The organism is Bradyrhizobium sp. UNPA324, assembly GCF_006658635.1.
GTDB classification, from domain to species: domain Bacteria; phylum Pseudomonadota; class Alphaproteobacteria; order Rhizobiales; family Xanthobacteraceae; genus Bradyrhizobium; species Bradyrhizobium nanningense.
In genome coordinates this window covers 5152819-5257274 of the sequence record NZ_LFJD01000004.1, presented here as the reverse complement: position 1 = coordinate 5257274, position 104456 = coordinate 5152819, and the positions used below count along the sequence as shown (strand labels likewise).

Below are 104456 nucleotides of genomic sequence, written 5' to 3'. Positions count from 1 at the left end.
CGGCGGTCCGGGCTTCTACGGCCCGCGTCCGTGGGGCTGGCGCCACCGCCACTGGCGCCGCTGGTGAACGAAGGGGCCCGGGGGCCCCTTTTCTTTTGAGGTGATGTGGTGCTGTTCCTCGACCGCAGCTCAAAGCGCCGCGAGCACCGCCTTCGTGATGTCGGCGGTGCCGTTACTGCCGCCGAACTCCATCGGCTTGATGCCGCCGGCATAGACCTGGTCCACGGCCCGCTCGATCGTCTCGCCAGCTTCCGCCGCGCTTTCGACGCCGTGCTTGTCGGCGAGCCAGTCCAGCATCATCGCCGCCGACAGGATCATGCCGGTGGGATTGGCCTTGCCCTGCCCCATGATGTCAGGCGCAGTGCCGTGACAGGGCTGGAACACGGCGTATTTGTCGCCGATGTCGGCCGACGGCGCCATGCCGAGGCCGCCGATCAGGCTCGCGGTGATGTCGGAGACGATGTCGCCGAACATGTTCTCCATCACCATCACGTCGAAATCCCAGGGGCGCTTCACCAGCATTGCCGAGCAGGCATCGACATAGAGCCGGTCGGTCTTCACGCCAGGGTGCTTCTTCTCGATCTCGTCGAAGATGCCTCGGAAGAATGCAAACGCCTTGAACACGTTCGCCTTGTCGACGCAGGTCAGCATCCCCGGCTTGCCGCGCGCCTTGCGCCGCTCGGCCAGGCGAAACGAAAACTCGAACAGACGCTCGGAGGTCCGACGCGTGATCACCATGGTCTCGCGCGCGTCCTCATGGGTGACGACGCCCTTGCCCATCGAGGCGAACAGCCCTTCCGTGGACTCGCGGATGACGACGAGATCGATGCCGCGCTGGTCGGCACCGACGATCGGGCTCGGCACGCCCGGAATGAGGCGCGCGGGCCGCACGCCGGCATAGAGATCGAAGATGAAGCGCAGCTCGATCTGCGGCGCGATCTCGGTATTGTCGGGGTAGCGCACCGACGGCAGCCCGCAGGCCCCGAGCAGGATAGCATCCGCCTCCTCGCACAGTCTGATGGTGGTGTCAGGCATCGACTTGCCGGTCGCCAGATAATTGTTGGCACCGGCGGGCGCCTCGGTGAAGCGGAAGCCCAGGCCCGACTTATCGCCGACCTTGCGCAGCACCTCGATGGCCGGCGCCATGACTTCAGGACCAATGCCGTCACCGGCGAGCACGGCAATGTGGAAGGCGTTATTTGCGGACATGGGGGTTCCTGCGCGAAGGTCAAAATGATCTCGTCATTGCGAGGAGCTCTTGCGACGAAGCAATCCAGACTGTCTCCGCGGAGGGGCTTCTGGATTGCTTCGCTGCGCTCGCAATGACGACGGAGAGAGCGTTCGTTACGGCGTCAGCACCGTGCGCCCGACCACTGCGCCCTGCTGCAATTGCACCAGCGCCTCGTTGGCCTTGGCGAGCGGGGCCGTCGTTACCGGGATCGGCGGCACCTTCTTGGTGCGAACGAGGTCAAGCAGCTCCTGCGTTTCGCGCAAGTTTCCGACATAGCTGCCCTGGATCGTGATCGCCTTGATCGGAATCAGCGGCAGCGCCCAGGTCGCGCCGCCGCCGAACAGGCCGACGATGACGAGCTTGCCGCCCTTGGTGAGGCAATCAAAACCGAGCTGCGTCGTCGCGGCGTTGCCAACGAGGTCGATCACGGCCCGGATCGGCCCGCCCGCTTTCTTGGCAAGCTGCTCCAGCGCATCCGGTGCCTTGGGGTCGACGGTGGCGAGCGCCCCAGCTTTCTCCGCCGCCTCGCGCTTCCTGGCGTCGATATCGACCATGATCGCACCCTTGCCGCCCATCGCCTTCAACAGCGACAGCGCCATCAGGCCGAGACCGCCCGCGCCGAACATCACGATCGGCGTGTCGAAATGCTGCTCGACCTTCTTGAGCGCGCTGTAGGTGGTGACGCCAGAGCAGGCATAGGGCGCGGTCGTCGCCGGATCGAGCCCTCTCAGATTGAGCAGATAACGCGGATGCGGCACCAGCATGTGATCGGAATAGCCGCCGTCGCAATAGACGCCGAGCGAGCGCGGGGTCAGGCACATGTTCTCGTCACCGCCAAGGCAGGTGGCGCACTTGCCGCAGCCGATCCAGGGATAGACAAGCCCGACGTCACCGATCTTCAGGTCGCCCTGGTCGGTGGGCTTCACGTCGGGACCGAACGCCAGAATTTCGCCAACCGTCTCGTGCCCCATGGTCAATGGCAGGCTGATGCCGCGGTCCTTCAGCGACAGCGGCTTGCGGCCGTGGCCGAGATCGTAACCGCCTTCCCAGATGTGGAGATCGCTGTGGCAGACGCCGGCCGCCTTCACCTTGATCAGCACCTGCGTGCCCGACGGTTGCGGCGTCGCCTCGTCGAACTCCTGCAGCGGCGCCTTGAAATCGGCAACCTTGAAACTCTTCATCGGCATCCTCCCGCATGCTTCTTGTCGCCGCGCCAGCATGCCATGGCCGGCAAGACGAGACAAACCGGTCTTAGTTCAGGCCAGCGGATGATGGCAAGCCGCGAACTGGCCGGGTGCGATTTCGCGCAACTCCGGTATCTCCGCGCTGCATCGCTGATCGGCCCGCAGGCAGCGGGTGCGGAAGCGGCAGCCGGACGGCGGCGCAATCGGCGATGGCGGCTCGCCGGCTGCCACACTCTCGGCGGGACGAACGTCCGGATCGGGCACCGGGATCGCCTGCAACAGCAGCGCCGTGTAGGGATGCGCGGGGTTTGCGAACAATTGCTGGGAAGGGCCGACCTCGCAAAGCCGGCCGAGATACATCACCGCGACGCGGTCGCTGACCGCTTTGACCACCGCAAGATCATGCGCGATGAACAGCAGCGTCAGGCCGAAGCGTGTCTTCATCTCCTCCAGCAGGTTGAGGATCTGCGCGCGGATGGAGACGTCGAGCGCCGAGACCGGCTCGTCGCAGACAATGAATTCGGGATTGAGCACCAGCGACCGCGCGATGCAGATGCGCTGACACTGCCCGCCGGAGAATTCATGCGGCAGGCGGCCCGCCACGAGATCAGGATCGAGCCCGACCGCGGAAAGCACCTCGTGAACCCTGCGCTTGCGCTCTACGGCATCCTTGATGCCGGCAATAATGAGCGGCTCGGCCACGATATCGCCGATCCGCCGGCGCGGGTTGAGGGAAGCGATCGGATCCTGGAAGATCAGTTGCACCCGGCGGCGCATCTTGCGCAGCGTCTCGCCCTCCATCGCGGTGAGATCCTCGCCGTCGAACAGCACGCGCCCGGATTTGGCGCGGCGCAACTGCAGCACCGCGCGCCCCAGCGTCGACTTGCCGCAGCCGGATTCGCCGACAAGCCCCAGCGTCTCGCCGCGCGCGACCTGAAGGCTGACGCCGGAGACGGCATGCACCGTCTTGTTGCCCAGGCCATATTCGACGACGAGATTGTCGACGTTCAGAAGCGGCGCTTCCGGGACTGCAAGCTGCATCATGCGCCAACTCCTTCCGCCAACTGGATGGGATGGAAGCAGGCGTAGAGGTGATCAGGCATCTCGGCGCTCGTCAGCGCGGGCTTGGCCTCATGACAGCGCCCCGTGGCATAGCGGCAGCGCGGCGCAAAGGAGCAGCCACGCAGCGGCCGGGTCGGATCGGGCGGACGGCCGGAGATGGCAGGCAGCGGCGTGTGCGGCGCGGCGTCCAGCTTCGGGATCGCCGCCAGCAGCGCCTCGGTGTAGGGCATATGCATGCGCTTGAACAAGACCGAGGTCGGTGCGCGCTCCACCACCCTGCCCGCATACATCACCGCGACCTCGTCGGCGCGGCCGGCAACGACGCCGAGATCGTGGGTGATGATGATCATCGCCATGTGACGGCGGCGCTGCTCGCGCGCGAGCAGATCGAGGATCTGCGCCTGGATGGTGACGTCGAGCGCCGTGGTCGGCTCGTCCGCGATCAAGAGCTTCGGCTCGCAGGACAGCGCGATCGCAATCGCGATGCGCTGGCGCATGCCGCCGGAACATTGATGCGGATATTGCGTGAGCCGCTGCTCCGGCGCGGGAATGCCGACGGCCGCCAGCAGCTCGATGCTGCGCTTGCGGGCCTCCGGAGCATCGAGCTCGAGATGCTCCTGGATCGTCTCCATCAACTGCGTGCCGATGGTGAGAACCGGATTGAGCGAGGTCATGGGGTCCTGGAACACGACTGCGAGGTCGCGCCCGCGCAGGCGCCGCAGGCTTTCCGGCGCGAGCCGCGCCAGGTCCTGGCCGTCGAACATCACGCGGCCGGTGAGCTTTGCCTTCTTCGGCAGCAGCTGCAGCACCGCGCGCGACAGCATGGTCTTGCCGCAGCCGGATTCGCCGACGATGCCAAGCGTGCGGCCCGCCTCCAGCGACAGGTCGACATGATCGACCGCGCGCAAATTGCCGCGCGGCGTCGGCAGCTCGACCGCGACGTCCGCGATGGTCAAGAGCGGGCTGCTCACAGCGCCCCCTGACGCGGATCGGTCAGCGCCCGCAAGGTGTCGCCGACCAGATTAAAGGCCAGCACGGTCACGAAAAGTCCGGCCGCCGGCAGGAACGCCAGCCGCGGCGCGACGTCGAGGCTGTCGCGCCCCTCCCCGATCATGCTGCCCCAGCTCGCCATCGGCGGCGGCACCCCGAGGCCGAGAAAGGACAGCGCACCCTCGACCACGATGGTGACGGCGACGCCGAGCAGGAAGAAGGCGAGCAGCGGCAGGACCACGTTGGGCAACAGCTCGCGCAAGAGGATGCGCGCATGGCTGGCGCCGAGCGCCTCGGCCGCGATGACGAATTCCCGCCGCGCCAGCGTCAGCGTCGCTGCCCGCGCCACCCGCATGAAGGCGGGAATGCCGAGCACGCCGAGGATCAGGGTGAGGTTGGGGACGGACTGGCCGAGATAAGCGGTCACGGCGAGCGCGAAGATCAGCGGCGGGAAGGCGAGCAGCACGTCCATGCTGCCCACCACCAATGTCTCGAACCGGCCGCGGAAATAGCCGGCGAGCAGGCCAAGCGCGCCGCCGAGCGTCAGACCGATCATCGGTGCGATCAGCCCGACCGTCAGCGACGTCCGCGCGCCAAAGATCAAGCGGGCCAGCTCGTCGCGGCCGAGCCCGTCGGTGCCGAGCCAGTGCTCGGAAGAGAACGCCGCGCGACGCTCCAGCATGTCCATGTCGACAGGGTTCTGCAGCGGCAGCACCGGCGCGAGGATCGCGAGCGCAAGGATGATCGCGAGCCAGCCGCTCGCGATCCAGAACAACAGGCCAAGCTTGCGCTTGCGCCTGACCGGCGTGGACGTCGCCTCGTCTCGAATCGAGAGCTCAAGCGTGGCCATGGCGGATCCTGGGGTCGAGCACGGCGTAGAGCATGTCGACGATGAAATTCACGATGACGAAACCACTGGCAACCAGCAGCACCACGCCCTGGAGAATGACGAGGTCGCGGGTGTAGATCGCCCCGACCAGCAGCCGGCCGATGCCGGGCAGCGCGAAGATCGATTCCACGATCAGCGTGCCGCCAAGCAGGCGTCCGATATTGATGCCGGTCACCGTCACCAGGGTCAGCGACGACGGCTTCAGCGCATGCACGAACAGGATACGCGCGGGCTTGAGGCCCTTTGCTTTTGCGAGCGCGATATAGTCCTCCTGCAGGGTCGCGATCATGTCGGAGCGCAGCACCCGCATGATGCCCGGCCATTCGGCGAGGGCCAGCGTCAGCGCCGGCAGCACGAAGAAGCGCAAATTGCCGAGCGGCTCCTCGGTGAAGGGCACATAGCCAGTCGCGGGCAGCCAATGCAGCTCGACCGCGAACAGGTAGATCAGGAGGATCGCCACCAGGAAGGACGGCATCGACAGCATCGCGAACGCGCTGCCGGTCATGAAGCGGTCGAAGGCGTCGCCGGCACGTGCGGCACAGGCAATCGCGACGGGAACACCGATCAGGAGGCCGATGAATTCGGCCATCAGCATCAATTGCAGCGAGACCGGAATGCGCTCGGCGACCGCCTGCAGCACCGTCTGCCCGGTGCGGTACGAGCGGCCGAGATCGCCCTGCAGGACGTGGCCGAGCCAGCTGAGATAACGCCACCACAGCGGCTGGTCGAGCCCCATGTCGCGGCGCAGCGCCGCGACATTCTCCGGTGTCGCCTGATCGCCGAGGATGACAAGAGCGAGATCGCCCGGCAGCAGCGAGGCAATCAGGAAAGTCAGCAGCGAGACGGCGAGCAGCACCGGCAGCATGGCAAGCAGCCGCCGGACGACGAAGTTCAGCATCGCGCCATCATTCCAGCCAGGTCCTCGATACGTCGATCACGCCGTTGTACATCTTCGGGAAGCCCTTCAGCTTGGCGCTCGACAACGCGTAATAGGTATTCTGGAAGGTCCAGAACCAGATCGCCTCCTTGTTGATCAAGCGGCTGATGGCGCAGTAATCCTCGGTGCGCTGGCCGATATCGGCGGTGACGCGCGCGTGGTCCAGAAGCCTGTCAAGCTCGGGATTCGAGAAGCCGGCCAGCGCCAGCGGGCTGCCGCTGCGGAAATTCGCGTACATCTGCGGATCGGGATCGGCGAGATCGACGATGCGCCACGGCGTCATCTGGAACTGGCGGGTGAAGGCGCGCGACGGAATGGTGGCCTGATCGACCTGCTCGATCTCCATGTTCGCGCCGACACGCTTCCAGAATTGCTGGAGCACCTGGCCGACCATGCGGCCGCGCGGCGTCGCGGTGACCAGCATCTTGAACTCGACCGGCTTGCCGTACTCCTTGATCAGCGCCTTGGCCTTCTCGACGTCGAACGGCAGCGCGCCGTCGTCCTTGCATTTGACCCAGGAGCCGTCGCCGTAAGGATTGCTGGCGGGGCGGCTCAGGCCGTTGGTGATCGCCTGTGACATTTTCGGGCGATCGATCGCCATCACCAGCGCCTGACGCACGCGGACGTCGTCGAACGGCGCGACCTTGGTGTTGAAGGCGTAGACCTGCGCGCCCGAGCCCTTGTAGGTGTGCACGGTGAGCTTGGAGTCCTTCTGCGCCTTCATGATGTTGTCGGCGTCGTTCTCGTCGTCCCAGATGATGTCGGCCTCGCCCGATTGCAGCGAGGCAAAGCGCGACTGTGCATCAGGCAATGGCTTTAAGATGATGCGATCGAGATAGGGCCGGCCCTTGTCCCAGTAACTGGGATTCTTCTCCAGCACCATGCGGTCGCCGGCAGTCCATGATTTCAGGACGTAAGGACCAGTGCCCACGGGATTGCGATTGTAGTCGTCGCCCTTGGTCTTCCACGCCGTCGGCGAATGAATGGCGTTGTTCTGGCTCTGGATGGTGATCACCGCGGGCAGATTCACCGAGGGATCGGTGAGCTTGTAGACCAGGGTGTATTCGTCCGGCGCCAGCACCTCCTTGACGTTGGTGATATAGAAGGCGCAGCGGCACTTGTTGGCCGGATCCTTCTGGCGGTCGAAATTCTCCTTGAAGGCTTGCGCATTGAACGGCGTGCCGTCGTGGAATTTGACCCCCTCGCGCAGCTTGAAGGTCCAGCTCATGTAATCGTCGGAATGAGTCCAGGACACCGCGAGCTTTGGCGCGGCCTCTCCCTTCTCATCCAGCGTGGTGAGCGTGTCGAAGATGGCGGCGGCAGCGGTGAAGGTCGAGGTATCGTAGACGCCGACTTTCAGGGGATCGAAGCCTGCAATCTCCAGCTCCTGGCCGACGGTGATGCTGCCGCCGGACTTCTGCGCCTGCGCGGGCTCAGCCAGCGGAAGGACGGCAAATACCGCAGCAAGGAAAATCGGCGCGTGCTTGCGCGCCGCGGCAGCAATCTTCGTCATGGTTCCTCCCGGGATCCCTCGTCCGATGTTTCGGATCGCTGAATGACTGGAGGCGAGATTGGCGACAAAAGCACGCGACGGCAAGAGGAACGCGCGCCAGATCGCACGCCGCATGTGCAGCGCAAGGTTGCTCAGCGTGTCGCGGCTGTTTTGCCTGTCGGAATTGGCGCATCATCGGCAAGTCCGATCTCATCGCGCAGCGCATCGGTATGCTCGCCGAGCACGGCCATCGTCTTGCCGGGCGTGGTGTCGGCGCCCGACATCCGGAACGGCAGGTTGAGCACCCGGAAGGAGCCGCCCTCGTCCTGCACGGACGTGAGCGCCTGCCGGTGCGCGAGTTGCGGATCGGCCAGCGCCTCGGATACGGTGCGATAGGCCGAGGCCGGCACGCCGGCCGCGCCGAGCGCTGCGAGACAGGCATCGGTCGCGAGCTGCCGCGACCAGGCTTCGACGCCGTCCATCACCTCCGCCCAGTTCTCGCGGCGCGCGGCATAGGTCGCGAAGCGCGGATCGGTGATCCATTCGGGACGGCCGATCACGCCCATCAATCCCTGGAACGTCTTCTCGCTGGCGACCGTGATCATGACGTAGCCGCTTGCCGTCTCGGTCGGGCCGAACATCGGGCGCGGCGGCGGCTTCACGGCAAATTGTGCGCTTTGCAATTCCGTCAGCGTCAGTGACAGCATCGATTCCAGCATGGACACGTCGATATGCTGACCAAGGCCGGTCACGGTCCGCTGATAGAGCGCGGAAGCGATCGCGCCGAAGCCGTAAGTGCCGGTGACGACGTCGGCGTGATAGATACCGCAATAATCGGGACGGTTGCGGCCGGGCTGGTAAGCGAGATGCGCCATGTCGTAGCCGGAGGCCGCGTGGATCACCGGCGCATAGGCCGGCAGCTCGGCCGAAGGGCCGCTCTGGCCGTAGCCGGAGATCGAGCAATAGATCAGCCTCGGATTGACGGCGCGCAGCCTGTCGTAGTCGAGCCGCAGCCGGTGCATCACGCCGGGGCGAAAGTTCTCGACCAGGATGTCGGACGTCGCGGCCAGCCGGCGGACCGCCTCCTTGCCGTCCTCGGATTTGAGGTCGAGCACCACGCTCTTCTTGCCGACATTGAGCTGGCCGAACGTGGTGCTGCACCCCTTGCGCAGCGGCGGCCGGGTCCGCATCGTCTCGCCGCCGTCGGTCTCGATCTTGATGACCTCGGCGCCCATGTCGGCAAGCATCCGCGCGCAGTGAGGACCGGCGATGGTGGTCGAGAAGTCCAGGACCCGCAAACCCGCCATGACCTTTGTCAACGTCCCCTCATGCTTATCTGCTAACTGCATCCCCGAAGCCCCTTGGAACCTTCAATGTTCTCTCTTGTTGATGCGCCGACCCTAGAGGGCGGCGGCTGAGTAGGAAAGTCTTTACCGAACGGATGCGCCGCGTGGGCGGGCTTTAAGAATTCGTGGGCAACTGGACCCGTTCTTGCATAGCAGCAAACGGGATCGGAAGAGGGCAACTGTTCTTGAGGGTCTTGTTCGTCACGACAGAGATGGACGATTTCGTCCGCGTCGGCGGACTCGGCGCCGTGTCTGCGGCCCTGCCCCGCGCGCTTCGCTCCTTTGCCGATATCCGGGTCATGCTGCCCGGCTATCGCGACATCATCGAACAACTCACGCATATTCAGATCGTTGGCCGCTGCCCGGCGTTCGCGGAGATGCCGGCCTGCTCGCTCGGCCGCGCCGCGACCAAGGACGGCGTGCCGGTCTACGTGCTGCTCTGCTCACAACTCTACGACCGGCCCGGCAACCCCTATGGCGACGAGTCCGGGCGCGACTGGCCCGACAACGACATCCGCTTCGCGCGCTTTGCCTCGGCAGCCGCTGAGCTGGCCATGGGCAAGCTGGACAAGAATTGGGCAGCAGACCTGATCCATGCCAATGACTGGCAGGCCTCGCTGGTGCCGGCCTATCTCGCCTGGCAGGGCGCCAAGCTGCCGTCGATCCTGACCATTCACAACCTCGCCTATCAGGGCCTCTTCCCGAAGGAGGCGCTGCGGCGGATCGGCGCACCGGAGAGCTCCTTCCACATCGACGGCATCGAGTTCTACGACCAGCTCTCCTTCCTCAAGGCCGGCCTCGTCTACGCCTCCCACCTCACCACGGTCAGCGGCACCTACGCGCGCGAGATCACCACGCCCGAGTTCGGCTGCGGTCTGGAGGGTCTGCTCCGCCTGCGCTCGGACGCCGCCGAGCTCACCGGCATCTTGAACGGCATCGACGAGAGCTGGGACCCGCGCTCCTGCGCCCAGTTGGCCCAGCAGTTCGGCGCCGGCGACTGGGTCGGCAAGAGGGCCAATGCTGATTACGTCCGCAAGCAGATCGGGCTTGCCGTCTCGCGCGGACCGATGTTCGGCATCGTCGCGCGTCTCGTGCACCAGAAGGGTATCGACCTCGTGCTGTCGGCGGCCGACGAGATCGTCGATGCCGGCGGGCAGATCGTGGTCACCGGCTCCGGCGAGCCGGCGCTCGAGCAGGCCCTGATCGACGCGCATCGCCGCCGCCCCGACGCCATCGGCGTCGTGATCGGCTTCAACGACGCCCAGGCGCGCCGCATCTTTGCGGGCAGCGATTTCACCCTGATGCCGTCGCGCTTCGAGCCGTGCGGCCTCAGCCAGATGTACGCCCAGCGCTTCGGCTCGCTGCCGATCGGGCACCAGACCGGCGGCCTCGCCGAAACCATCACCGACGGCGAAACCGGATTCCTGTTCTCGAAACCCTCGCGCGATTCCTTCCTCGGCGGCGTCCGCCGGGCCTTCTCGGCGTTCAGGGCACAGGACCAGCTCGACACCATGCGCCGCAGCGCCATGGGACGGTCGTTCTCCTGGAGCATCTCGGCCGGCAGCTATAGCGCGCTGTATCGGAAGTTGGCGTCGGTGTGAGGCGCGACGGCGCTTCCACAAGCTCCGTCATTGCGAGCGCAGCGAAGCAATCCAGAATCCCCTCCGCGGTGACAGTCTGGATTGCTTCGTCGCAAGCGCTCCTCGCAATGACGGTGTGGAGAAACGAGCGCCTATCTATCGCCGTCACCCTGAGGTGGCCGCTTCTTCAGTGGCCCTCGAAGGGCGACGGCCCGGCTGCAGCGGCGGGCCGTGCATCCTTCGAGGCTCCCGGCGCGATGCTTCGCATCGCGCCACTCGCACCTCAGCATGATGGAACTAAGATCGCCTCTTGCCGCGCACATCCATCTGCGGCCGTCCGATCCAGGCGCGGTTGAGGCAGCGCGTCATCCAGTCGGGCTGCGGTTCGCCCCGCAGCCGCGCCTGCGCTTCCTGGTAGGGGCCGACATAGCGCAGCCGATCCGGCAGCTTCGGATAGAGCCGCTTGATCCAGCGCAGGGCATTGTCGGCGGATTGGATCTCCCGCGCGTCAAGCTCGAAACCAAAACCTGCACGCAAGCGCTCCGGCAACATCCGCGCCGTCAGCGCGCGATACCAGCGCGGCGGCCGCAGCCACGGTCGCGCACCGCTGAAGATCTGCGTCGCGATCTCGCGCGCCGCCGGGCTGACGGTCAGCGTCTCCGACTGCGCCATCGCCGCGGTGTAGGCCGTAAAGCCCGACCAATCCGCCGGCAGGTCGTCCGCCGTCAGCCCGAACAAGGCACCAAACAATCGGCTCTCGGCCCAATAGCGCTCGCGCTCCTCCGCAGAGAAAGGTGGCAGAACCAGCTCGTGCGCCATCAGCGCGGACTCCACCAGAGTCGCATGAACCCAGCGCAGCGACGGGATGTCGTTGGCACAATAGCGCGAACCTGCCGCAAAGAGGCCGACAGTCTCCGGCATTTTTCCGACGATCATGCTGTGACGCCGGTGCAGCTGGCGCGACGACAGCAATGCGCGGTCAAGCGAGCCGAACACCATGGCGAAGACGATGTCGAAGGTGCGATGGAAACGGCCAATCGGATCGGCAAGAGTTTTCGAGTGTTCGGCGATCGCGGCGGCGACCCAGGGATGCGCCAGTTGCAGCAACAACGCGCGACCGGCACCGAGAAAGACGACGGCCTCGCAGTCGATCCGCCAGGTCAACGTGTCAGGACCGAACACGCCTGCATCCGCTCCCGCGGCGCGAGCGCGGACGAGATCGAGCGCTGCCTCGAGATCCTTCTCATTAACCATGGCTGCCTCGCGACGACGATGCCGCGACAATAGCCCAGACTGCGCTCTCGCAACATCGTCACCGCAAGAAAACAAGCACCGACGAGGCCACTATTCCGCCGCCATCGGCAGCACGTCCATATGCTCGTGCAGCACCACGCCGGCGAGCGGATCGAATTCGCCGACCCACGGTCTTCGTTCGAGCACGGACCGCGTATGCGCATAGCCCGCGTCCCAGCGCCGCATGATGCCGGACGGGCTGAAGTCGATGTCCTTGGTGTGGGTCTCACGATCGAGCTGCGGCGCCAGCAACCGCACGACATGCATCCGGGTCGGACAGCCATAGCTGACCAATTCCCGCACCGCGGGGTCGCGGCGCTCGCTCTCGGAAAGACGCGCGGCGAGCTGGTTGATGACGTGGCGCAGGCGGTGGGCCTGCTGCTGGCGGGCGATCTGGCTTGCGATGCGGCTCGAATATTGCACGTCCTTGTGCCGGTTCAGCACCTCCGCCATCGTCGTCGGCTCGGCGCCAATCGGATTCCACAGATGCACGGCGAAGATCAGCGAGTCCTTTCGCGGATTGTCGTCGAAGACGGCTTCGGTCGGTGTGTTCGACAGGATGCCGCCATCCCAATAGAGTTCGCCGTCGATGCGCACCGCCGGGAACGCCGGCGGCAACGCGCCCGAGGCCATCACATGCTTCACGGTCAGCTCGCCGTCGCGGCTGTCGAAATAGCGCATCTGGCTGCTGCGGACATGTGCCGCGCCGACGGTCAGCCGCGGCGAGCAGCGGTTGACCAGGCCGAAATCGACCAGATCGAGCAGCGTCCTCTCCAGCGGCGCGGTCGAATAGAAGCCGGCGTGATCGGCGCCAAGCGGATAGGAATCACCAGCATGCGCCAGAGGATTGGGACGAAAGAAGCCGGGAATGCCGTTGGTGACGGTCGACCAATAGGCCAGCTTCTCGTTGAAGCCGGGAAACGCCGTGCGCAGATTCCAGACCGGATTCTGCTCCATCCGTTTCCAGAACTCCTTCAAATGCGCCAGCCGCTGGCCAGGCTCGTTGCCCGCGATCAGACTCGCATTGATGGCGCCGATCGAGGTGCCGATGATCCAGTCCGGCTCGATCCCGGCCTCGTGCAGCGCCTGATACACCCCGGCCTGGTAGGACCCGAGCGCACCGCCACCCTGGAGCACGAGCACGACCTGACCCGGCAGATCCGCGCCCTTGCTCTGCGTATTGTCCTGCATGCCGTTCATGTCTCGCTCCTGGTGAGCTTGCACCGATCGAATATTCGCGGCTCGCTGCGGCTTGTTACGCCGGCCCATGTCCCCGCCCATGTCAATGCGCGGTCCAGCCGCCGTCGACCGGAAGCGCGATGCCGGTGATCGAAGCCGCTGCATCCGTCGACAGGAACACCGTCAGCGCGCCCAGCTCCTCGACCGTGGCAAAGCGCTTGTTCGGCTGCTGCGCGAGCAGCACGTCGCGGATCACCTGATCGCGGGAAATGCCGTGCGCCTTGGCCTGCCCGTCGATCTGCGCTTCGACCAGCGGCGTATAGACGTAGCCCGGGCACACGGCGTTGCAGGTGATGCCGTCCTCCGCCGTCTCCAGCGCCGTGACCTTCGTCAGACCGACGATGCCGTGCTTGGCCGCGACATAGGCCGCCTTGAACGGCGAGCCGACCAGGCCGTGCGCCGAGGCGATGTTGATGATCCGGCCAAAACCGTTCTGGCGCATCGCCGGCAGCGCGAGTCGCGTCGTGTGAAAGGCCGAGGTCAGGTTGATCGCGAGGATCTGGTCCCATTTGTCGACCGGAAACTGCTCGAGCGGCGCCACATGCTGGATGCCGGCGTTGTTGACAAGGATGTCGAGCCCGCCGGACTGGGAGATGGTCGCCGCGATCATCTCGGCGATCGATTTCGGCCTGGTCATGTCGGCCGGCGAGTAGCTCGCCTTGACGCCGAACTCGGCGGCGATCTGCTCGCGCGTCCGGCCGATTTCGGCGGCGACGCCGAGGCCGTTCAGCACCACATCGGCGCCGGCCGCAGCCAAGGCACGTGCGATGCCGAGACCGATGCCGCTGGTCGAGCCCGTCACGAGCGCGACCTTGCCGGCCAGCGCGCGTGCAGGCTGAGATGTCTGCGGCTTCAGCGGTATGTTCATGGCATGGTCTCCGTTGGCGATGACTGGGTTTCCAGCCTTCGCAGAACCCTGGAGGAGCGCCGGCCCAAACGGAAATACCGGCTAGCTTCCGATTCCATACGTCCGCGCTATCGCAGGCGGGATGTCATTTCCCGCTCCGATCGGCTAGATTTGCGGCCGATCTTGCTGGGAGCCGATCCATGGAAATGCACCAGGTCCGCTATTTCCTCGCGGTGGCGCAGCTGCTGAACTTCACGCGTGCTGCTGAGGAATGCAACGTCACGCAGCCTTCGCTGACGCGCGCGATCAAGCAGCTCGAAGCCGAGCTCGGCGGCGACCTGTTTCGCCGCGAGCGGCCGGCGGCGCAATTGACCGAGCTCGGCCAGCGCATGCATCCGCTGTTGAAGCAATGCTATGACGCCGCCGCCGGCGCGCGCTCGCTCGCCTCCTCGTTCAGGAGCGGTGAAGTCGGCGCACTGCGCATAGCCTTGACGCATTCGATCGACCTCGCGCTGCTGATTCCCCATCTCAACGAGATCAGGCGGCAGTTCAACCGGCTCGAGCTGCGCTTCCTGCGCGGGACGAGCCGCGAGGTCGGTGAATTCCTGAAGAAGGGCGAGGCCGAGCTCGGCATCGCCGCCGAGATCGACGAGGCCTGGGACCGGCTCGATACCTGGCCGCTGTTCACCGAGAGCTTCGAGCTTGTAGTTGGCGACGGACATCGGCTGGCCGGCCGCAGCAGCATCGAACTGGAGGATCTGCGCTCGGAGCAATTGCTGAGCCGGACTTTCTGCGAGCATTCGCGCCGCATCTCTGCGAGCCTGCGCGAGCACGGCATTGACATCGAACATGGTCACGAGGTTTCGAGTGAGCGCGATCTGATCGAGCTCGTCGAGGCCGATATCGGCGTCGCCATGGTGCCGCACACCTCACCCGTGCCGGAGCGACTGACACGCGCCGCCGTCACCGGACTGGACGCCCGTCGCACCGTCAATCTTTACGGCGTGGCCGGCCGGCAGCGCACGGCCGTCGCTAATGCCGTCATGCGCATGCTGCGAGGTGCCGACTGGCGTGAGATCGCGGGCTAGCAACGGCGGGACTAGTCAATCGCACTTAGACCTTTGCCAGAGGTCGTCATGCCCGGGCTTGTCCCGGGCATCCACGTTCTTCGTGCTGCGCGGCGAGGCGTGGATGGCCGGGACAAGCCCGGCCATGACGATGTGGGGACGAACGTGCCAAGAAAGTGCACGGCCTATATGCGAGGGCAAGAGCGCTCCGCGCCATCAAAATTCCAGACCTAGTTCTCCCGGCTCGCGCTCTCCAGCGCCGCGAGCAGATCATCGATCTCCATGCGCTTGCGGAAATCGGGATCGACGAAGCGAGCTTTGACGATCCCGTCGCGGCCGACCACGAACACGGCCGGAATGGGCAACATCCAGCCGTCATTGCCGTGGAATTTCGCCATGTCCTGATACGACAACAGGTGTTGGATCTCGGTGCCGAGCCAGATCGCGAGATTGAGCGAGAGCGCATAGCCGTTGTCGAGATCGGTCAGGATCGGAAACGGCGCGCCGGATTCCGCCTTGAGCTGCCCAGTGTATTCCTGCGTCTCCGGCACGATTGCGACGACCTGCGCCCCCATGCCCTCGATGCGATCGAGCGCCTGGACCACGGCGCGGACGTTGAGCCGGCAATAGGGACACCAATGGCCGCGGAAGAACATCACGGCGAGCGGACCGCGCTCCAGCAGCGCTGGCAGCGTGACGAGACGCCCGCCCTCGTCCGGCAGCATGAACGGCGGCATCGCATCGCCCGGGCGCGGCGCGGTCTCGCCGCCGCCGTTTCCGCCCAATCTCGCGACCAGGCGATCGACGGCCTCGCCATAGGCCGGAAAGACCGCACGACTGGCATCGGCATAGGCGCGGAGCTGCTCGTTCAGCGTGGCGTCCATGTCGCGGCAGCGCTGGAAGGCAAGCCTGAGCTGTTCGGCATCGGCTGGCGAGAGAGATGTCATCTTCTGCTCCGGCATTCTGAGGCGAATATTTGTTTCCTGGTTCGGCCGCCCGCAAGGGGCGACCGCGATGCCAGGACCGGTTCAGTTCACATAAAAATTGCCGGTCGGATCGAGCCGCCCCGAGGTGGAGTACAGCGATCCGTTACTCATGAAGAAGACGGTGTTGTCTGGCACCTTCTTGGCGTTCTTCATCATCGCCTCGTGGTTCTTCTCGGCCGGCGCCATGGCCATCGCCGACATCTTGCCGGGCCCGCCATAGACATAGGCCATACCGGCCTTGAAGTCCCAGGTGGCCTCCGAGAACGCCGAGGTGGCGATGACCGCAAACGCGGCGGTGAAAATCAGGGTCTTGGACACTCTCGTCATGACATGCTCCTCCGGATTGACGTGAACGCCCGCCAATCGGGCGCCCCGTCATCGGACGCCGAATGCTGCGAAAGCGGAAATGCCGTTGCCCAATCGGATCGATAGCCGCCGCGCATCAACATAGCCCGGCGCTATCGCATCGAGAGCAAGCCGGCATTTCAGGATGGACCCGATCTCGATGAAGCTGCCCTCATAGCCGGCGACCAGCGGGGTTGCGGCCAACACAGGAGACCTTCCCATGTCCAGGAGCCATGCCTTGTCGCGTCTGATCTGGCCGGGCCTTGCCATCGCCGGCGCGCTTACGCTCTCAGCGCAGCCGGTCGTTGCCGGCGAATGTCCGGCCGGCAAGATCAAGCCGAACGCCCAGCAGATGGTCGACTACAAGCCCGTCGGCGTGACCGACGTCACGCTCGGTACGATCGACCTCGGCAAGCAGCCGGCCCATATCGAGGGCCGCGAGCTGCGCTTCCGCAAGCTGACCATCGAGCCCGGCGGCATCGTACCCTGGCACAGCCATGACGACCGTCCCGCATTGATCTTCGTGCAGCAGGGCGAGATCGTCGAATACGCCTCCAACTGCGTCGATCCGATCGTGCACAAGGCCGGTGACATCCGTCCCGAAGTCCACGGCACCTCGCATTGGTGGAAGAACCTCGGCAAGGAGACCGTCATTCTCTATGTCGGCGACGTCCGCAAGGATCCCAACGACCACCACATGTAACGGGTGCCCCCAGCCCCAGGGCACTCGTTACGAGAGGTGGCGCCCGGGGCTCCCCACCCCGGGCGCCACATTCCTACAGGACAATCGCCATGACCGATCTTTCCGCGTCGATCAAACCGGCCGCGATGACCATGGAAGCGCACTCGCCGGGCCTGGCTCTGCGCTCGCTCGTGATCGGCCTCACCGCATTCCTGACCGTCGTCGACCTCTTCGCAACGCAGGCGATCCTGCCTTCGCTGACGCAACATTACGGCGTCACGCCCGCAGCGATGGGCTTTGCCGTCAACGCCAGCACCTTCGGCATGGCCACGGCCAGCCTCGTCGTCGGCTTCTTTAGCCCGCATATCAACCGGCGGACCGGCATCCTACTCAGCCTGGCGCTGCTGGCGATCCCGACCAGCCTGCTGGCCTCGGCGCCGAACCTTGCCGTCTTCACCATTTTGCGGGTCGCACAGGGCCTTTGCATGGCGTCTGCCTTCGCGCTCACCCTCGCCCATCTCGGTGAGCAATGCAGCGCGATGGACGCCGGCGGCGCCTTTGCCGCTTACATCACTGGAAATGTCGCGAGCAATCTCGTCGGCCGGCTGATCTCGGCGGCGGTCGCCGACGGGCTCGGCCTCGCCTGGAATTTCTACCTGTTCGCAGCGCTCAATCTGGCCGGCGCGGTGCTGGTCTATTTCACGATTCGGCGCGTGCAGCCGATGCATGCGATGACGCCGACGGCTTCGCCGCTGGCTGCCACCCTCGCGCATTGGCGCGATCCGCGATTGCGAGCGGCGTTCGGCATCGGCTTCTGCATCCTGTTCGCCTTCATCGGCACCTTCACCTTCGTCAATTACGTGCTGGTGCGGCCGCCGCTGGCACTGGGCATGATGGATTTGGGCCTCGTCTACTTCGTCTTCCTGCCATCGGTCGTCACGACGCTTCTGGCCGGCAGGGTGGTATCAAAGCTCGGAACGCGTCCGACGATATGGAGCGCGCTCGCCATCGCCGGGCTGGGCCTGCCCTTGATGCTGATGTCGCATCTGAGCGAAGTCCTTGCGGGCATGGTTCTGGTCGGCGTCGGCACATTCTTTGCGCAGGCCGCCGCCACGGGCTTCGTCGGACAGGTGGCTACCGAGAACCGCGGCATCGCCAGCGGGACATATCTTGCGTGCTATTTTGGCGGCGGGCTGGTCGGTACGGCCGTGCTCGGGCGTCTGTTCGACGCTTTCGGATGGCATGCGTGTGTCGCCGGGGTCGGCATGGCGCTCGCCGCCGCGGCCCTGCTCGCCTTCGCCCTGAGGCGCTAGCGCTTGGCCGGGGCTTCCTGCGGCGGCTCGTCGTCGGCGATGGCGCGCCAGGCGGCACCGTCGAGATCGTCGTACTGGCCGCTCCTAAGCGACCACAGGAAGGCGACGAGGCCGGCACCGCCGAGCATCAGCGCCAGCGGGACCAGGATGACCAGGATCTCCATCACACGGTCTCCCGCGAGGCGCTGCGCGCGCGCAGCGAATTCAGCATCACCAGGATCGAGGATCCGCTCATGGCCGCCGCCGCGATCAGGGGCGTCACGACGCCGCTGATCGCAACCGGCACGGCGAGGACATTGTAGCCGATCGCGAGCCAGAGGTTCTGCCGCATCAGATGCAGCGCCTTGCGCGAGGCATCGATCGCGGCAACCACCGGCGCCAACGGCCGGCCGAGGAAGACGAGATCGGCGGTCGCCTGGCTCAGATGCGCGGCCGAGATCGGCGACATCGAGACATGGGCCGCCGCGAGCGAGGGCGCGTCGTTCATGCCGTCGCCGACCATCAGCACCTTGGCGCCGCGCTGCTTCAATTCCTCGATCCGCGCGATCTTGTCGGCCGGCGTGACGCCGGCGCGCCATTCCGGAATTTCGAGCGCATGGGCCGCCGCCTTCACCGCCGGCTCGCGGTCGCCGGAGAGAATCTCGATGCCGACGTTGCGCGCCTTCAGCGCTGCGATCACAGCCTGTGCGTCCGGACGCAAGCCCTGGCGGACCGAGAGCACGAATCTCTCGCTGCCCTTGCTGAAAGCGACGATGGAGGCTTCGGGATCGACCATGGCGCTGCCGACCAGTGCTTCCGCGCCGCAGAAAGAGGGACGACCAAGGCGAAGCTCGACACCGTCCACAATTGCGCGAACGCCCTGCCCGGCCTCCTCGACCGCACCGACAACAGGCGATTTGGCGCCCGCGGCCTGCGCGACGGCGGCGGCGACCGGATGATGGCTCGACAGCGCAAGCCGGCCGGCGAGCTCGAAGATGTCGGCGGGGATGTCGGCGGCATTCATCACTTCGAGATCGGGCAGCGTCAGCGTGCCGGTCTTGTCGAAGATGACGTGGTCGGCCTCCGCAAGCCGCTCGATCGCGTCGCCGGAATTCAGCAGCACGCCGGACTTGAACATCGCGCCGGAGGCGATGGTCTGCACGGTCGGAATCGCAAGCCCCAGCGCGCAGGGACAGGTGATGATCAGCACGGCGACGCCGGTCACGATCGCATCATGCCAGGACGCGCCGGCAATGACCCAGCCGAGGATGGTGATGAGCGCCGTCGCATGCACCACCGGCGCATAGAGCCGCGAGGCGCGGTCGGCGAGGCGCATGTAGCGCGAGCGCGCCTGCAGCGCATTGTCGAGCAGCCGCGTGATCTCGGCGAGCAGCGTCGCCTCGGACGCGGCCGAGACCCGCACCCGCAGCGTGCCGGAGATGTTCATCGATCCCGCATAGACCGGCGTGCCCTGCTCGGCCGTGACATAGAGCGTCTCGCCGGTGATCAGGCTCTGGTCGATCTCCGAACGTCCCTCGATCACGGTGCCGTCGACCGCGCAGCGCTCGCCGGGCCTGAGCAGCACGATGTCGCCGGGATGGATCGCGGCCACCGGCACCTGCGAGATTTCATCGGGTCCGACGAACTTGGCGGCCGTCTCCGCCTTCAGCGCGGCGAGATTGCCGGCGACCGCACGGGTCCGCCGCCGCATGTTCTGGTCGAGGAAGCGGCCGACCAAAAGGAAAGTCAGCAGCATGATCGCCGCGTCGAAATAGGCGTGCTCGGCGTGGTGGATGGTCTCGACCACGGACATGCCGAGCGCGAGGATCACGCCGATCGAGATCGGAACGTCCATATTGGTCGTCTTTGCCGACAGCGCGCGCCAGGCCGAGCGGAAGAACGGCTGGCCGGCATAAGCCGCCGCCGGCAGCGCGATTAGCGCCGAGAGCCAGTGGAAGAAGTCGCGCTGCTCGGGCAGCATGTCCGAGACGTTACCCGACCACACCGGGATCGACAGCATCATCACGTTCATGGTGGCGAAGGCGGCGACGCCGAGGCAGCGCAGCAGGAAGCGCGATTCGGCGACCTCCGCCACCTCCGCGCTCTCGGTCTCGAACGGATAGGCCTTGTAGCCGAGCTCCTCGAGCCGGTCGATGAAACGGCCAGGGTCGAGCGTGCCCGCCTTCCATTCCAGCGCGACGCGGCGGTCGGTGAGGTTGACGCGCGCCAGCGTGACGTCGGGGATGGCGGACAGGCCGCGTTCGATCTTCGCCATGCAGCCGGCGCAGTGAACGCCTTCGACCGCGAGGTCGATATGCTGAACGCCCTCGCCCGCATCGCGAACATAATGGGAGAAATCGCGCGTGACCTGCATGGCAAAATCCTTCAATTCAGGATCACGCGGTTGCGCGACATGAACACGCGCGTCCCCCGCGCCTCGCCCTCGATCACCAGGTCCCACTGGCCCGGCGCGACGGACGCGGCATCGCCGCGATAGAGGCCGATGCCGGCTTCGGTGAGCTCGACCGCGAGATCGGCCCGCTTGTCGGTCGGCCGCTCCAGGCGGCCGCCGAATTTCAGCCCCGAGATCGGCTGGCCGCCGGCATCGCGCGCTTCGACCTGGACCATTGCGCCGCCGTCGTTGCGGCGCTCGATATGGGCGTTGACCTTCCATTTGCGCGCGGCCTGGTCCTGCGCCGCCGAGATCTCGCGGTCGTAGGTCAGGCCGGCAGCATAGGGGCTGTCGACGTCAGTGCCGGGCAGCGTCGCGATCGCGAGCTTCATCATGGTGACGTTGACGCCGATCACGACGCCGAAGAAGGCGACCAGCATCAGGAAAACCTTGGTTCCGGTCAGCGGCTTGGATGACATGATGGTCTCCTGGACTTACGGCGCGACGAAATTGTCGGTGGCGCTCGCGGCGACGCCTAGTCCGATATCCATCACGTGGAAGCGGACCGGAATCGACTTCTCCGGATTGTTTTCAGCCGGCGCGGTGACGAGCAGCCGCAGCTCGCTGGTGGAGTCGCGCGGGATCACGATGATCGGCCGGTCCGGCGTCACCGAATCGGCGCCGACGACATGCATCGTGGGATTGACCGGCCCCTCCACGTCGATGGCGATGGCGCGGTCGTAGCCGCTCTTGTTCAGCAGCCGCACCGTGTAGGCGTTGCGGATCGAGCCGTCGCTGAGCTTGACCGCGACCGGATTGCGGTCATGCAGCACGTTGACGTCGAGCAGGCTGCGGGTCGCGAGCGTATAGACCATGAAGCCGCCGACCGCTGCGATGATCGCGCTGTAGACGATGGTGCGGGCCCGGACGATCCGGTAGATCGGCGCCTTGCCTTCCTGGCGGCGATGGATGTTGATGTCGTTGTCGTAGCCGATCAGCCGCTTCGGCCGGCCGATCTTGGCCATCACGTTGTCGCAGGCATCGATGCAGAGGCCGCACTGGATGCATTCCATCTGCGGTCCGTTGCGGATGTCGATGCCGGTCGGACAGACCGCGACGCATTGGTAGCAATCGACGCAATCGCCGACCTGCTGGCCGAGCGCGCGCAGCTCGGCGGCCTTCTTCACCGAGGTGCGCTTCTCGCCGCGGTCGTAGCGATAAGTGACATTGAGGGCCCATTCGTCGGTGAGCGCGGCCTGGATGCGCGGCCACGGGCACATATAGGTGCAGACCTGCTCGCGCATGTAGCCGGCGAGCAGATAGGTCGATGCCGTGAGGATGCCGATCCAGATATAGGCGATCATCGGCCCCTGGAAGGTGACGAGCTCCTTCACCAGGGTCGGCGCGTCGTTGAAGTAGAGCACCCAGGCGCCGCCGGTCCACCAGGCGATCATGAGCCAGATCGAATGCTTGAGCACGATCTCGGAGACGCGCTCGAGCTTCAGGGGATCGGACGATTTGGCCTTCTTCATCCGCTCGCGCCGGTCACCCTCGATCAGACGTTCGACCGCGTAGAACAAGTCGGTCCACACCGTCTGCGGACAGAGGTAGCCGCACCAGATGCGCCCGCCGACCGAGTTCATCAGGAACAGCGCCACCGCGGCCACGATCAGCAGGCCGGTAAAGTAGTAGACCTCCTGCGGCCACAGCTCGATGAAGAAGAAGTAGAAGCGGCTGTTGGGAAGGTCGATCAGCACCGCCTGGCTGGGGGCGCCGAGGCCGCGGTTCCAGCGCACGAACGGCAGGAAATAGTAGACGCCGAGGCAGATCGCCATCAGGCCCCATTTGATGCGGCGGAACGTGCCGGAGACGCTCTGGGGGTAGACCTTCTTGCGGGCCGCGTAGAGCGGCCCGTTGTCGTCCACAGGCTTGAGCTCGTTCGGATTGACGGTCTTGTTCATCGCTTTGGAACTTCTCAAAAGAGGTGCGATTAAACCTAGACCCGACACCGCCGCGTCAGTTGATCCAGCTCAAACGGGGGCACTTTTGTTCACCCCCGCCTGAACCGTTTGAGCCGCGGATCTGCTATTTTCCACCGCCGAGCGAGTGGACGTAGACCGCCATCGCCTTGATGGTGGCGGGATCTAGCCGCCCTTCCCAGGCCGGCATCACGCCGGCGCGGCCCTGGCTGATGGTCTCGATCAGGGTCGCCTCGTCGGAGCCGTAGAGCCAGATCTTGTCGGTCAGGTTCGGTGCGCCCATCTCCGGGTTGCCCTTGCCGCCGTCGCCGTGGCAGGCGACACAATTCTCCGCAAAGATCTTTTCGCCCTTGGCGGCGTCAAATCCGTTGCGGGTCGACAGGCCCGACAGCGACCGCACGTAATTGGCGACCGTGACGATCTCCTCCGGCTTCAGCACGCCATCCTTGCCGAAGGCGAGCATCTGGCCTTCATGCGTCTTGGCATGGCCGGAACGCGCGCCGAACTGGATGGTCTGCATGATCTGGTCGAGCGTGCCGCCCCACAGCCAGTCGTCGTCGTTCAGGTTCGGATAGCCCTTGGCGCCGGCGGCACCGGAGCCGTGGCAGGGCGCGCAATTGTCGCCGAACACGGTCTTGCCCTTGGCGCGGGCGAGCGCCAGCAAGGCCGGGTCCTTCTCGATGTCGGCGAGCGAGGCCGCGCCCAGCGCCGTCATCTTGCCACCGCGGATCTTCTCGAGATTGGCGAGCTCGACCGCCACGTCGGCCCGCGAGGAATAGCCGAACATGCCCGTGGTATTGCTTTGGATCAGCGGCCAGGCCGGATAGACGACCCAATACGCGATCGCCCAGACGATGGTCAGGTAAAAGGTGATCACCCACCAGCGCGGCAGCGGTGTGTTGAGCTCCTTGATGCCGTCCCACTCATGCCCGGTCGTGGACTTGCCGGAGACGGAATCGATGTCGCTATGATGATCGGTCATGGTTCTCTACTCCTCCCGCAACGGCAGGTGTGCTGCTTCGTCGAACGCAGCCTTGTTACGGGGCCAAAATGCGTAGGCGATGATCGCGAGAAAGATCGCGACGAACACCGGCGTCCAGATCGTGGTCACCAGACCGGACGCGAGATTGTCGAGTGTCAGGATGGCTTTCATCGTTGATGCCTTCTCAGCGAAGATTGGCTTTCTCGTTGTAGATCTTGAAGTCGACCAGCGTACCGAGCATCTGCAGGTACGCGATCAGCGCGTCCATCTCGGTCGGCGTGCCGGGCTTGCCGTCGAAATTACGCACCGCCGCCTTGGCGTAGCGCTTGGTGAAGGCGTCGCCGCCGGCACTGTCCGGATCGGCCTGGGCCTTCATGTCGGCGCCCGCGTTGGCGATCTGGTCGTCCGTGTAGGGCACACCGACGGTCCTCAGCGTGCGCATGTGGTCGGCGATCGCGTCGGGATCGACCTCGTTCTTGCCGAGGAACGGATAGCCCGGCATCACCGACTGCGGCACGATCGCACGCGGGTTGGTCAGATGGGTGACGTGCCAGTCGTCGGAATATTTGGCGCCGACGCGGGCAAGGTCAGGACCGGTGCGCTTGGAGCCCCACTGGAACGGGTGGTCGAACATGCTCTCGGCAGCGAGCGAGAAGTGGCCGTAGCGTTCGACCTCGTCGCGCAGCGGCCGGATCATCTGCGAATGGCAGAGATAGCAGCCCTCGCGGACATAGACGTTGCGCCCGGCGAGCTCCAGCGGCGTGTAGGGCCTGACCCCGTCGACCTTCTCGATCGTGCTCTTGAGGTAGAACAACGGGGTGATCTCGACGAGACCGCCGATCGCAACCACGAGGAGGATGCCGACGACCAGGATGATCGAGTTCTTTTCGAAGACTTGATGGCGTGTCCAGAACGACATTGCTTTAGCTCCTCATTCCGCCGGCTGAAGAGCGACGGGCATCTGGACTTCCTGTTCGCCGACGCGGACGGTCATCCAGAGATTGTAGGCCATGATCAGCGCGCCGATCAGGAACAGCCCACCGCCGGCGGCGCGGATGATGTAGAAGGGATGCATCGCCTCGACGGTCTCGATGAAGGAATATTCGAGGAAGCCGAGCGAGGTGTAGGCACGCCACATCAGGCCCTGCAGGATGCCGGACACCCACATCGCCGAGATGTAGAGGACGATGCCGAGGGTCGCGACCCAGAAGTGCCAGTTGACGAGCTTCAGGCTGTAGAGGCCCTTGCGATTCCACGCCCACGGCACCAGGCAGTACAGCGCGCCGAAGGAGACGAAGCCGACCCAGCCGAGCGCGCCGGAATGCACGTGGCCGATGGTCCAGTCGGTATAGTGGCTGAGCGAGTTGACCACCTTGATCGACATCATCGGGCCTTCGAAGGTCGACATGCCGTAGAAGGCGACGGAGACCACGAGCATGCGCAGCACGGGATCGGTGCGCAGCTTGTCCCAGGCCCCCGACAGCGTCATCAGGCCGTTGATCATGCCGCCCCAGGAAGGCATCCACAGCATGATCGAGAAGGTCATGCCGAGCGTCTGCGTCCAGTCAGGCAGCGCCGTGTAGTGCAGATGGTGGGGACCCGCCCAGATGTAGAGGAAGATCAGCGCCCAGAAATGGATGATCGACAGCCGGTAGGAATAGATCGGCCGCTCGGCGCGCTTGGGGATGAAGTAGTACATGATGGCGAGGAAGCCGGCGGTCAGGAAGAAGCCGACCGCGTTGTGGCCGTACCACCACTGGAACATGGCGTCCTGGATGCCGCCCCAGGCGATGTACGACTTCGAGCCGAACACCGAGACGGGAAGCGCCGGGTTGTTGCCGAGATGCAGGACCGCGATCGTCACGATGAAGGCGAGGTAGAACCAGTTCGCGACGAAGATGTGCGGCTCCTTGCGCTTGATGACGGTGGCAAGGAAGACGAGCAGATAAGCGACCCAGACGATGGTCAGCCACAAATCGGCATACCATTCCGGCTCGGCATATTCCTTTGACTGGGTGACGCCGAGCAGATAGCCGGTGCCGGCGATCAGGATGAAGAAATTGTAGCCCACCACGACGAACCACGGCGCGAGATCGCCGGCGAGGCGCGCACGGCAGGACTTCTGCACCACGTAGAAGGACGTCGCGATCAGCACGTTGCCGCCGAAGGCGAAGATCACGGCGGAGGTGTGCAGCGGCCGCAGGCGGCCGAAGCTGGTCCAGGGCAGATCGAAGTTCAGCGCGGGCCAGGCCAGCTGCGAGGCGATGATGAGGCCGACCAGGAAGCCGGCAATGCCCCAGAACATCGCCATGAAGGAGGAGAACTTGATCGGACCCATATTGTAGTTAGGGCGGCCGTTGATCTCCTGCGGTGGCAGCGCCGCCGGGCGATCGAGGTAGCGGTTGATGATGACAAACACCGCGGCCAGGCTCGCCGCCGCGCTGAGCGCGGCATGGAAGGCGAAGGGCGCATCGAGCGCCTTGGCCGAAGCGATCACGCAGAGGAAGGCGGTGACTGCGAACACGACAGCCAAGCCGCTTTCACCGATGGTCATGGATTTGGAAATGGAGGGCTGGCTCATGCGGATTCTCTCTGAAAGAACACAGCGCCAGAAACCACATCCACTCTCACCGGGAATTGATTGAAATCAAGAACAGCACTTAAGTTCTTCGGAGCCACCGAAGATCGTGGTGGTTCCCCTGCAGATACGCGCGTCGCAGCCGGTCGAAGCGCCCTCTCCCTCGTGAGAGCAGCCCGTGGGAACTCACTGCGTTGTGCGGCGAATGAGAGGAAGCGGGTCCAGCCTCGCGCGTGAACGGGTCCAGCCTCCGTAGAATCCCGGAGCCGAGAAGGAATCCCGATCGGGCGTATCCCGTCAGTCGCGCGCCGTCGCCTTGAGCGCCGCGATGACGTCCTGGCGGGCGATGATTCCGACCAGCTTCTGCGCGCTATCGAGCACGATGATGCTTCGGATCCGGTGTTCGACCATGATCTGGAGCACGCGCGTCAGCCGCGTGTCGGGGCTCACATAGATGAACTCGGGAGTCATGACGTCGCCGACCTTCCGGCTCATCAGGTCTTGATAGCGGGGCAGCATCTGGCTCGGCGTGAAGGCGAAGCACTTCAGGATGTCGAATTTGGTGACGATGCCGACCACCTGCCCGTCGTCCTCGACCGGATAGGAGTTGAAATCGTCGGTCTCGAACATCTCACTGAGCTCGAACAAGTCACGGTCGCGCTGCACCGACTTGACGTTGCGCGTCATGTAGCCGTCGACGGTCTGTTCAAGAAATCTGTACACGGCGCGTCCTCCTCGATTCGATTCCGGCCGGCCGGCCGTCAGTGCGACAGCAGCACGCTGCGTGCGGTCTGCGTGATCAGATACTGGGTGACGCCTCCCAGGATCAGTTCACGAAACCTCGAATGACCATAAGCGCCCGCAACGATCAGGCCGGCATCAAGGTCGGTTGCCACCTTCTCCAGTTGCCCCGCCGCAGTTTCGTTCCAGGCTCCTTCGAAGATGCGCGCCGTCGCGGTGACGCCATGGCGGGCGAGCCAGGCGGCAACGTCGGTGACGCCGGCCGTCACGCCCGAACGGTCCTCGTCGCGCTCCGGAATTGTGGCGATGGTGACGTCCTTCGCCTTGCGCAGCATCGGCAACGCATCGGCCACCGCCCGCCGCGCCTCCGGCGTGTCCTTCCATGCCACCAGCACGCTACGCAGGTCGAGCCAGTTGGCCTGGTCGGGGACGACGAGAAGCGGGCGGCCGGCCTGCATCACCAGATCCTTGGGACTTGCGAGCGCAAACGCGTCAGAGAAGGCCGGGCTCTGTCCGCCGCTGACGACGATGTCGGCGCAACGCGCCTGCGCCAGGGCGAATCGTGCCGGAAAATCCATGGCGCTGCGCCACTCCGCATGTCCGCCGCGATTCTTGGTCGCCGCACGGAATTGCGCCTCGAGGCCAGCCAGCCGCCGCTTGACCGAAGCTTCACCCTCGTCGATCAGCGCTTGCGCCTCGGCGCCGTCGGCGAAATAGAGCGGCGGCGCGAACTGCGCCGCGGCGACCCCGACGATGGCCGCCTCGAATCGTTCAGCGAGCTCACCGGCGACCTGAAGACGCGCCTCATTGGACTGATCGAGCGCCAGGCTGACCATCACCGTCGCGTATGTCATCGGAATTCTCCACGTCACCAAGTTTTGTTGAATCCTAAGCCTGCTGCCGTGCAGCAGGATGAGATAGATCAAAATGGGCACTCATGGCTCCTCGCCGTTGCCTGAGGAATCCGCCAGTGAATTCAACGTCTGCGCTTGCCTCGGAGCGCGCCTTGGGCGAAATTGCGGTAGCGGTAACGGCATCCGGCCTACCGTTGCTGAGTGAGGAGCAGAGATTGGCGCCGACCCGCGTAACCCATCCGGCAGACGACGGCCGGGGCGAGCATTTCCGGGTCCGCATCGAGGGCTTCGGGGTGGGCACCTGGGACCTTGATCTAGAGACGCACGAGCTCGAATGGTCGGACATGGCCAAGCGGCTATTTGGCCTCGAGCGTGATCGGGCCGTCAGCTATGATTTCTTTCTTTCCTTGCTGGAGCGGGGCGATCGGGACCACCTCCTGAAGGCGATCGGGCACACCTTGGAGGTTGGCGGGGGACTTGACCTGTCCTTCAAGGTCGGCGGCGCCTCCGGGGCCGGTCAATGGATCCGGGCCAGGGCCGGCGTGATCCGGGACGATTCAGGCACGCCGCGTCATCTCAGCGGAATCTTCCTCGACATCAACGAGGAGAAGCATCTCGAGGACGCCCTGCGCTCCCAGGAGAATCATCTCCGCTCGATTCTCGAGACAGTGCCCGACGCCATGATCGTCATAGATTCACGCGGCATCATGCAGCTCTTCAGTAGCGCTGCGGAGCGGCTGTTCGGCTACAGCAGGCAGGAAGCCATCGGCCGGAACGTCAGCATCCTGATGCCGGAGCCCGATCAGTCGCGTCACGACAGCTATCTCGTGCGCTATCTCAGGACGAATGATCCGCACATCATCGGCATCGGCCGGATTGTGACGGGCAAACGCCGCGACGGCACGACTTTCCCGATGCACCTGTCGGTCGGGCAGACGCAACGCGCGGGCGAGCCCTATTTCACCGGCTTCGTCCGCGACCTCACCGAGCACCAGCAGACCCAGGCCCGGCTCCAGGAATTGCAATCCGAGCTGGTCCATGTCTCGCGGCTGACCGCGATGGGCGAAATGGCCTCCGCGCTTGCCCACGAGCTCAACCAGCCGCTGGCGGCAATCAGCAATTACATGAAGGGGTCGCGGCGCCTTCTCGCCGGCAGCACCGATCCCAACACGCCGAAGGTCGAAAACGCGCTGGATCGCGCGGCTGAGCAGGCCCTGCGCGCCGGCCAGATCATCCGGCGCCTGCGCGACTTCGTGTCCCGCGGCGAGTCGGAGAAGCGGGTCGAAAGCCTGTCCAAGCTGATTGAGGAGGCCGGGGCGCTCGGGCTCGCCGGCGCGCGCGAGCAGAACGTGCAGCTGCGTTTCAGCCTCGATCCCGACGCCGATCTCGTCCTCGCCGACCGGGTGCAGATCCAGCAGGTGCTGGTCAACCTGTTCCGCAATGCGCTGGAGGCGATGGCGCAGTCACCGCGCCGCGAGCTCGTCGTTGCCAACACCCGCGTCGCCGACGACATGATCGAGGTGGAGGTCTCCGATACCGGCTCCGGCTTCCGGGACGACGTCATTCCAAATCTGTTCCAGACCTTCTTCACCACCAAAGACACCGGCATGGGCGTGGGACTCTCCATCAGCCGCTCGATCATCGAGGCTCACGGCGGCCGCATGTGGGCCGAAAGCAACGTAGCGGGTGGAGCGACATTCCGCTTCACCTTGCCGGCAACCGACGAAAGCTGAATTCATGACGACCAAGGGACATGTCTACGTCATCGACGACGACGCAGCGATGCGCGATTCGCTGAATTTCCTGCTGGATTCCGCTGGCTTCGGCGTCACGCTGTTCGATGACGCACTCGCCTTTCTCGATGCCCTGCCCGGCCTCGGCTTCGGCTGCGTTGTCTCCGACGTGCGCATGCCCGGCCTCGACGGGATCGAGCTGCTCAAGCGGATGAAGGCGCAGCAAAGCCCGTTCCCGATCCTGATCATGACCGGTCATGGCGATGTGCCGCTCGCGGTCGAGGCGATGAAGCTCGGGGCGGTCGACTTCCTGGAAAAACCGTTCGATGACGACCGTCTCACCGCCATGATCGAGTCGGCGATCCGGCAGGCCGAGCCCGCCGCCAAGAACGAAGCCGTCGCGCACGACATCGCCGCCCGCGTCGCGTCCTTGAGCCCCAGGGAGCGCCAGGTCATGGAAGGGCTGATTGCGGGCCTCTCCAACAAGCTGATCGCCCGCGAATACGACATCAGCCCGCGCACCATCGAGGTCTACCGGGCCAATGTCATGACCAAGATGCAGGCCAACAGCCTCTCCGAACTGGTCCGGCTGGCGATGCGGGCCGGCATGCTCAACGATTGAGGCAGGTCAAGGCGGCTTCCCGGCGCAATGCTAACCAGACAACATGATTGAGGTCAGCTCACATCGTGCGCGGCCGTTGTCCCCCGCACAACTCACCGTCTTTGTGGTCGACGATGACGCCGCCGTCCTGGGATCCCTGCGGTTTCTGCTGGAGACCGACGGCTTTGCCGTGCGGACCTTCAGGAGCGGCACGGCGCTGCTCAACATCGGCGGCGCGGCTGGGCCGGACTGTTACGTCATCGACTACAAGATGCCGGACATCAATGGCATCGAGCTGGCCGGCCGCCTGCGCAAGTCCGACCGCGACGCGCCTGTGATCCTGATCACCGGCTACCCCGACGAGAATATCTCGGCCCGGGCTGCGTCGGCGGGCATCAAAGACGTGGTTTTGAAGCCGCTTCTCGACGAAAATCTGGTCAAGAGCATCCGCCATGCCATTCAGGACCGCCCTCGCGCCTGACCTACGGGATTCTACGTAAGGCACCCTCCTTAAGATATCGATCGAAATTTTCGAAGCCCCCGATACCGCGTACCAAAGCGCCATCACAACGGAGATGGCGCAGATGCTGACCCAGACGATCAACACCCCGGCGATCAACACCCAGATTATCGGCAAGGTTGCTCCCGCCCATTCCGTCACCGACCAGTTCGGCGCCATCACCGGCCACGTGGGTCTGGTCGCCACGGAATTCTCTTATCGCAAGGATGAGGAGATTTATGGCGAGGAAGAGCCGGCCGAATATGTCTACCAGGTCGTGTCAGGCGCAGTGAGCAGCTACAAGCTCCTGTCCGATGGCCGCCGCCAGATCGGCGCCTTCCATCTTCCCGGCGACGTGTTCGGCCTCGAATCCGGTCCCGCTCACCGCCTTGCCGCCGAAGCCATCATCGATACCACCGTGCGCCTCGTGAAGCGCGCGAGCCTCGAGAAGGCCGCAGGCACCGACGTCCATGTCGCCCGCAAGCTCTGGGCGATGACCGCCTCCGAGCTGCGCCATGCCGAGGACCACATGCTGCTGCTGGGCCGCAAGACCGCGATGGAGCGCGTTGCGACCTTCCTGCTCGAAATGGACCGCCGCCTCGCCGTTGCCGGCATGATGGCGCTGCCGATGTGCCGCCGCGACATCGGCGACTATCTCGGCCTCACCCTCGAAACCGTATCGCGCGCGCTGTCGCAGCTTCACAGCCAGGGCATCCTGGGCTTCTCCGGCGCCCGCCAGATCGTGCTGCGCAACCGTCAGCGCCTGCAGCATCTCGACGCCTGATCTTCGCCTGATCTTCCTCCTCCCTACCAACTTGGCCGGTCGAATTCGTTTCGGCCGGCCATTTTCTTTTTCTTTCGGGCGCGATCATGCCGTGCGCCGCGTCTCCGGCATCACGAGAAGAATCAGCAAGAGCCCGGTCGCGGCAACGCCGGACAGTCCGATGAAGGCGGTTGCGTTGCCGAACTTGTCGCTGACATAGCCGCCGAGCACAGTGCTCAGCGACGCGCCGATGCCCGTTGCGGTGCCGACGATTCCTTGCGCCAGATTGAAGTGCCCGCTGCCGAAGGCGACGTCAGCCACGATCAGCGGAATCATCACCGCGAACACGGCCGCGGTGATGCCGTCGAACACCTGCACGGCGACCAGCAGATACGGATCGCGCACGGTCGCAAACAACAGGCCGCGAATCGCCAGCGCGCCGAATCCGATCAGAAGCAAAGGCCGCCGGCCCCACGCTTGCGCCTTGCGGCCGACCGTCGGCGACAGCAGCGCCACGATCGCTTGCGGGACGACGATGCAAAAGGCGACGAGCACCGTCGCCCATTGGGCCGACCGCGCCGTCACAGCGCTTGCCATCAGCGGCATCATCGAGGCGTTCGCCAGTTGCAGCAGCAGAACGCTCAGGGCAAAGATGATGAGCGGACGCTGCCGGATCAGGTGCCAGATGTTGGTGTCGCCACGGTCGGCGGCCTCAGGCGGCATCTCGCCGTGACAGCGCCTGATGTCGACCTCGTTCTCGCGGATACGCGAGAGCGCAATCAGGGTCGGGATTGCGAGCAGGAAGGTGACCAGGAACACCGACCGGCTCGACAGCAGATAGCCCGCGGTGCCCATCACCGCCGCCGCCACACCGTTGCCGAGCGAGGCAAAGCGCGCGTTGCGGCCGAGCCGCTCGCCGATCGCGAGCGGGCCGACCAGGCCAAGGCTGATCGCCGCGATCGCCGGCCCCAGCACGCAGCTCGCCGCCGCGTGCAAGGTCGCCGCGGCCACCACGACGGGGAAGATCGGCATCGCGGCATAGGCCAGCGCGCAAGTGCCGATGGTCGCGATCGCGAGGGCGGCAACCAGTCGCTCCGATTTCGCGGCATCGATGATCGCCCCGCCCGGCATCTGCCCGATCAACCCGACGATACCGCCGATCGACAGCACGAGGCCGATCTCGACCTGGGTCCATTTCTGGGTGGTCAGATAGACCGCGATGAACGGACCGAATCCGGTCTGCACGTCGGCGAGGAAGAAGATGAACCAGTCGAGGCCACGCAGGCTCTGGCGCGACGGCGCCGGGATGCCAGTGACCGACGGCGCGGCGACGTTGTCCTGTTCAACGCGGCCGTCGCGATCTGCATGGTTCGGCTTCCTCGACAACAGCACAGGCGGTCAGCCCTCCCCGCACCTCACTGGATCGCTTGCAGCGGTTGAAGGCTGCCGGACGCGCCGAGCACGACGATCGGCGTGTCTTCCTTGTATTCCGGCGCGGCCGCGACCTGCGCCTTGGTCAATTCCAGCGTGATGCTGTCCTTCTTGTTGGCGATCTTGCCGAAGCGCAGCGCGTTCCAGTCCACCACGATCTTGCGGCTGCCGACGCCGAGAAACCCGCCGAAATCGATGGCCGCGGCGCGCACGTGACCGGTGCGATCGACGATGACGTCGACAATGCGGCCCATGTCCTCGCCGGCCGCACTGCGCACGTCGCGGCCGAGCACGCCATGGGCCTCGCTCGCGCCGATGATGGTCACCGACGGCGGCGGGGCGGCGTCCTTCGGCGTCACGGGCACGGTCGAGGCCGGCGGCTGGGTCGCCGGCGCATTGGCCTCACTCGGGCCTGTGGGCGGCTCGTCCGCGGCGTGCGAGGTGGCGACCGCCAGGCTTGCAACGACGGCTGTGCCAAGGATCAATGCTCCGATCGTACGCATAACGCCTCCTTGCGCGCTGCTAGCGCGCCAGCACGATCGTGACCTGAATCTGGCCGCGCGTGCGCATCACCTCCAGCGCCACGTCGTCGCCGTGGCGGCTGACGCGAAGATCGACGCTGGACTCGCCCAGGCGCAGATCGCGCAAGATCACCTCGTTGAGGAACGCCGGCAGATGCGGGTTGCGCAGGCGAATCTCGCCGCGCGCCACGTCGAACTCGATGCCGAGCGCCGCTTCCAGCAGCGTGAACGGCGTCGCGCTGGCCCAGGCCTGCGGCGCGCAGGCCACCGGATAAAGCGTCGGGCCTCGCCGCTTCTCGCGCCGGAAGCCGCAGAACAATTCGGGCAGCCGGCGCAGGTCCATATAGGTCGCCGCGTCGAACAGCCCCTTGAAGACATGCGCCACCGAGTGCTTGAGGCCGTAGCGCGCGAGCCCGAGCGCGATCAGCGCGTTATCGTGCGGCCAGATCGACCCGTCATGATAGGACATCGGATTGTAGCGCACTTCGCCCTGCGCGACGGTGCGGATGCCCCAACCCGAGAAGAAATGCGGCCGCATCAGATCGGCGGCGACGAGGCGGGCGCGGTCCTCGCGGATCATGCCGCTGAACAGCACCTGACCGGCATTCGAGGTCCGCACCTTGCACGGCCGCTTCTTGCCGTCGAGGGCGAGCGCATAAGTGCCGAGCTCCTCGCACCAGAACGCCTTCTCGAAGCGTTCGGCCAGCGCCCTGGCGTCGGCCTCGAGCTTGCGCGCACGGTCCGGCTTGCCGAGCCGCAAGGCGCAACGCGCGGCTAGCTGCTTGGCGGCGTAGACGTAGCCCTGGACTTCGGCGAGCGCGATATTGCCTTCCGCGAGCTGGCCGTCGGCGTGGAAGATCGCGTCGTACGAATCCTTCCAGCCCTGGTTGGCCAGCCCCTTCTCGGTCGCGCGCTGGTACTCGATGAAGCCGTCCTGGTCGGGATCGCCGGGACCGTCGATCCAGGCCAGCCCCGCCTCGATCGCCGGCCATAGCTCGATCAGAGTCTCCTGGTCGCCGGTCCGTTCGAAATAGCTCCCGGCGAGCAGGACGAACAGCGCGGTCGAATCGACGCTGCCGTAATATTGCGCGAACGGCACCTCACGCAGCGCCGCCATCTCTCCGCCGCGCATCTCATGCAGGATCTTGCCGGGCGCGGCATCGGCAAGCGGATCGACCGCCTTGGCCTGGAAATGAGCGAGCCGGCGCAGGACGCCCTTGGCGACGCGCGGATCGACCCACAGCATCTGGAGCGCGGTGATCAGGCCGTCGCGGCCGAACGTCGTCGAGTACCAGGGAATGCCGGCATAGGGATAACGCCCCTGCGGCGTCTCCGTCATCAGCATGTTGAGGTCCGCCATGGCCTGGCACAGCACCTCGTTGAAGATGTTGTTGGAGGTCTCGATGCTGGCGGCGCCCACCGTGGAATGGCGCATCTCGCGGCGGTGGGCGAGCAAGCCCCTGAAGAAGCGCGCGGGCTTCTCCGCGATCGGCCTGTTGCAGGATACGGCTACGAACAGTGATGTCGATTCGTGAGGGTCCAGTTCGAGCTGCCAGGTTGCGGCATTCACCGACAACCGCGTCGGACGCGGGTCGAAATGCAGCCCCGTGGTGCGCTCGGTGTCATCGAGACCGCGATATTCGTACAGCACGTCGGTCGGCCCGAGCAATCTGCTCGTTCCGGTCCCGCGGCGCGGGCGGCGCTCGCCGCGTACCTCGAACAGATCGGCAAAGTCGTTGTCGAACAGCAGCGTCAGCTCGAAGCTGGCCCGCCCGTCGCCGTGGTTCTGCACGCCGATGCGCTGATAGGCCGTGCCGCGCCACAGGAAGATCGTGCGCACGATGTGCAGCAGATCCTTCTGAAACACCAGACGGCCCTGACGATAGATGTCCGGATTGGTCAGATCGACGGCCAACGCCGAATTGTCGTCGCGCAGGTTGGAGCCGAGTAGCAGCGGCTGGAGGTCGTCGAGCACGAGCTCCAGCCGCGCCAGATAGCGCGTGTCGTAGTGAAACAGACCGTCCGGCCCGCCGGCCGATGCGCCGATGTCGCCATGGCTGTCGAGCACGATGAACATGTCGTCGTGCTTGAGCGAACGCCGCGGCCGCGCCGACGGCCCGGTCATCGGAATATAGAAAGGTTGCTCCGCGACCTGTTCGGAGGTCCGCGTCACGGAGACGAGTTGGGTTACGGCTTCGGCCGACATGAGCTGCTCCCCTGCGCTTGTTTCTTGAAAACGCGACCGACTCGAGAACGCGACTGTTGGCTTACGCGGCGGCTTGCGAGAGCCGACTCATTTCCTGCGTGACCAGTTCACGGTAGGGTCCGTGACCCTGCATGAGGCGCTCGGGCGATCCGTCTTCGATGATCTTACCATTTCTCAGCACCACCACACGGTCGAAATTGCGCAGCGTCGCCAGCCGATGCGCGATCGCGATCACGGTGCGGCCGCGCATCAGGCGCGACAGCGCCTCGCGGATCGCCTCCTCGGACTCGCTGTCGAGCGCCGCGGTGGCCTCGTCCAGCAGCAGGATCGGCGCGTCCTTCAGGAAAGCGCGCGCGATCGCGATGCGCTGGCGCTGGCCGCCCGACATCTTCACGCCGCGGTCGCCGACCATGGTGTCGAGGCCTTCGGGCAGACCGTCGATGAAATCGCAGCGCGCCGCGATCGCCGCACGCAGCACCTCGTCGTCGGTCGCGTTCGGGCGTCCGTAGCGGATGTTCTCGCGGATGGAGCGATGAAACAAGGAGATGTCCTGCGGCACGACGGAGATCGCCTCGCGCAGGCTCAGCTGGGTGACCTTCGAGATGTCCTGCCCGTCGATAGTGATGCTGCCATCGTCGACGTCGTAGAAGCGCTGCAGCAGCGTGAACAGCGTCGACTTGCCGCCGCCGGACTGGCCGACCAGGCCGACGCGCTGGCCGGGCTGCAAGCGAAGGCTGAACCGCTCGAAGATCTTCTCGCCGCCGGGATAGCCGAAGGTGACGTTGTTGTATGCAATCGCGGCGCCGCTCTTCACAAGAGGTTCAGCTTCAGGGTGATCGCGCAGCCCGTGCGGCACCAGCAGCGTGGCGATCGCCTCGGTCAGACGGGCGACGTGCTGGGTGACGTCGACCAGCGCCACCGCGAGATCGCGCGTGGCGCTCAGGATGGAGATGCCAAGCGTGCAGACCAGCACGACGTCGCCGGTGGTGGCTTCACCCTTCTGCCAGAGCGTGACTGCCCAGGCCATCAGCGCAACCGTCAAAAGCACGGTCACAGCGGCATGCAACAGCCGCAGCTTCTCCAGATAACGCAGGCTGCGGCTTCGCGCGGTGAGTTCCCGATTCACCGTCGCATCGAACCGCTCATGCTCGTGGCCGATGCCGCAGAAGGCCCGCACCAGCGGCATGTTGCTGATGACGTCAATCATCTCGCCGTCCACGACCGCCGCCTTGTCGGCGAAATCATCGTGCAGGGGCTTGCCGGCGGCGGCCAGGTGGAACATCGCGATCACCATGCCCCCGGCGATCACGCTGAGCCCGAGCGCCATATAAGGGCTGACGGTTCCAATCAGGGCAATTGCCGCAATTGTGGCAATGCACGGCGGCAACACGTTCCAGACGAACATGTTCTCGACCGTGAACACCGCGTTCGAGGTCGCCGTGATGCGGCTCGTCAGCATGCCCGGCATGCGGTCGGAGAAATAGCTCGGCGCGTGCCCGGTCAGATGACGAAATATGTCACGGCGTAAATCACCCGTGACACGAACGAAGGTGAAGCTCGCTGTCCAGCTCGCGATCCGCCACAGGAAATTGTCGGCGGCGATCAGCGACATGAGTAAAATGAATGCCAGCCATACGCTGCCTCCGTGCGATGGTCCGGCTGACAGACTGTCGACCAGGGATTTGACGCCGTACTGCGTGCCTACGGAGCAAGCAACCGCTGCCACGACCGCGCTCAGGATCACCAAATGCGAGGCGAGACGACGCCGGAGATAGCGCAAGACAAAGGCAAATGGCCTGCGCGCGTATCCAGAAAGCTGATCCATATGGCTATCGCCCCGTTATGCTGGTTTTCGTTGTTACTGATCGATTGAACATCGACCTCTTCGCCTCGGTTCCCGGGCCGGGCGATCACGACATGCGGATACGGACGATCTGAGAAGATGTAGTGGCAGCATCGAGACGGTCCGCGGACGTGTCGAATATGTAACGTTCGGAGGAAGGAACTTCGCAACTGCGGGAACGTTCCCTTGTCTGGCATGCCGGTGCCGTACTGGCGGGGGTTTCAACATTCATGATCGCAGAGGAGATGGTGAGATGCGCATCGCGCAGGTAGCTCCGTTGACGGAGGCTGTTCCACCCAAGCTGTATGGCGGCACCGAGCGGGTGGTGCATTGGTTGACGGAGGAGTTGGTAGCGCTTGGGCACGACGTGACGCTGTTCGCCAGCGGCGACTCCCAGACCTCAGCCAAGCTGGACGCGCTGTGGCCGAAAGCGCTTCGTCTCGACGGGTCCGTGCGCGATCCCAATGCGTTGCACATGGTGCTGCTGGAGCGCGTGCGGCAGAAATGTGACGACGAGGAGTTCGATTTCCTCCACTTCCATCTCGACTATTATCCCTGGTCGCTGTTCTACCGCCAGCCAACGCCGTTCCTGACCACGCTGCACGGCCGGCTCGACCTGCCGGAGCATCAGCCGGTCTTCAACACCTTCTCCAAGATGCCCGTCATCTCGATCTCCAACGCGCAGCGGCGGCCGGTGCCGCAGGCGAACTGGGTGACGACGATTCATCACGGTCTTCCGGAGAACCTGCTGACGCCGAAGCCCGCAAAGCAGGAATATCTCGCCGTGCTCGGCCGCATCGCGCCCGAGAAGGGCGTCGACCGCGCCATCAAGATCGCGACCCATTGCGGCATTCCGCTGAAGATCGCGGCCAAGGTCGATCGCGCCGATCAGGATTACTACGACGAGCTGATCCGGCCGATGATCGAGAACAATCCGCTGGTGGAGTTCATCGGCGAGATCAGCGATCACGAGAAGTCGGATTTCCTGAGCGGCGCGCTCGGGCTTCTGCTGCCGATCGACTGGCCGGAACCGTTTGGCCTGGTGATGATCGAAGCCATGGCCTGCGGAACGCCGGTCGTCGCCTTCAACCGCGGCTCGGTGCCGGAGATCATCGACGAGGGGTTGACCGGCTTCGTCGTCGAGGACGTGCTCAGCGCGGCCGGTGTGGTGAACCGCCTTCCGCAACTCGACCGCGCCGCGATCCGCAAGCAGTTCGAGACGCGCTTCACGGCGCGGCGCATGGCCCTGGATTACCTCGCGGCCTATCGCAGCCTGACCGAGGCACAAGCGCCGCGGATCAAGCTGGTGAGCAGCGCGGAGTAGCGCGGAGGCACTTACCACTCTCGTGTCCCGGACGCGCTGCAACGCTCCTAAGCGTTGCGGCGCAGAGCCGGGGCCCACGCGGTCGGAGATGCTCGCGGAAACATGGGCCCCCGGCTCTGCAGCGCACCGCTGAAGAAGCGCTGCGCTGCGTCCGGGGCACGAGCCCTACTTCACCACCGCCCGCTTCGGCTCGACGATCTCGAACATCCTTGGAAACTCGTCCATCAGGCCCATCAGCTCGGCAAGCTTCATCGGGTTGCCCGCGAGCTTGACCTTGCCGGCGGCAACGGCTTCCGGAAAGCTCGTCAGCTTGGCGATCACCTCGTCCAGCGTAGAGCGCGCCAGCGTGAAGCTGGCATCGGCGCCCTCCGCCGGCACCCCCTCGGCGTAGGTGAGCGCACAGTTCTCCAGATTGAGCACGAAGGTCTCGCCGGTATCGGAAAAGTGCCAGTTCAAGACGATGTGCTTGCCTTCCGCCTTGGGGCCGTTGAGGCGGATACCCATGACATCCCAGAGCTGCGAGGTGCGCAGCGCGGCCAGCGTCTCGCGCGGCATCGGCGGACGCGCCGGCACCTTCGGCATGCCCTGGCGCAACTCCTGCGCGCCGAACAGATAGGCGTTGCGCCAGGTCGCGCTTTCGGCGGCGTAGCCGAGCTGCTCCAGCGTGTCGGCGAGCAGACCGCGCGCCGCCGCATTGTCAGGTTCGGCAAAGACGAGATGGCCGAGCGCCTGGGCGACGAAGCGAAATTCGCCCTTGTCGAAATCCGCAGCCGCCCGCGCCAGAATGGCATCCGCGCCGCCCATGTACTCGACATACTTCCTGCCCGCCTCGACCGGCGGCAGCGGATCGAGATTGACCGGATTGGCGTCGTACCAGCCGAGATATTTCTGGTAGATCGCCTTCACGTTGTGGCGGATGTGGCCGTAATAGCCGCGGCCATGCCAGGCGCCCTGCAGGCTCTTCGGCAGCTTAATCGTCTCGGCGATCTCGGCGGCGGTGAGGCCGTGATTCATCAGGCGGATGGTCTGGTCATGCGCGAATTTGTAGAGATCGCGCTGCTGGCGGATCATGGTGCCGATGCGCTCGGCACCCCACACTGGCCAGTGATGCTGGCCGCACATCGCTTCCGCCTTGCCGTCCCAGAGCCGCAACGCCTCGTTCAGATATTTCGACCAGGCCAGCGCGTCGCGCACGTCGGCGCCGCGAAACGGCAGCAGATTGTGGAAATTATGCGTGCAGTTTTCGGCGAGGTTGAGAAGCTTGTAGCGCGGGATGAAGAAATGCATCTCCGCCGGCGCTTCGCTGTTCGGCGCCATCTGGAATTCGAATTCGACGCCGTCGATGACGCGCCTGTCGCCGGTCGCCATGATCAGGTCCGTGGGACGCAACAGCGCAACCGATCCTGCCGCCATTGACTTGCCGAGCCCGCAATCGACCTGTCCCCGCGCCCCCTTGGCCAGCAGCGGCCCGAACTGGTACTGCGCCCGGCGCAGCATGGCCGGTCCCGCAATGATGTTCTCGGAGACGGCGTGCTCCATGAACAGGTTCGGCGCGATGATCGGCACCCTGCCGGTCGCGAGCGCATCCTCCTCCAGCACGCCGCGCGCCCCGCCCCAATGGTCGGTATGCGTGTGGGTGAAGATGACGGCCGTAACGGGCTTCAGGCCCCGATGCCTGAAATAGAGATCGAGCGCGGCGCGGGCGCCTTCGATCGAGGTCAGGGTGTCGACGACGATGACGCCGCTGTCGCCCTCGATCAGCGTCATGTTGGCGATGTCGAGCCCGCGCACCTGGTAAACGCCGGGCACGACCTCGAATAGGCCGTACTGCATGTTGAGACGCGACTGCCGCCACAGGCTCGGATTGACCGTGGGCGGCGCCTGTTCAGAGGACAGGAAGCCGTAAGGCTCGAGGCTCCAGACCGTCCGCCCCTGCGGGTTCGTGATTTCTGCGTTCTCGATCGTGCCGAGGAAGCCGCGTGCGGCATCGTCGAAATCCCGCGTGTCGGAAAACGGCAGCGCGTTCAGCATTGCCGCGTGCTGCGCGATGACCGAGGGCGTTGCGTCCTTCGGCTCGTTGGTGATGTCGGTCATCGGCTGGCTCCTCCCCTGCTCTGGTTGGAACCATCTAAGCTCATATCATCACCGATTGCCATTGCGGGCGCCGTGCAGCCCGCGTGATGCGGCCGCTCTTACCCCCAAGGAGAGGGTAAGAGTCGGCCGCTCTCGTGCCGCTTATTTCGCTACATTCCCAGCAGCCGCGGCAGCCATAGCGACAGGCCGGGCCAATACGTCACCAAAACGAGGAATCCCAGCATGGTGAGCAGCCATGGCCAAACCGCGACCGTGAGCTCGGTGATGCCCATCTTGGCGATGCCTGAGGCGACGTAGAGATTGAGGCCGACAGGCGGATGGCACAGGCCGACCTCCATGTTGACCGTCATCAGGATGCCGAAATGGATCGGGTCGATGCCGAGCTTGATCGCGACCGGAAACAGGATCGGGGCCATGATCAGGATGATCGAGGACGGCTCCATCACATTGCCTGCCACCAGCAGCAGGAGGTTGACGAGCAGCAGGAAGCCGATCCACCCCAAGCCCTGGTCGATCATCCATTGCGCCAGTGCCTGCGGCACGTTCTCGTAGGTCATCAGGAACGAGAACAGCACGGCGTTGGTGATGATGTAGAGCAGCATCGCCGAGAGGTTCGCCGACGACAGCAGCACCCGCGGCACGTCGCGCAGCTTCAGATCCTTGTAGATGAACACCGCGACGATGAAGGCGTAGACCGCGCTGACGGCGGCAGCTTCGGTCGGCGTGAACAGGCCGCTGTAGATGCCGCCGATCACGATCACGATTAGCAGGATGCCCCAGATCGACTTGCGGAATGCGTCGAGACGCTGGAGGAAGGTGGCCTTCGGCATCCGCGGATAGTCGTTGCGCCAGGCCCGATAGAACGTCGTGGCGCCGAGCAGCGAGGCCAGCACGAATCCCGGCACGATGCCGGCGATGAAGAGCTTGCCGACCGAGCTGTTGGTGGAGACGGCGTAGAGCACCATCGGGATCGACGGCGGAATGAGGATGCCGAGCGAGCCCGACGTGGTGATGACACCCGCGCCGAACCGCTTCGGGAAGCCTTGCGCGACCATCGCCGGCAGGATCACCGAGCCAATCGCCACCACCGTCGCCGGCGAGGAGCCGGAGATCGCCGCGAACAGCGCGCAGGCGACCACGCCCGACAGCGCCAGACCGCCGTACCAATGGCCGACCAGCGAGGTCGCGAAGGTGATCATCCGCCGCGCCACCCCGCCATGGGTCAGGAAGTTACCGGCGAGGATGAAGAACGGGATCGCCATGATCTCGAAATTCTCGATGCCGGTGAACAGCTTCAGCGCCACCGATTCCGTCCGCACATCGGTCAGCGTGAACATGAAGCTGAGCACGGTGAGACCCAGCGCGATCGAGATCGGCATGCCCGTGAGCATCAAGGAGAGCAGCAGCGCGAACACGATGACGACGCGCAGGCCCTGCGGCAAAGTGATGAGGTGGCCCGCATGCGCGAAGCATACGGCGACGATCAACACCGGCAGCAGCATCAGGATCCAGCCGAGCGGGCTGCGCTCGTCCCGGACGACCTGGCTGGGCGTGACCGGCGCCGGATGCACTGGGTCCACTTCGACGCCTTCGACGCCCGCCATGTCGTGATGCGGCAGCTCCCCGGTGCGGTAGAACGACCAGGCGACCTGCAGGAAGCGGAAGCACATCAGGCCGGAGCCGAGCGGGATGGTGAGATACACCATCCACATCGGCGCTTCCAAATCGTTGGACTGCTGCCCGGTCTGCCACATCTGGCCGACGAAGGCGGCGCCGAAATAGGCGACGATGGCGGTAAAGAGCGCGCCGCACAACAAGCCGAAGGTGATGACGCGGCGGCGCGATCCGCCGGGAAGGATGTTGACCAGCACGTCGACGCCGACATGGATGCCGGTCCGCACGCCGTAAGCGGCGCCGAACTTCGCCATCCAGATGAACATGTAGATGCAGAGCTCCTGCGCCCAGGACAGGTCGAGAGCGGCAAGCCAAAGGAAGGTCGCGCGCGCCGGGACGGCCAGGAAAGTCAGGTTGCGGGCTTCCGCCCATTTGGCGATGTCGATCGACAGCCCGGCGCCATAACGGTGCAGCACGGCAACGAAGATGAGCGACGTCGCAGCCGCGATCATCGTCGCGATCAGCCACTCCTCGAGATGATCGAGAAAACGATTCAGCACACGCAGCAACTTGGTCCCCCCAGCATTAACTCGTCCACTCAAGAGCGAAACGGCCGGGAGTGCGATCACCCCCGACCGTTGGTGTTGTTATTATTGGGCCGCGGCCGTCAGTTCATCTTGACGTCGAGTTCCTTGGCGACGAGATCGAGCACCTCCTGCCCGACCCTGCCCTTTGCCCATTTGTAGGTCGGCTGCATGGCTTCCTGCCACGCCTTGCGATCGGCGTCGGTGAGGTAATGCAGATTGGTCTTGCCGGTCTTCTTGATCGCGGCCAGCGCGTCCTCGTTCTCCTGGCGCGCGATCGAGTTGGTGTAGTCGGTCGCCTCCGCCATCGCCTTGTCGAGCTGGGTGCGGATATCGGGCGGAAGACCGGACCAGAACTTCGAATTGACGATGACGGCATATTGCAGATGGGCGTGATAGGACACGGTGATGTCCTTCTGCACTTCGTAGAACTTCTGCGTCAGGTAGTTCGACGCGGTGTTCTCGCAGCCGTCGACCACGCCGGTCTGCAGGGCCTGGTAAACTTCCGAGAACGCCATGATTTGCGGGATCGAGCCCATGATGCGGAGATATTGGTCCGCGACCTTCGATCCGGAGATGCGGAATTTAAGACCCTGGAAATCTGTCGGTTTCAGCAAGGGGCGGTTGGCGGAGAGCATGTGGAAGCCGTTGTCCCAATAGGCGAGCCCGGTGATGCCCTTGGCCTCGAGCTTCTGGAACAGCCACTTGCCGACCGTGCCCTTCATCGCGTTGGCATAGGTCTCGTCGTCCTTGAACAGCCAGGGCAGGTCCAGTGCCTCGAATTCCTTGATGCCGAGAGGCGCGAATTTCGCGGTGGAGGGCGCGAGCATCTGCACCGAGCCGAGCTGCAGCGCCTCGATCTCCTCCTTGTCCTTGTAGAGCGTGGAGTTCGGGTAGACTTCGACCTTGACCTTGCCGTCGGTGTATTTCTCGGCAAGCTCCTTGAACTTCAGCGCGCCCTTTCCCTTCGGGGTGTCGTTGGTGACGACGTGACTGAACTTGATGACGATCGGATTTTGGGCCTGCGCAACGGCAGGAGCCCAAACGAGCGCGGCAGCCGCGACCGCGAGAAGCAGTTTGCGCATGAAGACCTCCCCAACAACTTCGAAAACCGGGTTCTTTTTGTTTTGCAGGTCAGTAGTGGCAGCAATCCGCAAGCCGAACAACTAGACCTAAGCCCAATTTGCCGTAGCCAAGCTATCTTGACGGGTGCTGTCTACGCAACCCGGCCCTCGCGCTCGCCCCAGGGAACGAGCGCTTATGTCGCATTGCGGCAATGCATCAGCCCTTGCGCTGGGCGACCATGAAGAGACGGCGGAACGGGAACAGGGTCTGCCCCGCCGCATTCTTCGTATAGGCCTTCGCAACGCGCATCCCATAGGCGGCTTCGAACGCCAGCTTCTCGTCGCCCGCGAGCACGTCAAGATAGCGCGTCAGCCAGGTGCCCTTGGTCCATTCCTTGACGGGGTTCTCGCCTTCGAGCACTTGCAGATATTCGGTCTCCCAGATGTCGATGTTGGCCGACATCGGCGCAAGAAGATCGTGGTAGAACGCCGGCTCCTCGACCGGCGGCGGGGTGACGAGATGCTCGACCTTGGACCGCCACGGACCATTGAGCGCGGTCTCGCCGATCAGGACATGCGAGGGCGCCAGAAAGTTGCGCGGCATCTGCACCGCAAGCATGCCGCTAGGCTTCACCTTGTCCATCACTGCCGGAAACAGTGCCGCATGATTGGGCAACCAGTGCAGTGCGGCATTGGAATAGATCAAGTCGTATCGCTTGGCCGGACGCCAATGGCCGAGGTCCTCGTGTGACCATTCCACGTCGGGTGCGGCCTTGCGGCCGGCGGCGACCATCTCGGCGGAGCCCTCGACCCCGGTCACCGTCGCGGCCGGCCAGCGCTCCTTGATGAGCTTTGTGACGTTGCCGGCGCCCGCGCCGAGATCGGCAATCTCGCGCGGGCCAAAATCCGGAATCCGCATCAAGAGGTCCACGGCGGGCCGGAGCCGGTGGCCGGAGAATTTCAGATATTGCTGCGGATCCCAGACCATCGCTCAACGCCTTTTTCTTTTTCGTGTTTCCTTCAACGTCGCTCTTGGTTACCACTGCTCGTCCCGCTCAGGCAATTCGCTGGGGCCCGCGGGACGGCAGGAAACGGGCAGCAACAAGCAAGAACCAAGCAAGAGAGCGTGTGACCATGGACCTCGGGCTCAAATCGAAAACCGCTGTTGTCACCGGCGCCAGCATCGGCATCGGCCGCGCCATCGCCAAGGGCCTGGCGGCCGAAGGCGTGCGCGTCGTCGGCGTGGCGCGGCGCACCGATCTTCTCGCCGAGCTGGTGCAAGAGGTCGGTGGCGGGCTGATCACGCCGTTCGAGCAGGACGTCATGGCCAAGGACGCGGCGGAGAGGATCGCGGCCTTCGCGTTGAAGGAGCTCAGCCATGTCGACATCCTCGTCAACAATGCCGGCGGCAGCCGGCCGCTGCCTGTCGATGCGCCCGACAGCAAATGGGACGAGGCGATCGCGCTGAATTTCACCAGCTACCGCCGCATCGCGCATGCGCTGCTGCCGCAGATGATCGAACGCAAATGGGGCCGCATCGTCAACATCACCGGCAAGTCCGAGCCGGAAGGGCTGAACGCGGCGTTCGCGGCCAAGGCCGCGGTGCATGCCTGGGCCAAGGGCTTGTCGCGCGAGATCGGCGAGCACGGCATCACCATCAACTGCATTCCGCCCGGCCGCATCATGAGCGAGCAGATCCGCCGCAACTACGCGCCCGACTATCGCGAGCGCTTTGCGGAAGAAGAGATTCCGGTCGGCTATTGGGGCGAGCCGGAGGATTTGGCGGCGCTAGCGGTGTTTCTGGCCTCACCCGTGGCGCGGTACATCACGGGGACGGTGATCCCGGTGGACGGGGGCTTGCGGCGGTATCAGTTCTAGGGCTGCGAACCGCGAAGCAATCTTCGCACGCTTCTTCGTTTTGGCGCTTGCAGCCATGTTGCCGGCCGTCGCCTCCGCACGACCAGCGCTTTGCCTCGGTGAAGCGTGACGGGTTTCGCAAGTGCCCGCGCATCTTCCGGGCTGGCGGTGGATTTCACGCTCTGCCGCAGGGTGCGCGATGTGCAGCCTGGAACCCGACGAGCAAGTCGTTATATCGCAAGGAACGACGCTTTCCATTGCACGTTGACGCGCCGTCTTGCCGGACCCCTGCAATCCGGCCGAGCAATATCCGCATTGCACTACGGAGGGTCGGCCATGGAAGTCATCGTGCCAGACAAGCGCCGTCGGCACCTGCTCGGAACAGCGCTGGTGACCGTCGCGGCGCCGGCAATTCTCGCCAAGCGGGCCCTGGCCGATAACAAGGGGATCGGCGAGAAGCTGAAGGAAGCGGTCACGGGGAAGAGGGACGAGGAGGTCACGCCACCCGAGGACCTGATGCGCGAGCACGGCGTACTTGAGCGTGTGCTGCTGCTCTACGAGGCCGCGATGCGGAAGCTCTCGTCCAACGAAGATTTCGACCCCGCGCTGATCACGCAGTCGGCCGAGATCATTCGCGATTTCATCAACAACTACCATGAGAAGTCGGAGGAGCAACACGTCTTCCCGCGATTCAAGAAGGCCGGGAAGATGACGGATCTCGTGGACATCCTGCTGCGCCAGCACGAAGCGGGCCGAAAGGTCACACAGTCGATCCTGACCCTTGCGCCCAAGAGCCGAACCGGTGCCGATGACCGCAAGCAGCTCGTCGACTCCATGCAGTCCTTCATCACGATGTACCGGCCGCATGCCGCGCGGGAGGATACCGATCTCTTTCCAAAGCTGAAGGACGTGGTCTCGTCGAGCGAATACGACGCCATGGCCGAGGAATTCGAGAAGAAAGAGCACGAGATGTTCGGAGAGGACGGCTTCGAGAAGATCGCCGCCCGCGTTGCCCGGCTCGAGCAGCAGATGGGCATCGACGATTTGAACCAATTCACGCCGCGTTGACCGGCGGGGCGCCGGGCCTGCGCGAGCATGGTGGAGGATTGCTGATGGTGCGATCCCGAAAGGCAGGCGACTTCGGCTCTCCGGCGTTTCTCTTCGTGATGACGACGGGCATCGTCAACTTGTTCGGTGACATCACCTATGAAGGCGGCGCCAGCATCAACGGGCCGTTCATGGCCTCGCTCGGCGCAAGTGCCGCCATCGTCAGCGTCACGGCGGGGATTGGCGAGTTTCTCGGCTACGCCCTGCGCCTTCCCGCCGGCTACGCGGCGGACCGGACCGGCCGCTACTGGCTCATCACGTTCGCCGGCTACGTCATCAACCTCTTCGCCGTGCCAGCCATGGCGCTCGCTGCAAGCTGGCAGGTCGCGGCCGCGCTCATCCTGGCCGAGCGCGTAGGCCGCGCGCTTCGCAAGCCCACCGTCGAAGCGATGCTCTCCTATACGACGGCTGAACTCGGCAAAGGGTGGGTGTACGCGCTGAACACTGCGCTTGACGAGTTCGGCGCGACCCTCGGTCCGCTCATCGTCGCGGCGGTGCTTCTGCTGAAGGGGGACTTCCGGACCGGGTACGCCTGCCTGACGATCTCGGCCGCGGCGGCGCTCGTCGCGCTGGTGGTCGCACGGGTCAACTTCCCGCTGCCGTCAAGCCTCGATCAGGGCGGGACGGCCCCGGCAAAGGACTTCGGCACGGCCTATTGGCTGTACATGCTGGCCGGCGCGCTGTTCGCTGCCGGGCTCATGAGCTTCGAACTCATTTCCTACCATTTGACCAAGGCCGGGGTCGCGTCCGAACACTGGATTCCCGTGATGCTCGCCGCCTCGACCGCCTTCGGCGTGCTGGCAAATCTTGCGTTCGGAAAGGCCTACGATCGGACCGGACTTCCGGTGGTGATCGCCGCCGTATGCGTCTCGGCCGCATTCTCACCCTTCGTGTTTCTCGGCGGCTTCTGGCTGGCCCTGTTCGGAATGCTGCTCTGGGGCGTCGGCTACGCGATCCAGGACACGCTGCTCAAGGCGATCGTCGCCGAGGTGCTCCCCGAAGGAAAGCGCAACTTCGCTTTCGGGCTGTACTACGCGGGCTATGGCGTCGGCTGGCTCATTGGCAGCGTCGTGGCGGGCCTGCTGTACGAAAACTCGCGGGCCGGGCTGATCGCATTCTCGGTCCTCGTTCAACTCGCTTCGGTGCCTGTCTTCCTGCTGGCGAGGCGGCAGGAAAGCTCGCGCTGATCGGATTGTCCGTGATGGGTCTTGCAGATGCTTCACCCGTTCCGCCAAACACGTTCGCCCTGGCTCGAACGCAAGCGGCGCGTCAGTCCATCACTTGATCGGCACCGATCAGAAAACTCTCGGGGATCACGAGGCGGAGCGCCTTGGCCGCCTTCAAGTTGATGGTCAGCAGGAATTTGGTGGGCCGCTCGACCGGCAGCTCGGACGACTGCGCTCCCTTCAATATCCTGTCGACATACGCCGCCCTCACCTCACGTTGGCGTCGGGACCGTAGGACATGAGCCCGCCTCCGGAGGCCCAGGCGCCCAGTGTTTTGCCCGACGGGTCAACGTCATGGTGGCGGCGAATGTCGCCGCGGCGCGGTTCGAAAATCGCTTATCGATCAAGGGATCTTCGCCTGTGCATGGGGTTGTTTTCGAGGCTTTGTCACCGCGGACGGTGATCGCTGTGGATGGGGACGCCGCTATCGGTTTTCGGACAAAGGCAGATCACCGCTGGCGGCTCCCGACGCCTCACGGAGGTATTCGTTCCAGAATCCGCTCGGCTCGCGAAGGCCTGCATTGCCCGGTTTGCCGTCGGATCTCACGGTTTGACGTAACTCCAGCCCTGTTCCTGCAACTCCATGACGCGGACGACACCGGATTTGACAACCGTGGCCTGCGGAATCAGCCTTATGTCCTTGTTCTCCGCTTTATGCATGTTTTCCTGCGTGTTGCCGCAAGCCTTGAAGGAGATTTCGGGATGGCTCATCGCGAGAACCTCGATCCGCGGCTTTACCGGCGAGGTGTCTTCACGCAGCATGTGAAGCCCAGGACCAAAGGTGACGACCTCGATCGACACTGGCTCACCAAGATCGCGGTAGTATTGCGCGACGTTGGTCGCATTGTTGAGTGCGAGGTTCATCATCGCAGGTTCGTTGGAGTTGACCTGCAATATCAACCGATGGGGCTTGCTGGCGACCTCAGGTTTGATCATCTGAGCCAGCGCTCCCTCGCTCGCAGGGTTGCGCTTGCCTGTGTGATTCTGCCCCGGCTTGCCGGCTTGTTTATGTGCGCTTGAATGCTTCGGGTTGCCCGCTTGGCTCTTCGCACTCGCCTGCGGGATCGACTGGTTGTCCTGCTGCGCCTGCGCGTTTGGTCCGGCCAGAAGCAGCATCGCCAAGCCGCTGATGACTGCCATCGCCAACTTTGGATTGATCATCTCGTTTCTCCCGTTACCTGATCGTCACCGTCCTGGTCTGGCAACGGCATGCGGCCATTTGCATGCCATCCCCACTTTTTCGCGCACGTTCTTGAATCCACTGAGCGAGAATTTCCCCTCCTGCACCGCACCGGTGCGGATGGTGAGACGCACGATGATGTGCCCGTCGTCGGGTAGCGACCTCAGCAACTGCACGACGTCGCCGCCGAAAGCAACGCCGGAACCGAACAGCGGCGAGGCCGCCGTGAGTTGCATTGGCTGTTCCGCATTGAGCTGAAAGGAGACGGCATATTCACTGGCACTGCGTGCCACCGTCGGTCCCGCGACTACGACTTCCGTACGGCCTTTGCGGCAGTAGATTGCGAGCAGCATCGCGGCACCATCCGAGCCGCCAACGGAGGAGGCCGTGGCGGTGACGATCGGTGAATAGTCGACCGGCGAAGTGGTCTCGCTGATCAGCCAGCCATCGTCTGACTGCCGCCGCCCGGGTGGTGGAATCTTACGTGACAGATCTTGCAGACATTCCTGCCGGGCGGGCCCTTCCATCGCCGAACAAGCTCGAAGTGTTGCTATTGGATCGCTCGTGTTTTGCGCGTAAGCGATTCCGCAAGCCACATTGAAAACGACGGCGAGCGGAGGAGCCGCACGCTTCATGGCCGCGCCTGTGCACTTCGCGCCTTGCGATCCAGCCAATCCTGCGCGGCCTGGAAGCGGGTGAGCCCTGGCACAGTGGCCGCGAGATTGATCGACTGCCATTTCGGATCGAAGCCCGGCGCCTGCAGCCGGTCGACGCGCGAGAACAGATACTCGACTAGGCGCGCCACGCGTTGATAGCGATTCGAACGTTGCGGCCAGTTGAACGCAACGAGCGCTGTCGGCACCGCGATGGTCGAGATCCGCTCGCCTTGCCTGATAAGATTGGGATACTCGCTGGCATCCAGGGTCGCGGGCAGATAGTAGTCCTCGAACTTCCTGTCGTAGTTGACTGGCAGGAACTTGAATCCAGCCTCCCAGCGACCCTTTACGAAGGCGTCGACGGGTTTCGAGGTGATGAACACGACGGCAGACATCTCGCCTTTGCGCATCTGTTCAAGAGCCACCTGATGCGGAATGAATGTCTTGTCGATATCGATGCCCAGACGGCTGAAGATCAGTGGTCCTGAATAGGCGGCTGCGGTGCCCAGGGTGTTGAAGTTCACCTTCTTGCCGGCAAGATCCTGCAGGCTAGTGATTTCAGGCCGCACAAAGATATGCAGCTCGGAGGGGAAGAGATTGAGCAGATACGTGATGCGGCTTCGGATCTGCGGTGCCTGGACCTTGTATTCTTCGAGCGCATCGGAATTGATGATGGCGGTGTCGACGCCACGCAGATACAGCAGCGCATTCAGATTATCGGTGGCTCCCCGCGTGACGATCGGCAGGAGATGCAGGTCGGCTCCGTCGTCCACGACGCGAGCCATTTCTGCGGCGAGGCGGATCGGTGCGCCCTCGAGCAGACCGCCGGCGAGCCCGACCGTCCACGCGTTCATCCGGTCCTTTTCATTCTCTTGGGGGAGCGACCTTCGGACGGGCTGAGCATCGGCCCTGGCATTTCGCGCCGTTTGCGCTTCCAAGCAGGTCGCCTGAAGCATCATCGCGACCGGCACCAACGAGGTGAGCAGGAGCAACGAGAGTGATTTTGGCGCTCTGTTCATGTCGTTTCCCTTCCGAATCAGCCACCGCAGCTCTGGTCCCGCAGGACTGCAACAAATCCACTCTCAGCGCTGCAACGCATCCAGCCGCTCCTTCGCTTCGCGAATACCGCCCCGCTGTGCCTTCGCGTAGAGCTCTCGCGCCTTGGCCGCTTCGCCGCGCGTTCCATAGGTCCCCCAGGCGGACAGAACCGCCGGATCGTATGTCTCCGCGAGCATGAAGGTTGCCTGCGCAATGTCCTTCTCTGCCGCGAGCTCGAGTACGATCCGCGCGGCACCGATATTTCCCTGATCGAGCAACGCCCTGGCGCGCGGGATCAATCGGGCCTCCGCCTCGTTTTGGTTTGCGGCAGTCAGCGGCTCCGCGACAGTCGCGTCCACGCTCCGCGTCGCCGGCGAGATCGGGTCTTCATTTGTTTGCTCCACCTGGAGGCGCGCATCGGTCGGGGTCGATGCCGATGCACGGTCTTTTTGCTTGGCTTCGGTCCCGGCCCGCTCCTGATGCAGCGACTGCCGCAGTTCGGCAATCTTCCGGTTCGCTGCCTGTCTCTGCTGCGAGGCCGCATCGTTTGCCTCGCGCAATTGCACGTTCCGGGTTTCGATCTCACGGCGCGTCTCGATAAGTTCCCTTGTCAGCGCGGCTGCATGCGCCTGGGCCTCCTCGAGAGCGCGGCGTTGTTGTTCGGCATTGGCCGCTACCGCTTGCGCCGCTTTGGCCTGGGCAGCGAGCTCGGTGTTCTTCTGCCGCTCGTCTTGCAAAGACTGCCGCAGCTCCGCAACCTCCCGACCCAATGTTTCCTGTTGTTCCGCACCCGCAGCTTCCGCCATGAGCGATCCGCGAGGTATTCCGGCGAGTTCGCTCGCGAGCGCGGCGGCACGTGACTGCGCCTCGTGGCGCTCTTGCTCGGCGCTCGCCGCTGCCGCCTGCGCGGCGTTCGCCTGCTTCACGAGGAGGCCACTTTTTTGCCGTTCCTGCTGCAGGGACTGCTGCAGTTCCGCGATCTCCCGCGCCGCCGCATCTCTCTGCTGCGTGGCAACGTCGTCCGCTTTGCGGGATTGCGCGTTACCGGCGTCGAGTTCGCGGCGGACTCCGGCAAGTTCGTTCGCGAGCTCGGCGTTGCGGGCTTGCTCCTGTTGAAGTGATTTCTGCAGCTTCTCCGCGGCGATTTCCGCCGTTTGCGTGCGCTGGACTGCCTCGTCGAGCTTTCTGTGCGCCTCGACCAGCTCGTTGGCGGGCGCTTCAATGCGCGGCGCGTCTTCGTCCAGCCGCGGGCTCGGCTGCACCACGCTTGCTTGCTCCGCCTGCATCGGGGCTTCAGTCGCTTCGCGCTGAAGGAGCGCCAACGAACCGGTCGTGATTTCCAGCCGCTGATCAAGGCTGACGGCGCTCTCGCCGCCGATGCGCGTCATGTCCGATTGCGCCGTGAATGGTGTGAACACGCCGAGCAGGGCAGCGAGGTAGATGACTGGGACCAGAATTGCAGCCGCCACGAGCCATCCGCCCGATTGTTCGTCTTCCGGATCGACATCCTCCGTTACGGGGTGCCAATGTGTAGGCGCAGGATTGATTGGAGAGCCGTCCCGCCAGACCCATTGACCCGCCCCAGGTGACCAGTGGCCGACCTCAGCAGCCCCGGTCGCATCCTCTACCCAGATGTCTTCTCCGCTCCTCGGTGCTGTATCAATTGGTCGCCGCATGCATCACGCCTCTCTCGACGACAACTGCAATGGGGCGGATGGCTCGGCCTGTTCGCATGGCTCGGTGCTCGATCAGAACACGGTAGATCGAAGTAACGTTGGGGCGGCACGCCGCTATGATTAAATTTATTAAATATATATAATCCATATAATTTAACTGTATGGCAAGTCAAATTAAATAATTAGTGTCGAGATCCGTCGGCTGCCGACGCCCGGTTTGACGACGGTTCATGGAGCAATGTCACTATCCGCCTACGGCTTCGCACCCCGCGGCTTGCGCGATGCTGACGTCCATGTCGAGCCGGTCTTTGCGCGCCGCGCCGAACGCCACCGTTGCCGTCAACAACAGGCCGGACGAGAGCCGCACCCCGGCGCGGTTGTATTCCTGCACGCGGTAGCGCAGGCCGCCGAGCAGCAGGCAGGCCCCAGCATGAACACCGCATTGGTGACGATCGCGTCCGCAATCGAGGCTTTCACCAGCATGTACTGGCCCGCGCGCAGTGTTTTGCCCGACCGGTCAATCCGAGCGCAGCCGCACTTGTCGTCGCGAGGCCGTTCGAAAAACCCTTATCGATCAAGGGGCCTTCTACTGTGCATGGGGTTGTTTTTCGACTTTTTTGATGTGAGCGCCGAGAAAAATGTGCAGGCACCGCTCACCCCGCCTGCAGGATCTCCGCAATCGCCGCCCCCGCCGCGATGGTGCCGAGCTTGCCGCCGACGTCGCGTGTCGCCCTGCCCTCGCCAATCGCTTTGGCCACGGCCGCCTCGATCGCACGCGCGGCCTCCTCATAGCGGACGGCGCCGGTCTTCTCGCCGTGCCAGGCGAGCAGCAGCGCGGTCGACAGGATGAGCGAGACCGGATTGGCGACGTCCTGCCCGGCGATGTCGGGCGCCGAGCCGTGCGCGGCCTGCGCCATCGCGTGGCGGTGACCGACATTGAGCGAGCCGCCGAGCCCGAGGCTGCCCGAAAGCTCGGCGGTGAGATCGGACAGGATGTCGCCGAACATGTTGGTGGACACGATGACGTCGAAACGATCGGGGCGGCGCACCACATGCGCCATCATGGCGTCGACCAGGATGTCGTCGACGCCAAGTCCGGGATAGGCCTTCGCCGCCGCGCGGCAGATGTCGAGGAACATCCCGTCGCCGATCTTGAGCACATTGGCCTTGTGCACGATGGTGAGATGCTTGCGCCGCTTCATCGCGAGGCGGCAGGCGGCGTGCGCGATGCGCTCGCAGCACAGCCGCGTGATCCGGCGCAGCGAGATCACGACGTCAGGCGTGATCAGCATCTCGCCATTGCCTTGCTCCAAATTGCGGTCGGCATAGAAGCCTTCGGTGTTCTCGCGGACCACGACGAGGTCGAAATCACCGATGCGGCCGGGCCTCCCCGCATAGGTGCGCGCGGGCCTGATATTGGCGTAGAGGTCGAGATTCTTGCGAAAATGCCTGGACGGGTTGATCTCGCCATGCGCCTCGTCCTTGAAGTCGAAGGTCGCGGTCGGACCCAGGATCAGGCCGTCGGCAGCGCGGACGATGTCGAGCAGCTCGGGGCGCACGGTGGTGCCTGATAGCTTCAGGCTCGCATGCCCGACGGCGTGCTCCTCGAGGCGCAGGTTGAGCTGGAAGCGCTCGGAGGCAGCCCGAAGCACGCCCGCTGTCGCGGTCGTGATCTCGGGTCCGATGCCGTCACCGGGCAGAACGACGATTTGCATGGCGCTTCCCCTCGTTGCAGCGACTGGCGCGATCATACGCCGGCGCGAGGCTGCATCGCCCAGCCTTCGCGCATACACATCATGCACGCATATGCCTGTGGAAGCACCGCGGGCCGTAGTACATGCCAATGTCCCCTCAGCGAGGTCGCCGGAGCAACGCGCCAACGCAATGACAATCACGTTACCTGCCGCCGCGCGCGAGCCTGACCACATCATCTCCGATGGCTTTCCGGCCGCCCAGCGGCGCTGGGCGATCGCCGCGATCTTCACCGCGCTCGCGATGGCCTCGCTCGACACCGCGATCGCCAATATCGCGCTGCCCGCCATTGCCGCCGATCTGCACATCTCGCCGGAGCAGTCGGTCTGGGTCGTCAACGTCTACCAGATCGCGCTGGTGGCGACACTGCTGCCGCTCGGCGCGCTCGGCGAGATCGTCGGGCACCAGCGCATCTATCTTGGCGGCCTGATCCTGTTCACCATCGCCTCGCTGTTCTGCGCGGTGGCGTGGTCGCTGGAGAGCCTCTTGGTCGCCCGCACGCTGCAAGGCCTGGGAGCCAGCGGCATCATGAGCGTCAACACGGCGCTGGTCCGCTTCGTCTATCCCGGCAGGATGCTGGGCCGCGGTTTTGGTCATAACGCGCTGGTGGTCGCGACAGCGTTCACGTTCGGACCTTCGGTCGCCTCCGCCATCCTCGCGCTCGGGCCGTGGCCGTGGCTGTTCGCCGTCAACATCCCGTTCGGCCTCGTCGCCACCGGCATTGGCTTTGCGATGCTGCCGAAGACTCCGCGCGCCGATCACGGCTTTGATTTTCTCGGCGCGGTGCTGGCGGCGGCCTGCCTCGGCCTGTTCATCACCGGCATCGGCAGCGCCGCGCACAATCTGTCGCCGGTAGTCGTCGGCCTCGAGCTGGTCGCGGCGCTCGCGCTCGGCTTGATCCTGACGCGCCGGCATGCCGATCATCCGGCGCCGATGCTGCCGATCGACCTGTTCGCCCGGCCGATGTTCGCGCTGTCGGCGGCAACGGCCGTGTGCTCCTTCGCCGTGCAAGGCCTCGCCTTCGTCTCGCTGCCGTTCTATTTCGAGGACGTGCTGGGCCGCTCGCAGGTCGAGACCGGCTTCTTCATGACGCCGTGGCCGCTGGTGGTCGGCATCATGGCGCCGATCGCCGGACGCCTGTCCGACCGCCACGCGGTCGGCCTGCTCGGCGGCATCGGCCTCGTGCTGCTCGGCCTCGGCATGGCGCTGCTCGCGACGCTGCCGGCCAATCCTGCAATTGCCGACATCATCTGGCGGATGGTGATCTGCGGCATGGGGTTCGGCTTCTTCCAGGCGCCGAACATGAAGGCGGTGATGTCGAGCGCGCCACCGCACCGCAGCGGCAGTGCCTCGGGCATCGTCGCGACCGCGCGCCTGACGGGACAGACGACGGGCGCGGCGCTCGCCGCCGCCTGCTTCGCGCTCGCAGGCCATGACGGTGCGACCTTGGCGCTGGCGCTCGGCGCAGGCTTTGCCGCGCTCGGCAGCGTGATGAGCTTTTTGCGGCTCGCGGTGAAGTAATCCGTCAAGCCGCCGTCACTCCGACATTCGCCGGAACGACGGTCTCGCCGTCGAGCGCAGCCAGGCGCGCGTCGATGGCGGCGATGACCTTGCGCGAGAACGGTCCGAGATGCGCGTAGGCCGCGATCATCTGCACGGCGATGCGCGCGGATGACGTGTCACGCTTGGCGCAGTTCATGAAGGTCTGCCAGAGCGGCCCCCGTGCCTCGGGAAGAGCGGTGACCACCTTGTACACCGTCTCCATCGCCCCTAGCCTGGCGCGGATATCTCCTTCGGCGAGTTCGGGGCGCTGCCTGGATCGGTCGAGCAGCGTCATCAGGCGGTCGACGCGTCCTGCGTAGGCCGCCGGGCTGTAGATGTGCTCCAGCACCCGCTTGTAGTCCATCAGGATGTCGCGTAGCGGGCGCACCGGATCGAAGTTGATGCCGGCCGTGCACTGATCGGCGCCGATGGTCGGCGCCACATCGTGGCCAGGATGCAGCCGGCCTTCGCGCTCCAGTCGGCGCGTGAGCTGCGTGTTCGGCAAGGCATAGAGCAGGCCGACCATGCTGACGGGGATCGCCGCCTCCTCGATAAAATCGATCATCGCTTCGGCCATCGAGACCTTCTCGTTATCGAAGCCGACGATGAAGCCCGCGGTGACGAGCATGCCGGCGGCGTAGATCTTGTGGATGCTCTCGGCGATGTTGCGCCGCGTGTTCTGCTTCTTCCGCATCGCGACCAGCGTCGCCGGGTCCGGACTTTCGATGCCGACGAAGATGCCGAAGAAATTGGCCGCCCCCATCAGCTCCAGCAGCTCCGGATCGTCGGCGAGGTTGACCGAGGCTTCCGTGGAGAATTCGAAGGGATAGCCGTGCGTACGCTGCCATTCGGCGAGCTTTGGCAGGAATTGCCGCAGCGACTTCTTGTTGCCGATGAAATTGTCATCGACGAAGTCGAGATGGCCGCGGTAGCCCATCTGGTAGAGCGTCTCGAGCTCGACGAACATCTGCTCGATCGTCTTGGTCCGCGGCACGCGCCCGTAGAGCTCGATGATGTCGCAGAATTCGCAGGTGAAGGGACAGCCGCGCGAATACTGCACACCGAGATAGAGATAGTCCTCGAACTTGAGCAGGTCGAAGCGAGGCACCGGCGTCTTGGTGACGTCGGCCTGGAATTTCGGCGCGGTGAAGACGCCGGAGCGCGCGCCACTTTCCCAGGCCGCGATGAATTGGTCGATGACGCTCTCGGCCTCGCCGAGCACCCGGAAATCGGCTCGCTCATAGAGGTGGGGGCTCGAGGTGGGATCGGGACCGCCGACCACCACCGGCTTGCCCGCCGCGCGGCAGAGCTCGATCAGGCGCAGCGTGTCGGCCTGCTGCGGCATCATTCCGCCGGTGAAGACGACGTCGGCCCACGCAAGATCCTCGTCGCTGAGGGACGCGGTGTTGCAGTCGATGAGCCGGACGGTCCAGCTCTGGGGCAACATCGCGGCAACGGTGATCAGGCCCAAAGGGGCGGCAGGGCGCTTGACGCCCATCACCTTGCAGGATTCGCCAAAGCTCCAGAAGGACTCTGCCGAGAACAGCGGGTAGAGCATCAGCACGTTGCAGGGACTCGGCACGTTCATGGAGCTCCTTTTGTGTCGGCGCAGTGTACCAAAGCGCCCGCGTCTTGCACCCCGGCAAAAGGGACAAACTGTCGCCATTGCGCAAGCCGCGATCCGGTCGGGAACCGGCCTTCACGGCCGGACGTCGCCTAAAGCCGCGAATTGGCGCCCATGGAAGAGACGTCAACCCGAATCGATTGCGAAGGGATGAGGCAAAACAGCGCCCCGGTCCATACTCTCAAGCGGCGCGGCAATGCATCCCGGCTACCCCTCGGACTGTTGATTTGAACAGTTCCAGTTTGCCGGACACATTGCGCGCCTGAGTTCAATCGGTGGATTGGGCCAATCAGGGGACTGCGATGGCAAACCTAACAATCAACGGAAAAACCTTCACCCTCGACGTCGAGCCGGACACGCCGCTGCTCTGGGCGATCCGCGAGAATGCCGGCCTGACCGGCACCAAATACGGTTGCGGCATTGCACAATGCGGGGCCTGCACGGTTCACATCGAAGGCGTCGCCACCCGCTCCTGCGGCGTCTCGGTCGGCGAGGCCGAGGGCAAGAAGATCACCACGATCGAGGGGCTCGCCTCTGGGGGCACGCTGCACAAGGTGCAGGAGGCCTGGATCGCCCAGGACGTGCCGCAATGCGGCTATTGCCAGAGCGGCATGATCATGGCGGTGGCGGCGCTGCTGAACGAGAAGCCGAAACCGACCGACGCCGACATCGACGAGGCCATCACCAACATCTGCCGCTGCGGCACATTCCAGCAGGTGCGCGAAGCGATCCACACGATCGCCAGCGCGTAAGGAGCCGCCCCATGAACAAGCATGTTTCGCCCAAGATGAACCGCCGCGCCTTCGTCATCGGCAGCGCCACGCTTGGTGCCGGCCTCGCCATCGGCCTCGACATCCCCTTCGGCGGTCCCGCAATGGTCCGCGCGGCTGACGGCTCGCCCGAGATCGGCGCCTGGGTCGTGGTCAGGCCCGACGACATCGTGGTGATCCGCATCGCCCGCTCCGAGATGGGCCAGGGCTCGCTCACCGGCCTCGCCCAGCTTGTCGCCGAGGAGCTCGAATGCGACTGGACCAAGGTCACGACCGAATATCCGACACCGGGCCAGAGCGTCGCCCGCAAGCGCGTCTGGGGCGATTTCTCCACCGGCGGCAGCCGCGGCATCCGCTCCTCGCAGGACTACGTCCGCAAGGGCGGCGCCACCGCGCGCGTGATGCTGATCCAGGCCGCCGCCGACGCGTGGAAGGTGCCGGCATCCGAGTGCAAGGCCGAGAACAGCGTCATTACCCATACGCCGTCGGGCCGGACCACGACCTACGGCAAGGTCGCGGAAGCTGCGGCAAAGCTGACGCCGCCGGCCGAGGTCAAGCTGAAGGACCCGAAGGACTGGAAGCTGATCGGCAAGGGCGTGAAGCGGCTCGACACTGTCGACAAGACCACCGGCGCCATGATCTACGGCGTCGACGTCAAGCTGCCGGGCATGATGAACGCCGCGATCAAGGATTGCCCCGTGTTCGGCGGCAAGCTGAAGAGCTTTGACGAAGCCAAGATCGCCGGGATGAAGGGCGTCAAGAAGGTCGTCAAGGTCGGCGACACCGCTGTCGCCGTGGTCGCCGACACCTGGTGGCACGCCAGGACCGCGCTAGAGGCGCTGCCGATAGTCTGGGACGAGGGCGACAACGCAAAAGTCTCCAGCGAGTCGATCGCGAAATGGCTGGCCGAAGGCCTCGACGATGCGCAGCCGGCCTATGTCGGCAACAAGAACGGCGACGCCAAGGCCGCGATTGCGAGTGCGGCGAAGAAAGTCGAGGCCGTCTACTCGTATCCCTACCAGAACCACGCCACGATGGAACCGATGAACGCCACTGCGCTCTACACCGCGGACAAATGCGAGGTCTGGTGCGGCACGCAGAACGGCGAAGCAGCGTTCGCGGCAGTGCTGGAGGCCTCCGGCCTGCCGGCGGAGAAGTGCGACGTCCACAAGGTGATGTTAGGGGGCGGGTTCGGCCGCCGCGGCCAGACCGACTACGTCCGCCAGGCCGTGATGATCGCCAAGCAAATGCCGGGCACGCCGGTCAAGCTGCTGTGGTCGCGCGAAGAGGACATGGCGCACGGCAAGTATCACCCGATCACCCAGTGCAAGTTGACCGGCGCGTTCGATGCCAACAACAATCTGGTCGCGCTGCACTACCGCCTGTCCGGCCAATCGATCCTGTTCTCGCTGCGCCCCGAAGCGCTGCAGAACGGCATGGACCCGGCGGCCTTCCAGGGCGTCGCCCAATCGGGCGAAGCCGCGTTCGGCTATTCGGTACCGAACCTGTTGATCGAGCACGCGATGCGCAACCCGCACGTTCCGCCGGGCTTCTGGCGCGGCGTCAACGTCAATCACAACGCGATCTACATGGAATGCTTCATGGACGAGCTGGCCCAGGCCGCAGGCCAGGATCCGCTCGAATTCCGCCGCAAGCTGATGGGCAATCACCCCAAGCATCTGGCGGTGCTCAATGCCGTCGCCGAGAAGATCGACTGGGACAAGCCGGCCCCGCAGGGCGTCTATCGGGGCATCGCCCAGGTCATGGGCTATGGCAGCTATGTTGCCGGCGCCGCCGAGATCTCGGTGACCGACGGCAGCAAGATCAAGGTGCATCGCATCGTCGCTTCCACCGATCCCGGCTACGTCGTCAACCCGGCGCAGGTGGAGCGGCAGATCGCAGGCTCCTTCGTCTACGGCCTCTCCGCGCTGTTCTATGGCGGCTGCACCGTCAAGGACGGCAAGATCGAGCAAACCAACTTCGACACCTACAACTCGATGCGCATCAGCGAGATGCCGAAGGTGGAATCGGTGATGGTGCCGAGCGGCGGGTTCTGGGGCGGCGTCGGCGAGCCGACCATCGGCGTTGCAGCGCCGGCCGTGCTCAATGCGTATTTCGCCGCCACCGGCAGACGCATCCGCTCGGTGCCGCTGCGCGACCAGAATATCACCTTTGCCTGAGAAACGCCGCGGCGGCCCCGATGGCCGCCGCGGCACACTTTTCCGGACAGCCTCATGAATGTGCCGGTGACACGGCGGAATGCCGTGCTCGGCATCAGCGCCGCAGCCGCATCGCTCGCCACACCTTCGATCCTGCACGCGCAATCGGCAGGCCGCATCGTCGTGGTCGGCGGCGGCTTCGGCGGCGCGGCCTGCGCGCGTGCGCTCAAGCGCGCCGGCGCGAACCTGCAGGTCACCCTGATCGAGCCGAACAAGGTTTTCACGTCTTGCCCGTTCAGCAACGAGGTGATCGCCGGCCTGCGCAAGATGGAGACGCAACATTTCGGCTATGACAAGCTCGCTGCCGAGGGCATTGCCGTCGTCACTCAGGCCGCGACGACCATCGACACGCAAAGGCGTAGCGTGACCACAGCCGATGGCACCGCGTTTGCCTATGACCGCCTCGTGCTCTCGCCCGGCATCGACTTCCATGGCGAAGCCCTGCCCGGCTATGACGACGCCGCATCGCAGAAGATGCCGCACGCCTGGAAGGCCGGCGCGCAGACGCTGCTGCTGCGCAAGCAACTGGAAGCGATGGCGGATGGCGGCACCGTCGCCATTGCGGTCCCCGCCAATCCCTCGCGCTGCCCGCCGGCGCCTTACGAGCGCGCCAGCCTGATCGCGCATTACCTCAAGGCCACCAAGCCGCGCTCGAAGGTGCTGATCCTCGACGCCAAGGACAATTTCTCCCAGCAGCGGCTGTTCGAGAAGGCGTGGAAAGAGCTCTACGGCGACATGATCGAGCGCATCGGCCTGTCGCAAGGCGGCCGCGTGACCTCGGTCGATCCGGCAACCATGACCATCGTCACCGAGTTCGGCAATTACACGCCTGATGTCGCCAACGTCATCCCGCCGCAACGTGCGGGACGCATCGCCGAGATTGCGGGCGCTGCAGATGCGACCGGCTGGTGCCCGATCGATCCCGTGACCTTCGAATCGAAACTCGCCAAAAACATCCATGTCATCGGCGATGCCTGCCTCGGCGGTGGCATTCCCAAATCGGCGTCGGCCGCAAGCGGGCAAGGCAAGGCCTGCGCCGCCGCCATCGCTAGTCTCCTCGCAGGTCGCGCGCCGGAAACGCCGCGGCTGACCGGTGTCTGCTACACCACCGTCGCCCCCGGCTACGGTTTTTCACTCGCCGGCAACTATCAGCCCAAGGGTGACATCTTCGCCGAGGTCGAGGGCGGCGCGACCAGTCCGGTCGATGCGCCGCGCGAATTGCAGGCGCGCGAAGCCGCAGAGGCGGAGCGCTGGTTTGAAACCATCACGGCGGAGACGTTTGGTTAGGACAACGATGGAACGAGCCTGCCGCCACGACCACAGTGCGCTCCCTCCCCCGCTTGCGGGGGAGGATCGGGGAGAGGGTGTCTCAACAACAAAGACTCCCCCAGAGGAAAGAACCCTCACCCGCCGCTGCGCGACGACCTCTCCCGCAAGCGGGAGAGGCAAGAGGAGTCCGCAGCGACCTCAGTCATCCCATCTAATAACTGCAATTGCGGCATTCGCCGTAGCGAGCCGCGCCTTCTCCTCGCCTGCCAAGGCCGAGGAACTCGTCCCTTACAAGATCGTCGGCGACGGCATTCCAGCCTCGCTCACCGGTACGCCTGGCGACGCCGCGCGCGGACGCGCGTTGGTGCTCGCGCGCACGACGACCTGCATCCTCTGCCATTCCGGCCCCTTCCCGGAAACACGGTTCCAGGGCGACCTCGCGCCCGACCTCACCGGGGCCGGGAACCGATGGACGGCAAGCCAGTTGCGGCTTCGACTGGTCGATGCATCGCGATTCAACGGACAGACCATCATGCCGTCCTATTATCGCAACGATAGCCTCGTGCGGGTCGGGCGCAATCTTGCCGGCAAGCCGATATTGTCGGCCGCGGAGATCGAGAACATCGTGGCCTTTCTTGCAACGCTTCGCGACTAGGACCGTTCATGCCAACCACGCGACGACACTTCCTGAGCCTCGCCGGAGGCGTCACCGCCGCCGGGACGATGCCGATCGTCAGCCTGCGTCCGCTTCAGGCGACGCCCGCGATGCTCACCACCGCGATCCGCAATGTCGTCGGCGAAGCACAGCTTCGCACCGGCAGGGTGAAGCTCGACATTCCACCGCTGGTCGAGAACGGCAACACGGTCCCGATGACGGTGAGCGTGGCAAGCCCGATGACGGCTGACGATCATGTCAAGAGCATCCATGTCTTCAACGAGAAGAACCCGCAGCCGAACATCGGAAATTTCTATCTCACCCCCGCCTCCGGCCGGGCCCAGGTCTCGACCCGGATCCGGCTCGCCGACACGCAGAAGGTGGTGGCGATTGCGCGCCTGTCCGACGACACGTTCTGGCAAATTGCCGCCGACGTTGTCGTGACGCTGGCCGCCTGCACCGAGGAGATGAACTGATGGCCGCGCTGATCAACGTTCCCGCGAAGGCCAGGCGTGGCGACGTCATCGAGATCCGCGCGCTGACCTCGCACATCATGGAAACCGGCTTCCGCCACACTGTGGACGGCAAGCTGGTGCCACGCGACATCATCACGGGCTTCACCTGCCGCTACAACGGCGCTGAGATCTTTCGCGCCGATCTCTTTCCGGCGATCGCAGCCAATCCCTATCTGTCGTTCTTCACCGTCGCCAAGGAGAGCGGCAAGTTCGAGTTCGAATGGATCGGCGACAACGGCTATTCATCCACCGCATCGGCATCGATCACGGTCGAATGAGCGTTTGGCGCGCGATAGCAGCGGCGGCCTTGTTCGCCGCGGCCCCCGCCCTGCTCGCTGGTGAAATCCCGCCCGATGCACGCCGGTCAGGCTATTCCTTCATGGGGCCCGATACGCGCGCCATGCAGGATGACGACACCTCCAATCCCGGGATGCTGTTCGTGCTCGACGGCGAACAGCTGTGGACGAAGAAGACCGGAAGCGCGGAGAAAGCCTGCGCGGATTGCCATGGCGAGGCGCGCATCAGCATGAAGGGCATCGCCGCGCGCTACCCGGCCTTCGACAAAGCGCTCGGCCGCCCCGTTACGCTCGACCAGCGCATCAATCTTTGCCGGGCCAATCATCAGCAGGCATCGCCGCTGCCCTACGAGAGCCGCGACCTCCTTGCGCTCTCTGCTTTCGTCGCGCACCAGTCGCGCGGCCTCCCGATCACCGCGGGCAACGATCCGCAGGCAAGACCCTTCGTGGAGCAAGGCCGCGAGCTTTTCATGCAGCGCGAGGGCCAGCTTAATCTCGCCTGCACCAATTGCCACGACGACAATTTCGACAGGCGCCTCGCGGGCGCGCCGATCACGCAGGGACAGCCGACCGGCTACCCGCTCTACCGCCTGGAATGGCAAACGCTGGGTTCTCTGGAACGGCGCTTGCGCAGCTGCATGAGCGGCGTGCGCGCCCAGGCCTATGATTACGGCTCGCCCGAGTTGGTCGCGCTCGAGCTCTATCTGATGTCGCGGGCGCATGGCCTGCCGATGGAGACGCCGGCCGTACGACCTTGAGCCGAGGCCCCGCCACGGTGCATCAGCGAGTCATTGCCCGCCCTCAAAGCAATTCGCAAACTATCGTTTCGAGGCTTCTGCTAGCGGCGGGGCGGCTTGAGCCGAGGCAGCCGGCGTCGCGACCGAAAGTCCATGGAGCCTCCAGCCGCCGCCGACATTCTGAAACAGCAGATCGAAATCGATCTGCAATGGCCGCGTCGGAATGGTACCGCTGAGCCGCAGCATGCCGCGGGCATTGACGTTGGGCGGTATCGACAATCGCGGGGCAAGAAGCGCTGCTCCAAACAGATCGAACTTGCGCGTCCGCAGGTCGGAGAACGCAAGCGCGAGGTCGGCCGCGCTGTTCCTGGCCTGGAATTCGGGTGCAGCAAGGTCGCGCAGCACCGAATAATTGCCGGAACGATTGGCATCGTTCAAGGTCAAGAGCGAAGAGCGGATCAGATAGAGTGCCTGCTCGATGGTGACCTGCGGCCCACCCTGCGCTGTGGAAGCCGCTGTCGGCTGCACCGCCCAACGATCGGCAAATCCGGAAGGCGATGGTTGCGTCTCCGCTCGCAGGGGCGCGCAAGCTGCGAGGAAAAGCATGCATGCGGCCAATCGTGGGAATACAACCATGCCCTCACCAGCCCATGCGCAGGCCAACGCGTCCGCCGGCGACCCGCTGGTCGGGCCCATAGCCTATTCCGCCGTTGAACTGCATGTTCCGATTGAGGCGTAGTGCCGCGTTGAATGCGAGACCGTTGGCCCGCTCGAAGGTCCCGTAGTTCATCGTCATGGCAAAACTCTCGTTCGGCAGCAGCGTCGGCACACCGGCCATGGCAAAGGCCATGGCGACGCCGCTGGTCGCCTTGCTGGTCCGGCTGGTGAGGTCGTCGAGGCGGCCGTTGATTGTGGCGAGCTGGCCATTGATAGCGCTGAGATCGCTGGTCGAGGCGATGCCGAGATTGGCGAGCGTGGTGGTCGCGAGATTGCCGGCAGCATCGGAGGTGACGAGCTGGGTCGCGCCGCTTTGCGCGGCCTTGCTCGCCGACGAGGTGATGCCGGCCATGGTGTAGGTATTGCCTGCCGTGCCGAACGTCTGCTGGTTGGGGCGCGTTGCTGTCGCGCCATTGCCGAAAGCGGCAGAGTTGGCGAAACCGGCGCTGGTATTGTTACCGACGGCGACCGCGTTGGCGCCGGCCACCGATACGGTATTGCCGATCGCGATGGCACCTGAGCCGGTCACGGTGGCCGCGTTCGCCATCACCAGCGCGTTGGGCGCATTGACGGCGTTGCCGGAGCCGAACACGGAGGACCCAGCAGCGCTCGCGGTGGCGGCCACTGCATTGTTGGAGCCGACCACATTGACGTTGTCGCCCCGGCCGGCCTGGTTGGTGCCGTTGATGGTGTTGTTGTCGCCCAGCACGAAGCTGCCATTGCCGTTCAACGTATTGGGGTCGCCGATGGCGTAACTGCCATTGCCGCGCACGGTCTGACCGGTGCCGAACGCACCGCTGTTGGTGCCGGTGACGCTGTTGAACGCACCGACCGCGGTGCTGTTGACGCCGGTCACTGTGGTGTTGTTGCCGACAGCCGTTCCGCTCGTGCTGCCCGCATTGACGACCGCCCACGATCCGACCGCCACCGAACTGTCGGCATACGCATAACTATCCGTGCCATAGGCTGAGCTGGTCAGGCCGGTCGCGGTGCTCCGGCCGCCGGTCGCAGTTGCGAAGTCGCCGGAAGCCCGGGAGTCGGCACCCACCGCCGTGGAGTACCAGCCGGCTGCATTGCTGTTGGAGCCAACGGCCACGGTTTGATTGCCGGTCGCACTGCTCACATAGCCGTAGGCGGTGCTCTCGTAGCCCGTCGCCGCGCTCTGCGCCCCGGCAGCAGAGGCGTGCTGACCGATCGCGAGGGCGCCATACCCCATCGCGGTGGTTTGCACGTTGGTCGCCTGGCTCGAGGCGCCGACGGCGAGAGCAGTATTGCCAGAGGCATTGCTGGAAGCACCATAGGCCGTGCCGGATGCACCGCCCGCCGCGCTGCCGGCACCACACGCCGTGCTTCCGACGGCCCCGGCAACTGCGCCGCCGGTGCTGTTGCTGGCATCGACGCAGACGAACTGCGCCTGCGCGGATGGCGCGTCCACGATCGCGGCAAGAACGAACGCCGCCACGGCACACATCGTGGCCGGCCGCATTCGCCGCCACGTCGCTTCCCTCGCCGTTCGTCCCGCCGTCTCGCCGGTCCCCCCCTCGGCCAACCATGCCGCAAGACCCATCCCCCGCGTATCCATCGCTCACCTTCACGTCATTGCAAATTGCTGGGGCCGGCAAACACGCGCGTCTGGCCCCGCGCGCGATAATATGAATATTCATGTCCGGAGACTGCGGTTCGACGGCGTGGAAACTTGCCTGATCGTCCCAATTTGCAGACCAACTGCCGAAGGGAGCGGCCTGGCATGACGAAAATCCCGTATCTGCGCTTCGATACGGCGGAGCTGCCCGCCGCCGAGCGGCTCGACCGCTACCGCGCGATTCTCGCGCATTACGACGTGTCGGTCCCCGACGGCACGAACCGGGACGACTTCGAGGTTCTCGCCGAAGCCTGGCTGCTCGGCGGTCTGGTCGCCGCATCCACCCGGATGGGGCCGGTGCGCTTCACCCGCTCCGCCGCGCTGGCAAAGGCCGATGGCCGCAACTCCTTCGCGCTGCTGCTGCTCCGTCGCGGCGCCTGGAGTGGCGAGGTCGACGGCGAGCCGATCTCGGCCGGACCCGGCCAGGTGCTGGTGCTCGACCTGACCCGGCCCTTCGACGGCATCGCCACGGCGACCGACACCATCAGCCTCGACGTCGAGCGCGATGCAATCGTCAGCGCCGCGCCCGATGGCCTCGACCTGCACGGGCTCGTCCTCGACGGCGCCGCCGGCCGGGTGCTCGCCGATCAGATGGGGCTCCTGCGACGACGGCTTCCGGCGATGGACGGGGACGACGCACCCGAGGCGGTCCGAACGACGCTCGGGCTCCTGCGCGGATGCTTTGGCATGGCCGAGCGGCCACGCGAGCAAGGGCTTGCCCGGCGCGACATCGCCGTCCTTCATCGTGCCAGCCGCTTCATCGATCAGAACCTCGGTCATCCCGATCTCTCGGTGACGACCATCTGCCGCGAGATCGGCGTGTCTCGCTCGGTGCTGTATCGGGTCTTCGCGCCGCTCGCGGGCGTCGCCGATTACATTCGCGGGCGACGGCTCGAAGCGATCCATGTCCTGCTCGATGACGCCGACGAGGATCGCTGGAATGCAGAGATCGCCGCCGAATTCGGCTACGTGAGCCAGGCTCATTTCAGCCGCAGCTTCCGGCAGCGCTTCGGCTACTCGCCGCGCGCAGCGCGCGACTCCCGCGATCTTGCAGCCGCGGTCGAGGCTGGTCCGGAGCTCTTTCGCGAGTGGATCAACCGGCTGGGTTGACTTGCCTTGGCGTACGGTCCGGAAGGAAACGGCCGGCAACATGACGTCACCGGCCGCAATCTCCTTCGCTTCTCCTACTCCGCCGGCGCGGCCGACATCTCCGGATGCGCGGCATAGTGGTCGCTGGCGCCGAGCTTGCTGGCCGCGAACAGGCCGGCGGCCATCGCGGCATAGGCCAGCGCGACAGCGGGCGTGACGCCAAATCCGCCGCCGATGCCGACGGCCTCGCCATGCATGAAGCCGAAATAGGTCAGGATCGCGCCGACCAGCGCGAAGCCTGATGCCTTCTCGAAATCGCGCTCGATGATGAAGACGCCGATCGCGCCCAGGATGAGGCCGCCGAGGATGGAGCCGCCGCCCATCACCTCCAACCCCCGGTAGAACACGCCCTGCTGCGGCAGCGCGGCAATCGCGGCAGCCTTCACGGCGTCGGCCTTGTCGGCGGCCAGGCCGCCGACGGACGTCGCTGCCATCATGGTCGAGCCCAGCATCGTGTCGATCTGGAGCTTGGCCCAGGCGGCAAGATGCGGCGTCAGCGCCAATACGATCGCGGGCGCGTGCTTGATCGGCGTGGTCTGGAACGCCTGCGCGCCGATCAGCATGCCGATGTAAAGCAGGATCGGCGAGATCGCGACCACGGGCACGAGTGCCAGCAGCACCGAGATGATGCCGAACCAGGCCAGCACGATCACCATGAGGCCGGTTGCGGCCGAGTAGCCGATGCGGCCGCCCATCGCCTTCCAGCCGGGATGGCCGATATAGACGGCGTTGATGAAGGGATTGCCCATCAGGCAGCCGATCAGGCTGACGACGCCGTCGGCCGTGAGCACCCGCGTGGTCGGATATTCGTCGCCGGCGGCTTCCGCGCTCTCGACATTGTCCATGGCCTCGACGAGGTCGTAGATGCCGAATGGAATGGCGGTGACGAGAATGATGCCGAGGAATTCGAAGCCGGAGAAGACGTAGCCCAATGCGGGAAGCGGCACCGAGAAGCCGAAATTGGCAAATGCTGCGCCGACGCCTTTGAGGCTCAAGCCGCCAAGGCCGAGCCCGAACAGGTTCGAACCCCAGGCGATGATCATGCCGACGGCGATGGCGACGAGACCTGCGGGAATACCGCGCGGATATTTCACGCCGCCGAACCAGCTCACCAGGATGATGGCAAAGCAGACCAGACCGATCTGCGGCGTCATGTACATCTCCAGCGCCGGCCGCATCGAGATGAAGGTGACGGAAACGCCGGCAAGCGTTCCGAGCAGCGCCGCGCGCGGCGTGATCCTGCGAATGAACGGCGCAATGAAGCCGCCGATCATGAGAATGAAGCTTTGGAAGAACACCCAGACCAGGCCCGCCGACCAGCCCTTGAGCGGATCACCGGTCTTCAGGGTGATCGGCAGCATGATCACGAAGGTGACGATGAACATGTGCGGCACGCTGACGCCCGAGGGCAGCGCGCAGACATCGTTGCGGCCCGTCTTCTGCGCCAGACGGTAGGCAAGGTAGGCGTAGTAGAAGGTCGAGAGGCACATCATCAGCCCGAGCGCGGGCAGGATGCGGCCGAACACCAGACTGTCCGGCATCTTCAGGACGAAGCGCAACAGGCCCGTGAGCACCAGCATGTTGACGAGGATGTTGGTGCCGAAGCCGAAAAACGCGTTCCAGTCGCCCGATGTCCATAGTGCCGGCTTGAACTCGGACGTATCGATCTCAGACTTGCCGGCCGTCCCCGTCAATGTGCTCATGATCGTTCCCCTGATGTGGTCGAAGTCTTGATTGCCTCCAGAACTGCGGCCGAGTCCGTGACCCAGCCGAAGATGCCGCCTTGGGCCTTGATCATCTTCAGGCCCATCTCGTGAAACTCGGGGAAGTAGGAGGCGCAACCGTCCGACATGACGACGCAGCGGTAGCCGCGGTCGTTGGCCTCGCGCACCGTGGTGTTGACGCACACTTCGGTGGTGACGCCGCACACCAGCAGGTTCTCGATGCCGTATCTCTCCAGCACGTCGCCAAGCTCGGTGGCGTAGAACGCGCCCTTGCCGGGCTTGTCGATCACGACCTCGCTGTCGAGCGGATAGAGCTCGGGGATGATGTCGTGGCCGGCTTCGCCGCGAATGAGGATGCGGCCCATCGGGCCGGGATCGCCGATCCGCAGCGACGGCGCGCCGCGCTCGACTTTCGCCGGGGGCGCGTCGGAGAGGTCGGGCAGATGGCCTTCGCGGGTGTGGATCACCAGCATGCCGGTGTCACGCGCCGCCGTCAGCACCGCGCCGATCGGCTTCACCGCGCGCGCAAGCTGACTGACGTCGTTGCCGAGCGTCTCACCGAAGCCGCCGGGCTCCATGAAGTCGCGCTGCATGTCGATGATCAACAGCGCTGTCGCTGACCAGTCGAGTCTGATCGGCTCGGGCTCGGCGCTGATGACGCCCAATGTCGGCTTGCTCAAGTCCAGCATGACGCCCGCCCCTCGCGAGAACTGCGCCAGGAGTTCTGCAAGCGGCGTGCCATTGTGTACAATTGCGGTGGGGCGCGGGCGGCGATGGAATTCGTTGCGTAGTCAGAAGGTTACGCCGGCGGTCGGCGTCTGCTTATTCCCTGTGCGACGACTTCGCCGCGTGCATCTGCTCAAAGGATGGGCGCTCTCCGAATGACGAGGAGCGCGTATGGCGGCGCCTTTGCGCCTACCGCCCCGCCCCATACAGCCGCCGATACTCTTCTTCATACGGCGCGTAAGAATCCTTCAGCGTCGCCATGTTCAGCAGCATGGTCGCAACCAGCGTGTTCGTCTTGTCGAACACGCGCGTCTTGGCCCAGACGCTTTCGGTGCGGCGGCTGCCGGAGAGCGCGACCACCTCGCGCTCGACCTCGTAGTCCTCGTCGACGAGGAGCGGGCCCTTCACGAGCCGGATCTCCTGGTCCGCGAACAGGCCGACGGCTGGGCCCTTGGCCGGCAGCGGATCGTCCTTCGAGCGGTACTGGAACAGCACGCTCAGCATCTCCATCGGGATGATCGGCCTGCGCCACGGATTGTCGGCGCCGGAATAATAGGGCGAGTTCTCGGTGATGACGGCGAGCTTCTGCCTGAGGGAGAAAGGGTAAAGGTCACCCATGGTCTGATCGAAAGCCATGCGCACCGTCTGCCGCTTGCCGGGGACGCCGACTTGCACATCGCGAAGGATCACGGGATCCGCGAGCGGCTTGAGCTCGCGCAGACGCAGGTCAAGGGCTGTCGGGCTCTCGATGATCGAGGCCGTGCCGCGCAGCACTTCGGTGCCGTCGCGCTTGACCATTTGAATTTGACACTCCGGTTGTTCAACCGAGGAGGCCATCAGGATCGCCTGCACCTCTTCGCCTTCATAGCAGACGCTGCGATAGTGCGCAGAAAGGCAGCCTCTTTCGAACCAGGCTTGCCCCCATTGCCGCTCGCACAACGGGGCAAATTGGCTGAAATGCGTCGGCCCCTCGATCGTACCGCCTCTGAAGCCGAGCTTCTGCGCTGTCGCGTCATCATGGATCGAGGCATGCGCGTCGTAGGTTTGCGCCTGCAGCATCTGTCGCGGCCGGCGCCACGGCCCGACCAAGGCGCCTCCGGTCTGAGTGATTGGGGTATCGAACGCCGTCATGCTCTCCTCCGCGTGCAAGCCATGACTAGCAGGAGCGCCACGGATGCGGCTAGCCGTATTGACTTCGCCGGCCCATCCTTTTGACTGTCACAATTCGCGTCGCGCAGCCGCAATCCTTCCTGCAGCGCACACCCACCCCGAACCAAGAGCCGAGGACTTCCGAAATGACGCTGTTGCAGGTCGAGCTGGATGACAAATACCGGCTCGAATCGAAGCGGATCTTTCTGTCCGGCACACAGGCACTGGTCCGTCTGCCCATGTTGCAGCGCGAACGCGACCGGCTCCAGGGGCTCAACACCGGCGGCTTCATCTCGGGCTATCGCGGCTCCCCGCTCGGCATGTACGACCACGCGCTGTGGCGCGCGAAATCCCGCCTCGCGCAGCACGACATCGCCTTCGTCCCCGGACTGAACGAGGACCTGGCGGCAACCGCGGTCTGGGGCAGCCAGCAGGTCGGCCTGTTTCCCGGCGCCAAGGTCGATGGCGTGTTCGGCATCTGGTACGGCAAGGGCCCCGGCGTCGACCGCTCGGTCGATGCGCTCAAGCACGCCAATGCGGCCGGCACCGCGCTCAACGGCGGCGTGCTCGCGCTCGCCGGCGACGACCATGGTTGCCAGTCCTCGACGCTGGCGCATCAGAGCGAGCAGGTGTTCGCGGCGGCGCTGATCCCGGTGATCAATCCGGCAACGCTGCAGGATTATCTCGATCTCGGCCTCTATGGTTTCGCGCTGTCGCGCTTCTCCGGCTGCTGGGTCGGCTTCAAGGCGATCAGCGAGACCGTCGAGAGCTCGGCCTCGATCTATAGCGATCCTGAACGCATCAAGATCAAGCTCCCCGACGATTTCGAGATGCCGCCCGGCGGCCTCAACATCCGCTGGCCGGATCCGCCGCTGGAGGCCGAGAGGCGCCTGTTCGGCCCGAAGATGGCCGCCGTGCAGGCCTTTGCCCGCGCCAACCAGCTCGACCGCATCGTGCTCGATTCCAAGCCGGCACGGCTCGGAATCGTCGCGACCGGCAAGGCCTATCTCGATCTGCGCCAGGCGCTGGCCGACTTAGGCATCACCGACAAGGACGCGCAGGATCTAGGCCTTCGCATCTACAAGGTCGCGCTGACCTGGCCGCTGGAGGAAAGCGGCGCGAAGCGCTTTGCGGAAGGCTTACAGGACGTTCTCGTCGTCGAGGAGAAGCGCGGCTTCATCGAAGACCAGCTGATGCGCATCCTCTACAACATCGATGCCTCCAGGCGCCCGACCATTACGGGCAAGCGCGACGAAAGCGGCGCGCCGCTGCTGCCGAGCGAAGGCGAGTTGACGCCGACCATCGTGGCGGGCGCATTGGTGGCGCGGCTACGCAAGCTCGGCCATCGCAGCCCGGTGCTGGAGCAGCGTCTCGCCCGGCTGGAGGCTTTCGACCATCCCGTCACCATAAACACGCAGATCAAGCTCGCGCGCACGCCGTTCTTCTGCTCGGGCTGCCCGCACAACACCTCGACACGCGTGCCCGAAGGCAGCCGCGCCATGGCCGGCATCGGCTGTCACGGCATGGCCCTGAGCATGCCGACCCGCCGCACCGATCTGATCTCGCATATGGGCGCCGAGGGCGTGAACTGGATCGGCCAGTCGCCCTTCACGAGCGAGAAGCATATTTTCCAGAATCTCGGCGACGGCACTTACACCCATTCCGGCCTCCTCGCCCTTCGCGCGGCATCGGCCGCCGGCATCAGCATCACCTACAAGATCCTCTACAACGACGCCGTCGCGATGACCGGCGGCCAGCCGGCCGAAGGCGCCTTCAACGTCGCCCAGATCGCGCATCAGGTCTGGGCCGAGGGCGTCAAGCGGCTCGCGATCGTCTCCGACGATCCGGGCAAGTACCCGCAAGGCAATTACTTCCCGCAAGGCGCGACCATCCATCACCGCCGCGAGCTCGATGCCGTGCAGCGCGAGCTGCGCGACATCAAGGGCCTCACCGTCATCATCTACGACCAGACCTGCGCCGCCGAGAAGCGCCGCCGCCGCAAGCGCGGGCTCTATCCCGATCCCGCCAAGCGCGCCTTCATCAACGAGCTGGTCTGCGAAGGCTGCGGCGATTGCTCGCAGGCTTCCAACTGCGTCTCGGTGCAGCCGCTGGAGACCGAGTTCGGCCGCAAGCGCCAGATCGACCAGTCGAACTGCAACAAGGATTTTTCCTGCGTCGAAGGGTTCTGTCCAAGCTTCGTCACCGTGCACGGCGGCACGCTCAAGCGGATGAAAACTTCGGCGGTTGATTCCGGCCAGCTGTTCGCCGATCTGCCGCTGCCGCCTGCGCGTGAGCTTGATGGGCCCTACAACATCCTCGTTACCGGCATCGGCGGCACCGGCGTCATCACCATCGGCGCCCTGCTCGGCATGGCTGCCCATGTCGACGGCCGCGGCTGCTCGGCGCTGGACTTCACCGGCCTGTCGCAGAAGAACGGCGCGGTGATGAGCCACGTCCGCATCGCGCCGAAGCCGGAAGACATCTCCGCCGTCCGCATCACCACCGGCGGCGCCGACGTCATCCTCGGCTGCGACATGATCGTTTCGGCCGGTCCCTCAGCCCTCAGCCGCGCCGAGCGCGGCGTGACGAAAGCCTATATCAACGCCGATTTGCAGCCGACCGCGAGCTTCGTGCAAAACCCCGATCTCGACTTCGAGATGGGCACGATGCAGACCGTGCTGCGCGACGCAATCGGCGACAACAACCTCGACATCATCGACGCCACCGGCATTGCCGCGGCGCTGATGGGCGACAGTATCGCGACCAACCCTTTCATGCTCGGCTTCGCCTTCCAGAAGGGCGCGATCCCGCTATCGCTGGAGGCCCTGCTGCGCGCCATCGAGATCAACGGCGCCGCGATCGAGATGAACAAGCTCGCCTTCACCTGGGGGCGCCTGGCCGCCCACGACATGTCGCGGGTGCGCAGCGTGCTGCAGTTCAAGAACCGCGCCGCCGCGCCGACCAAGTCGCTCGACGACATCATCGCAACGCGCGCCGAATTCCTGACCTCCTATCAGGACAAGGCCTATGCCGACCGCTATCTCGCGGCCATCGCCAAGGTGCGCAAGGCGGAGCATGCCGCCTCGCCCGCATCAACGGAGCTGACCGAGGCGGTCGCAAAGAACCTGTTCAAGCTGATGTCCTACAAGGACGAGTACGAGGTCGCGCGGCTCTACACCGACGGCAGCTTTGCGAAGAAGGTGTCCGAAAAATTCGACGGCGACTTCACGCTGAAGTACCACCTTGCGCCGCCGATCTTCGCCAAGCGCGACAGGGGGACGGGCCGGCTCCAGAAGCAGGAGTTCGGCGGCTGGATGATCCATGCCTTCCGCGTACTCGCGAGGCTCAAATTCCTGCGCGGCAGCGCGTTTGATCCGTTCGGCCGCACCGAGGAGCGCCGGACCGAGCGGAGGCTGCTCGAGGAATATATGACGATGATCGACCAGCGGATCGCCGGGCTGAAGGCGGAGCAGATCCCGCTGCTGGCACGGCTCGCCCGCGTGCCGGAGAAGATCCGCGGCTTTGGCCACGTCAAGGAAGCCAACGTCAAGCTCGCGGCGGCCGAGAAGTCGCGGCTGGAAGCAGAGCTTGAGAACAGCCGTTTTGCCGCGGCGGCGGAATAAAGACTGGGGCCAGCTCTCTCCACATCATTGCGAGGAGCCCTTGCGACGAAGCAATCCAGAATCTCGCCACACACTCGGTGTCATCGCCCGGCTTGACCGGGCGATCCAGTACTCCGAGGCGGTTGTGGTTGAACGGATGGGCCGCGGCGTACTGGATGCCCCGCTTTCGCGGAGCATGACAGCGGTGGAGATGGCTAGACCGACGCCGACACGCCGGCAGCGGTCTCGCGTGTCACCCCTCCCTCTGCCAGATGCCGTCCTGCGATATATCCAAACGTCAGCGCCGGTCCTAACGTGATCCCCGGCCCCGGACAATTCCCGTTCATGATCGAGCCCATGTCGTTGCCGCAGGCATAGAGGCCGGCGATCGGCGTGCCGTCCTTGCGCAACACGCGGGCCTGCGCGTCGACTTTCATGCCGATCGCGGTGCCGAGATCGGCCGGATGGATGCGCATCGCGAAGAACGGCGCGCGCGTGATCGGCGCGACGCAGGGATTAGGCTTGTGACTGATATCGCCGAGGTGGCGCTGATAGATGGTGCTGCCGCGGCCGAACTCGGGATCACGGCCGTCCTCTGCATCGGCGTTGTAGTTCACGACCGTCGCCGTGAGCGTGGACGGCTTGACGCCGATCCTGGCGGCGAGCTGCGCGATGTCGGGCGCCTCGATCAACTCACCGCTCGCCACATAGCGCCGATAGAGGCGCGTGAGCGGCTTGATGCGGCCGAGGCCGTAAGCCCACAGGAACGCGCGGTCGCAGATCAGATAGAACGGCCGGTCCGGCTCGCCATTGCCATCACGGAGCATGGCGAGCACGAACTCGTGGTAGGACAGCGCCTCGTTGACGAAACGCCGGCCCGCTGCGTTGACGGCGATCATTCCGGGCTTGGCGCGGTCGGTCACGGTGTGTGGGAACACGCCGCGGCTGCCGTCGGCGCGGCGGAACAACGAGGCCGGCACCCAATAGGCCGGACTGGTCGCGTCCGTGTTGAGCGCGGCGCCAGTCGTCGCCGCCAGCCGCAGCCCGTCGCCGGTGCTGGAGCTGTTGGTCGCCGAGACAAATCCAGCCGCGGCCGGAAAAAGACGCTTGCGCAACACGGCGTCGTGCGAAAAGCCGCCGGTCGCCAGCACCACGCCGCGGCGCGCCGCGATCGGCCGGTCGCGGGATCCATGACGGATCACCACGCCGCTGACGCGATCACCCTGCATCGAGAGAACTTCGACGTCGGTGCTGAAGAGAGCTTCAACCTGCCGCGCCAGCAGCGAAGCATACAGCCGCGCGGCAAGCGCGTTGCCGAGATACAGCGTCGTGCCACGCGGGCTTTGCAGCCGCTGCAACGCATATTCCGAGACCAGCCGCGCCGCGCGCATGGTCGAGCGCAGCGATTTTCCAACTCTGCGCAAATGCGGAATGTCGAAACGATTGACCATCATCCCGCCAAACAGCGTGAACTCCGGCAGCGGTGGCCGTAATCTCGCAAAAGCCCCGCCCAGCCGCGTGCCGTCGAAAGCAACCGGCTCCAGCACGCGGCCGCCTGATGTCGCGCCCAGTCGCTCCGGATAATAGTCCGGATAGGCCTTAACCGGCTGGAGCCGAACCTCGGTGTTGGCTTCGAGATAGGCGATCGCCTCGGGCCCGCGCGCGAGAAAGGCAGCGCGCAGGCTGGCATTGGCGCGCTCGGGCACCGTGCTCGACAGATATTGGACGGCATCCGCGACACTATCGGAGAGCCCAGCATCCTTCATTTTGGCATTGGCAGGGATCCAGACCATGCCGTCGGACCAGGCCGTGGTGCCGCCGACGAACGCGGTCTTCTCGATCACCAACACGCGCAGACCTTCGGCGGCAGCGACCGCCGCGGCCGTCATACCGCCGGCTCCGGCGCCGATGACGATGACATCGTAGGTCTCTTGCGCCGGCATCATGCGGCGAGTGTCCGAAGGCGAGGCATGACACCGTCATACCTCGCCTCACCCGTCCGGCGCTAGCGGGCAGGCTTCCGTTCGATCGGGTCGATGTCGATCGCCCGCAGCCGGCCGAGCCGCAGCACGTCCATGGCGAGCCGCCGGCCGATCCGGTCGCGGTCGAGCACGCGGATCAGATCGTCGACGCCGTTGATCTCGACGCCGTCGAGCCTGATCACGACGTCTCCGGGAAGCAAGCCGGCCTTCGCCGCCGGGCCGTCCGGCTCGATCTGCATCAAAAGCGCGCCCATCTTGTTCTCGACGCCGGCCACGACCGCGTGCCGCCGCGGCACCGGCGCGGTCTGTCCGGCGACGCCGATATAGGCGCGGCGGACATAGCCGTGGCGGATGATCTCCGACAGCACGAACTGCGCGGTGTTGCTGGCGACCGCGAAGCAGATGCCCTGCGCGCCGTTGATGATGGCGGTGTTGATGCCGATCACCTCGGCATGCGACGACACCAGCGGGCCGCCGGAATTGCCGGGATTGAGCGCGGCATCGGTCTGGATCACGTCCTCGATGGTGCGGCCGCTGACCGAGCGGATCGAGCGTCCGAGCGCCGAGACCACGCCGGCGGTCACGGTCGATTCGAAGCCGAGCGGATTGCCGATCGCAATCACGAGCTGGCCGCGCCGCAACGTCTTGGAGTTGCCGAGCGCGGCATAGGGCAAATGGCGCACGCCGTTGGCGCGCAGCAGCGCAAGGTCGGTATCGGCGTCGACGCCAAGCACCTGGGCCTCGCCGACATGGCCCTCGACGTCGCGCAACCGGATCTGCTTCGACGTGCCGACCACGTGGCTGTTGGTCAGGACGAGCCCGTCCGGCGAGATCACGATGCCCGAGCCGAGCCCGCCGCGTTCGCGGCCGTTCGGCACCTTTGGCCCGGTCTCGACCCGCACGACCGCAGGGCCGACGCGGTCGGTCACGTCGATCACGGCATTGGAATAGGCGTCCAGCAGCGCCCGGTCATCGACCGGGACAGACGGGGTTGTTCGCGATGACGGTGCGTCATCGGCGATGTCTGAAGTGAAATCCAGCATGGCAAAAGTCCTTGAAGGCTCACACAGATGGTGGCCTGCTCCCCGCCGCGCAAGATGCCCGCCCGGCCGCGCAGGGCTGGACTGCCCAGATGGCTAGGGCGCCCGCCTCAGCGAGCCGCCTCGCGCCTTGACCGGATCGAGCAGCGACCAGTCGCCATCCGGCAGCACGTGGCCCTTCGGGAACGGCGCGCGCAGCTCCAGCCCGAGCGAGCGCAACACGCGGTCGTCGCGGTAGTAGCATTGCAGGACGACGCGGACGAGCGTCGCGGCGGGCGCGCCGCCAGCCCCGCGAAACTCCTGCGCCGCCGCATCGCGCCCCTTGGCATCGAGCTCGGCAAGCGGCCTTCCTGCGAGGCGCGCCAGATGATCCAGCGCCGTCGCCACCAATTTGCCATCACGGCCGAGCGTCGCGAGGATGTCGGCCTGGATCGTGGGATCGTCGGCGCCCGGCACCCCGTACTCGGCGCTGGCGGGAACGATCATCCCGGCGACGGTGCGGAGGTCGTCGCGCTGCCGCGGCGAGAGGGAGAGTTGATCAGTCATGGTGTCCTCTTCTGAAGCTCGCGCAGCGATGAAAGTGCGCTCCCTCCCCCGCTTGCGGGGGAGGGTTGGGGAGTGGGTGTCTCCACAGAGGGGCTCCCCCAGAGGAGAGAACCCTCACCCGGCACTGCGTGCCGACCTCTCCCGCAAGCGGGAGAGGTGCACCGAGTGCGCGGTTAGGTCTGGCCGTCATCATTCTCAGTCGAACAAATTGGCGAGGCGCTGCTTAATCTGGTCGGCGATGTAGAGCGCGAGGGCCTGGATGGTGGAGGTCGGGTTCACGCCGCCCGACGTGACGAAGATGCTGCCGTCGACGATGAAGAGGTTCTTGACGTCGTGCGCGCGGCCCCATTCGTTGACCACGGAGCGCTCGGGGTCAGTGCCCATCCGCGCGGTGCCGAGCAGATGCCAACCGCCCCAGGGGATCGGCGAGTTGATGCAGATATCGGTCGCACCGGCGGTCTCGAGAACTTCCCGCCCGCGGGCAAGTGCGTGCTCCATCATTTTTCGGCTGTTCTCGCTGATCGTGTAGTCGATCTTCGGCGCGGGAATGCCGTGGCTATCCTTCAGGACGGGATCGAGCGTGACCTGATTATGCTCCTCCGGCAGATCCTCGCAGATCGCAGAGAAACCCAGCCGATGGCCGTTGAGCTTGCGGAAGACGCGGTGATGATCCTCGCCCCAGGGCAAGATGCCCTTTTGCTCGCTGACGACGGCCTCGAACACGGGACCTGCGCCGCGCACGAACTGCACGCCGTAGCCGCGCACGAAGCCGCGCGACGGGTCGGTGTCGTACCATTGCTTGCTCCAGAGGCAGGTCGGCGGCGCGCGGTTGGAGTCGGTCGGCTCCTTCACATAGCCGTAGATCTGCGCGTAAGGGTGGAACATCAGGTTCTTGCCGACGAGACCCGACGAATTGGCAAGGCCGTTGGGGAAACGGTTGGATTTCGAGTTGAGCAGCAGGCGGGGCGTGCCGACACCGTTGCAGGCGATGATGACGACGTGCGCGGGCTGGAATTGCTCGACACCGTCCTTGTCGTAATAGACCACGCCCGAGGCCATGCCGTTCTCGTCGGTGGTGATCTCGCGCACCCGGCAATGGGTGCGCAGCTCGACGCCGGCGCGGATCGCATGGGGCCAATAGGTGATGTCGGTGGACGACTTTGCTCCTTGCGCGCAGGCCGGCGTGCAATGGCCGAGATTGATGCAGCGTGCCCGCCCCTCATAGTCCATCGTCGCGACCGTGGTGTCCGACGGCCACCAGTGCCAGCCGAGCTCGTTCATGGCCTTGCCGATGATGGCGCCGGACAGGCCGAGCGGCTGCTGCGGCATCGGCGGATGCGTCAGCGGCGAGAGCGGATCGCCTGATAGCCCCGACGTGCCCATCATGCGGTCGTTCTCCTCGAAGAACGGGGTCAGCGCGTCGTAATCGATCGGCCAGTCGTCGGCGACGCCGTCCAGCGTCTTCACCTTGAAATCGGAGGGATGCAGCCGTGGCCAATGCGCGGTGTACATCACCGTCGAGCCACCGACCGCGTTGTAGTTGACGACCTTGATCGGCGAATTGTCGTCGTTAACAGGATAGTCCTCGGGCCGGCCGCGAATATTCGGACTCGACGACCACTCGCCGTAGAACTTGGCCTCCCAGTCCCGGCCCGTGCTCGGATATTCCGCCGGGTTCATCCAGCCGCCCTGCTCCAGGCAGAGAATGTGCATCTTGGTCTCGGCCAGCGACCACGCCACCGCCGCGCCCGAAGCGCCGGCGCCGATGATCAGGACGTCCACGGGGTCTTTCATCGCAACCTTTTCCTCCCGCCCTCGCCGCTTTCCGGGCGATTCGGCCTGCACCATTCGCAAGGCCCGAGAACGATAGGGTCAGAGCGGGCGGGGAGTAAAGCCGCGAGGCCGGAATGTCGCACTTCGCAGGGTGCAGACCATTGGTATCGCCACATCCGGATGCTAGGAACGGGCGACCGAGCAATCGATAGCGAGACCTTATGTCCTTCCGAAATACCTTTGCCGCCGTCCGCGCGTTTTCGCTTCTTTGTTTCTTTGCCTTGTCGGGATTCCTGGCGGCGTCCGAGCCGGCCTCCGCGCTAACCGCCGCCGCGACCGTCCGCGACGGCAATTCCATCCAGCTCGGCGACGTCACCTACCGGCTCGACGGCGTCGACGCGCCGGAGCTGGACCAAGTCTGTATCGACGATCACGCCGATCCTTGGACCTGCGGCATCGAGGCGCGCGACCAGCTGGCGAAGCTCATCAACAAACGCTCCGTGCGCTGTGACGATGTCGGGCCGGAGAAAACCTTTGGCAAGCGGCACCGGGCCATCTGCACGGCCGAGGGCGACAAGGCATCCTTGAACGAACAGCTCGTCAAGCTCGGTTTTGCCGTCGCACGGGAGCCGATCAAGGCGAACGTCAAGCCGGCGGCGTCCGAAGCCAAGACGGCCTCGGCCGGAATCTGGAAGGGCTGCTTTGTTGCACCGCAAGACTTCCGCGGCGGCAAGAAGGACGGCACACTCCTGGGCGCGGCCTGCCGCCAGGACCGGGAGAAGGAAATTCGCGCCGTGCTGTTCCCCGAGGAGCTGACGATGCCGCCGAGTTGCAGCATCAAGGGCAAGCTTGCGGTGCGCGCGCGCGTCACCGGCAATATCGGCATCTATCATTTGCGGGGTTGCCCGAGCTACCCGGCGACCACCAAGCCGGACCGCTGGTTCTGCTCTGAGGACGACGCCCAGGCCGCTGGCTTCCGCAAGGCTTATAATTGCCGCCGGCCGAAGTGAACAAAGTTGTTCACGCAGCCGTGAGTAGTAGTCCGGGTCCGTATTGATCCGGAATTGAACTCCTTCGCGAGTTGTTGCACTTATTAACGTACGCAAGCGCTTGCGCGAGCGTTTCCTTGGCAGACGATCCTCATCGGATTGTCTTTGCTTGGGCGTTTCCTCCCTAGACTTGGGCCGCTTGTCACAACAAGCGGCTCTTCTTTTTTGGGCGGCTCTGCCCTCTCGCGCTACTGCCGCATCATGATCTGGTCCATCGGCGGCATATTGGCGTTCAGATGCGCCATGATCCAGACCGTGCCGCCGACCACCAGGAAGACCACCAGCAGTCCGAAGGCCAGCGCCAGCAGGTTGTTGGTGTTGTCGGGTCCGGTCGTGATGTGGAGGAAGAACACCAGGTGCACTCCCATCTGCGCGATCGCCAGCACGATCAACGCAACGGGGATGGACGGCTGCCAGACCAGGTCGGTGCCGGCGATGAAGAACGATGTTGCCGTGAGCAGCAGCGCGAGCGCGAGCCCGACGATGTAACCAAGAATGCGGGTTCCCACACTGTGTTGCTCTTCCTCGCCCGGTGCGAGGTCATGTCCGATGTGCGACTGATCGCTCATGCACCGCTCCCAAGCAGGTAGACGACTGAGAACACACCGACCCAGATGATATCGAGCGCGTGCCAGAACAACGCAAAGCACATCATCCGGCGCAGGACATCGGCGCGAAAGCCCTTGGCGAAGACCTGGGCCATCATGGTGAGCAGCCACAGCACACCGGCCGAGACATGCAGACCATGGCAGCCGACCAGCGAGAAGAACGCGGTCAGGAATGCGCTGCGGGACGGGCCATAGCCGCGCGCGACGAGGTCGGCGAATTCGCGGAACTCGATGGCGAGGAAGATCAGCCCGAGCACACAGGTCACCGCCATGCCGAGATAGAACCAGAACCGGTTGCGCATATCGGCGGCAATGCTGGCCATGCCGCAGGTGAAGCTCGACAGCAGCAGGCAGACCGTTTCGATCGCCACGTTCCTCTGCTCGAAAATCTCCGAGCCCTTCGGGCCGCCGGCGGTCTGGCCTGAAAGCACCGCATAGGCAGCGAAGAAGCAGGAGAACATCACGATGTCGGAGAGCAGGAAGACCCAGAAGCCGTAGGCGGTCACGATCCGCTTCGGCGCGGGTCCGGGATGCTCGATCACGAGCCCGATGTGATGGGGATCGGCATGGGCATGGCCGACGGTCGCGGTCATCGCCATCAGACTGTCCCCGCCATGCTGACGAGGCTGCGTCGCTCCTCGAGATTGATACCGTCTATCGCTGCGACTTCTTCGGCCGGAATGACGTATTCGTCATGGTCGCGCCAGGCGAACACGACGAAGGTCGCAAACGCGCCGAGCCCCCCCAAAATCACCATCCACCAGATATGCCAGATCAGCGCAAAGCCCATGATGGTGGCGAAGAACGCGCAGACGAAGCCGGTCGGGGAGTTCCGAGGCATCTCGATGTCCTGGTACTCCGGCCCGTCGCGCTGGAGCGATTGCTGCTGGGCATGGACCTTCATGTCCCAATAGGCGTCCTCCCCGCGCACATCGGGATTGAAGGCGAAATTGAACACCGGTGGCGGCGACGAGGTCGCCCATTCCAGCGAGCGGCCGTCCCAGGGATCGCCGGTGCGGTCGCGCAGCGCCTCGCGATTGCGGATGCTGACCACGAGCTGCACGATCTGGCAGACCACGCCAATCGTCAACACGGCCATGCCGACCGCTGCAACGATCATCCAGGGCCGCCACGAGGCGACATCATAGTGCTGCATCCGCCGCGTCATGCCGAGCATGCCGGCGACGTAGAGCGGGACGAAGGTGATGAAGAAGCCGAGGATGGTGAACCAGAACGCAGCCTTGCCCCAGCGTTCGTCGAGGCGGAAACCGAACGCCTTCGGAAACCAGTATTCGAAGCCGGCGAAGGCGCCGAACAACACGCCGCCGATGATGACGTTGTGGAAATGCGCCACCAGGAACATGCTGTTGTGAAGCATGAAGTCGGCCGGCGGCACCGCGAGCAGAACGCCCGTCAATCCACCGACGATGAAGGTGACCATGAAGCCGACCGCCCACAGCATCGGCGCCGCGAAACGGATCCGGCCGCCATACATCGTGAACAGCCAATTGTAGATTTTCACGCCCGTGGGCACCGCGATGATCATGCTGGCGATGCCGAAGATGGCGTTGACATCGGGCCCCGCGCCCATCGTGAAGAAATGATGCAGCCAGACCATGAAGGAGATGACGCAGATCGCCATGGTCGCCAGCACCATGGAGCGATAGCCGAACAACGCCTTGTGGGAGAAGGTCGAGACCACCTCCGAGAAGATGCCGAAGGCGGGCAGCACCAGAATGTAGACCTCTGGGTGGCCCCAGGCCCAGATCAGGTTCATGAACATCATGACGTTGCCGCCGGCCTCGTTGGTGAAGAAATGGAAACCGAGATAGCGGTCGAGCAACAGCATCGCGAGCGTCGCGGTGAGGATCGGAAAGGCCGCGACGATGAGCAGGTTCGAGGCGAGCGTGGTCCAGCAGAACATCGGCATGCGCAGGTAGTTCATGCCCTTGGTGCGCAGCTTCAGCACCGTCGTGACGAGATTGATACCGGCGACCAGCGTGCCGACCCCGGAGATCTGTAGCGACCACGCGTAGTAATCGACGCCGACGCCGGGGGAATAGGACAATTCCGACAGCGGCGGAAAGGCGAGCCAGCCGGTGCGCGCGAACTCGCCGACCACGAGCGAGATGTTGACCAGCAACGCGCCGGTCGCCGTCAGCCAGAAGCCGACCGAATTGAGCGTCGGGAACGCGACGTCGCGCACGCCGAGCTGAAGCGGCACGACGAGGTTCATCAGCCCGATCACGAACGGCATGGCCACGAAGAAGATCATGATGGTGCCGTGCGCCGAGAAGATCTGGTTGTAATGCTCCGGCGGCAGATAGCCCTGCGACTGATAGGCGACCGCCTGCTGGATCCGCATCATGACGGCGTCGCTGCCGCCGCGCAGCAGCATCACCGATGCGAGCAGGATGTACATCACGCCGATCCGCTTGTGATCGACGCTGGTGATCCATTCGTGCCAGAGATAGGGCAGATGGCCCTTCGCCACGACCCAGACCAGCACGCCGAGGATCGCAACCAGCACGATCGCGCCTGCGATGAGTGGGATCGGCTGATCGAACGGAACGGCGGACCAGTCGAGCTTACCGAGCATCATGGCCTCCACTGTGCGGACGGCCGGCATCGGAGATCAGCTCCGGACCCGGCCCCGGCGGAATGTGCTGGGTTGCGATCAAATCGAACAGGCGCGGGTCGTCGAGCCGATAGGCCGGCCTGCCCTTCTCGATGCCCTGCTGCATCAGCTTTTTGTAGCTCTCCTCGTTCAGCACCGCGTCCGTCTTCGCAATGGACGCGACCCAATCGGGAAAGGCGAGCGGCGAGATCACGTTGACGTCGAACATCATGTCGGGAAAGCCATCGCCGGAAAAATGCGCCGACAATCCCTGCAGCTTGCCTTCATTGTCGGCGCGCAGGTTCAGCTTCGTCACCATGCCGTTCATGGTGTAGATCATGCTGCCGAGCTGCGGGATGAAGAACGTGTTCATCACGCTCGACGACGTCAGCTGGAAATTCAGCTCGGCGCCGGCCGGCACCGTCAGCGTGTTGACGGTGGCGATGCGTTGGTCCGGATAGATGAACAACCATTTCCAGTCGAGCGAGACGGCCTGGATCCGCACCGGACTGCCGGTGCCCGGTACGGGTGCTGCGGGGTCGAGCTGGTGCGAGCCGATCCAGGCAACGCCGCCAAGCAGGATGACGGTGAGCGCCGGGATCGACCACACCACCATCTCGACGCGGCCGGAATAGACGAAGTCAGGCTGGTAGCGCGCCTTGGTGTTGGAGGCGCGAAACCAGAACGCAAAGGCCAGAATCGCGACGATGGTCGGCACCACGATCACGAGCATGATGAAGACGGAATCGACCAGAATGGTGCTGTTGGCCGCAGCCACGGGTCCTTGCGGATCGAGCAGATTCATCGGCAAGCCACTGGCGGTTGGGAAGCCCCGGGACGGAGCCTAGCGTGCGAAAGGCTCCGCAACAAACGCCGCGACCTCGGAACGGTTCCGAACGGCTGGGGTCAGCTATGCGCGGTGGGCCGGCCGCATCATGCAATTCCATGTAATGTCAATGACATGAACGCAGGAGCGGCGCCCTTCTCTCCGCTCGGGGTCATTGCTAATCTGCACGAAAATAAGGGGATAAACAGGACTCGAGCCCGGGAGTGAAATGAGATGCGCTTGAAGGACAAGGTTGCGGTCGTCGTCGGCGCCGGCCAGAGCCCCGGCGAAGGCATGGGCAACGGCCGCGCGACTGCGCTGACCTTCGCGCGCGAGGGCGCGAAGGTCTTGTGTGTCGATCATCATCTGGAATCGGCGCAGGAAACGGTTGCGATGATCACCGCAAAGCAAGGAGCCGCCGCGGCCTTCAAAGCCGATGTGACCAAATCGGCCGACATCAAGGCGATGGTTGAGGATGCGCAGTCGCGCTGGGGTCGGATCGACGTGCTGCACAACAATGTCGGCGTCAGCCTCTCCGGCGGCGATGCCGAATTGCTGCAACTGACCGAAGAGGCGTTCGATCGCGTCGTCGCCATCAATCTGAAGAGCTGCATTCTCGCCGCGAAAGAAGTGATCCCGATCATGCGCGCGCAACGAAGCGGCGCCATCATCAACATCTCCTCGATGGCGGCGATCACGACCTATCCCTATGTCGCCTACAAGGCGACGAAGTCGGCTATGATTGCATTCACCGAGCAGCTCGCCTACCAGAACGCCGAATACGGCATCCGCGCCAATGTCATCCTGCCGGGCCTGATGAACACACCCATGGCCGTCGATACCCGCGCCCGCGAATGGCACAAGACCCGCGCCGAGGTCGAAGCCGAACGCGACAGCAAGGTGCCGCTGCGCAAGAAAATGGGAACGGGGTGGGACGTCGCCAACGCCGCGCTGTTCCTCGCGTCGGATGAAGCGGGCTTCATCACCGGCGTGACGCTGCCGGTGGATGGTGGGGCGAGCGTGAGACGGGGGTAGATCGGTCTTCTGCCTCGCCCCGCTTGCGCGAGCCGCGACGAGCTTCTCTCGCGCTGAGAGGGCAGGGGTGAGGGGGAGTCTCCACAAGGACGGTGACAGACGGACTCGCGGAGAGTCCCCCTCACCCGGAATTTGCTTTCGCAGATTCCGGCCTCTCCCCGCAAGCGGGGAGAGGCGAAGCAGCTCGCTCAGCGCGAATACGTCACCCGCCAGATCGTGCCGTTGCCATCTTCCGACACCAGCAGCGACCCATCCTTCGCCACCGCAACTCCTACCGGCCTTCCCCACACCTCCGTGTCGCTCACCACGAAGCCCGTGACGAAATCCTCATATTCCCCGGTCGGCTTGCCGTCCTTCATCCGGATGCGGATCACCTTGTAGCCGGTGCGCTTCGACCTGTTCCACGAGCCGTGCTCGGCGGCAAAGGCATCGCCCTGATACTCGGGCGGAAACTGCGTGCCCTGGTAGAACGTCGTGCCGAGCGAGGCGGAATGCGGCTGGATCAGCACGTCCGGCACGGTCACCTTGTCCTTGAGGTCCGGCCGCGCGCCGGAATGGCGCGGGTCTTCATTGCTGCCGATATAGAACCACGGCCAACCATAGAAGGCGCCCTCCCTCACGCTGGTGACATAGTCCGGCACGAGATCGTCGCCGAGGCCGTCGCGCTCGTTGGTCGAGCACCAGGGCAGGCCGGTCTGTGGCTGGATCGCAAGACCGACGCAGTTGCGGATGCCGGTGGCATAGATCTTCCGTTCCTTGCCATCGGGAGTGAAAGCCAGCACCGCCGCGCGCTCGGTCTCGCTGGCCCAGACCGCGCCGAGCGGTTGCGCTTTCGCCCACGCTTCCATTCCGCCCGGCGGCGTGCCCAAACCTTCCGCGACGTTGCTCAGGGAGCCGACGGAGACCACCATGCGCTTGTTGTCGGGGGTGAAGACGATGTCGCGGGTGGAATGGCCGCCGTCATGCGGCAGACTTGCCACGATCGTCTCCGCCTTGCCGCGCGCCTTGAGATCGCCCGCCTGATAGGGAAAGCGGACGACGCTGTCGGTGTTGGCGACATAGACCCATTGCGGATTGTCGCCGTTCGGAAAGAAGGCGATGCCGAAGGGCTGCCTCAAGCCGCTGGCAAAGACTTCGTTGCTCGCGACCTTGCCGCTCTCGCCGGCGCGCAACACGCGGATACTGCCCGCCCGCGTCTCCGCGACGAAGACATCACCGTTCGGTGCCACCCGCACGATGCGCGGCGCGCGCAGGCCTTCGGCGAACAGCTCGATCTTGAAACCTGCCGGTACCTGAAGCGCGGCCTCCGGCGGACGCGGCACCACGCGCGACGAACTCGCAACAGAGCGCGTCGCGCCGGGCCTGACCAGGTCCTGCGGCCGGATCAGCCTGATCGTGCCGGGCTTGTCGGCCCGCCAATCGCCATAAGCGTCCTTCCCCTGCAGCACCGGCTCGGCCTGCGCACTGGTTGCGGCCAGCAGCCCCGCAGCCAACCTCCCCGCGGATATCGCGACGGACAAGATTCTGCTCTTCACGTTGTCCTCCCGGCCCTGCGATCTCGACCATCGACACACAGCGGCAGATCGAAGCTCTGCCGCATCCCACGTCAGCTGATGCACGCACGATGTGCATCAGCTGCAGCCCATCGTACTGGAAAACACCGCAGAGAGGTGCGACACATTGGTAGGGCGGGGTTGCGGTCATCAAGCTGCGGCATCGCTGTCGCAATTGATGGGATGATCATGTGGGGATCCATCATATCGGAATGGGCGAGCCTGCTGCTCCGCTGGCTGCACGTGGTGGCGGCGATCGCCTGGATCGGCAGTTCCTTCTACTTTATCGCCCTCGATCTCAGCCTGAGGCCGAGACGCGACCTGCCGGATGGAGTCCAGGGCGAAGCCTGGCAGGTCCATGGCGGCGGCTTCTACCGGATCATGAAGTACCTGGTCGCGCCCAGCCAGATGCCGGACGAGCTGACCTGGTTCAAATGGGAGGCGTACACCACCTGGCTGTCCGGCTTCGCGCTGATGGTGGTGGTGTATTATCTCGAGGCCGACCTGTTCCTGGTCGACAAGTCGATCCTCGACCTCACGCCGTTCCAGGCCGGCCTGTTCAGCCTCGCGAGCCTCGCGCTGGCGTGGCTGCTCTATGAGGCCGCCTGCCGCAGCGGACTTGCGCAGCGCGAGCTGCCCTTTGCTCTCGGCTTCTATCTGTTCCTGGTCGCGCTCACCTATGCCTTCACCCACGTGCTGAGCGGCCGTGGCGCGTTCAATCAGATCGGCGCCATCATCGGCACCATCATGGTCGCCAACGTCTTCACGCTGATCATCCCGAACCAGAAGAAGATCGTGGCCAGCCTGATCGCGGGACAGGCACCCGATCCGAAGCTCGGCAAGGCCAGCAAGGAGCGCTCGGTCCACAACAATTATCTGACGCTTCCCGTCGTGGCGCTGATGATCAGCAACCACTATCCCCTGCTCTACGCGACCCGCTTCAACTGGATCATCGTCGCGATCATCCTCGCGCTCGGTCCCGTGATCCGCCATTTCTTCAACGAGCGGCATGCCGGGCGCAAATCGCCATGGTGGGTATGGGGCGTGACAGCAATCGGCGTGATCGCGATCCTCTTCCTCTCCGCGGCCGGCCCACGCGAGGTGACGACGGGCGCGCTGTCAGCGCAGCCGACGCTCGCCGCCGTCGAGGAGATCGTGATGTCCCGCTGCAGCATGTGCCACGCGGCCGAACCGGCCTGGGCGGGCATCGTGACCGCACCAAAAGGCATCCTGCTCGATGCGCCCGAGCACATCCACCGCAACATCCGCCTGATCGGCCGTGTCGCAGCCTGGTCCAGCGCGATGCCGCCGGGCAACATCACCGAAATGACCAGCCAGGAGCGTGCCATCCTTGCCGCCTATGTCGAGCAGGCGCACTGACCTCGTCACGCGTCGACACCGCATTCTGCGGAATGAAATTCCGCATGCTCCATTGAATTGAAAATGACATAGCTGCCTATCCGGCGTAGACAGAGCAAGCGGCTGCCGACGCGGCGGTCCAAGTCAGTTTGCATCCGCGGGGAAGAACAGTGGCCCTCAAGAACGTCATCGGTATCGACCACGCCGTCGTCATGGTGAAGGACCTCGACAAAGCCGCCGAGACCTACCGGTGGCTCGGCTTCACCGTCTCCCCGCGTGGCACCCATAGTGCGCATATGGGCACCGGCAATTACACCATCATGTTCGATCCCGACTATATGGAGCTGCTCGGCGTGCTCGCCGCGACCGAACACAACGCGCCGGCGCGCGCCTTCCTCGACAAGCGGGGCGAAGGCATCGAGCGCATCGCCTTCACCGCAGTCGATTCCGCTGAAGGCGCGGAGGAGATCCGCGCACGTGGCCTAACGCCGATCGGTCCGACCGATTTCGAGCGGCCGGTGACGCTGCCTGACGGCACGGTCTCGGCGGCAAAATTCCGCACCTTCATGTGGCCGACCGCCGAAGCGCCCGGCGGCGTGCGTATCTTCGCCTGCCAACACAAGACGCGCGAGACCGTGTGGATTCCCGAATTGATGAAGCACGCCAACGCGGCGAAGCGGATCAAGCAGATTCTGATCGCAACGCCCGAGCCGGCGAAGGAAGCCGCGCATCTCGGCCAACTGATCGACCGCGAGCCGAAGGCGGAGTCCGACGGCGCCGTGACCGTGCCATCCGGCCGCGATCGTGCCGACTTCGTCTATCTCACGCTGGAGCAACTCGGCAAGCGCTATCCCGGCGTGCCGCTCGCCGGCCTCTCCGAGCGCGGCGGCGCGGCCCTCGTGCTCGTCAGCGGCGATCTCGCGGCGACGGAGAAGGCGCTGGGGTCGAGCGCCGTGCGCAGTGGGCCCGCGATCTGCGTGCCGCCAGCCAAGGCCAACGGCACCCTGCTCGCCTTCGTTACCGCCTGATTTGAACGAATTCTTTAACGGGTGTTGCCCGGGGCCGCTAGGATTCCCTGCGATCCAAGCCACCGGGGCCCAAGCCATGTTCAAAGAGGCATCGCCGATCGCTTATGACGCGCCGGCCGAATTGAAGAAGTGGCCGTCGCTGAAAGGCGAGCGGCAGAAGGACCGAGGCCCGCCCTATCTCGTCAACAACTTGCTCATCAACTCGCGGACGCAATCGGCGAGGGTGCCGTCCGTTGCTCCACCAGTTCTTACCCCGGGAGCTCGCTCATTTTGGCGACTGCAATTCGACGTTATAATGCGCATAGATCCGCGCGAGGGTGCCGTTGGCAAGCAATGCTTCAAGGGCTGCGTCGAGTCCCTGCCTGAGCTGCTCGTCTGGGCTGACCATCCCAACAGCGACATTCCAGTTCAGGTCGGGATCATCCTCAAAAGCAGGAATACGACGCAACTGCGCATCGGGATGAACTTGGTTGAACCAACCAACTGCAGCGGGCGTAACCGCCGCGGCGTCGATCTCGTTCTGAGCAAGCGCGTCCATGATTTCATCCTCGAAGACAAACGGTGAGGTTTGGACGCCTCGCTTGCTGAGTGTCATGGAGGCGATCGAGCCGACCTGTACCCCAACACGCTGGCCTGGCCTCAAATCTGCGAGTGACGCTGCGCTGGAGTTTGCACCGACCGCCAACGCGACACCGCTGCGCTGGTAGGGTCGCGACATGCGCAACCCCACCTCCGCCAACGCCGCCCGATCCGCTATCGCATCGAGGACAATGTCGCAGTCCGCGCGGCGGTACTGAAAGCTAGTGACGACCCACCGTTGTTCCAGCGAGACCCCGAGCTGGTTTGCCAACGCCTTGGCGATTTCGACCTGAAATCCAGGATGGGCATCGCGCCTGCTGGCAAACGGTAGCGCGTTTGGGTGCGCGCAAAGCGTCAGGGCGCCGCGCTCACGAATTGCCTCCAGCGAGCGCGCTGAAGCAGCAGTCGCGCCGAACAGCATCAGCAAGATCACCAGAGTGACACGGCGCATCTCGGGCTTCACTCCTCAATGCTCCGGATATAGGCCAATATTGCCATGATCTGGCTCTCTGAAAAAGCACCTCCAAAGGCAGGCATCGCGCCGGACTTACCCTTCTTGATCCGCTCCACGATAAACTCGTCGCTGCGTGTCGTGCCCGCGAGCTTCGGTCCTTTGCCGGCGGCGCGGCCGCCGTTTTCGTGACAGAATCCACACGAGGTGGCGAACATCGTCCCGCCCTCGATGTCGCTCTCCTTAGCCGATTGATCCTGATTGGGAGCCTGGCTCTGCTGTGCGTAGAGGTCGCGCGACAATGACAGCGCAATGCCAGCGATGAGAGTAATCGACTTCAACATCGGCATCTGGACTGCAGAGGCAGGGTGCGACCACACCCTGCCTCTTCCCACCATGAGTTATTGCTTCAGCGTAAAGACAACGAGCGCCCCGGCATCCTTCGGCATGCTCGTATAAGGTTCGCCGAAGAGAGCTGGGAATTCGTCCGCCACCATGCCGCCCCATCCGGCCGGTACCGCGATGTATTGTTTACCGCCGGCGCTGTAGCTGATGATGCCGCCATTGTGGCCGACGCCATTGTAATGCGACCACAGCTCCTGTCCGGTCTCCGCATTGTAGGCGCGCAACACACCGCGCGAGTCCGGTACGAACACTAGATTGCCGGCTGTTGCGAGCACACTCGCAAGCGGCGGCTCGTCGAAATTGACCTCCCATTTCTTGGCGCCGGTCACGGGATCGCGAGCATCAAGATGTCCACGCGCCGATCCGTCCGGTGGCGGAACGAGCTTGAAATTCGCACCGATATTGAGCTGCGCCATCGGCTCGGTGATTGGCGTGGTCTTCACTACGTCCACATCCATGCACCATTCCTGCGCGATCTTGTACCACAGGCCGGTCTTCGGGCTGTAGGCGCCTGAGTTCCAGCTCACGCCGCCGGCGATCGCCGGACAGAGTGGCTCGCCTGCTTTGCCAAGTGACAGATCGCGCCGACCGATCAGCTCGCCGGTCTTCGGGTCAATGTCCTTGACGAAGTTGATGTTCTTCGCGATCCGCCAGACGTTCTGCACCTTTGCATCGGCGCGGTCGTAGACGAAGACGAATCCGCCCTTGTTCGGATGCACGACGAGCTTGCGGCCGTCGCGGTCGATCATTAGGAACTCCCCGACCGCCGAGTCGAAGTCCCATGCGTCGTGTGGCAGCTCCTGGTGGTAGAACTTCAGTTTGCCGGTATCGGGATCAAGCGCGATGACTGATGTCGTGTAGAGGTTGGTGCCTGGCCGTGGCCCGCTTTTCTGCCAGTCCGCGCCCGACCAGTCGTAAAGCGGTGCCGGGTTCGCTGTTCCCCACCAGATGGTGTTGGTTTCAGGATCATAGGTGCCCGGCATCCATGCGCCACCGCCGCCGGTACGCCAGGATTCGTTGCCCCAGGTCGCCTTGGCTTCCTCGGTGCCGGCGACCGTGAGGAATTCCCATTTCTTCTTGCCCGTCTTGATATCGACGCCGAAAAGCGGACCGCGCGAGGTCCATTCGCCGCCCTGGCTGCCGATGATGACGGTGTCCCTCACCACCAGCGGCGCGCCCGTGAAGCCGACAGTGAGCTTCTTGGAATCGACCAGGTGGGTGTTCCACACCTCCTTGCCGGTTTTCGTGTCGAGCCCAATCAGATGCCCGTCGACGGTGCCGACGAAAACCTTGCCATCGCCAAGCGCGACGCCGCGATTGTATGGCGAGTGCGTCTGCATAGACACGAGTTCCTCGTCGAGCTGCGGGAAGTAGGACCAGATCATCTTGCCGGTCGCACCGTCGAGTGCGTAGACGCGACTGTAGGAGCCCGAATAATACAGCACGCCGTCAGCGACGAGCGGCATCGTCTGCAGGCCGCGGGTCGAGCGGCCGGGCATATGGATCCACGCAACTTCGAGGTTCTTCACGTTGTTCGCGTTGATCTGATCAAGTCCGCTGTAGTGATACGATTTGTAGCCGCCGTGATAGGTCAGCCAATCGCTTGGGTTCTGCTCGGCCGCCTCGATGCGAGCGGGATTGATCTCTGACGGCGCGATGGCCCAAGCCAGTGGTGCAACAGCCATCGCGGCCAGTGCGGCAACACAGGTCAGGTGCCTTGTACTGACTGTCATTGTTTTCCCTCCCTTATTGTATCGCGGGAACTACATCCAACATCGAGCCTGCTGCGGCAAGCTGCCTTATCCTTACAGTTCGACTCCTGACCTCGGCGAGGGGTTTAGACAGCGGACGTAATCGCTGCGGCCGAGTGGATTGCGTTCAGCAGCGCCGGAGCATCATGATGAATTCAATGCTCAAAGTAGTACGAGCGCAAGCGACGTATTTTGGCAGCCACACTGTCCCAACACCCATGTGAGCCGACACATCGCCATCGTTAGTTCGCCGCGCGCTTGCCGGCCGTCGTGCCCCGCTGCTTTGAGGATGATTCCGTCGACGCATCCAGGAAGACCACGGGTGTGCCGCGCTTGACGTTTTCGCCGAGTGCACGCGCGTCCCAGTTGGTGAGCCTGATGCAGCCGTGAGAGGCGGACTTGCTGACCCTGTCGGGCTCCGCCGTCCCGTGGATGCCATAGCCCTGCTCCGATAGCCCGATCCAGTACGATCCCACCGGGTTATTGGGACCCGGCTTGATCTCGAAGGGCCTTTTGGATTTCACGCTCTTGAACTTGTACTCCGGATTGTAGTGGTAGGTCGGCAGCTCATGGGTGCTGGTGACCTTCAGCGTCTCCGTGGGCGTCGGGCGATCCGGACTGCCGATCGACGCCGGGTAGAACGCGACCAGACGACCTAAGCTCTCGAAAACCTTCAGCGTCGCGCGCGTCTTGTCGATCTCGATCCGAGCGATGCGCGGAAGCTCCCGGCGCGCCGGCACGTTGGCGACGACAATCGTCTCGCCAATCTTGTCGAAAGCCTTCCCCGGATTGAGCGCCTTCAACAGCTCCTCGCTCATGTGGAATTTTTCCGCGAGCCCTTCGAGCGGACTGGTATAGCTCAACGCGTCCAGCGACTTCATGTCGTCGAGCTTGGCCGGAAGCTTCTTCAAGAACGGTCCCTTCACATCCGCATCGGTGATCTTGTAGTCGACGACGACAGGACCCTCGCTCGCTGCGTTCAGCTTGTCCCACAGTTCGGGGGCGATCGTCTTGTCGAAGCCGGCACCGTTCTGCTCGGCGAACGCCTTCAACGCCTTCTGCGCGTTCTCGCCGAGCTTGCCGTCGATCTGGCCTGGCGAGAATTGCGCACGATCGAGCAAAATCTGAAGCTTCGTCACCGGCGCGCTGATCTTGTCCGCAGCCAGCTGCTTTTCCGGACGCGCCGCGTCGTTCACAGCCCTCGCATCGAGGTTGCCCGCGAGCACCGGGCAGACGAGCCACAGCGACATCACCACGCCAAGCATCCATCGCATCATCATCGCTCGTCCCGTCTTGAAAATAATGATCCGCAAAATCGCGGGCAGTTTCTCTTTGGGAACACCGTAGTAACACCGAAGGAACCGGTGAGATCGCAGCTTTGCCGCAATCGGAAGGTTAAGAACTTCCTATCGCCGGCGCATCGCTGGCCGTTCATCCCACAGTTCGAGGTTGCCCCAGCAAATGCGATTCGTCGTCGCGGCTTGCGCCGCGTTTCTGATTCTGATGTGCGACCTCGATCCGTCGGCGTCCCGGCAAACATCAACTTTCGACACCGCCATTCTTCAGAACAATCATGCCTCGCCCCTGGTTCCGGTGGTCGAACTCTTCCTCGCCAGCGTGCAGGCCATTGAGCTCGCCAACGCGCGCGCGGCGCATGAGGAAACGATCGAGCCGCTGCGCGCGAGCGAACCCGTCGCCGAGGCGCCGATTTCAGCGACAGATAAATTCTGCCATGCGCTCCGCGAAGCCGCCGAGGCCAGCGGCATTCCCGTGCCATTCTTTGCCCGCCTGCTCTGGCAGGAGAGCCGCTTCAAATCCAACGAGGTCAGCCAGGCCGGCGCCCAAGGCGTCGCGCAGTTCATGCCGGAAACCGCCGCCGAAGTCGGGCTCGACGATCCCTTCGATCCCATGAAGGCGATGCCTGCATCGGCAAAGTTCCTGCGCAAGCTGCGCGATGATTTCGGCAATCTCGGTCTCGCCGCAGCCGCCTACAATGCAGGCCCGGGTCGCATTCAGAAGTGGCTCGCCAAGGAGAGCGAGCTGCCGCGCGAAACGCGCGACTATGTCCGCATCATTACCGGCACCAAGGCCGAGGACTGGATCGAGCGGTCGGAGGCGCTTGCGATCCGGATCGACCTGCCGCGCGAGGCACCTTGCGAAGGTGTCGGCAGCCTGTCGAAGGCAAAAGACGTCGCCTGGGTTCCGGTCAACCTGACGCCGTCGGCCATCGCTCTTATTCGCAAAGCCGAGCAGCTCGCCGCGCGGCTGGCGACGAGCCGTGCCCGCAAGCGGTTCGCAACCCTGCTCCGGAAGACGGCTTCCACTCGCGGCAAGGCGCGCAGTATGATTGCAGCGCGCGCGGCCGGAAAGAGCGCGAAAGTCCGCGCCGTTCGCTTCGCATCACGCGAACGGCCCTCGGGCTAATGTTCGGAGCCACCCGCTTGAGTGGCTCCGACGTTCATTGCTAGTCGATCTCCTCGATCACGCGTCGTTCGCGGGGCTCGATAACGTAGGTCCGGCTGTCGCGATGGATGTAGCGGTATTCCCTCAGATCCGGCGCATCCCGATACACCGTGCTGGGGAGTTCCTCCACTTCGACACTGTCCGGGACGCGATCGCCGACATGGATCTCGGTGCGCGCCGTGCTGCCGGTGGTCCGCGCCTCGCTTCGCCCTTCGGTGCGGGTCTTCGCATGCTTGCGGATCACCTCACGATCGCGATCGGAGAACTTGCTGGCGCTGCGCTCGCGCGTGGTCGTCGTCGTTGTCGCGGTGGATTGCCCCGAATACGGCAGCACCGTCACGATCTTGTAGGTTGCAGGGTCGACCACGACGATCTGATCCTTGACCAGCGCAAAGCTGTAGCCGCGATATTGCGGCACGATCTCGACGACGTCGGGCGGCAGTGTCGAAAGATGCACGTCGCGCGGCACCACCGTGCCGACATTCAGTGAGAAGTTGACACGGGTCAAAGGCTGAACGTTCAGGTGCGAGATCGACGTGCTGATCTTTGTCTCCTGCTGCCGGTTGAGATTCACGTCGGTCTGCGCGGCCGCCTGTGAACCGGTTCCCGTCCGCTCGCCCTGCGCCTGATTGCCGGTCGGCGCATTCGGTGCCTGCTGAGCCTGGTTGGTCCCGGACGCCGCTGGCGCCTGCTGGGCCTGGTTGCTGTTGGCCGGAGGCGGATTGGACCGATCCTGCGCCTGGTTCGTGTTCGCCGGCGGCGGGTTGGCGCTCTGCTGGGACGCAGGCTGGTTGCCGGCCGCGTTCGAATTCGCCGTGCCGCTCTGCGGCCGCGAGGTGTCCGCGCTGTTCGCGGCATTGTTAGATGTGCTGGAATTGGCAGCCCCGGACGGCGCGGTGCTCTGCGCATTCTGTGCCGACGTTCCAGTCGCCGGTGATTGCTGCGGCTGCGATGTGGTGCGCTGCGTATCAGCAGTGCTGGATGGCGAGGTAGTGGACGGCGCGGTGGACTTTGATTGGGCTTGCGGTGTCTGCTCGGACTTCGTGGCCGTGCTTGGCGATTGCGCGAAGGCGGCGTTCGCCAGCACCAGCCCCAAGGCGGTGGTTGCCAACAGGCGGATCATGGGTCACTTCCTTTTATCAAATGAACATGGCTACTAACCTGCGCTAAAACCGCCTGTTCCACTTTTTCCTGCACGGAACCTGCGATGCCATCGAACAGTGCCGGGATCGTCGCCTATCGGAAGCGCCGGAAGCTCGAGGTCCTCCTCGTTCATCCCGGAGGGCCGTTCTGGCGCAACAAGGATCTCGGCGCATGGTCGATCCCCAAGGGGGAATATGCGGACGAGGAAGATGCGGAAATCGCCGCGCGGCGCGAGTTCGCCGAAGAGCTTGGGCTTGAGCTGTCCGCGCCGCTGACCGCGCTTGGTCAGGTCAAGCAGCGCGGCGGCAAGCTCGTCACTGCGTTCGCAGCCGAGCTCGATCTCGACGTGCGCAGCGTTCGCAGCAACACGTTCGAGATGGAATGGCCGCCACGGAGCGGCAAACAGCAAGCCTTCCCCGAGGTCGATCGTGCCGAATGGTTCACGCTCGATGCGGCGCGGGCGAAGATCAACGCAGGACAACGCCCGCTGCTCGATCGGCTGGCGCAGCTGGCCGGCGGCGAGTAGCGACCACCGCAATCATGATCAATTTCCGCAAGCGGCCTTCTCACTCGGCCTTGATGTTCGCCGCCGACACGACCTCGGCGAGGTCCTTCGTTTCCTTCGCGATCTTCGCGGCGTATTCGGCAGGGCTGAGCACGCTCACGACGCCCTGCGAGCCCAGCTTCTCCGCGATTGCCGGATCCTTGGCCGCCGCGACGATCTCACGGTGCAGCGTCTCGAGGATCGGCGCCGGCGTCGACTTCGGCATGAAGAAGCCGACCCAGAACGAGATGTCGAAGCCGGAATAGCCGGCCTCGGCAACGGTCGGCACATCGGGCAACGACGGCAGCCGCTCGGCCGACGACACCGCGAGTGCGCGCAGCTTGCCGGCCTTGACCAGCGGCACGGCGGAGAGCGGGTCGAACACCGCCAGCACCTCCTGTGCGAGGATGCCGACCTCGGCGGCCGAACCGCCGCGATAAGGCACGTGGATCAGCTTGATGCCGGCCTTCTGGCTGAGCAGCTCCATGGCGAGATGGGCAAGGTTGCCGTTGCCGCCCGAGCCGTAGGCCAGCGCACCGGGCGCGGCCTTCGCGGCGGCAACGAGATCGGCCACGGTCTTGATATCAGCGGTCTTGGGATTCTCCGGATTGACCACCAGCACCAGCGGCGCCGACACGACGGTGGTGAGCGGCGCAAAATCCTTTTCCGGATCGTAGCGGATATCTTTGAACAGCGTCTTGTTGAGCGTGATGGTGGAGGAGTTGCAGGCGAGCATCGTGTAGCCGTCGCCGTCCGCACGCGCGACGCCTTCGGCTGCGATCATGCCGTTGGCGCCGGCGCGGTTCTCGACCACGAAGGGCTGCCCGAGCTTGCTGCCCAGGCGATCACCGATGATGCGCGCGGCGACGTCGACCGGTCCGCCGGCGCTGAAGCCGACCATAACCTTGACCGGCCGCACCGGATATTTCTGCGCCATGGCCTCCGTCGACAGCGCAGAGGCGCACAATCCGGCGATGACGGCCAGCAGGCGGACGGTTCGTTGCATTGGTTCTCTCCCCAGGCCTCACGGCGCCGCTTGTGCAGGCTTGTTGGTGCGACGCATCCGAGGATCATGAATAGCGGCCATCGCGGATTTCGCAATCGCGTTTGGGCGCCGGCATTCCGCCGCACGGCACGCGCGCGGCCCTCCAAACAAAAATGCGAAAACAACCCCATGCACAGTAGACGGCCCCAGTCGAAACAAGGGCTTACGCGCGGACACCTGCCTTCGGATAGTGCGAAATCGATTTTGACTCGTCGGGCAAAACAGGGGCATAATGGCATCATCGCGATGACCGTAAGCAACCCGGCCTGCCCGGCCATGGACGCCTCGTTTCGATCGCGCACAAGCCCTTCATCGACATCTGAAGATCGCAACCGCCGCACGGCAGCTGCGCGGCTCGGCATCGCACCAGCGAGCCGCCGCGCGCCGACCGCGGACCCAAGGAGATATCTACATGACGACAGCCCTGACACGCAACAGCACGACGCCCGTCACCAAGCATGACGGCAGCAAGCCGAGCCCGCGGATCAAGCTCACCCAAGAAAGCATCCTGATCCAGCATCCCGACGCGCAGGCCGGCGAACGGCTGTTGGGCGAGGCGCTCGGCGCCGTCGACCGCGACGCGCTGCACGGCATCCTCAAGCAATTGATGAAAGCCAGCGTGATCCTGCAGAAGCCCGATGAAGCCAACCTCGCCTTCATGGTCTCGATGATGAAGGGCATCGCGCCCAGGGATTCGCTCGAGGCCATGCTGACGGCGCAGATGGTGTCGGTTCACGTCGCCACCATGCGCTCGGCCTGTCGTCTCGCCTTCACCGAGGATCTCTCGCAGCAGGAAGGCATCGCGCGCACGATGACCCGGCTGGCCCGCACCTTCGCAGCCCAGATCGAGGCGCTCAACCGCCACCGCGGCAAGGGCGAACGTCCGATCACGGTGCAGAATCTGTCGGTGCAGGACGGCGGCAGTGCGATCGTGGGAAATGTCGCGCAGCATGCGCACCTGACTGTCGGCGAGCCGGGCACTTCGATTGACGCGGGACTGGTCCCGTCCCGCGAAGCCGGCGACCACGAGCACGACCGGACCGAAATGCTGCGAGGTGCCGGCGCGTGAGTGCCGATCACGTCCGCAACACGCGTGCGATGTCGGCAAGCCCGCGCTGCGGGGCCCGCACCCGCTGCGGGCTCGCCTGCCGCGCCCCGGCCGTGCGCAGCAAGCTCCGCTGCCGCATGCACGGCGGCGCCGAGGGATCGGGCGCCCCGTGGGGCAACCGCAATGCGCGCAAGCACGGCGCCTTCGCGCAGGAACGGATTGCGGGGCGAAGGGCGATCCGGGAGCTGCTCGGCGAGGCGGGAAAGCTGTTGAAGGAGCTGGACTCGAACTAAGGGAAACGGGTCATTTCGGAAGTTAAACGCCAATATCACCGGCTCGCCTGCCGAAAGACTAGCGCGGGGCGTTCTCCGGATTGGCGGCAGCAATCTGCAGCCCTGCCTCCTCCAGCGCCTGGGCAATCTGCTTCGCCAGAAGCTTGGCCTCTTCGGTCCCGATCTGTGCGTCGGGATGTCCCTTGAAGAACGCACAAATGGTCGTGGCGATGATGGTGTTCACCTGGTGCAAATCATCCATTTGATGCACACGAAGTTGCCAACTGCTTCACCCGGATGGGATGGCGCGTCGGCCCGCATAAGGAGAAGGGTCAACGCAAGCCAAAGAATGACAGAATGGCCGCGATCACGACGACTAGTCCTACGAGATAAATCAGGCCGTTCATTGCAGTTCTCCTTTCCGATGGATGACTGAATCTATCCGGGGGCCGCGAGCCCGCCCTTGTTGCCGCCCTGCTCATCGAGCGCGAGCTTTTCGAGCTGAACTTCCTTCTCTATGGCGGTCAGAGAGTTACCGATCTTGTCGACGATCCTGATCAGATCGGCATCGGAGATCTTGAGGCGCCTTCGAACGGACTTGACCTGCCCTGCGTTCGCAAGATCAAGCGTTGTGCGAATGACCCGTGGTGGTTTTGAGCACAGCATGAGCAGGTCTCCTGACGAGGGTAAGAGCGATGACATCTCTTTTGTTCCTCTTCCACCAGACCGCTCGGCCCTGAATGACGAATAAGCGAGAGCTCGATCCTACTTTGCATGGCCCGCCAATTGCGTCGCAGAGATCGACAGCGGCAGCTTGAGACGGTGGTCGCCTCATCCTCGCGGCGAGGTCGCCACGCCTCGAACGGTTTCGAAGCTGGCGCGCTGCAACGCGGCCCGTCGTTCCGCGATAGCATTGCTCAACAGCCCGAGCACCAGACCCAATGCCGCGAGCTCCTCTTCCTCGATGGCGCCGTCATCGTAGCATTCGAGCGTTTCACCAATGATGGCGTCGGCCTCGCGCTGCAGGACCAGAAGATCCTGGTTGGATTCCGCGGTTCGCGCGCTGGAAACCATGGCCAGGATTCTCTTGCGGTGGCTGTTGGTTTCCTCTCTTTCATCCCGATTCAAATAGCGCCGCAACCAGGCGGCCGCCGAGCCGATCCCGGAGAGAAGCAGCAGCCCGAACCAGAAGTAATCGCCATACCGGTCGAGGAAGGTACGTTCGTTGCCGTCGATGACAGCCGCCGCGCCCCGATGCACCTGCAGTTCGGCGTCCTTGTCGACGTCCGGCTTGGTAATGTGCGCAGCGCCCGGCACCTGCCTCGCAATCGCCTGGCGAACGGCAAAGAGCTGGCGGAAAAAGGCGGCGACCGTCGTTTCAGGCAGGGACTTTCTCGCCACGATGAGGTGGCTGACGCTGACCGTTTCGACTTTGTCACCCGGCCAGGCCGGATCCGCATTGAAGACGCTGGGCGGAATCTCCTCCGATTCATACCGGGGATGCTTCAAGGCGATCGCTTCCGATGCCTCGATGGCGAGAAACTTCGGCGCGCCGCGCACCCGCGCCGTTGCAGCCACGGCATCGGATGTAATCTTGCTGTCGAGCGGCCCGACCGCCATGAATGCATCGATGGTCAGATCGCGCGCCAACTCCTCGGTCTGGTCCGTGCCAAAGTGTGTCACCACGACCTTTTCCGCCTCCACTCCAGAGGCGCTCAGGATGACGCGTAGCAATGCCGCGTTGACCGGGGTCCGGCCGATCACTCCGACGCGGCGCCCTGCGAGATCGGCGACCTCCTTGATTCTCGGCGAGGGCTTTCTTTTCGCGTTTTTGCCGTTGGGCCGAGACGGAGCCCACAGCACGACGAAGTTCTTCCGTACGACGGCGACGGTCTGGGCCTCGGTGGGCATGTCCAGATCGCCACGGCCCACGGCGAGGTCGGCCTTGCCGGCCCCAAGCAGAGCGAGAGACTCCGCCGCGCCATCGGTCTTGATCGGGCGCAGCCTGACAGTCCGACTTTCGGCGCCAAAGGCATCGGCCATCGCCTGAATGACTTTGTGATCGTCGCTGCCAGGTGGTCCAACGGCGATCCGGAGGACGTCGGGCCGCAATGCGTAATAGAGTGCGCCGGCCGCGCCGCCAAAAACGAGGAATCCCACGGCGAGAACCAGGAGCAAGGAATTGCTTCTCCTCCGCTCCCGGCGGGCCGCCTCGCTGGTCGTCCGACCTATACTCTCCGACGAAGACATTGCCGCCGCTGGCCGCAGGTGAAGGCGCTTCCTGGTAGGCAGGATGCCAGTTTTTCCCGGGTATAACGTCTGGCGGCCGTCCTGGTTCAGGACCCCCGTGGTGGGAGACCCGCCGAGACGGGCGTCGAGCCGCACAGGCCGCGCGTTTCCGGCGTCATGGCGACCAGCGGTCGTGCTCCTCGCGATAGGCCTGCTTCGTTGAGGCGATCGGCAATATCCCTCTCCACGGGCTCGCTCTCCGCCTCTGCAAGCGGCTTGCCCTTGTTGGTCATGACGGCGGTCTCGCTGGCTTCGACCGGGAAGTCGTCCGGATGGATCGCGGGCTTTCTCATCAGCTCGCGCGAGGGTTCCCATTGAAATGCTCGGGGGCGCCGGAACTTCCCGCGGGGACCAACTTTGAATTGGCTAAACGGGCGCGTTCGCCATGACCACTGAAACGGAACTGAAATTCCGCGTTGCGCCAGGAAAATTGTCGTCATTGCTGCGGAAGGGTGGCTTGACCGGACGGCGCGGCGACCAGACCGAGCAATCGCTCGTGTCGACCTACTACGATACGAACAAGCATAGGCTCAGACGCCATGGCCTGACGCTGCGCGTCCGCAAGATCGAGGATCATTACGTGCAGACCGTGAAAGCGGGCGGCACGGGCGGCGTGACGCGGGGCGAATGGGAGCGCGAGGTTTCCGGTGCAAGCCCCGATCTCGAGAAGACGAAGCATACGCCGCTCCAGGAGCTTGCGACGCGAAAGCTTCGCCGCAAGCTTGCGCCTATGTTCCGGACCGACATTCATCGCATGGCGCAGGGGCGGCGCGTCCGCAGGAGCCAGATCGAGCTTGCGGTCGACCGTGGCCGCATCAGGGCCGGGCGCCGGTCGCGGCCCGTTGCCGAGCTGGAGCTGGAACTGAAGTCCGGACATGTTGCAGACCTGTTCCGCCTTGCCCGCGATCTCGAGCGCAAAGCGGGGGCCGAGCTCGATCTGCGCTCCAAGGCCGAGCAAGGTTATCTGCTGGTCTCGGGAAGCGGCAGCGGCGCCCAACGCGCCGAATCGATCGCGCTGAAGGCGGGACTGTCACCGCGCGAGGCCTTCCGCCTCATCGCGCATTCGACGCTACATCAGATCACGGCCAACGCCGATCCGGTACGCGACATGGACGCCGAGGGGGTCCATCAGATGCGCGTCGGCCTGCGGCGCCTGCGTGCGGCCATCTCGCTGTTTGCCGATCTTCTGCCGCGCGCGAGCACCGCACGGATCAAGACCGAGCTGAAATGGCTCACGGCCGAGCTGGCGCCGGCGCGCGAAATCGACGTGTTCCTGAACGAGAGCATTCGGCCGATCACCGAGCAGGGGGTGCCGCGCCGCGGCGCCCGCGCGATCCGCAAGCGGTTCTCCCGGCAACGGATGGCGGCATTCGGGCGCGCCCGCGCGGCGGTCATGTCGGCGCGTTACCGCCGCCTGCTGATCGACGTGGCCGAATGGATCGAAGGCGGCCGGCCTCGCGCCCATGACGATCGAAATGACGAGCGCACGATCGCCGCCTACGCCGCGGAGCTGCTCGATCGGCGCATCCGAAAGGCGCGCAAGCAGGGCAAGCGCCTGACCAATCTCGAGCCGATGCAGCGCCACAAGCTGCGAATCAGGATCAAGAAGATTCGCTATGCCGTCGATTTCTTCGAAAGCCTCTATAGCGATAGCCAACAGAAGGAGCTTGCAGAGCTCTCCGGCCGCCTCAAGCAGATCCAGTCCGCGCTGGGATCGTTGAACGACTTCATGGCGCACCGCGAGCTGGCGACGGAGGCTGCGCTGACGGCGCCGCCTGAGCATCGCCGCGCCCAGGCTTTCGCCTCGGGCGTCATCGTCGGTCAGGAGCGCAAGGCAGCCGATGGTCTGATGCAGGCTGCGGCGAAGGAGCTGTATCGCTTGCGCCGACTGCGCGCTGTACCGGATGTGCGGGCATAGGAGAACCGGCATGGGACACGATGTTGCCTGGGTCGGCAA

The 104456-nt window shown here is 64.6% G+C and carries 95 protein-coding genes and 2 pseudogenes (1 of these 97 running past the window's edge); 32 read left to right on the top strand and 65 right to left on the bottom strand.

Going from position 1 to position 104456, the window contains the following annotated elements:
• Positions 1 to 129: 129 nt before the first annotated feature.
• The 8 genes from UNPA324_RS25230 to UNPA324_RS25195 all read right to left on the bottom strand — a co-directional run bounded on the left by UNPA324_RS25230 (position 130) and on the right by UNPA324_RS25195 (position 9134).
• The gene (locus UNPA324_RS25230; protein ID WP_141936499.1) at positions 130 to 1209 is read right to left on the bottom strand and encodes an isocitrate/isopropylmalate dehydrogenase family protein; all 1080 of its coding nucleotides are present in this window, start codon (positions 1207 to 1209) and stop codon (positions 130 to 132) included.
• Positions 1210 to 1344: 135 nt separating this feature from the next.
• Complete coding sequence (locus UNPA324_RS25225; protein ID WP_128916895.1) at positions 1345 to 2412, bottom strand: alcohol dehydrogenase; 1068 nt, start codon at positions 2410 to 2412, stop codon at positions 1345 to 1347.
• 75 nt (positions 2413 to 2487) lie between these two features.
• Positions 2488 to 3459 carry an ABC transporter ATP-binding protein gene (locus UNPA324_RS25220; protein WP_141936497.1) on the bottom strand — a complete coding sequence of 324 codons (972 nt, stop codon included), beginning with the start codon at positions 3457 to 3459 and terminating at the stop codon, positions 2488 to 2490.
• Complete coding sequence (locus UNPA324_RS25215) at positions 3456 to 4448, bottom strand: ABC transporter ATP-binding protein (RefSeq protein WP_141936495.1); 993 nt, start codon at positions 4446 to 4448, stop codon at positions 3456 to 3458. Before UNPA324_RS25215 ends, UNPA324_RS25220 begins: the two co-directional genes overlap by 4 nt.
• Entirely contained in the window at positions 4445 to 5317 is an 873-nt protein-coding gene (locus UNPA324_RS25210; protein WP_141936493.1) for an ABC transporter permease, read from the bottom strand. Before UNPA324_RS25210 ends, UNPA324_RS25215 begins: the two co-directional genes overlap by 4 nt.
• Positions 5304 to 6254, bottom strand: coding sequence for an ABC transporter permease (locus UNPA324_RS25205; RefSeq protein ID WP_128916891.1), 951 nt, complete (start codon positions 6252 to 6254; stop codon positions 5304 to 5306). Before UNPA324_RS25205 ends, UNPA324_RS25210 begins: the two co-directional genes overlap by 14 nt.
• Before the next feature lie 7 nt (positions 6255 to 6261).
• Positions 6262 to 7806, bottom strand: a complete 1545-nt coding sequence (locus tag UNPA324_RS25200; RefSeq protein ID WP_128916890.1) for an ABC transporter substrate-binding protein — start codon at positions 7804 to 7806, stop codon at positions 6262 to 6264.
• Between the two features lie 131 nt (positions 7807 to 7937).
• Positions 7938 to 9134 carry a CaiB/BaiF CoA transferase family protein gene (locus UNPA324_RS25195; RefSeq protein ID WP_128916889.1) on the bottom strand — a complete coding sequence of 399 codons (1197 nt, stop codon included), beginning with the start codon at positions 9132 to 9134 and terminating at the stop codon, positions 7938 to 7940.
• A 182-nt stretch (positions 9135 to 9316) separates the two neighbouring features.
• Here UNPA324_RS25195 and glgA point away from each other — a divergent pair, with 182 nt between their 5' ends.
• Positions 9317 to 10732 carry a glycogen synthase GlgA gene (gene glgA, locus UNPA324_RS25190; protein ID WP_141936491.1) on the top strand — a complete coding sequence of 472 codons (1416 nt, stop codon included), beginning with the start codon at positions 9317 to 9319 and terminating at the stop codon, positions 10730 to 10732.
• 276 nt (positions 10733 to 11008) lie between these two features.
• On the opposite strand, the gene UNPA324_RS25185 is transcribed toward glgA, so the two are convergent.
• From UNPA324_RS25185 to UNPA324_RS25175, 3 genes are all read right to left on the bottom strand, one after another.
• Entirely contained in the window at positions 11009 to 11965 is a 957-nt protein-coding gene (locus tag UNPA324_RS25185) for an oxygenase MpaB family protein (protein ID WP_164935913.1), read from the bottom strand.
• A 90-nt stretch (positions 11966 to 12055) separates the two neighbouring features.
• A complete protein-coding gene (locus tag UNPA324_RS25180; protein ID WP_141936489.1) occupies positions 12056 to 13204 on the bottom strand; it encodes a patatin-like phospholipase family protein in 1149 nt (382 codons plus the stop codon).
• An 82-nt stretch (positions 13205 to 13286) separates the two neighbouring features.
• Complete coding sequence (locus tag UNPA324_RS25175) at positions 13287 to 14111, bottom strand: 3-hydroxybutyrate dehydrogenase (RefSeq protein WP_128916885.1); 825 nt, start codon at positions 14109 to 14111, stop codon at positions 13287 to 13289.
• Positions 14112 to 14290: 179 nt separating this feature from the next.
• On the opposite strand from UNPA324_RS25175, the gene UNPA324_RS25170 reads away from it, so the two are divergent.
• Positions 14291 to 15178, top strand: coding sequence for a LysR family transcriptional regulator (locus UNPA324_RS25170; RefSeq protein ID WP_164935912.1), 888 nt, complete (start codon positions 14291 to 14293; stop codon positions 15176 to 15178).
• A gap of 209 nt (positions 15179 to 15387) precedes the next feature.
• On the opposite strand, the gene UNPA324_RS25165 is transcribed toward UNPA324_RS25170, so the two are convergent.
• From UNPA324_RS25165 to UNPA324_RS35315, 3 genes are all read right to left on the bottom strand, one after another.
• The gene (locus tag UNPA324_RS25165; RefSeq protein WP_128916883.1) at positions 15388 to 16104 is read right to left on the bottom strand and encodes a peroxiredoxin-like family protein; all 717 of its coding nucleotides are present in this window, start codon (positions 16102 to 16104) and stop codon (positions 15388 to 15390) included.
• Between the two features lie 81 nt (positions 16105 to 16185).
• Positions 16186 to 16470, bottom strand: coding sequence for a hypothetical protein (locus UNPA324_RS25160; RefSeq protein WP_128916882.1), 285 nt, complete (start codon positions 16468 to 16470; stop codon positions 16186 to 16188).
• A gap of 48 nt (positions 16471 to 16518) precedes the next feature.
• Positions 16519 to 16695: a hypothetical protein gene (locus UNPA324_RS35315; protein ID WP_181769508.1), complete on the bottom strand. Its 177-nt coding sequence runs from the start codon at positions 16693 to 16695 to the stop codon at positions 16519 to 16521.
• 13 nt (positions 16696 to 16708) lie between these two features.
• On the opposite strand from UNPA324_RS35315, the gene UNPA324_RS25155 reads away from it, so the two are divergent.
• Positions 16709 to 17191: a cupin domain-containing protein gene (locus UNPA324_RS25155; protein ID WP_128916881.1), complete on the top strand. Its 483-nt coding sequence runs from the start codon at positions 16709 to 16711 to the stop codon at positions 17189 to 17191.
• Positions 17192 to 17280: 89 nt separating this feature from the next.
• Complete coding sequence (locus UNPA324_RS25150; RefSeq protein ID WP_141936487.1) at positions 17281 to 18483, top strand: MFS transporter; 1203 nt, start codon at positions 17281 to 17283, stop codon at positions 18481 to 18483.
• On the opposite strand, the gene ccoS is transcribed toward UNPA324_RS25150, so the two are convergent.
• The 10 genes from ccoS to UNPA324_RS25100 form a co-directional block, all read right to left on the bottom strand.
• Positions 18480 to 18647, bottom strand: coding sequence for a cbb3-type cytochrome oxidase assembly protein CcoS (gene ccoS / locus UNPA324_RS25145; RefSeq protein WP_008550618.1), 168 nt, complete (start codon positions 18645 to 18647; stop codon positions 18480 to 18482). The genes UNPA324_RS25150 and ccoS overlap by 4 nt on opposite strands.
• Entirely contained in the window at positions 18647 to 20836 is a 2190-nt protein-coding gene (locus tag UNPA324_RS25140) for a cation-translocating P-type ATPase (RefSeq protein WP_128916879.1), read from the bottom strand. The genes ccoS and UNPA324_RS25140 overlap by 1 nt, the downstream gene beginning before the upstream one ends.
• Positions 20837 to 20847: 11 nt before the next feature.
• Positions 20848 to 21333: a FixH family protein gene (locus tag UNPA324_RS25135; RefSeq protein WP_128916878.1), complete on the bottom strand. Its 486-nt coding sequence runs from the start codon at positions 21331 to 21333 to the stop codon at positions 20848 to 20850.
• 15 nt (positions 21334 to 21348) lie between these two features.
• Positions 21349 to 22815 (bottom strand): cytochrome c oxidase accessory protein CcoG, encoded by a 1467-nt coding sequence (gene ccoG / locus UNPA324_RS25130; RefSeq protein WP_141936484.1) that lies wholly within the window; start codon positions 22813 to 22815, stop codon positions 21349 to 21351.
• 124 nt (positions 22816 to 22939) lie between these two features.
• A complete protein-coding gene (gene ccoP, locus UNPA324_RS25125) occupies positions 22940 to 23815 on the bottom strand; it encodes a cytochrome-c oxidase, cbb3-type subunit III (protein WP_128916876.1) in 876 nt (291 codons plus the stop codon).
• A gap of 6 nt (positions 23816 to 23821) precedes the next feature.
• Positions 23822 to 23986: a CcoQ/FixQ family Cbb3-type cytochrome c oxidase assembly chaperone gene (locus tag UNPA324_RS25120; RefSeq protein ID WP_015687703.1), complete on the bottom strand. Its 165-nt coding sequence runs from the start codon at positions 23984 to 23986 to the stop codon at positions 23822 to 23824.
• Positions 23987 to 23999: 13 nt separating this feature from the next.
• Positions 24000 to 24734 carry a cytochrome-c oxidase, cbb3-type subunit II gene (gene ccoO / locus UNPA324_RS25115; RefSeq protein WP_128916875.1) on the bottom strand — a complete coding sequence of 245 codons (735 nt, stop codon included), beginning with the start codon at positions 24732 to 24734 and terminating at the stop codon, positions 24000 to 24002.
• A 12-nt stretch (positions 24735 to 24746) separates the two neighbouring features.
• Positions 24747 to 26396, bottom strand: a complete 1650-nt coding sequence (gene ccoN, locus UNPA324_RS25110; protein ID WP_128916874.1) for a cytochrome-c oxidase, cbb3-type subunit I — start codon at positions 26394 to 26396, stop codon at positions 24747 to 24749.
• A 294-nt stretch (positions 26397 to 26690) separates the two neighbouring features.
• Positions 26691 to 27116 carry a CBS domain-containing protein gene (locus tag UNPA324_RS25105; protein WP_128916873.1) on the bottom strand — a complete coding sequence of 142 codons (426 nt, stop codon included), beginning with the start codon at positions 27114 to 27116 and terminating at the stop codon, positions 26691 to 26693.
• A 38-nt stretch (positions 27117 to 27154) separates the two neighbouring features.
• The gene (locus tag UNPA324_RS25100; protein ID WP_141936482.1) at positions 27155 to 27988 is read right to left on the bottom strand and encodes a universal stress protein; all 834 of its coding nucleotides are present in this window, start codon (positions 27986 to 27988) and stop codon (positions 27155 to 27157) included.
• 215 nt (positions 27989 to 28203) lie between these two features.
• Here UNPA324_RS25100 and fixL point away from each other — a divergent pair, with 215 nt between their 5' ends.
• The 4 genes from fixL (at position 28204) to UNPA324_RS25080 (ending at position 31605) form a co-directional block, all read left to right on the top strand.
• Positions 28204 to 29721, top strand: coding sequence for a sensor protein FixL (gene fixL / locus UNPA324_RS25095; RefSeq protein ID WP_128916871.1), 1518 nt, complete (start codon positions 28204 to 28206; stop codon positions 29719 to 29721).
• A 4-nt stretch (positions 29722 to 29725) separates the two neighbouring features.
• The gene (gene fixJ, locus UNPA324_RS25090) at positions 29726 to 30343 is read left to right on the top strand and encodes a response regulator FixJ (RefSeq protein ID WP_128916870.1); all 618 of its coding nucleotides are present in this window, start codon (positions 29726 to 29728) and stop codon (positions 30341 to 30343) included.
• Between the two features lie 43 nt (positions 30344 to 30386).
• Positions 30387 to 30803, top strand: coding sequence for a response regulator (locus UNPA324_RS25085; protein WP_128916869.1), 417 nt, complete (start codon positions 30387 to 30389; stop codon positions 30801 to 30803).
• A 103-nt stretch (positions 30804 to 30906) separates the two neighbouring features.
• On the top strand, positions 30907 to 31605 hold the full coding sequence (locus tag UNPA324_RS25080) for a helix-turn-helix domain-containing protein (protein ID WP_164935910.1): 699 nt from the start codon (positions 30907 to 30909) through the stop codon (positions 31603 to 31605).
• Between the two features lie 84 nt (positions 31606 to 31689).
• On the opposite strand, the gene UNPA324_RS25075 is transcribed toward UNPA324_RS25080, so the two are convergent.
• The 4 genes from UNPA324_RS25075 to UNPA324_RS25060 all read right to left on the bottom strand — a co-directional run bounded on the left by UNPA324_RS25075 (position 31690) and on the right by UNPA324_RS25060 (position 37567).
• The gene (locus UNPA324_RS25075; RefSeq protein WP_128916867.1) at positions 31690 to 32976 is read right to left on the bottom strand and encodes an MFS transporter; all 1287 of its coding nucleotides are present in this window, start codon (positions 32974 to 32976) and stop codon (positions 31690 to 31692) included.
• Between the two features lie 23 nt (positions 32977 to 32999).
• The gene (locus UNPA324_RS25070) at positions 33000 to 33518 is read right to left on the bottom strand and encodes a PRC-barrel domain-containing protein (RefSeq protein WP_164935909.1); all 519 of its coding nucleotides are present in this window, start codon (positions 33516 to 33518) and stop codon (positions 33000 to 33002) included.
• Between the two features lie 19 nt (positions 33519 to 33537).
• A complete protein-coding gene (locus UNPA324_RS25065) occupies positions 33538 to 35742 on the bottom strand; it encodes an amylo-alpha-1,6-glucosidase (protein ID WP_141936480.1) in 2205 nt (734 codons plus the stop codon).
• A 61-nt stretch (positions 35743 to 35803) separates the two neighbouring features.
• Entirely contained in the window at positions 35804 to 37567 is a 1764-nt protein-coding gene (locus tag UNPA324_RS25060) for an ABC transporter ATP-binding protein (protein WP_128916865.1), read from the bottom strand.
• A gap of 271 nt (positions 37568 to 37838) precedes the next feature.
• Between UNPA324_RS25060 and UNPA324_RS25055 the strand changes: the two genes are divergently transcribed.
• Complete coding sequence (locus UNPA324_RS25055; protein WP_141936477.1) at positions 37839 to 38909, top strand: glycosyltransferase family 4 protein; 1071 nt, start codon at positions 37839 to 37841, stop codon at positions 38907 to 38909.
• A gap of 165 nt (positions 38910 to 39074) precedes the next feature.
• Here the strand turns inward: UNPA324_RS25055 and UNPA324_RS25050 are convergent, their stop codons facing one another.
• The 5 genes and pseudogenes from UNPA324_RS25050 to UNPA324_RS25035 form a co-directional block, all read right to left on the bottom strand.
• Positions 39075 to 41003, bottom strand: a complete 1929-nt coding sequence (locus tag UNPA324_RS25050; RefSeq protein WP_141936475.1) for an alkyl/aryl-sulfatase — start codon at positions 41001 to 41003, stop codon at positions 39075 to 39077.
• A 149-nt stretch (positions 41004 to 41152) separates the two neighbouring features.
• Entirely contained in the window at positions 41153 to 42433 is a 1281-nt protein-coding gene (locus tag UNPA324_RS36095) for a TRAP transporter large permease (RefSeq protein ID WP_245471622.1), read from the bottom strand.
• A gap of 216 nt (positions 42434 to 42649) precedes the next feature.
• Positions 42650 to 43129, bottom strand: a pseudogene (locus UNPA324_RS36090) (TRAP transporter small permease); the annotation flags it as partial.
• A 155-nt stretch (positions 43130 to 43284) separates the two neighbouring features.
• A complete protein-coding gene (locus tag UNPA324_RS25040) occupies positions 43285 to 44286 on the bottom strand; it encodes a DctP family TRAP transporter solute-binding subunit (protein WP_128916862.1) in 1002 nt (333 codons plus the stop codon).
• Between the two features lie 196 nt (positions 44287 to 44482).
• On the bottom strand, positions 44483 to 45253 hold the full coding sequence (locus tag UNPA324_RS25035; RefSeq protein WP_141936474.1) for a methyltransferase domain-containing protein: 771 nt from the start codon (positions 45251 to 45253) through the stop codon (positions 44483 to 44485).
• Between the two features lie 146 nt (positions 45254 to 45399).
• On the opposite strand from UNPA324_RS25035, the gene UNPA324_RS25030 reads away from it, so the two are divergent.
• The 3 genes from UNPA324_RS25030 to UNPA324_RS25020 all read left to right on the top strand — a co-directional run bounded on the left by UNPA324_RS25030 (position 45400) and on the right by UNPA324_RS25020 (position 48416).
• Positions 45400 to 46143 (top strand): SDR family NAD(P)-dependent oxidoreductase, encoded by a 744-nt coding sequence (locus UNPA324_RS25030; protein ID WP_128917177.1) that lies wholly within the window; start codon positions 45400 to 45402, stop codon positions 46141 to 46143.
• A 147-nt stretch (positions 46144 to 46290) separates the two neighbouring features.
• Complete coding sequence (locus UNPA324_RS25025) at positions 46291 to 47190, top strand: hemerythrin domain-containing protein (protein ID WP_246667214.1); 900 nt, start codon at positions 46291 to 46293, stop codon at positions 47188 to 47190.
• Positions 47191 to 47234: 44 nt separating this feature from the next.
• On the top strand, positions 47235 to 48416 hold the full coding sequence (locus UNPA324_RS25020) for an MFS transporter (protein ID WP_246667303.1): 1182 nt from the start codon (positions 47235 to 47237) through the stop codon (positions 48414 to 48416).
• Positions 48417 to 48498: 82 nt separating this feature from the next.
• Here UNPA324_RS25020 and UNPA324_RS35780 read toward each other — a convergent pair whose 3' ends face one another.
• The 7 genes and pseudogenes from UNPA324_RS35780 to UNPA324_RS24985 all read right to left on the bottom strand — a co-directional run bounded on the left by UNPA324_RS35780 (position 48499) and on the right by UNPA324_RS24985 (position 54720).
• Positions 48499 to 48666 (bottom strand): ABC transporter substrate binding protein, encoded by a 168-nt coding sequence (locus tag UNPA324_RS35780; protein ID WP_283810266.1) that lies wholly within the window; start codon positions 48664 to 48666, stop codon positions 48499 to 48501.
• A 332-nt stretch (positions 48667 to 48998) separates the two neighbouring features.
• Complete coding sequence (locus UNPA324_RS25010) at positions 48999 to 49616, bottom strand: DsrE family protein (RefSeq protein ID WP_246667213.1); 618 nt, start codon at positions 49614 to 49616, stop codon at positions 48999 to 49001.
• Between the two features lie 24 nt (positions 49617 to 49640).
• Positions 49641 to 50270: a hypothetical protein gene (locus tag UNPA324_RS25005; RefSeq protein ID WP_245471602.1), complete on the bottom strand. Its 630-nt coding sequence runs from the start codon at positions 50268 to 50270 to the stop codon at positions 49641 to 49643.
• Complete coding sequence (locus tag UNPA324_RS25000) at positions 50267 to 51310, bottom strand: TAXI family TRAP transporter solute-binding subunit (protein WP_128916858.1); 1044 nt, start codon at positions 51308 to 51310, stop codon at positions 50267 to 50269. Before UNPA324_RS25000 ends, UNPA324_RS25005 begins: the two co-directional genes overlap by 4 nt.
• Positions 51311 to 51373: 63 nt before the next feature.
• Positions 51374 to 52798 carry a coiled-coil domain-containing protein gene (locus UNPA324_RS24995; RefSeq protein ID WP_141936472.1) on the bottom strand — a complete coding sequence of 475 codons (1425 nt, stop codon included), beginning with the start codon at positions 52796 to 52798 and terminating at the stop codon, positions 51374 to 51376.
• 532 nt (positions 52799 to 53330) lie between these two features.
• Positions 53331 to 53506, bottom strand: a pseudogene (locus UNPA324_RS24990) (calcium/proton exchanger); the annotation flags it as partial.
• A gap of 152 nt (positions 53507 to 53658) precedes the next feature.
• Positions 53659 to 54720 carry an isocitrate/isopropylmalate dehydrogenase family protein gene (locus UNPA324_RS24985; protein ID WP_181769507.1) on the bottom strand — a complete coding sequence of 354 codons (1062 nt, stop codon included), beginning with the start codon at positions 54718 to 54720 and terminating at the stop codon, positions 53659 to 53661.
• Between the two features lie 169 nt (positions 54721 to 54889).
• Between UNPA324_RS24985 and UNPA324_RS24980 the strand changes: the two genes are divergently transcribed.
• Positions 54890 to 56278 (top strand): MFS transporter, encoded by a 1389-nt coding sequence (locus UNPA324_RS24980; RefSeq protein ID WP_141936467.1) that lies wholly within the window; start codon positions 54890 to 54892, stop codon positions 56276 to 56278.
• Between the two features lie 4 nt (positions 56279 to 56282).
• Here the strand turns inward: UNPA324_RS24980 and UNPA324_RS24975 are convergent, their stop codons facing one another.
• A complete protein-coding gene (locus UNPA324_RS24975) occupies positions 56283 to 57887 on the bottom strand; it encodes a B12-binding domain-containing radical SAM protein (RefSeq protein ID WP_128916854.1) in 1605 nt (534 codons plus the stop codon).
• A gap of 338 nt (positions 57888 to 58225) precedes the next feature.
• On the opposite strand from UNPA324_RS24975, the gene UNPA324_RS24970 reads away from it, so the two are divergent.
• The 7 genes from UNPA324_RS24970 (at position 58226) to soxA (ending at position 64405) form a co-directional block, all read left to right on the top strand.
• A complete protein-coding gene (locus UNPA324_RS24970) occupies positions 58226 to 58675 on the top strand; it encodes a (2Fe-2S)-binding protein (protein WP_164935908.1) in 450 nt (149 codons plus the stop codon).
• Positions 58676 to 58686: 11 nt separating this feature from the next.
• The gene (locus tag UNPA324_RS24965; protein WP_141936466.1) at positions 58687 to 60873 is read left to right on the top strand and encodes a xanthine dehydrogenase family protein molybdopterin-binding subunit; all 2187 of its coding nucleotides are present in this window, start codon (positions 58687 to 58689) and stop codon (positions 60871 to 60873) included.
• A gap of 54 nt (positions 60874 to 60927) precedes the next feature.
• Positions 60928 to 62199, top strand: coding sequence for an NAD(P)/FAD-dependent oxidoreductase (locus UNPA324_RS24960; protein WP_141936464.1), 1272 nt, complete (start codon positions 60928 to 60930; stop codon positions 62197 to 62199).
• A gap of 196 nt (positions 62200 to 62395) precedes the next feature.
• Positions 62396 to 62836, top strand: coding sequence for a sulfur oxidation c-type cytochrome SoxX (gene soxX / locus UNPA324_RS24955; protein ID WP_141939022.1), 441 nt, complete (start codon positions 62396 to 62398; stop codon positions 62834 to 62836).
• Between the two features lie 8 nt (positions 62837 to 62844).
• Positions 62845 to 63312 (top strand): SoxY-related AACIE arm protein, encoded by a 468-nt coding sequence (locus tag UNPA324_RS24950; RefSeq protein WP_141936462.1) that lies wholly within the window; start codon positions 62845 to 62847, stop codon positions 63310 to 63312.
• Complete coding sequence (soxZ, locus tag UNPA324_RS24945; protein ID WP_128916849.1) at positions 63312 to 63629, top strand: thiosulfate oxidation carrier complex protein SoxZ; 318 nt, start codon at positions 63312 to 63314, stop codon at positions 63627 to 63629. The genes UNPA324_RS24950 and soxZ overlap by 1 nt, the downstream gene beginning before the upstream one ends.
• Entirely contained in the window at positions 63626 to 64405 is a 780-nt protein-coding gene (gene soxA, locus UNPA324_RS24940; protein WP_164935907.1) for a sulfur oxidation c-type cytochrome SoxA, read from the top strand. The genes soxZ and soxA overlap by 4 nt, the downstream gene beginning before the upstream one ends.
• Positions 64406 to 64465: 60 nt before the next feature.
• Here soxA and UNPA324_RS24935 read toward each other — a convergent pair whose 3' ends face one another.
• Entirely contained in the window at positions 64466 to 64912 is a 447-nt protein-coding gene (locus UNPA324_RS24935) for a hypothetical protein (RefSeq protein WP_245471603.1), read from the bottom strand.
• A gap of 112 nt (positions 64913 to 65024) precedes the next feature.
• Entirely contained in the window at positions 65025 to 66572 is a 1548-nt protein-coding gene (locus tag UNPA324_RS24930; protein ID WP_246667302.1) for a hypothetical protein, read from the bottom strand.
• Positions 66573 to 66815: 243 nt separating this feature from the next.
• Between UNPA324_RS24930 and UNPA324_RS24925 the strand changes: the two genes are divergently transcribed.
• Entirely contained in the window at positions 66816 to 67853 is a 1038-nt protein-coding gene (locus tag UNPA324_RS24925; protein WP_246667212.1) for a helix-turn-helix domain-containing protein, read from the top strand.
• 74 nt (positions 67854 to 67927) lie between these two features.
• Here the strand turns inward: UNPA324_RS24925 and UNPA324_RS24920 are convergent, their stop codons facing one another.
• From UNPA324_RS24920 to UNPA324_RS24910, 3 genes are all read right to left on the bottom strand, one after another.
• Complete coding sequence (locus UNPA324_RS24920) at positions 67928 to 69595, bottom strand: regulator (protein ID WP_141936458.1); 1668 nt, start codon at positions 69593 to 69595, stop codon at positions 67928 to 67930.
• The gene (locus tag UNPA324_RS24915; RefSeq protein WP_141936456.1) at positions 69592 to 70305 is read right to left on the bottom strand and encodes a cysteine hydrolase family protein; all 714 of its coding nucleotides are present in this window, start codon (positions 70303 to 70305) and stop codon (positions 69592 to 69594) included. The genes UNPA324_RS24920 and UNPA324_RS24915 overlap by 4 nt, the downstream gene beginning before the upstream one ends.
• 226 nt (positions 70306 to 70531) lie before the next feature.
• Positions 70532 to 71473, bottom strand: coding sequence for a hypothetical protein (locus UNPA324_RS24910; protein WP_128916844.1), 942 nt, complete (start codon positions 71471 to 71473; stop codon positions 70532 to 70534).
• 164 nt (positions 71474 to 71637) lie between these two features.
• Between UNPA324_RS24910 and UNPA324_RS24905 the strand changes: the two genes are divergently transcribed.
• Positions 71638 to 75114: an indolepyruvate ferredoxin oxidoreductase family protein gene (locus tag UNPA324_RS24905; RefSeq protein WP_141936454.1), complete on the top strand. Its 3477-nt coding sequence runs from the start codon at positions 71638 to 71640 to the stop codon at positions 75112 to 75114.
• Between the two features lie 194 nt (positions 75115 to 75308).
• On the opposite strand, the gene UNPA324_RS24900 is transcribed toward UNPA324_RS24905, so the two are convergent.
• The 4 genes from UNPA324_RS24900 to UNPA324_RS24885 form a co-directional block, all read right to left on the bottom strand.
• Positions 75309 to 77039 carry an FAD-dependent oxidoreductase gene (locus tag UNPA324_RS24900; RefSeq protein ID WP_128916842.1) on the bottom strand — a complete coding sequence of 577 codons (1731 nt, stop codon included), beginning with the start codon at positions 77037 to 77039 and terminating at the stop codon, positions 75309 to 75311.
• 59 nt (positions 77040 to 77098) lie between these two features.
• Positions 77099 to 78118, bottom strand: coding sequence for a S1C family serine protease (locus tag UNPA324_RS24895; protein WP_128916841.1), 1020 nt, complete (start codon positions 78116 to 78118; stop codon positions 77099 to 77101).
• A gap of 93 nt (positions 78119 to 78211) precedes the next feature.
• The gene (locus UNPA324_RS24890; protein ID WP_141936452.1) at positions 78212 to 78661 is read right to left on the bottom strand and encodes a hypothetical protein; all 450 of its coding nucleotides are present in this window, start codon (positions 78659 to 78661) and stop codon (positions 78212 to 78214) included.
• Between the two features lie 195 nt (positions 78662 to 78856).
• A complete protein-coding gene (locus tag UNPA324_RS24885; protein ID WP_141936449.1) occupies positions 78857 to 80455 on the bottom strand; it encodes a GMC family oxidoreductase in 1599 nt (532 codons plus the stop codon).
• Between the two features lie 200 nt (positions 80456 to 80655).
• Between UNPA324_RS24885 and UNPA324_RS24880 the strand changes: the two genes are divergently transcribed.
• On the top strand, positions 80656 to 81444 hold the full coding sequence (locus tag UNPA324_RS24880) for a thermonuclease family protein (protein ID WP_128916838.1): 789 nt from the start codon (positions 80656 to 80658) through the stop codon (positions 81442 to 81444).
• Between the two features lie 227 nt (positions 81445 to 81671).
• Here the strand turns inward: UNPA324_RS24880 and cyoD are convergent, their stop codons facing one another.
• From cyoD to UNPA324_RS24860, 4 genes are read right to left on the bottom strand one after another with little or no spacing between them, the layout of a single operon-like run.
• On the bottom strand, positions 81672 to 82052 hold the full coding sequence (gene cyoD, locus UNPA324_RS24875) for a cytochrome o ubiquinol oxidase subunit IV (protein ID WP_141936446.1): 381 nt from the start codon (positions 82050 to 82052) through the stop codon (positions 81672 to 81674).
• Positions 82049 to 82690, bottom strand: coding sequence for a cytochrome (ubi)quinol oxidase subunit III (locus UNPA324_RS24870; protein ID WP_141936444.1), 642 nt, complete (start codon positions 82688 to 82690; stop codon positions 82049 to 82051). The genes cyoD and UNPA324_RS24870 overlap by 4 nt, the downstream gene beginning before the upstream one ends.
• Positions 82690 to 84690, bottom strand: a complete 2001-nt coding sequence (cyoB, locus tag UNPA324_RS24865) for a cytochrome o ubiquinol oxidase subunit I (protein ID WP_141939017.1) — start codon at positions 84688 to 84690, stop codon at positions 82690 to 82692. The genes UNPA324_RS24870 and cyoB overlap by 1 nt, the downstream gene beginning before the upstream one ends.
• Entirely contained in the window at positions 84680 to 85513 is an 834-nt protein-coding gene (locus UNPA324_RS24860) for a cytochrome ubiquinol oxidase subunit II family protein (protein WP_141936442.1), read from the bottom strand. The genes cyoB and UNPA324_RS24860 overlap by 11 nt, the downstream gene beginning before the upstream one ends.
• 255 nt (positions 85514 to 85768) lie before the next feature.
• Here UNPA324_RS24860 and UNPA324_RS24855 point away from each other — a divergent pair, with 255 nt between their 5' ends.
• The gene (locus UNPA324_RS24855) at positions 85769 to 86569 is read left to right on the top strand and encodes an SDR family NAD(P)-dependent oxidoreductase (RefSeq protein WP_128916834.1); all 801 of its coding nucleotides are present in this window, start codon (positions 85769 to 85771) and stop codon (positions 86567 to 86569) included.
• Between the two features lie 188 nt (positions 86570 to 86757).
• Here UNPA324_RS24855 and UNPA324_RS24850 read toward each other — a convergent pair whose 3' ends face one another.
• Positions 86758 to 88104: a PQQ-dependent sugar dehydrogenase gene (locus UNPA324_RS24850; protein WP_128916833.1), complete on the bottom strand. Its 1347-nt coding sequence runs from the start codon at positions 88102 to 88104 to the stop codon at positions 86758 to 86760.
• A gap of 207 nt (positions 88105 to 88311) precedes the next feature.
• Between UNPA324_RS24850 and UNPA324_RS24845 the strand changes: the two genes are divergently transcribed.
• Positions 88312 to 89502 (top strand): urate hydroxylase PuuD, encoded by a 1191-nt coding sequence (locus UNPA324_RS24845; RefSeq protein ID WP_141936439.1) that lies wholly within the window; start codon positions 88312 to 88314, stop codon positions 89500 to 89502.
• A 149-nt stretch (positions 89503 to 89651) separates the two neighbouring features.
• On the top strand, positions 89652 to 90509 hold the full coding sequence (locus UNPA324_RS24840; RefSeq protein WP_141936437.1) for a VOC family protein: 858 nt from the start codon (positions 89652 to 89654) through the stop codon (positions 90507 to 90509).
• A 265-nt stretch (positions 90510 to 90774) separates the two neighbouring features.
• On the opposite strand, the gene UNPA324_RS24835 is transcribed toward UNPA324_RS24840, so the two are convergent.
• From UNPA324_RS24835 to UNPA324_RS24820, 4 genes are all read right to left on the bottom strand, one after another.
• A complete protein-coding gene (locus UNPA324_RS24835) occupies positions 90775 to 91551 on the bottom strand; it encodes a substrate-binding periplasmic protein (RefSeq protein ID WP_347338718.1) in 777 nt (258 codons plus the stop codon).
• Positions 91548 to 91889, bottom strand: a complete 342-nt coding sequence (locus UNPA324_RS24830; RefSeq protein ID WP_245471604.1) for a c-type cytochrome — start codon at positions 91887 to 91889, stop codon at positions 91548 to 91550. Before UNPA324_RS24830 ends, UNPA324_RS24835 begins: the two co-directional genes overlap by 4 nt.
• 51 nt (positions 91890 to 91940) lie before the next feature.
• Positions 91941 to 93629, bottom strand: coding sequence for a pyrroloquinoline quinone-dependent dehydrogenase (locus tag UNPA324_RS24825; RefSeq protein ID WP_141939015.1), 1689 nt, complete (start codon positions 93627 to 93629; stop codon positions 91941 to 91943).
• Positions 93630 to 93937: 308 nt separating this feature from the next.
• Positions 93938 to 94972 carry a L,D-transpeptidase family protein gene (locus tag UNPA324_RS24820; RefSeq protein WP_141939013.1) on the bottom strand — a complete coding sequence of 345 codons (1035 nt, stop codon included), beginning with the start codon at positions 94970 to 94972 and terminating at the stop codon, positions 93938 to 93940.
• Between the two features lie 184 nt (positions 94973 to 95156).
• Here UNPA324_RS24820 and UNPA324_RS24815 point away from each other — a divergent pair, with 184 nt between their 5' ends.
• The gene (locus tag UNPA324_RS24815) at positions 95157 to 96119 is read left to right on the top strand and encodes a lytic transglycosylase domain-containing protein (RefSeq protein ID WP_128916828.1); all 963 of its coding nucleotides are present in this window, start codon (positions 95157 to 95159) and stop codon (positions 96117 to 96119) included.
• Positions 96120 to 96159: 40 nt separating this feature from the next.
• On the opposite strand, the gene UNPA324_RS24810 is transcribed toward UNPA324_RS24815, so the two are convergent.
• Complete coding sequence (locus UNPA324_RS24810; RefSeq protein WP_141936435.1) at positions 96160 to 97281, bottom strand: DUF1236 domain-containing protein; 1122 nt, start codon at positions 97279 to 97281, stop codon at positions 96160 to 96162.
• An 84-nt stretch (positions 97282 to 97365) separates the two neighbouring features.
• On the opposite strand from UNPA324_RS24810, the gene UNPA324_RS24805 reads away from it, so the two are divergent.
• Positions 97366 to 97827 (top strand): NUDIX hydrolase, encoded by a 462-nt coding sequence (locus UNPA324_RS24805; protein WP_141936433.1) that lies wholly within the window; start codon positions 97366 to 97368, stop codon positions 97825 to 97827.
• Positions 97828 to 97867: 40 nt separating this feature from the next.
• Here UNPA324_RS24805 and UNPA324_RS24800 read toward each other — a convergent pair whose 3' ends face one another.
• Positions 97868 to 98851 carry a Bug family tripartite tricarboxylate transporter substrate binding protein gene (locus UNPA324_RS24800; RefSeq protein WP_141936431.1) on the bottom strand — a complete coding sequence of 328 codons (984 nt, stop codon included), beginning with the start codon at positions 98849 to 98851 and terminating at the stop codon, positions 97868 to 97870.
• A 451-nt stretch (positions 98852 to 99302) separates the two neighbouring features.
• Between UNPA324_RS24800 and UNPA324_RS24795 the strand changes: the two genes are divergently transcribed.
• Both UNPA324_RS24795 and UNPA324_RS24790 read left to right on the top strand, forming a co-directional pair.
• Entirely contained in the window at positions 99303 to 99959 is a 657-nt protein-coding gene (locus tag UNPA324_RS24795; RefSeq protein ID WP_128916824.1) for a hypothetical protein, read from the top strand.
• Entirely contained in the window at positions 99956 to 100231 is a 276-nt protein-coding gene (locus UNPA324_RS24790) for an HGGxSTG domain-containing protein (protein ID WP_141936429.1), read from the top strand. Before UNPA324_RS24795 ends, UNPA324_RS24790 begins: the two co-directional genes overlap by 4 nt.
• A 58-nt stretch (positions 100232 to 100289) precedes the next feature.
• Here the strand turns inward: UNPA324_RS24790 and UNPA324_RS24785 are convergent, their stop codons facing one another.
• From UNPA324_RS24785 to UNPA324_RS35305, 4 genes are all read right to left on the bottom strand, one after another.
• Positions 100290 to 100454, bottom strand: coding sequence for a hypothetical protein (locus UNPA324_RS24785; protein WP_245471605.1), 165 nt, complete (start codon positions 100452 to 100454; stop codon positions 100290 to 100292).
• Positions 100455 to 100648: 194 nt separating this feature from the next.
• Positions 100649 to 100876: a hypothetical protein gene (locus tag UNPA324_RS35310; RefSeq protein ID WP_128948016.1), complete on the bottom strand. Its 228-nt coding sequence runs from the start codon at positions 100874 to 100876 to the stop codon at positions 100649 to 100651.
• A gap of 165 nt (positions 100877 to 101041) precedes the next feature.
• Positions 101042 to 102460, bottom strand: coding sequence for a TAXI family TRAP transporter solute-binding subunit (locus UNPA324_RS24780; protein ID WP_141936426.1), 1419 nt, complete (start codon positions 102458 to 102460; stop codon positions 101042 to 101044).
• Positions 102461 to 102546: 86 nt separating this feature from the next.
• Positions 102547 to 102792: a hypothetical protein gene (locus tag UNPA324_RS35305; protein WP_164935867.1), complete on the bottom strand. Its 246-nt coding sequence runs from the start codon at positions 102790 to 102792 to the stop codon at positions 102547 to 102549.
• A gap of 92 nt (positions 102793 to 102884) precedes the next feature.
• On the opposite strand from UNPA324_RS35305, the gene UNPA324_RS24775 reads away from it, so the two are divergent.
• Together UNPA324_RS24775 and UNPA324_RS24770 are read left to right on the top strand one after the other, a co-directional pair.
• A complete protein-coding gene (locus UNPA324_RS24775) occupies positions 102885 to 104417 on the top strand; it encodes a CYTH and CHAD domain-containing protein (protein WP_141936424.1) in 1533 nt (510 codons plus the stop codon).
• 10 nt (positions 104418 to 104427) lie between these two features.
• Positions 104428 to 104456, top strand: the beginning of a protein-coding gene (locus UNPA324_RS24770; protein WP_128916819.1) for an avidin/streptavidin family protein. Its footprint extends 352 nt past the window's final position; the window shows 29 of its 381 coding nt (coding positions 1-29); it begins with the start codon at positions 104428 to 104430; its stop codon lies off the right edge, out of view.

What these genes read in the sequence shown, in the direction of transcription:
- UNPA324_RS24890 (WP_141936452.1), bottom strand. Translation starts at nt 78,661, where the DNA reads ATGACTGATCAACTCTCCCTCTCGCCGCGGCAGCGCGACGACCTCCGC.
- UNPA324_RS25100 (WP_141936482.1), bottom strand. Translation starts at nt 27,988, where the DNA reads ATGACATACGCGACGGTGATGGTCAGCCTGGCGCTCGATCAGTCCAAT.
- UNPA324_RS25030 (WP_128917177.1), top strand. Translation starts at nt 45,400, where the DNA reads ATGGACCTCGGGCTCAAATCGAAAACCGCTGTTGTCACCGGCGCCAGC.
- UNPA324_RS25035 (WP_141936474.1), bottom strand. Translation starts at nt 45,253, where the DNA reads ATGGTCTGGGATCCGCAGCAATATCTGAAATTCTCCGGCCACCGGCTC.
- UNPA324_RS24895 (WP_128916841.1), bottom strand. Translation starts at nt 78,118, where the DNA reads ATGCTGGATTTCACTTCAGACATCGCCGATGACGCACCGTCATCGCGA.
- UNPA324_RS25205 (WP_128916891.1), bottom strand. Translation starts at nt 6,254, where the DNA reads ATGCTGAACTTCGTCGTCCGGCGGCTGCTTGCCATGCTGCCGGTGCTG.
- UNPA324_RS24780 (WP_141936426.1), bottom strand. Translation starts at nt 102,460, where the DNA reads ATGTCTTCGTCGGAGAGTATAGGTCGGACGACCAGCGAGGCGGCCCGC.
- UNPA324_RS25185 (WP_164935913.1), bottom strand. Translation starts at nt 11,965, where the DNA reads ATGGTTAATGAGAAGGATCTCGAGGCAGCGCTCGATCTCGTCCGCGCT.
- UNPA324_RS24960 (WP_141936464.1), top strand. Translation starts at nt 60,928, where the DNA reads ATGAATGTGCCGGTGACACGGCGGAATGCCGTGCTCGGCATCAGCGCC.
- UNPA324_RS24915 (WP_141936456.1), bottom strand. Translation starts at nt 70,305, where the DNA reads ATGCTGGACTTGAGCAAGCCGACATTGGGCGTCATCAGCGCCGAGCCC.
- UNPA324_RS25005 (WP_245471602.1), bottom strand. Translation starts at nt 50,270, where the DNA reads ATGAAGCGTGCGGCTCCTCCGCTCGCCGTCGTTTTCAATGTGGCTTGC.
- UNPA324_RS25180 (WP_141936489.1), bottom strand. Translation starts at nt 13,204, where the DNA reads ATGAACGGCATGCAGGACAATACGCAGAGCAAGGGCGCGGATCTGCCG.
- UNPA324_RS25010 (WP_246667213.1), bottom strand. Translation starts at nt 49,616, where the DNA reads ATGATCAATCCAAAGTTGGCGATGGCAGTCATCAGCGGCTTGGCGATG.
- UNPA324_RS24820 (WP_141939013.1), bottom strand. Translation starts at nt 94,972, where the DNA reads ATGATGCGATGGATGCTTGGCGTGGTGATGTCGCTGTGGCTCGTCTGC.
- cyoD (WP_141936446.1), bottom strand. Translation starts at nt 82,052, where the DNA reads ATGAGCGATCAGTCGCACATCGGACATGACCTCGCACCGGGCGAGGAA.
- UNPA324_RS24900 (WP_128916842.1), bottom strand. Translation starts at nt 77,039, where the DNA reads ATGATGCCGGCGCAAGAGACCTACGATGTCATCGTCATCGGCGCCGGA.
- UNPA324_RS24855 (WP_128916834.1), top strand. Translation starts at nt 85,769, where the DNA reads ATGCGCTTGAAGGACAAGGTTGCGGTCGTCGTCGGCGCCGGCCAGAGC.
- soxA (WP_164935907.1), top strand. Translation starts at nt 63,626, where the DNA reads ATGAGCGTTTGGCGCGCGATAGCAGCGGCGGCCTTGTTCGCCGCGGCC.
- UNPA324_RS24830 (WP_245471604.1), bottom strand. Translation starts at nt 91,889, where the DNA reads ATGCCGATGTTGAAGTCGATTACTCTCATCGCTGGCATTGCGCTGTCA.
- UNPA324_RS25200 (WP_128916890.1), bottom strand. Translation starts at nt 7,806, where the DNA reads ATGACGAAGATTGCTGCCGCGGCGCGCAAGCACGCGCCGATTTTCCTT.
- UNPA324_RS24805 (WP_141936433.1), top strand. Translation starts at nt 97,366, where the DNA reads ATGCCATCGAACAGTGCCGGGATCGTCGCCTATCGGAAGCGCCGGAAG.
- UNPA324_RS24920 (WP_141936458.1), bottom strand. Translation starts at nt 69,595, where the DNA reads ATGAGCACATTGACGGGGACGGCCGGCAAGTCTGAGATCGATACGTCC.
- cyoB (WP_141939017.1), bottom strand. Translation starts at nt 84,690, where the DNA reads ATGCTCGGTAAGCTCGACTGGTCCGCCGTTCCGTTCGATCAGCCGATC.
- UNPA324_RS25225 (WP_128916895.1), bottom strand. Translation starts at nt 2,412, where the DNA reads ATGAAGAGTTTCAAGGTTGCCGATTTCAAGGCGCCGCTGCAGGAGTTC.
- UNPA324_RS25065 (WP_141936480.1), bottom strand. Translation starts at nt 35,742, where the DNA reads ATGTCGGCCGAAGCCGTAACCCAACTCGTCTCCGTGACGCGGACCTCC.
- UNPA324_RS24975 (WP_128916854.1), bottom strand. Translation starts at nt 57,887, where the DNA reads ATGAACGTGCCGAGTCCCTGCAACGTGCTGATGCTCTACCCGCTGTTC.
- UNPA324_RS25165 (WP_128916883.1), bottom strand. Translation starts at nt 16,104, where the DNA reads ATGACATCTCTCTCGCCAGCCGATGCCGAACAGCTCAGGCTTGCCTTC.
- UNPA324_RS25160 (WP_128916882.1), bottom strand. Translation starts at nt 16,470, where the DNA reads ATGACGAGAGTGTCCAAGACCCTGATTTTCACCGCCGCGTTTGCGGTC.
- UNPA324_RS25020 (WP_246667303.1), top strand. Translation starts at nt 47,235, where the DNA reads ATGGTGCGATCCCGAAAGGCAGGCGACTTCGGCTCTCCGGCGTTTCTC.
- fixJ (WP_128916870.1), top strand. Translation starts at nt 29,726, where the DNA reads ATGACGACCAAGGGACATGTCTACGTCATCGACGACGACGCAGCGATG.
- UNPA324_RS25000 (WP_128916858.1), bottom strand. Translation starts at nt 51,310, where the DNA reads ATGAACAGAGCGCCAAAATCACTCTCGTTGCTCCTGCTCACCTCGTTG.
- UNPA324_RS25220 (WP_141936497.1), bottom strand. Translation starts at nt 3,459, where the DNA reads ATGATGCAGCTTGCAGTCCCGGAAGCGCCGCTTCTGAACGTCGACAAT.
- UNPA324_RS24970 (WP_164935908.1), top strand. Translation starts at nt 58,226, where the DNA reads ATGGCAAACCTAACAATCAACGGAAAAACCTTCACCCTCGACGTCGAG.
- ccoP (WP_128916876.1), bottom strand. Translation starts at nt 23,815, where the DNA reads ATGACCGATCATCATAGCGACATCGATTCCGTCTCCGGCAAGTCCACG.
- UNPA324_RS24810 (WP_141936435.1), bottom strand. Translation starts at nt 97,281, where the DNA reads ATGATCCGCCTGTTGGCAACCACCGCCTTGGGGCTGGTGCTGGCGAAC.
- UNPA324_RS24775 (WP_141936424.1), top strand. Translation starts at nt 102,885, where the DNA reads ATGACCACTGAAACGGAACTGAAATTCCGCGTTGCGCCAGGAAAATTG.
- UNPA324_RS25175 (WP_128916885.1), bottom strand. Translation starts at nt 14,111, where the DNA reads ATGAACATACCGCTGAAGCCGCAGACATCTCAGCCTGCACGCGCGCTG.
- UNPA324_RS25135 (WP_128916878.1), bottom strand. Translation starts at nt 21,333, where the DNA reads ATGTCATCCAAGCCGCTGACCGGAACCAAGGTTTTCCTGATGCTGGTC.
- soxZ (WP_128916849.1), top strand. Translation starts at nt 63,312, where the DNA reads ATGGCCGCGCTGATCAACGTTCCCGCGAAGGCCAGGCGTGGCGACGTC.
- UNPA324_RS25210 (WP_141936493.1), bottom strand. Translation starts at nt 5,317, where the DNA reads ATGGCCACGCTTGAGCTCTCGATTCGAGACGAGGCGACGTCCACGCCG.
- UNPA324_RS35310 (WP_128948016.1), bottom strand. Translation starts at nt 100,876, where the DNA reads ATGCTGTGCTCAAAACCACCACGGGTCATTCGCACAACGCTTGATCTT.
- UNPA324_RS24795 (WP_128916824.1), top strand. Translation starts at nt 99,303, where the DNA reads ATGACGACAGCCCTGACACGCAACAGCACGACGCCCGTCACCAAGCAT.
- UNPA324_RS24800 (WP_141936431.1), bottom strand. Translation starts at nt 98,851, where the DNA reads ATGCAACGAACCGTCCGCCTGCTGGCCGTCATCGCCGGATTGTGCGCC.
- UNPA324_RS24980 (WP_141936467.1), top strand. Translation starts at nt 54,890, where the DNA reads ATGACAATCACGTTACCTGCCGCCGCGCGCGAGCCTGACCACATCATC.
- UNPA324_RS25195 (WP_128916889.1), bottom strand. Translation starts at nt 9,134, where the DNA reads ATGCAGTTAGCAGATAAGCATGAGGGGACGTTGACAAAGGTCATGGCG.
- ccoN (WP_128916874.1), bottom strand. Translation starts at nt 26,396, where the DNA reads ATGAGCCAGCCCTCCATTTCCAAATCCATGACCATCGGTGAAAGCGGC.
- UNPA324_RS25055 (WP_141936477.1), top strand. Translation starts at nt 37,839, where the DNA reads ATGCGCATCGCGCAGGTAGCTCCGTTGACGGAGGCTGTTCCACCCAAG.
- UNPA324_RS24985 (WP_181769507.1), bottom strand. Translation starts at nt 54,720, where the DNA reads ATGCAAATCGTCGTTCTGCCCGGTGACGGCATCGGACCCGAGATCACG.
- UNPA324_RS25070 (WP_164935909.1), bottom strand. Translation starts at nt 33,518, where the DNA reads ATGCGTACGATCGGAGCATTGATCCTTGGCACAGCCGTCGTTGCAAGC.
- UNPA324_RS24950 (WP_141936462.1), top strand. Translation starts at nt 62,845, where the DNA reads ATGCCAACCACGCGACGACACTTCCTGAGCCTCGCCGGAGGCGTCACC.
- ccoG (WP_141936484.1), bottom strand. Translation starts at nt 22,815, where the DNA reads ATGAACAAGACCGTCAATCCGAACGAGCTCAAGCCTGTGGACGACAAC.
- UNPA324_RS25040 (WP_128916862.1), bottom strand. Translation starts at nt 44,286, where the DNA reads ATGCGCAAACTGCTTCTCGCGGTCGCGGCTGCCGCGCTCGTTTGGGCT.
- UNPA324_RS24905 (WP_141936454.1), top strand. Translation starts at nt 71,638, where the DNA reads ATGACGCTGTTGCAGGTCGAGCTGGATGACAAATACCGGCTCGAATCG.
- UNPA324_RS25155 (WP_128916881.1), top strand. Translation starts at nt 16,709, where the DNA reads ATGTCCAGGAGCCATGCCTTGTCGCGTCTGATCTGGCCGGGCCTTGCC.
- UNPA324_RS25170 (WP_164935912.1), top strand. Translation starts at nt 14,291, where the DNA reads ATGGAAATGCACCAGGTCCGCTATTTCCTCGCGGTGGCGCAGCTGCTG.
- ccoO (WP_128916875.1), bottom strand. Translation starts at nt 24,734, where the DNA reads ATGTCGTTCTGGACACGCCATCAAGTCTTCGAAAAGAACTCGATCATC.
- UNPA324_RS24815 (WP_128916828.1), top strand. Translation starts at nt 95,157, where the DNA reads ATGCGATTCGTCGTCGCGGCTTGCGCCGCGTTTCTGATTCTGATGTGC.
- UNPA324_RS24880 (WP_128916838.1), top strand. Translation starts at nt 80,656, where the DNA reads ATGTCCTTCCGAAATACCTTTGCCGCCGTCCGCGCGTTTTCGCTTCTT.
- UNPA324_RS24870 (WP_141936444.1), bottom strand. Translation starts at nt 82,690, where the DNA reads ATGGCGATGACCGCGACCGTCGGCCATGCCCATGCCGATCCCCATCAC.
- UNPA324_RS25120 (WP_015687703.1), bottom strand. Translation starts at nt 23,986, where the DNA reads ATGAAAGCCATCCTGACACTCGACAATCTCGCGTCCGGTCTGGTGACC.
- UNPA324_RS24860 (WP_141936442.1), bottom strand. Translation starts at nt 85,513, where the DNA reads ATGAATCTGCTCGATCCGCAAGGACCCGTGGCTGCGGCCAACAGCACC.
- UNPA324_RS24825 (WP_141939015.1), bottom strand. Translation starts at nt 93,629, where the DNA reads ATGGCTGTTGCACCACTGGCTTGGGCCATCGCGCCGTCAGAGATCAAT.
- UNPA324_RS25050 (WP_141936475.1), bottom strand. Translation starts at nt 41,003, where the DNA reads ATGACCGACATCACCAACGAGCCGAAGGACGCAACGCCCTCGGTCATC.
- UNPA324_RS25150 (WP_141936487.1), top strand. Translation starts at nt 17,281, where the DNA reads ATGACCGATCTTTCCGCGTCGATCAAACCGGCCGCGATGACCATGGAA.
- UNPA324_RS24965 (WP_141936466.1), top strand. Translation starts at nt 58,687, where the DNA reads ATGAACAAGCATGTTTCGCCCAAGATGAACCGCCGCGCCTTCGTCATC.
- UNPA324_RS24845 (WP_141936439.1), top strand. Translation starts at nt 88,312, where the DNA reads ATGTGGGGATCCATCATATCGGAATGGGCGAGCCTGCTGCTCCGCTGG.
- UNPA324_RS25140 (WP_128916879.1), bottom strand. Translation starts at nt 20,836, where the DNA reads ATGCAGGTCACGCGCGATTTCTCCCATTATGTTCGCGATGCGGGCGAG.
- UNPA324_RS25230 (WP_141936499.1), bottom strand. Translation starts at nt 1,209, where the DNA reads ATGTCCGCAAATAACGCCTTCCACATTGCCGTGCTCGCCGGTGACGGC.
- UNPA324_RS24910 (WP_128916844.1), bottom strand. Translation starts at nt 71,473, where the DNA reads ATGACGGCGTTCGATACCCCAATCACTCAGACCGGAGGCGCCTTGGTC.
- UNPA324_RS25080 (WP_164935910.1), top strand. Translation starts at nt 30,907, where the DNA reads ATGCTGACCCAGACGATCAACACCCCGGCGATCAACACCCAGATTATC.
- UNPA324_RS24885 (WP_141936449.1), bottom strand. Translation starts at nt 80,455, where the DNA reads ATGAAAGACCCCGTGGACGTCCTGATCATCGGCGCCGGCGCTTCGGGC.
- ccoS (WP_008550618.1), bottom strand. Translation starts at nt 18,647, where the DNA reads ATGGAGATCCTGGTCATCCTGGTCCCGCTGGCGCTGATGCTCGGCGGT.
- UNPA324_RS25085 (WP_128916869.1), top strand. Translation starts at nt 30,387, where the DNA reads ATGATTGAGGTCAGCTCACATCGTGCGCGGCCGTTGTCCCCCGCACAA.
- UNPA324_RS35305 (WP_164935867.1), bottom strand. Translation starts at nt 102,792, where the DNA reads ATGAGAAAGCCCGCGATCCATCCGGACGACTTCCCGGTCGAAGCCAGC.
- UNPA324_RS25060 (WP_128916865.1), bottom strand. Translation starts at nt 37,567, where the DNA reads ATGGATCAGCTTTCTGGATACGCGCGCAGGCCATTTGCCTTTGTCTTG.
- UNPA324_RS24930 (WP_246667302.1), bottom strand. Translation starts at nt 66,572, where the DNA reads ATGTGTGCCGTGGCGGCGTTCGTTCTTGCCGCGATCGTGGACGCGCCA.